The sequence below is a fragment of the Algoriphagus sp. 4150 genome, assembly GCF_031457395.1.
In the GTDB taxonomy this organism is placed as follows: Bacteria; Bacteroidota; Bacteroidia; order Cytophagales; family Cyclobacteriaceae; genus Algoriphagus.
Genome location: NZ_JAVDWS010000001.1, coordinates 461,372 through 576,714, shown reverse-complemented (window position 1 = coordinate 576,714; position 115,343 = coordinate 461,372). Strand labels below are relative to the sequence as shown.

General features: G+C 42.4%; 85 protein-coding genes, 1 tRNA gene and 1 pseudogene (1 of these 87 cut by a window edge). 40 read left to right on the top strand and 47 right to left on the bottom strand.

Going from position 1 to position 115,343, the window contains the following annotated elements; genetic code table 11:
* Nucleotides 1-6 precede the first annotated feature (6 nt).
* Nucleotides 7-2,295: a TonB-dependent receptor domain-containing protein gene (locus J2X69_RS02455; RefSeq protein WP_310097904.1), complete on the bottom strand. Its 2,289-nt coding sequence runs from the start codon at nt 2,293-2,295 to the stop codon at nt 7-9.
* A 111-nt stretch (nt 2,296-2,406) separates the two neighbouring features.
* Here J2X69_RS02455 and J2X69_RS02450 point away from each other — a divergent pair, with 111 nt between their 5' ends.
* A complete protein-coding gene (locus J2X69_RS02450) occupies nt 2,407-3,066 on the top strand; it encodes a metal-dependent transcriptional regulator (RefSeq protein WP_310097900.1) in 660 nt (219 codons plus the stop codon).
* 188 nt (nt 3,067-3,254) lie between these two features.
* Here J2X69_RS02450 and J2X69_RS02445 read toward each other — a convergent pair whose 3' ends face one another.
* A complete protein-coding gene (locus tag J2X69_RS02445; RefSeq protein ID WP_310097897.1) occupies nt 3,255-5,333 on the bottom strand; it encodes a DPP IV N-terminal domain-containing protein in 2,079 nt (692 codons plus the stop codon).
* A gap of 203 nt (nt 5,334-5,536) precedes the next feature.
* On the opposite strand from J2X69_RS02445, the gene J2X69_RS02440 reads away from it, so the two are divergent.
* The 6 genes from J2X69_RS02440 to J2X69_RS02415 all read left to right on the top strand — a co-directional run bounded on the left by J2X69_RS02440 (nt 5,537) and on the right by J2X69_RS02415 (nt 11,155).
* Nucleotides 5,537-6,616: a serine hydrolase domain-containing protein gene (locus J2X69_RS02440; RefSeq protein ID WP_310097893.1), complete on the top strand. Its 1,080-nt coding sequence runs from the start codon at nt 5,537-5,539 to the stop codon at nt 6,614-6,616.
* 98 nt (nt 6,617-6,714) lie between these two features.
* Entirely contained in the window at nt 6,715-7,647 is a 933-nt protein-coding gene (locus J2X69_RS02435) for an aldo/keto reductase (protein WP_310097890.1), read from the top strand.
* Nucleotides 7,648-8,139: 492 nt separating this feature from the next.
* Nucleotides 8,140-9,159 (top strand): zinc-binding alcohol dehydrogenase family protein, encoded by a 1,020-nt coding sequence (locus J2X69_RS02430; RefSeq protein WP_310097887.1) that lies wholly within the window; start codon nt 8,140-8,142, stop codon nt 9,157-9,159.
* 4 nt (nt 9,160-9,163) lie between these two features.
* A complete protein-coding gene (locus J2X69_RS02425; protein ID WP_310097883.1) occupies nt 9,164-9,979 on the top strand; it encodes a sugar phosphate isomerase/epimerase family protein in 816 nt (271 codons plus the stop codon).
* A 194-nt stretch (nt 9,980-10,173) separates the two neighbouring features.
* Complete coding sequence (locus tag J2X69_RS02420) at nt 10,174-10,515, top strand: L-rhamnose mutarotase (protein WP_310097880.1); 342 nt, start codon at nt 10,174-10,176, stop codon at nt 10,513-10,515.
* Between the two features lie 70 nt (nt 10,516-10,585).
* Entirely contained in the window at nt 10,586-11,155 is a 570-nt protein-coding gene (locus J2X69_RS02415) for a DUF664 domain-containing protein (protein WP_310097877.1), read from the top strand.
* An 8-nt stretch (nt 11,156-11,163) separates the two neighbouring features.
* Here the strand turns inward: J2X69_RS02415 and J2X69_RS02410 are convergent, their stop codons facing one another.
* The 4 genes from J2X69_RS02410 to J2X69_RS02395 all read right to left on the bottom strand — a co-directional run bounded on the left by J2X69_RS02410 (nt 11,164) and on the right by J2X69_RS02395 (nt 17,409).
* On the bottom strand, nt 11,164-13,932 hold the full coding sequence (locus tag J2X69_RS02410; RefSeq protein ID WP_310097874.1) for a carboxypeptidase-like regulatory domain-containing protein: 2,769 nt from the start codon (nt 13,930-13,932) through the stop codon (nt 11,164-11,166).
* A 265-nt stretch (nt 13,933-14,197) separates the two neighbouring features.
* Nucleotides 14,198-15,586 (bottom strand): arginine decarboxylase, encoded by a 1,389-nt coding sequence (locus tag J2X69_RS02405; RefSeq protein WP_310097872.1) that lies wholly within the window; start codon nt 15,584-15,586, stop codon nt 14,198-14,200.
* 125 nt (nt 15,587-15,711) lie between these two features.
* The gene (locus tag J2X69_RS02400) at nt 15,712-16,137 is read right to left on the bottom strand and encodes a hypothetical protein (protein WP_310097868.1); all 426 of its coding nucleotides are present in this window, start codon (nt 16,135-16,137) and stop codon (nt 15,712-15,714) included.
* Between the two features lie 123 nt (nt 16,138-16,260).
* Nucleotides 16,261-17,409 (bottom strand): methionine aminotransferase, encoded by a 1,149-nt coding sequence (locus tag J2X69_RS02395; RefSeq protein WP_310097865.1) that lies wholly within the window; start codon nt 17,407-17,409, stop codon nt 16,261-16,263.
* A 333-nt stretch (nt 17,410-17,742) separates the two neighbouring features.
* Here J2X69_RS02395 and J2X69_RS02390 point away from each other — a divergent pair, with 333 nt between their 5' ends.
* The 8 genes from J2X69_RS02390 (at nt 17,743) to J2X69_RS02355 (ending at nt 25,066) form a co-directional block, all read left to right on the top strand.
* Nucleotides 17,743-18,693, top strand: a complete 951-nt coding sequence (locus tag J2X69_RS02390; protein WP_310097861.1) for an arginase — start codon at nt 17,743-17,745, stop codon at nt 18,691-18,693.
* A 33-nt stretch (nt 18,694-18,726) separates the two neighbouring features.
* Nucleotides 18,727-19,137 (top strand): GxxExxY protein, encoded by a 411-nt coding sequence (locus tag J2X69_RS02385; protein ID WP_310097858.1) that lies wholly within the window; start codon nt 18,727-18,729, stop codon nt 19,135-19,137.
* 42 nt (nt 19,138-19,179) lie between these two features.
* Nucleotides 19,180-20,970 carry an arginine--tRNA ligase gene (gene argS / locus J2X69_RS02380; protein WP_310097854.1) on the top strand — a complete coding sequence of 597 codons (1,791 nt, stop codon included), beginning with the start codon at nt 19,180-19,182 and terminating at the stop codon, nt 20,968-20,970.
* Nucleotides 20,971-21,205: 235 nt separating this feature from the next.
* Complete coding sequence (locus tag J2X69_RS02375) at nt 21,206-21,793, top strand: glutathione peroxidase (protein ID WP_310097851.1); 588 nt, start codon at nt 21,206-21,208, stop codon at nt 21,791-21,793.
* 19 nt (nt 21,794-21,812) lie between these two features.
* On the top strand, nt 21,813-22,733 hold the full coding sequence (locus J2X69_RS02370; RefSeq protein ID WP_310097848.1) for a 1,4-dihydroxy-2-naphthoate polyprenyltransferase: 921 nt from the start codon (nt 21,813-21,815) through the stop codon (nt 22,731-22,733).
* A gap of 62 nt (nt 22,734-22,795) precedes the next feature.
* Nucleotides 22,796-23,647: a universal stress protein gene (locus tag J2X69_RS02365; protein WP_310097845.1), complete on the top strand. Its 852-nt coding sequence runs from the start codon at nt 22,796-22,798 to the stop codon at nt 23,645-23,647.
* A 118-nt stretch (nt 23,648-23,765) separates the two neighbouring features.
* Nucleotides 23,766-24,119, top strand: a complete 354-nt coding sequence (locus J2X69_RS02360) for a translation initiation factor (RefSeq protein ID WP_310097841.1) — start codon at nt 23,766-23,768, stop codon at nt 24,117-24,119.
* A gap of 65 nt (nt 24,120-24,184) precedes the next feature.
* Nucleotides 24,185-25,066 carry an EamA family transporter gene (locus J2X69_RS02355; protein WP_310097838.1) on the top strand — a complete coding sequence of 294 codons (882 nt, stop codon included), beginning with the start codon at nt 24,185-24,187 and terminating at the stop codon, nt 25,064-25,066.
* A gap of 14 nt (nt 25,067-25,080) precedes the next feature.
* On the opposite strand, the gene J2X69_RS02350 is transcribed toward J2X69_RS02355, so the two are convergent.
* The gene (locus J2X69_RS02350) at nt 25,081-26,256 is read right to left on the bottom strand and encodes a Pycsar system effector family protein (RefSeq protein WP_310097836.1); all 1,176 of its coding nucleotides are present in this window, start codon (nt 26,254-26,256) and stop codon (nt 25,081-25,083) included.
* 71 nt (nt 26,257-26,327) lie between these two features.
* Between J2X69_RS02350 and J2X69_RS02345 the strand changes: the two genes are divergently transcribed.
* Nucleotides 26,328-27,179, top strand: coding sequence for a hypothetical protein (locus J2X69_RS02345; RefSeq protein ID WP_310097833.1), 852 nt, complete (start codon nt 26,328-26,330; stop codon nt 27,177-27,179).
* The gene (locus J2X69_RS02340) at nt 27,176-30,823 is read left to right on the top strand and encodes a BamA/TamA family outer membrane protein (RefSeq protein ID WP_310097830.1); all 3,648 of its coding nucleotides are present in this window, start codon (nt 27,176-27,178) and stop codon (nt 30,821-30,823) included. Before J2X69_RS02345 ends, J2X69_RS02340 begins: the two co-directional genes overlap by 4 nt.
* Here the strand turns inward: J2X69_RS02340 and J2X69_RS02335 are convergent.
* The 7 genes from J2X69_RS02335 to J2X69_RS02305 all read right to left on the bottom strand — a co-directional run bounded on the left by J2X69_RS02335 (nt 30,791) and on the right by J2X69_RS02305 (nt 43,478).
* On the bottom strand, nt 30,791-33,169 hold the full coding sequence (locus J2X69_RS02335) for a GAF domain-containing protein (RefSeq protein ID WP_310097827.1): 2,379 nt from the start codon (nt 33,167-33,169) through the stop codon (nt 30,791-30,793). The two genes, J2X69_RS02340 and J2X69_RS02335, sit on opposite strands and share 33 nt — an antisense overlap.
* A gap of 411 nt (nt 33,170-33,580) precedes the next feature.
* Nucleotides 33,581-34,498, bottom strand: coding sequence for a cation diffusion facilitator family transporter (locus J2X69_RS02330; RefSeq protein WP_310097824.1), 918 nt, complete (start codon nt 34,496-34,498; stop codon nt 33,581-33,583).
* A gap of 191 nt (nt 34,499-34,689) precedes the next feature.
* Nucleotides 34,690-35,400, bottom strand: coding sequence for an FAD-binding oxidoreductase (locus J2X69_RS02325; protein ID WP_310097821.1), 711 nt, complete (start codon nt 35,398-35,400; stop codon nt 34,690-34,692).
* Between the two features lie 78 nt (nt 35,401-35,478).
* Nucleotides 35,479-36,333 (bottom strand): helix-turn-helix transcriptional regulator, encoded by an 855-nt coding sequence (locus tag J2X69_RS02320; RefSeq protein WP_310097818.1) that lies wholly within the window; start codon nt 36,331-36,333, stop codon nt 35,479-35,481.
* Between the two features lie 222 nt (nt 36,334-36,555).
* On the bottom strand, nt 36,556-37,437 hold the full coding sequence (locus J2X69_RS02315) for a transglutaminase family protein (RefSeq protein WP_310097814.1): 882 nt from the start codon (nt 37,435-37,437) through the stop codon (nt 36,556-36,558).
* Between the two features lie 115 nt (nt 37,438-37,552).
* Nucleotides 37,553-40,093: a circularly permuted type 2 ATP-grasp protein gene (locus tag J2X69_RS02310; protein WP_310097811.1), complete on the bottom strand. Its 2,541-nt coding sequence runs from the start codon at nt 40,091-40,093 to the stop codon at nt 37,553-37,555.
* A 40-nt stretch (nt 40,094-40,133) separates the two neighbouring features.
* The gene (locus tag J2X69_RS02305) at nt 40,134-43,478 is read right to left on the bottom strand and encodes a transglutaminase family protein (RefSeq protein ID WP_310097809.1); all 3,345 of its coding nucleotides are present in this window, start codon (nt 43,476-43,478) and stop codon (nt 40,134-40,136) included.
* A gap of 248 nt (nt 43,479-43,726) precedes the next feature.
* Between J2X69_RS02305 and J2X69_RS02300 the strand changes: the two genes are divergently transcribed.
* The 5 genes from J2X69_RS02300 (at nt 43,727) to J2X69_RS02280 (ending at nt 50,342) form a co-directional block, all read left to right on the top strand.
* The gene (locus J2X69_RS02300; RefSeq protein WP_310097806.1) at nt 43,727-44,401 is read left to right on the top strand and encodes an ROK family protein; all 675 of its coding nucleotides are present in this window, start codon (nt 43,727-43,729) and stop codon (nt 44,399-44,401) included.
* 693 nt (nt 44,402-45,094) lie between these two features.
* The gene (locus J2X69_RS02295) at nt 45,095-46,375 is read left to right on the top strand and encodes a serine hydrolase domain-containing protein (protein ID WP_310097803.1); all 1,281 of its coding nucleotides are present in this window, start codon (nt 45,095-45,097) and stop codon (nt 46,373-46,375) included.
* A gap of 282 nt (nt 46,376-46,657) precedes the next feature.
* Nucleotides 46,658-47,872 (top strand): tRNA 2-thiouridine(34) synthase MnmA, encoded by a 1,215-nt coding sequence (gene mnmA, locus J2X69_RS02290; protein ID WP_310097799.1) that lies wholly within the window; start codon nt 46,658-46,660, stop codon nt 47,870-47,872.
* A gap of 194 nt (nt 47,873-48,066) precedes the next feature.
* Entirely contained in the window at nt 48,067-48,801 is a 735-nt protein-coding gene (locus tag J2X69_RS02285) for an RluA family pseudouridine synthase (protein ID WP_310097796.1), read from the top strand.
* A gap of 62 nt (nt 48,802-48,863) precedes the next feature.
* Nucleotides 48,864-50,342 (top strand): M28 family peptidase, encoded by a 1,479-nt coding sequence (locus J2X69_RS02280; RefSeq protein WP_310097792.1) that lies wholly within the window; start codon nt 48,864-48,866, stop codon nt 50,340-50,342.
* A gap of 477 nt (nt 50,343-50,819) precedes the next feature.
* On the opposite strand, the gene J2X69_RS02275 is transcribed toward J2X69_RS02280, so the two are convergent.
* The 6 genes from J2X69_RS02275 to J2X69_RS02250 form a co-directional block, all read right to left on the bottom strand.
* Nucleotides 50,820-52,106, bottom strand: coding sequence for a nucleoside transporter C-terminal domain-containing protein (locus tag J2X69_RS02275; RefSeq protein ID WP_310097789.1), 1,287 nt, complete (start codon nt 52,104-52,106; stop codon nt 50,820-50,822).
* A gap of 1,130 nt (nt 52,107-53,236) precedes the next feature.
* Nucleotides 53,237-53,824 carry a hypothetical protein gene (locus J2X69_RS02270; protein WP_310097786.1) on the bottom strand — a complete coding sequence of 196 codons (588 nt, stop codon included), beginning with the start codon at nt 53,822-53,824 and terminating at the stop codon, nt 53,237-53,239.
* Between the two features lie 373 nt (nt 53,825-54,197).
* A complete protein-coding gene (locus J2X69_RS02265; protein ID WP_310097783.1) occupies nt 54,198-54,713 on the bottom strand; it encodes an acyl-CoA thioesterase in 516 nt (171 codons plus the stop codon).
* Nucleotides 54,714-54,715: 2 nt separating this feature from the next.
* Nucleotides 54,716-55,351 carry a bifunctional nicotinamidase/pyrazinamidase gene (gene pncA, locus J2X69_RS02260; protein WP_310097780.1) on the bottom strand — a complete coding sequence of 212 codons (636 nt, stop codon included), beginning with the start codon at nt 55,349-55,351 and terminating at the stop codon, nt 54,716-54,718.
* The gene (locus J2X69_RS02255) at nt 55,329-56,825 is read right to left on the bottom strand and encodes a nicotinate phosphoribosyltransferase (RefSeq protein WP_310097777.1); all 1,497 of its coding nucleotides are present in this window, start codon (nt 56,823-56,825) and stop codon (nt 55,329-55,331) included. The genes pncA and J2X69_RS02255 overlap by 23 nt, the downstream gene beginning before the upstream one ends.
* 55 nt (nt 56,826-56,880) lie before the next feature.
* Nucleotides 56,881-57,693, bottom strand: a complete 813-nt coding sequence (locus J2X69_RS02250) for a DMT family transporter (RefSeq protein ID WP_310098437.1) — start codon at nt 57,691-57,693, stop codon at nt 56,881-56,883.
* 144 nt (nt 57,694-57,837) lie between these two features.
* Between J2X69_RS02250 and J2X69_RS02245 the strand changes: the two genes are divergently transcribed.
* Nucleotides 57,838-58,287: a peroxiredoxin gene (locus tag J2X69_RS02245; RefSeq protein WP_310097774.1), complete on the top strand. Its 450-nt coding sequence runs from the start codon at nt 57,838-57,840 to the stop codon at nt 58,285-58,287.
* Between the two features lie 100 nt (nt 58,288-58,387).
* On the opposite strand, the gene J2X69_RS02240 is transcribed toward J2X69_RS02245, so the two are convergent.
* Nucleotides 58,388-59,038 (bottom strand): ABC transporter ATP-binding protein, encoded by a 651-nt coding sequence (locus tag J2X69_RS02240; RefSeq protein WP_310097771.1) that lies wholly within the window; start codon nt 59,036-59,038, stop codon nt 58,388-58,390.
* 141 nt (nt 59,039-59,179) lie between these two features.
* On the opposite strand from J2X69_RS02240, the gene sucC reads away from it, so the two are divergent.
* Together sucC and J2X69_RS02230 are read left to right on the top strand one after the other, a co-directional pair.
* On the top strand, nt 59,180-60,394 hold the full coding sequence (sucC, locus tag J2X69_RS02235) for an ADP-forming succinate--CoA ligase subunit beta (RefSeq protein WP_310097768.1): 1,215 nt from the start codon (nt 59,180-59,182) through the stop codon (nt 60,392-60,394).
* A gap of 42 nt (nt 60,395-60,436) precedes the next feature.
* Nucleotides 60,437-60,510, top strand: a tRNA-Arg gene (locus tag J2X69_RS02230).
* Between the two features lie 1,587 nt (nt 60,511-62,097).
* On the opposite strand, the gene J2X69_RS02225 is transcribed toward J2X69_RS02230, so the two are convergent.
* Both J2X69_RS02225 and J2X69_RS02220 read right to left on the bottom strand, forming a co-directional pair.
* A complete protein-coding gene (locus J2X69_RS02225) occupies nt 62,098-63,030 on the bottom strand; it encodes a PorP/SprF family type IX secretion system membrane protein (RefSeq protein ID WP_310097765.1) in 933 nt (310 codons plus the stop codon).
* A 1-nt stretch (nt 63,031) separates the two neighbouring features.
* Nucleotides 63,032-67,321 (bottom strand): gliding motility-associated C-terminal domain-containing protein, encoded by a 4,290-nt coding sequence (locus J2X69_RS02220; RefSeq protein WP_310097762.1) that lies wholly within the window; start codon nt 67,319-67,321, stop codon nt 63,032-63,034.
* A gap of 335 nt (nt 67,322-67,656) precedes the next feature.
* On the opposite strand from J2X69_RS02220, the gene J2X69_RS02215 reads away from it, so the two are divergent.
* The 3 genes from J2X69_RS02215 to J2X69_RS02205 all read left to right on the top strand — a co-directional run bounded on the left by J2X69_RS02215 (nt 67,657) and on the right by J2X69_RS02205 (nt 71,871).
* A complete protein-coding gene (locus J2X69_RS02215; protein ID WP_310097759.1) occupies nt 67,657-69,558 on the top strand; it encodes a LuxR C-terminal-related transcriptional regulator in 1,902 nt (633 codons plus the stop codon).
* Between the two features lie 573 nt (nt 69,559-70,131).
* Nucleotides 70,132-70,890, top strand: coding sequence for an SDR family NAD(P)-dependent oxidoreductase (locus J2X69_RS02210; protein ID WP_310097755.1), 759 nt, complete (start codon nt 70,132-70,134; stop codon nt 70,888-70,890).
* 63 nt (nt 70,891-70,953) lie between these two features.
* Nucleotides 70,954-71,871, top strand: a complete 918-nt coding sequence (locus J2X69_RS02205) for an AraC family transcriptional regulator (protein ID WP_310097751.1) — start codon at nt 70,954-70,956, stop codon at nt 71,869-71,871.
* A 79-nt stretch (nt 71,872-71,950) separates the two neighbouring features.
* Here the strand turns inward: J2X69_RS02205 and J2X69_RS02200 are convergent.
* The 9 genes and pseudogenes from J2X69_RS02200 to J2X69_RS02160 form a co-directional block, all read right to left on the bottom strand.
* A pseudogene (locus J2X69_RS02200) lies at nt 71,951-72,429 on the bottom strand (penicillin-binding transpeptidase domain-containing protein); the annotation flags it as partial.
* 133 nt (nt 72,430-72,562) lie between these two features.
* A complete protein-coding gene (locus J2X69_RS02195) occupies nt 72,563-73,222 on the bottom strand; it encodes a DNA alkylation repair protein (RefSeq protein WP_310097744.1) in 660 nt (219 codons plus the stop codon).
* A gap of 78 nt (nt 73,223-73,300) precedes the next feature.
* Nucleotides 73,301-73,726: a VOC family protein gene (locus tag J2X69_RS02190; protein ID WP_310097742.1), complete on the bottom strand. Its 426-nt coding sequence runs from the start codon at nt 73,724-73,726 to the stop codon at nt 73,301-73,303.
* Nucleotides 73,727-73,821: 95 nt separating this feature from the next.
* On the bottom strand, nt 73,822-74,637 hold the full coding sequence (locus J2X69_RS02185) for an AraC family transcriptional regulator (RefSeq protein WP_310097739.1): 816 nt from the start codon (nt 74,635-74,637) through the stop codon (nt 73,822-73,824).
* Between the two features lie 524 nt (nt 74,638-75,161).
* Nucleotides 75,162-75,935 (bottom strand): MerR family transcriptional regulator, encoded by a 774-nt coding sequence (locus tag J2X69_RS02180; RefSeq protein ID WP_310097736.1) that lies wholly within the window; start codon nt 75,933-75,935, stop codon nt 75,162-75,164.
* 61 nt (nt 75,936-75,996) lie between these two features.
* Nucleotides 75,997-76,446 carry a VOC family protein gene (locus J2X69_RS02175; RefSeq protein WP_310097733.1) on the bottom strand — a complete coding sequence of 150 codons (450 nt, stop codon included), beginning with the start codon at nt 76,444-76,446 and terminating at the stop codon, nt 75,997-75,999.
* Nucleotides 76,447-76,516: 70 nt separating this feature from the next.
* On the bottom strand, nt 76,517-77,329 hold the full coding sequence (locus J2X69_RS02170; RefSeq protein ID WP_310097730.1) for a helix-turn-helix domain-containing protein: 813 nt from the start codon (nt 77,327-77,329) through the stop codon (nt 76,517-76,519).
* Between the two features lie 147 nt (nt 77,330-77,476).
* Nucleotides 77,477-78,559 carry an NAD(P)-binding domain-containing protein gene (locus tag J2X69_RS02165; RefSeq protein WP_310097726.1) on the bottom strand — a complete coding sequence of 361 codons (1,083 nt, stop codon included), beginning with the start codon at nt 78,557-78,559 and terminating at the stop codon, nt 77,477-77,479.
* 12 nt (nt 78,560-78,571) lie between these two features.
* On the bottom strand, nt 78,572-79,594 hold the full coding sequence (locus J2X69_RS02160) for an LLM class flavin-dependent oxidoreductase (protein ID WP_310097723.1): 1,023 nt from the start codon (nt 79,592-79,594) through the stop codon (nt 78,572-78,574).
* 466 nt (nt 79,595-80,060) lie between these two features.
* Between J2X69_RS02160 and J2X69_RS02155 the strand changes: the two genes are divergently transcribed.
* Nucleotides 80,061-80,366 carry an AraC family transcriptional regulator gene (locus tag J2X69_RS02155; protein ID WP_310097720.1) on the top strand — a complete coding sequence of 102 codons (306 nt, stop codon included), beginning with the start codon at nt 80,061-80,063 and terminating at the stop codon, nt 80,364-80,366.
* Nucleotides 80,367-80,650: 284 nt separating this feature from the next.
* Here the strand turns inward: J2X69_RS02155 and J2X69_RS02150 are convergent, their stop codons facing one another.
* The 4 genes from J2X69_RS02150 to J2X69_RS02135 form a co-directional block, all read right to left on the bottom strand.
* Complete coding sequence (locus tag J2X69_RS02150; protein WP_310097717.1) at nt 80,651-81,478, bottom strand: endonuclease/exonuclease/phosphatase family protein; 828 nt, start codon at nt 81,476-81,478, stop codon at nt 80,651-80,653.
* 57 nt (nt 81,479-81,535) lie between these two features.
* Nucleotides 81,536-82,288: a RagB/SusD family nutrient uptake outer membrane protein gene (locus J2X69_RS02145; protein WP_310097714.1), complete on the bottom strand. Its 753-nt coding sequence runs from the start codon at nt 82,286-82,288 to the stop codon at nt 81,536-81,538.
* A gap of 497 nt (nt 82,289-82,785) precedes the next feature.
* On the bottom strand, nt 82,786-84,135 hold the full coding sequence (locus J2X69_RS02140) for a glycosyltransferase (protein WP_310097711.1): 1,350 nt from the start codon (nt 84,133-84,135) through the stop codon (nt 82,786-82,788).
* A 436-nt stretch (nt 84,136-84,571) separates the two neighbouring features.
* On the bottom strand, nt 84,572-85,000 hold the full coding sequence (locus J2X69_RS02135; RefSeq protein WP_310097708.1) for a hypothetical protein: 429 nt from the start codon (nt 84,998-85,000) through the stop codon (nt 84,572-84,574).
* Between the two features lie 627 nt (nt 85,001-85,627).
* Here J2X69_RS02135 and J2X69_RS02130 point away from each other — a divergent pair.
* The gene (locus J2X69_RS02130) at nt 85,628-86,275 is read left to right on the top strand and encodes a response regulator transcription factor (RefSeq protein WP_310097706.1); all 648 of its coding nucleotides are present in this window, start codon (nt 85,628-85,630) and stop codon (nt 86,273-86,275) included.
* 332 nt (nt 86,276-86,607) lie between these two features.
* Complete coding sequence (locus J2X69_RS02125; protein ID WP_310097703.1) at nt 86,608-87,471, top strand: helix-turn-helix domain-containing protein; 864 nt, start codon at nt 86,608-86,610, stop codon at nt 87,469-87,471.
* A gap of 248 nt (nt 87,472-87,719) precedes the next feature.
* Here J2X69_RS02125 and J2X69_RS02120 read toward each other — a convergent pair whose 3' ends face one another.
* The gene (locus J2X69_RS02120; protein ID WP_310097701.1) at nt 87,720-88,064 is read right to left on the bottom strand and encodes a helix-turn-helix domain-containing protein; all 345 of its coding nucleotides are present in this window, start codon (nt 88,062-88,064) and stop codon (nt 87,720-87,722) included.
* 98 nt (nt 88,065-88,162) lie between these two features.
* Here J2X69_RS02120 and J2X69_RS02115 point away from each other — a divergent pair, with 98 nt between their 5' ends.
* Nucleotides 88,163-88,768, top strand: a complete 606-nt coding sequence (locus tag J2X69_RS02115; protein WP_310097698.1) for an NAD(P)H-dependent oxidoreductase — start codon at nt 88,163-88,165, stop codon at nt 88,766-88,768.
* 293 nt (nt 88,769-89,061) lie between these two features.
* Here J2X69_RS02115 and J2X69_RS02110 read toward each other — a convergent pair whose 3' ends face one another.
* Nucleotides 89,062-91,689, bottom strand: a complete 2,628-nt coding sequence (locus J2X69_RS02110) for a histidine kinase dimerization/phosphoacceptor domain -containing protein (protein ID WP_310097695.1) — start codon at nt 91,687-91,689, stop codon at nt 89,062-89,064.
* Between the two features lie 111 nt (nt 91,690-91,800).
* Nucleotides 91,801-93,171 (bottom strand): sigma-54 dependent transcriptional regulator, encoded by a 1,371-nt coding sequence (locus J2X69_RS02105; RefSeq protein ID WP_310097692.1) that lies wholly within the window; start codon nt 93,169-93,171, stop codon nt 91,801-91,803.
* Between the two features lie 421 nt (nt 93,172-93,592).
* Between J2X69_RS02105 and J2X69_RS02100 the strand changes: the two genes are divergently transcribed.
* The 5 genes from J2X69_RS02100 to J2X69_RS02080 all read left to right on the top strand — a co-directional run bounded on the left by J2X69_RS02100 (nt 93,593) and on the right by J2X69_RS02080 (nt 97,797).
* Nucleotides 93,593-94,414 carry an alpha/beta hydrolase gene (locus J2X69_RS02100; RefSeq protein WP_310097689.1) on the top strand — a complete coding sequence of 274 codons (822 nt, stop codon included), beginning with the start codon at nt 93,593-93,595 and terminating at the stop codon, nt 94,412-94,414.
* Between the two features lie 275 nt (nt 94,415-94,689).
* Nucleotides 94,690-95,595, top strand: coding sequence for an alpha/beta hydrolase (locus tag J2X69_RS02095; protein ID WP_310097685.1), 906 nt, complete (start codon nt 94,690-94,692; stop codon nt 95,593-95,595).
* Between the two features lie 145 nt (nt 95,596-95,740).
* The gene (locus J2X69_RS02090) at nt 95,741-96,508 is read left to right on the top strand and encodes an MBL fold metallo-hydrolase (RefSeq protein ID WP_310097682.1); all 768 of its coding nucleotides are present in this window, start codon (nt 95,741-95,743) and stop codon (nt 96,506-96,508) included.
* Between the two features lie 205 nt (nt 96,509-96,713).
* Complete coding sequence (locus tag J2X69_RS02085) at nt 96,714-97,181, top strand: DNA starvation/stationary phase protection protein (RefSeq protein ID WP_310097679.1); 468 nt, start codon at nt 96,714-96,716, stop codon at nt 97,179-97,181.
* 91 nt (nt 97,182-97,272) lie between these two features.
* Nucleotides 97,273-97,797: a RidA family protein gene (locus tag J2X69_RS02080; RefSeq protein WP_310097675.1), complete on the top strand. Its 525-nt coding sequence runs from the start codon at nt 97,273-97,275 to the stop codon at nt 97,795-97,797.
* A 2,363-nt stretch (nt 97,798-100,160) separates the two neighbouring features.
* Here the strand turns inward: J2X69_RS02080 and J2X69_RS02075 are convergent.
* Together J2X69_RS02075 and J2X69_RS02070 are read right to left on the bottom strand one after the other, a co-directional pair.
* Nucleotides 100,161-100,886, bottom strand: a complete 726-nt coding sequence (locus J2X69_RS02075; RefSeq protein WP_310097672.1) for a LytTR family DNA-binding domain-containing protein — start codon at nt 100,884-100,886, stop codon at nt 100,161-100,163.
* A 127-nt stretch (nt 100,887-101,013) separates the two neighbouring features.
* Nucleotides 101,014-102,183 (bottom strand): histidine kinase, encoded by a 1,170-nt coding sequence (locus J2X69_RS02070; RefSeq protein WP_310097669.1) that lies wholly within the window; start codon nt 102,181-102,183, stop codon nt 101,014-101,016.
* A 199-nt stretch (nt 102,184-102,382) separates the two neighbouring features.
* Here J2X69_RS02070 and J2X69_RS02065 point away from each other — a divergent pair, with 199 nt between their 5' ends.
* Nucleotides 102,383-102,937, top strand: coding sequence for a hypothetical protein (locus J2X69_RS02065; protein ID WP_310097666.1), 555 nt, complete (start codon nt 102,383-102,385; stop codon nt 102,935-102,937).
* Nucleotides 102,938-103,020: 83 nt separating this feature from the next.
* Here J2X69_RS02065 and J2X69_RS02060 read toward each other — a convergent pair whose 3' ends face one another.
* The 3 genes from J2X69_RS02060 to J2X69_RS02050 form a co-directional block, all read right to left on the bottom strand.
* On the bottom strand, nt 103,021-103,398 hold the full coding sequence (locus tag J2X69_RS02060) for a DoxX family protein (RefSeq protein WP_310097663.1): 378 nt from the start codon (nt 103,396-103,398) through the stop codon (nt 103,021-103,023).
* Between the two features lie 2,291 nt (nt 103,399-105,689).
* Complete coding sequence (locus J2X69_RS02055; protein WP_310097660.1) at nt 105,690-106,583, bottom strand: terpene synthase family protein; 894 nt, start codon at nt 106,581-106,583, stop codon at nt 105,690-105,692.
* Entirely contained in the window at nt 106,576-107,169 is a 594-nt protein-coding gene (locus tag J2X69_RS02050; RefSeq protein ID WP_310097658.1) for a hypothetical protein, read from the bottom strand. The genes J2X69_RS02055 and J2X69_RS02050 overlap by 8 nt, the downstream gene beginning before the upstream one ends.
* 406 nt (nt 107,170-107,575) lie before the next feature.
* On the opposite strand from J2X69_RS02050, the gene J2X69_RS02045 reads away from it, so the two are divergent.
* Together J2X69_RS02045 and J2X69_RS02040 are read left to right on the top strand one after the other, a co-directional pair.
* Nucleotides 107,576-108,037 (top strand): MauE/DoxX family redox-associated membrane protein, encoded by a 462-nt coding sequence (locus J2X69_RS02045; RefSeq protein WP_310097655.1) that lies wholly within the window; start codon nt 107,576-107,578, stop codon nt 108,035-108,037.
* Between the two features lie 727 nt (nt 108,038-108,764).
* Nucleotides 108,765-109,022 (top strand): hypothetical protein, encoded by a 258-nt coding sequence (locus J2X69_RS02040; protein ID WP_310097651.1) that lies wholly within the window; start codon nt 108,765-108,767, stop codon nt 109,020-109,022.
* Nucleotides 109,023-109,070: 48 nt separating this feature from the next.
* On the opposite strand, the gene J2X69_RS02035 is transcribed toward J2X69_RS02040, so the two are convergent.
* The 3 genes in view from J2X69_RS02035 to J2X69_RS02025 are tightly spaced (at most 11 nt apart) and all read right to left on the bottom strand, a layout consistent with a single transcriptional unit that may run on beyond the window.
* Nucleotides 109,071-110,381: a RagB/SusD family nutrient uptake outer membrane protein gene (locus tag J2X69_RS02035; protein ID WP_310097648.1), complete on the bottom strand. Its 1,311-nt coding sequence runs from the start codon at nt 110,379-110,381 to the stop codon at nt 109,071-109,073.
* An 11-nt stretch (nt 110,382-110,392) separates the two neighbouring features.
* Nucleotides 110,393-113,602 (bottom strand): SusC/RagA family TonB-linked outer membrane protein, encoded by a 3,210-nt coding sequence (locus J2X69_RS02030; RefSeq protein ID WP_310097645.1) that lies wholly within the window; start codon nt 113,600-113,602, stop codon nt 110,393-110,395.
* Nucleotides 113,599-115,343, bottom strand: partial view of a hypothetical protein gene (locus J2X69_RS02025; RefSeq protein WP_310097642.1) — the 3' portion only. The gene runs 37 nt beyond the window's last position; only the last 1,745 of its 1,782 coding nucleotides appear in the window; its start codon lies beyond the right edge, outside the window; the stop codon is at nt 113,599-113,601. Before J2X69_RS02025 ends, J2X69_RS02030 begins: the two co-directional genes overlap by 4 nt.

Sequence of the window (115,343 nt, the reverse complement as noted above, 5' to 3'; positions counted from 1 at the left end):
GGTCGATTACCGTGAATCAGAAACTGTAAACCTCAAACCCAGAAAACCTCTAATTCCTTGATTTGGAGCAAAAACATAAGTTGGGTCAAAGGTCAATGCATTAGGATTATCAGGCGTAGGGACTACAGATCCATCAGGAGCGAATACCACATTTTTATCAAAAGGATCAAAAGCTCTCGCAATACTATTCGCCGGAGGAGTAAAGTTCAGTAAGTTTTTGACTCCCCCATAAATCTCCCATTTTTCACCCAGAGACTTGGTCAACTGAATATTCTGAATGCTAAACCAAGTGGAATAGGCCGGGCGATCGTCCAGCGGCCCCAATAGTGGCAAACGCATAGGACTGTACACATTTCCTGTGTAATCCACCGTCAGACCCAGACGGAAAAACTCATAGCCTACAGACCAAACCCCTGAAAAACGCTCAGTAAGTAATTGCCGTGTCTTTATACCCTCCTCTTCTATGCTTACATCCATCAGAGTGGCCCCACCTGTCATAGTTAAGCCATTTGCCCAAGCCGTATTGAGATTCAAGGAAACGCCCTTCGAAACCGCTGAGCCGTCCAGATTGGCATAAATTATCTGATTTGGATTTGACTCGTAGTCAGGTATAATACGGTTTGTAAAATAGGTGTAGAATGCAGAGCCATCCAGTCCAATAAAAGTCCCATTATCCGTATAGATTTTCTTCACCAGATTGGCATTTACATTCCAGCTTTGCTCAGGTCTCAATTCTTCTGTGAATATCACTTCCCTTGCGCCCGTCAATGCAGCATGATCCTCAGTAAACACATTGGCTACCCGAAAACCATTTCCGGCAGAAAGTCTGAACACCATGCTTTTGTCAGTAGAGGAAAGTTTGTAATTCACACGTGGAGAAAAAATCGATCCGTGAATAGAATTGTAATCGTAGCGGACTCCCAAAAGTAAACTTTGATTGGCCGTAAGCTTAATTTCATCCTGCAGAAAAGCTCCCGGCAGATGAATGACCGAAGGTGCGTTTTCGTCTGAATTCTGTGCAGTGGTAGCGACAGTATTATCGTCATAATAAGTATATCGATACGCCAATCCAAGTAATAATCCATGCTTTTCAGCCGTTTTTGCCCATGTCAATTGTCCGAAACCTATGTATTGATCAGCTTTGTAAATAGTAGTTCCGTACACTGAGTTTTGGTTGTGTCCATTCGCCGAAAACTGAAAGTTCATAGTCTCTGTCGTCGGCAACTGCCATGTACCAAAAGCTTCCCATCTACTGGTATATATACTTTCTCCATACACTTCTTCACCTCCCCGATCCGCACTCGTCCAGTTCATCTCTCCGCCCCAGCGATCCTCATATACATACCTTCCTGCCATGGTAAATAATCTGTTTTCCGGTCTCCGAACATTGATTTTCTGGAAAAAAGACACTCTTTTCGAAAGTGTCACATCGGTAAAACCATCCCCATTATTGTCAATAGGATTATCGTAATAAAAAGCATTTATACCGGTAAGCGATTGGATATTTGAGCCCCAATTAGAGCGCAAGCCGAGATCAAGATTCATTTCCCCCCAGCCTGTTGCAAAGAAGTCCGTAGACATCAAAGGTGCAGATTCAGGCTTTTTTGTAATTACATTGATCAAACCACCAACTGCCTCTGATCCATAAAGTGTAGATGCCGGACCTTTTACCACTTCCACTCTATCGATCAATGACTGGGGAATTCCCGTCAATCCGTAAACTGTTGCCAACCCGCTTACTATTGGCATTCCGTCGATCAAAACCATGGTGTATGGACCTTCCAGGCCATTGATGTGAATATCACCTGTGTTGCATACATTACAGTTGATCTGTGGGCGCACTCCGTTTACATTTTGTAGAGATTCAAAAACGGAGGGTGTAGGATTTGCCCGAAAGAAATTTGCACTGTACACTTCTACCGGTACAGGACTATCCAGTTTTGACACTTCCTGCATGGTTCCACTGACTACTACTTCATCCAATCCTCCATCCATTTCCTTAAGGGTAAATACCAAATCGGACATATTCTGACTTGGCACTTTTACGACTTTCTGTGCAGTCTGAAAACCCACCATGGATGCCTGAACGGTATAAGTACCAGTTTCCGATATAGCTATGGAAAAGCCACCATCCCTATCCGTAACTGCTCCTTTGGCCAATCCCTTAACATAGACATTTGCAAATTCGACAGGCTCTCCCTGAAAAAGAACTTTGCCTTTCAATATCCTATCCTGACTGAAAACATTTATGGAAATAAGGAAATAGAGGGGTAAAAAAGTAAAGATCTGTCTCATGCTTTTAGGGTTGTTTATAAATTAGATACTGCAAATCTATGGTGTTAGATTAATCTAACAAAATTGTTTTTGAAAATATTTTCCCATATTTGAGCACTAAAGCAATAGGACATGGCATCGCAGACTGAAGAAAATTACCTGAAATCACTTTTTAACCTGGCAAATGACAAGAATGAGATCAATATCTCGGAACTTGCAAATCAGATGCAAGTCAGCATGCCAACTGTCAATAGCATGGTAAAAACCCTACAGAAAAATGGTTGGGTGATCTATGAAAAGTACAAACCTGTTTCACTTACACCAAAAGGCAAAAAAGAAGCTGCTTTGATCATCCGAAAGCACAGATTAACGGAAATGTTCCTAGTAAACAAAATGGGATTTGGCTGGGAAGAAGTACACGAAATCGCAGAGCAGGTGGAGCATATCCATGCACCGAAATTCTTTGAGCGTATGGATGAAATGATGGGCTTTCCTACTATTGATCCACACGGATCCCCTATCCCCGACAAGCAAGGCCGTATTCAAGAAATCAACTACCTCAGCCTATCGGAGTGCAAAGCCGGACAGGTCGTCAAACTTGCCGGACTTACCAATTCCTCCACAGAATTTCTGGAATTTCTCAATGGCCGAAACCTTAGTTTAGGAGCCGAACTCACCATCCGCTCGAAGGAAGTTTACGATCACAGTATCGTTGTCAGCTATCTTAATCATCCCGGCGAAACCCTCTCCGAAAAAGTCTGTGAGAAGTTACTGGTGAAGGTGGTGGAGTAAAAGCCGTGGACTTGACCGTATAAAAAACTCAAAACCTTCGAGGTCTCCCAGACCTCAAAGGTTATGGAGGCCTACAGCCAGACCTAATAATAGTTCCCTCTGCGTAAACCTAAGTGACCTCAGGGGTTAAAGCAAAAACCACCTGCCAATCGCTCAGCAGGTGGTTTTCAATACGTATAAATTCCTGATTAACGGACTACTTTCTTGTAATCTGTCACCAAATGCTTGATGAAAAATTCCATCATTCTATCTTTATTCAAAGCTGTGTGACCTCCATCAGGATCCACCTGAACTTCTATGCTTTTTCCTGCATCCTGAAATGCTTTGATCAACTGCAATGAATTGGATGGATGCACATTGTTATCAGCAGTGCCGAAGAAAATCAACAGTTCTCCCTGAAGCTGATCAGCCTTATTCATCAAACTGAATCTATTGTAGCCTTCCTCGTTATTGTCCAGCGTGCTCATAAAGCGCTCTGTGTAGATATTGTCATACAATCTCCAATCAGTCACAGATGAATTGGCAACTGCCGCATGTACCAACTCAGGGAATCTAAGCAGCATGGAAGCCGCGGTAGTTCCACCGTAAGAAGTTCCGTAAACACCCACTCTATCCCTGTCGAAATAAGGACGGTCGTGAAGAGACTTAATGCCCTCAGCAAAATCATCCATTTCTACCAAGCCTAAGTTTCCGTACAACTGGTCAAGCAATTTCTTGCCCCGACCTCTTACATTTCTACCATCTATATTCAATACCAAGAAGCCATATTCTGTCAAAGGATCCGGCAAAGTGAATGTCTCTCGGAAAGCGTTGGTAGCGGGTCCGCCGTAGTTACTCAGGATTACCGGATATTTCTTAGCTGGGTCAAAATCAGAGGGAAAATGGATCATCCCATGCAATTCAGTCACTCCATCCTTTGATGTAAACGTGAATACTTCCACTTTTTTCAAGCCCAGTTCTTCAAACTTACTCATATCACTTTTCGCCAATTCTGCGACTACCTTGCCTTTGGCATCCACCAAATTGGTAAATGGAGCCACATCATGAGTCTGTGAAATATCTACAAAGTATTTTCCATCAGGGGAAATAGTCACCGCGTGATTGAATTTCGGATCGGTCAACCGGGTATCTTTCTTACCATCCAGCTGCACACGATGAAGTTGCATCAGCATGTGATTTTCGCCACTGCGAGCCATGTAATAAAGCATCTTATTCTCCTCATCCACCTTCACGATATTGAATACTTCAAAAGGATGGGCGGTAATAGTATTCACCAGTGTTCCGTCAAAATTATACAGGTAGTAGTTATTGAACCCTGATCTTTCGGAAGCCCAGATAAAGTGCTTACCATCGGCCAATACTTCCATTTCGGGAGAATTCACCACGAAGCTTGGAAGCCATTCTTCACGGATTACTGTTCTGCTTTTGCCTGTTTCAGGATTGGCAGCACGGAGCTCCAGTATATTCTGCCGTCTATTGGTACTGTGGAAAAGCAATTCTTTGCCATCGGGAGTCCAGGAAATGTCATAAATATAGGTTCCCAGATCGCCATCGCTGTAAGGCTTGCCATCTCTGATGTCCAGTTCGATCATCTCTTTGGTAGCGATATCATAAACCATCAGATCCACAGGAAGATTTGGCTCTCCTACCTTAGGATAGGCTTCGATCTCCAGAGAATCATACAAACTCAATTGATCCAAAAGCACATAATATTTCTTTACATCCTTCTCTACAAATCTGTAGAAAGCGATCTTGCTCCCATCAGGTGACCACCACATGGCAGTATTTTGATCCAACTCTTCTCCATACACCCAGGTGGCAATCCCGTACTTCACCTGATTCTCTTCATTACCATCAGAAGTGATTGGGATTACATTACTGCCATCAGCATTGCTGAGGTACATGTTCCTATCCTTGGTGAATGCTTTGTATTTCCCATCAAGAGACTCGGCAGAATCAAACTGTCGCCCTCGGACCGGACGGTTCCAAGCTCTTGCTTCAGGTGCTGTGGCATCTCCCAGCTCTGTTACTTTTTTGGTTTTTACGGAAAAAGACTGAAGCTTTCCATCTTTGGAATATTCAAAAGATTTGCCATCCTCAGCCCATGTTACACTTAAGCTTCCCGGCTTCACGGCAGACCTAAGTTGGGGGGCTATTTTTTGGTATTGCTCATAGCCTGGCATGCTTTTGAGCTTGTCCTGAGCTTGAGAAACAGAAATGGTGGTGGCTAATGCAGTCACCATCGTAAGGAAGAACTTATTCTTCATATCATATTCGGGTTAAGTTTATTCGTGTTGCGATGATACTATTTTTAGCTGTAAAAAGCAGATATAAATACACGATAGGTCTGCTAATCAAGATTTCTTGCTGTCCTTTATTTGCAAATCTCGCTAAAAACAAGTTGCACACCTACAGACTTGTAACCAACTAGCCTGTTGATGTATCCAAGGGATAATCAATAACATCCCATATGAAGAACTTAAACCCGCTAAGCAAACTCCTGCTAGCAACTCTTCTCCTCTTTTCCCAAATCACTCCACTACTCTATTCTCAAGGATTAGAAGCCAGGATCGATTCTTTGCTCGAAACCACCTTTTCTCCGGAAGGTCCGGGAGCGGTTTTCTTGGTTGCCAAAGCCGGAAAGCCTATTTATAGAAAAGCCTTTGGTGAGGCCAACTTAGAGCTCAATGTCCCCATGACTCCCAGTAATGTCTTCGAAATTGGCTCCATGACCAAGCAATTTACTGCTATAGCTATTTTGATGCTGATGGAGCAGGGAAAACTTCAGCTTGAAGATCAAATCACAAAGTTTATTCCCGACTACCCTACCCGTGGAAAAAACATCACTATCCATCATCTGCTCACACATACTTCCGGCATCAAAAGTTTTACCGGCATGAAGTCTCTTCGTGCCATCGAAAGGCAGGATCTTGCACCTCCCGAACTCATAGATTTCTTCAAAAATGAGCCCATGGATTTTGATCCCGGAGAAGCCTTTAAGTACAACAATTCAGGCTATGTGATTTTGGGATACATCATAGAAATACTGTCAGGGAAGTCTTATGCTGAATTTGTTCAAGAAAATATTTTCGACAAACTCGAAATGACTTCTTCTCAATATGCCAATCACTCCGAAGTCATTGAAAACCGTGCATATGGCTACCATCAAAAGGATAAATATGTAAACAAGAACTACGTCAGTTTGAGTTTGCCCTATGCATCAGGATCGCTGATGTCCACGGTGGATGATATGCTCAAATGGAATAAAGCAATCAAAAACAATAAGTTGATTATAGATGAAACCAAAAAAATAGTGTTTGAAAATCACACGTTAAGCAACGGTAAAAAAATCAATTATGGCTATGGCTGGCATATTACCACTTTGAATAATGCTGTAAGTTTTGAGCATGGGGGCAGCATTTTTGGGTTTAAATCCATGGGAGTGTATTTACCCGAGGAAGATATATATGTGATCGGATTGAGTAATTGCGATTGTAACTCGCCCACTGAATTGGCAAGAGATATTGCGCAGTTGACTATGGGAAACTGAAAGCTCTAGTCCATCTGCGGTAATTGAATTTCCCCACTGGAAAAAAACTCCATATATTGGTTTTTCAAAAAAGCTAAACCTTCACAATAACCCAATTTATGCAATACCGAAAGTTAGGAAACACAGGAATGGAGTTGTCTATTCTTGGATTTGGAGCATCACCCATGGGAGATGTTTTTAATGTTTCTGACGAAAAAGATGGATATCGTGCCGTTCATTATGCGATTGACCATGGTGTGAATTTCTTCGATGTTTCTCCTTTTTATGGAATTACCCTTGCGGAAAAGCGATTGGGGAATGCGCTCGAAGGCAAGCGTGACCAAGTGATTTTAGCCACCAAATGTGGACGCTATGACTTGCAGGAATTTGACTTTTCTGAAAAGCGGATTCTGCAAAGTGTAGACGAATCCCTTGCCAGACTGAAAACCGATTATGTAGACTTACTTCAGCTCCATGACATTGAATTTGTAGACAAAGAACAAATTCTTAATGAAGCATGGCCAACACTGCTGAAAATCAAGGAATCAGGAAAGGCAAGATTTATAGGTATTACGGGACTTCCGGTAAACTACCTAGCTGAAATCTCGAGAACCATCGATGTGGACTCCGTCCTATCCTGGGCACATTACAATTTGCTGGAAGACGAAATAAATCGGGAACTAGTGCCACTTTCTAAGCAAAAGGGTTTTGGCTTGATGAATGCAGCTCCTTTGATGCAGCGTATTCTTTCAGATGCTCCATTGCCGGACTGGCATCGATCTCCTCCCGCAATGAAAGCAATGCAATCAGAGTTGCTTAAGCTTTGTGCGAGCTATGGAGTAAAACTGAGTGATGTCGCACTCCGCTATGCATTGGATCACCCCGATATTACTACCACAATCGTTGGGATGTGTGATCTTGCCACTATCACGCAAAATGTGGACGCTCTGGATTTCAGAATTCCTGAGGGGCTTATAGAAGAAATCGAAACACGGGTAGCCTCTGTCAAAAACCAAATGTGGTATGAAGGCAAGCCAGAGAATAATATTTAGGGAGCAGATAGCAGTGCTCAGTTGGCAGTCAGTCAATTCGTCCTTAAAATGGTTGACGCTTTTGTAAGATAGGATGAAGTCTTTCCTCAACGTCACTGCGAGGAGGCACGACGAAGCAGTCTAGTTGTGTTAATGAGATTGCTTCCTTCCTCGCAATGACGTAAGCATCTTCCTATCTGAATGGTCATCTCGAACGACATAATTACAGCTATTCGAATTAAAACCAGTACATAAATAAACCCTGAATTATGTTATTTAAGACAAAAACTCAAACCTCATGAAATCGAGCATGGCTCAAAAGTCACACACTGGGATGATTATCCTGCATGCGAGATTCTCCCGATCCGCCGCGGCGGACGGGACAGGCTATCTGACCATTAAAAATCAAAATATAAACAGATGAAATCGAGCATGACGAAAATCGTCACACACCGGGATGATTATAATACATGCGAGATTCCATATGGCCACTGAAAAACAAATTATAAACAGATGAAAGCATTAGTTCTTACAGATATCGGTAAAACGGAACTCCGGGAAGTAGAAAAACCAGTTCCAAAATCCGGGGAAGTTCTCCTTAAAGTTGGAATGGTCGGGTTTTGCGGAGGGGATCTGAATAGTTATCGAGGTCTTTTTCCATTACAAGAATACCCAAATATTCTAGGCCATGAAGTTGGCGGTACAATTGAGTACTTAGGTGATAATGTTCCGGCTGATATCAAAGTTGGCATGAAAGTGACGGTGTACCCTTATTTGAATTGTGGAAAATGCATTGCCTGTCGCAAAGGTGCCCGCAATGCCTGCAAGGAAAATAAGACGATGGGTGTGCGACGTCCCGGCGCTATGTGTAGATACATTGCCTTGCCCTGGCAGGATGTTTTTCCATCAGAGAAATTATCCCTTCGGGAATTAGCTTTGGCTGAGCCCCTCACCGTTGGTTTTCACTCAGTAAACCGGGCTAAAGTCACTTCTAAAGATCGTGTCGCTGTGATCGGCTGTGGAATCGTCGGTTTGGGAGCTGTGGCTGCGGCGGTTGAGCGGGGTGCGGAAGTGATCGCCATTGATCTTGATGATGCCAAACTTGAGATCGCAAAGAAAATCGGAGTTAGATATACCCTTAATCCAAAGAAAGTAGACTTGCATCAGGCTCTACAGGAAATGACTACCAACGATGGTCCGGACGTGATTATTGAAGCGGTGGGAAGTCCGGTTACTTATCGCCAAGCTGTGGAAGAAGTGGCATTTACAGGAAGAGTAGTTTGTATAGGCTATGCAAAAGCGCCCGTGGAATTCAATACATCCCTCTTTGTACAAAAAGAAATAGAAATCTTGGGATCCAGAAACTGCACGACCGAATTTCCGGAAGTGATCAGTTACTTGGAGCAGGGAAAATTTCCTGTCAATGATGTGATCAGCAAGGTAGTGACCCTAGATGAGTCCGAACAGGCACTTTCAGATTGGGCTGTTGATCAGCAGGGTATAATTAAAATAATGATAGATTTTGACAAGTAAACTAATGATAAAATCCTGCGTAACAATCGCCCTCGTACCTCAAATCAAAACCGGTCCTTGGATTTTTTGGGAAGACTTGGAAGCCGGAATGGCAAAAGCTGCCAAGCTTGGTTTTGATGCGATAGAGCTTTTCACCGCTTCTCCAGATGCAATTTCAATCCCAAGACTTAAGGAGCTTCTGGGAAAATATAAGCTAAAACTAGCTGCCGTGGGAACGGGTGCCGGTAAGGTAATTCACGGACTGACGCTTACTGACCCTGATTCAGAAATTAGAAAAAAGGCCATTTCCTTTATCTCAGACATGATTGACTTTGGTGCTGCATTTGGCGCTCCTGCAATAATCGGCTCAATGCAGGGAAATGTACTTCCCGGAAATGACAGGGACGAAACCATGTCTTGGCTGACTGACGGATTAAATAAACTGGGAAAACACGCTGAATCAAACCAAGTGATTCTCATCTATGAACCGCTTAATCGCTACGAAACCAACTTACTCAACACGCTTGAAGCCGGGTCAAACTTCTTGGATTCCCTAGAAACCAAGTCAGTGAAACTGTTGGCAGATTTATTCCATATGAATATTGAAGAAGGAAATCCGGAAGAAAGTATTTTGAACTGGGGAAAAAATATCGGCCACGTACATTTTGCGGACAGCAACAGAAGACCCATGGGTTTTGGACATACTTCCATGAAACCGATCGCTGAAGCGCTTAATACCATTGGGTATAGTGATTATGCCTCTGCGGAAGCCTTCCCCTACCCAGATCCTGATGCTGCAGCTGAGCAGACGATTGCGGAGTTTAGGAAATGGTTTCGTTAAAGGGAAGTTGGATTTACGAAATACGATTTACGAGATTCTTAGGTACTCCAACCCATGAATTCACTAGTGAACCGTATCTTCTGCTTCTATCAATCGGTACTCTTCATTCTCTCATTTCTTGATTCTAGACTCTAATTTCTAAAATTTTAAGTCTAATATCTTGATACTTACATCTAGCTACTTGATACTTAAAAATGAAACGTTTCGCACTTACACTTGACCTCATCGACAATGAGGCATCCATCAAAGAATACGAGCAGCATCACGCCGCAGGAGCCGCATGGCCTGAAGTGACCCAGCATGATATAGATGCAGGAATTCTCAATTTAGAGATTTTCCGTACCGGTAACCGAATGTTTATGCTGCTGGAAACTGTAGATGAATTTGATTTCAATGAGAAGGCTAAATTCGATGCATCAAATCCAAAAATTGCAGAATGGGAAGCATTTATGTGGAAATATCAGCAGCCTATCCCGTGGGCAAAACCCGGTGAAAAGTGGGTATTGATGAAGAGAATATTCAAGTCAGGTGAATAATTAACAACCATTGACAAAGTATTTTCTGATTTTTATTAGCAATTTCCTAGTCCATAAACTTTTCTCACAAATGAAAAACAACCTAAAATTCCCACTGCTATTTACCTTAGCCCTTACCTGTTCAGTTTTTTCCTTCGGGCAAAACACTATGAATCCTCCCGCAGGCTACGATCATGATATAGGAACTATGGTATCTATGCTGGAAAACCTAAGGGCAAGGATAATTTACAGTACCCAAGGACTAAATCAGGATCAAACCGATTTTCTGCTGGACGATAAAGCCAATCGAATCGGTGCCATGATCATGCATTTGGCTGCAACTGAAGTCTATTATCAAGCTTACACATTTGAAGGTAGAAGTTATAATGAAGAGGAAAAAGAGATATGGGAAACTGCTTTGAATCTGGGAGATGAAGCCAGAGCTGAGTTTGTCGGCAAGCCTATTAAATACTATCTGGACATCTGGGCTGAAGTCCGCCAAAAGACATTGGATACACTCAAAACCAAGGATGACGAATGGTTTGCCGCATTGGCAGAAGGCGGACAGACTGACAATCACTGGGCTTGGTTTCATGTGATGGAGCATCAGGCCAATCACATGGGACAAATCAATATGCTGAGAAGTAGACTGCCCAAGTAATCAACGCTTTATTTCACTACTACTTCAAAAGTCTTCACAAAGGCTAAACCGTCCTTAGTCAATCCCTCAACTCTCAGATTTAGACTTCTTTGAAATTGGGGGATTTTTACTTTAAAAGAGTAAACACCTTTTGCGCTTTCGGCAGTTGCATCCCAATACAGCGTAGGTTTGATTTCTATTGGCCGATCACTTTCATAGCTATTGGGGAAAGGAATATCGCGGGAAAAACCACGAATCTTAAACTGCTGAAATTCTGAAGAATTAAATGCTGTTTCTTTAGTTTGGTCAGTTCTCTTTCCTTTTTTGGTGGTGATCATAATCACGCCCCCAAATCCCGCCATACCAAAAGATGGCGAATTAAAAGTGTAAACCTTAATTGACTCCAGTTCGGCAGGAACAAAGGATTCCATCAATGTTTCGAAAGTTATATCATCCAAAAAAGGATATTGAGCACCATCAATTATCAGCAGTGGATTGGATGCATTTAAGCCAAAATTATAATTCCCTATACTTTTCCCACCTCGTTTAAAACCAAAATAACCTGCCAAAGCTTCGGGTGAAATAGTCGCCAACCTATCCCCACTCAGCCCTCGGTCTGGCATGCCATAGCCATAGTTTCGATCTTCCAGAGTTTCGATTTTCCCGTCTTCCTTCACAAATTCTTCCAACAGGATATAATCACCATAATCATCAAATCCTAATGCTTCATTTTCTCTTGTGTAAGTCTGATACTGGAGCTTGGGATAAGAACCTTTAAAAACAGGTTTGGTTTTATCATTTAGCAATACTGATCCATAATGCCTTTGTTTTTGATCCAAAGCTGCAATTGAGATCGTAGCCGTATCTGTGAAATATAAGCCTGTGGCACGGAAATAACCGGATGAATCTGTCTCAACAATTCCATAATCCGCCAAATCATCCCTAACAATGGTTATAGAATTGACCAACGGATCCCGCTTTTTATCTCGGGTGAATTGTCCATCTACTGTAATTCCATATTCAATTTGATGATCACCAAGAGTAAGGTTTTTGGGCGTCTCTTTTTCATCCAGCCATTCCATTGCATGAATGATTGTCTCCTGATCCGAAACTGAAGAAACCAAATCAGCATCTGTCAAGGAAACTGTAAACTGCGCGTCTGTCAATTCCTCCGTTTCATCCAAAAAAGACAAGTGGAACTCTATTTCTTTGAAAGAATCCCGCAAAAATGCCGAGTCAGTCAAATTAATAGTCAGGTCCCCAAAAAGATCAGGATTAGTAATTGCGACAGCTTGGATATTTTCTTCTTTTTTCAAAATAGGAAGTGTTCTAAGGGATATTTCCTGATCTGGAAAATTACGCATCCACTCGGTATATGCCCGAAGAAAGTAATCACCGGATTCAAGCTCTTTAGGCAAGACAAGTGCACCTGAAATCTTCCCTGCTTTCACAGGGTAAGCTTCAGATTGGATCAGTTCAGCATCTTTATCCATCAAGTCTATATACAAAACTCTACTCAGCGTATCAGACATGATATTATTTTGATAGAGCATTTGTCCTCCAAACCAAACCGTTTCTCCGGGATAGTAATAAGGTTTGTTTGTACTGATGTAAGGCTTTTCCCTCAGGTTATTCCAGCGGGAAAATTTGTATTGCGAGTCATCTATCTCAGACAAGAAGCTGTCAAACCGCTCTGAGGGTTCATAGTCATGCGGTAAATATCTCCCCATTCGCTGCCTTCCCATGTAGCCGGACAACACCACCTGGGCGGGCACTACGGGGATTCCATTTCGGTCAATATCAAAGTAGCCCAATGGTGCTGAAATCCAGCTGATGGGGTAATAAGCATCGGTATAATAGTCATTGAACCATTTTTTCCCGCGATAATGAACCTCTGTGTCAAAGGGCCAGATTACCCGATAGTTCCCATTTTCCAATGGTATTCTCTGTATAGAATCTGCATATACACGCCTAATAGATTTGTCAAGTTCCTCTGTATATACATTTGTACGGACCCTAAAATGATCAACAGGAAGCAATTTGAAAATCTCGAAATCTTCTTCATACACCTTCGCCAACAATACTGATTTCAACAGATGTCTAATTGATCCCATATAGCTAGTCACCTTGCTGGATTCTACTTTGGCTACTTCTGTAGAGTCAGTCAACTCATGAGCGTCAAAAAATACAAACCCCACATAGCTGGAGCGATTGTTATAAAAACGATAATCCTTCAAATAATATGTCACATCGTACCCTAAAGCACTGTTTACAATCTGTAACGGCTCCTGAGCAGTAGCATGAACATAGTTTGGTCCTCTTTCTTTTATGGTCTCAAAATCCAAAACCCAAGGATTCTTAATATCCAGTTGCGAAGCAAATGGATCATCAGGAAGAGCCAAAAAAACCTCTTTGAAACGGCGAAGGTCACGTTCCCACTTCTTGTCACGACGGGATTTAAGCTCCACCTCCGTCAGTACAGATTCCAAAGGTTCCAGTCGGAAGTCTACAGCCAATGATCCTGAGAGATTTAATGTGTGGGTAGCTGTCACAAAGCCCACAAATGAGGCTACCAATTCAATATTCCTGGGAAGATCTCCACTTATTCGATAATGGCCCTCTTCATCCGTAGTACTTCCCAAAGTCGTGTTGTTGATAAAAACATTGGCAAAAGGCATGGGCTCACCTGTTTTCGCATTTTTTACAGTTCCGGAGATGATTTGAGCATTTGCTGAAAAATTTACCGCCAAACAAATCACCAATAACAGATACCTGATACGTTGAAAAAGTAAATTCATTTGGCTAAAATCGGGTTTAGCCTATTAAGATAGCAGTTTTCCTGAAAAAATACCCCTAACTAGTCCAGCTTCTGGAGAAGCAGGACAACATCAATCTGTGCTCTCTAAGTTAACCTCCGCGTACGCTGCGGGTTAAAAAAACTGTCTCATAACTCAAAATTGTCACATTGAGCGAAGTCGAAATGAGCTTAATTAGCGCATAAAAGGCTTCGACTTCGCTCAGCCTGACAAGAAAACCTGATTATGAGACAACCTCTTTCAATTCTTAGTATCCAAGAGTTTTCAACATACTCTCTTCTGTCTGGTCTTCTGCGAAAAGCTTATGGGTAATATTCCCATCTTTATCCCTATCAATAAGCACATGCTTGGGTGCAGGGATAAGGCAATGTTGGATCCCACCATAACCTCCAAGTGATTCCTGATACGCGCCCGTATGGAAAAAGCCCAGATACTGCACTTTCTTTTCCTGGGTTTTCGGAAGGTAAATATTGAACTGATGCGCTTCCGAGTTATAATAATCCATGCTGTCGCAGGTCAGACCACCGAGGTTGATGTTATGATATTCTTCATCCCAGTTGTTCACGGCAAGCATGATATACTTCTGGTTAAGTCCCCAGCTATCAGGCAGCTGTGTAATAAATGATCCATCGATCATATACCAAAGCTCCTTGTCGTTCTGAAGCTTTTCTTCCAGCACAGAATAAAGCACCGCTCCGCTCTCTCCTACGGTGTAGCTTCCGAATTCCGTGAAGATGTTCGGCTCATCCGCATTGTTTTTGCCGCACATCCATTTGATGTTTTTCACGATTTGCTCCGCCATGTATTGGTAGTCGTAGTCGAAGAAGACATTGGTCTTGATCGGCCAGCCTCCCCCAATATCCATGGTATCCAGCGTAGGGGCAACTTTTTTCAAGTCCACATATTTCTGGATAAATCTGGTCAATTCGGACCAGTAGTAGGCCGTATCTTTGATGCCGGAATTGATAAAGAAATGCAGCATTTTCAGGCTTACATTCGGATTATCCCTGATTTTCTCCTCATACAACTTGATAATGTCATTGTATCTCACACCTAACCTTGAGGTATAAAAACCAAACTTAGGTTCTTCATCCGCTGCGATTCTGATCCCAACTTGGAATGGTACTTTCACGTGCTCCAGATAGTAGTCTATCTCGGTCAGATTATCCAAAATCGGTATACAATTTACAAAACCGTCATTGAGTAGCGCGGCAATGTACTGCTTGTACAATTCCCGCTTGAAGCCATTGCATACGATAAAGGTCTCCTTGGTGATCTTTCCCTGAGCATAAAGGCTTCTGACCAAAGGAATATCAAACGTCGATGAAGTCTCGATGTGAATATCGTTTTTCAGTGCCTCATTCAGCACAAAACTAAAGTGCGAGGACTTAGTGCAATAGCAGTAGGTGTACTTGCCTTTGTAGTCATGCTGTTCCATCGCATTCTTAAAATACGACTTGGCATTCTGAATACTCTCGGAGATTTTAGGTAAATAGGAAAGCTTAAGCGGAGTTCCATAGGTCTCTATGATCTCCATCATATTCACTCCATTGAAGTGCAGCTCATTGTTTTCTACTTTAAATTCCTTGGTAGGAAAATCAAATGTCTGCTCAATCAGGTCTTTGTAGGTATTCATTAGCAAGAATAGTTGGTGTTAAAGCCATGCAAAAATTGCTTTTTATCAGGGGATTTCAAACGAAAAAGGGACAAATCCCAAAGGACTGTCCCAATATTAGATAAACGTAACGATTTCTTAATTTTCTACAGACCCATCATTGCATTTTTAAGCAAAAATTGCTCAGTATTAAAGTGATTTCTGTTACTAATAACCTTCTTCAATACTTTCTTGAATTTCACTTCCTTTTGCAAAAGCGATAGCAATCGGGAAAAGAAAAGAGACACCTCCGGGTGATTGGATTCAGGATAATGAAAGTAAGCGACCTTCTCGGATGACGAGAACCTCAGGTTCAATTTGTTTGGCTTTCCGGCTTCGCTCAATCCTCTGAACAGTGGATATAGCTCCTCAAAATGCTCCTCAAACTTGCACATTCCCTGCATGACCATACCTGATTTTTGATTGAAAATCTTCACGATTTCCTGCTGATTTGCGGTAATTTTAGAATTGCCATTGGCTAAACTAAGCACTTGGTCAAAAGACGAAGCTTTGGTCTGTGGTAATGCGCTCATTTTTCTGAGTTTTTGATTTAATCTACAGTTCAAAGATAGTAGTCCATTTTTAATTAACCTATATTCCCTATAATTTTTATAGGGTTATAATAAAACATTCGCATAACATCTTAGCATACAGAACTATAATTTCATTTTCAATAGTCTATTTAAGGCCACATTCAGCTCCGAATCATCCTTTGCAAAGCAAAATCGAAGAATTTTAGGATCTTTTCTATCATAGAAAAACACTGATATGGGAATGCTTGCAACACCAATTTCTTTGGTAAGCCTCACAGATAGATCATAATCGGATTCGTCCGAAAGGTGAGCATATGACACCATTTGGAAAAAACTTCCCTGTGCCGGAGTGAATTCAAATGGAGTTTTTTTAAGCCCTTCACAAAAAAGATCTCTTTTCTTTTGATAAAAATCCGGAAGAGCCAAGTAACGGGAAGGCTCGGACAAGTAATCCGCTAAAGCGTACTGCAAAGGAGTAGCTGAGCTGAAGGTCAAAAACTGATGGATTTTACGAAATTCCTCTGTTAGCTTCGACGGAGCCAAACAATAGCCAATCTTCCAACCTGTCACATGAAAAGTCTTCCCAAAAGAGCCGCAAACAAAGGTTCTTTCTCTCAGTTCAGGGTGGGTCAAAAGAGAAAGATGTTGTCGACCATCAAAAGTGATATGCTCATACACTTCATCACTCACCACCAAAATACCGGTGTCTTGAATCAATTCAGCCAATGTATTTAGATCTTCCTGAGTCCATACATAGCCACTCGGATTATGCGGCGTATTGACTATGATCAATTGTGTCTTGTCAGAAATAGCAGCTTTCACCCTTTCCCAATCCACCGAAAACCCAGGCAAGCTTAGGGACACAAATACAGGAACTCCCCCATTCAACTCCACGGCAGGTGCATAGGAATCATAAGCTGGATCAAAAAGAATAACTTCATCACCTGGATTTACTACTGCTGTGATAGCAGCATAAAGTGCCTCCGTAGCACCTGAGACCACCGTCACTTCAGATTCTGAATCCAGTTCAATCCCATAAACCAGCTTGGCTTTTTCCACAATGCGCTCACGTAGTAAGGGAACTCCGCTCATCGGGGCATATTGATTGTATCCCGCTTTCATGTATTTATTGACTAAATCAAGCAGCGCTGGATCACTATCGAAACCCGGAAATCCCTGGGAAAGATTAATTGCTTTGCAATCACTTGCAAGTTTCGACATTACAGTGAAAATCGTCGTTCCTACATGGGGTAATTTGGATCTAATAGGCATACTTCAAAACTATTGATTTTGGGATAGTATTTTTCAATGTGAAGGAATTGAGTACATAATTGTCTTCATTTCCCGCGGACCAGCGCAGAAAAACACGCTAATCAACGCTGATTTTCATAAGTAGAATTTTCAATAAACCTGATTATCTAATCTGTGAAAATCTGCGATAGTTATCCGCGACCATCTGCGGGAAATTTAAAATCCTTTCACTTGTTTTCATTTTTGAGAATTGAGAATTACTCATTGATTACCGAAATTTGGTCGTTTAAAGGCATTTTTGACTACTTTTGTCTGACCTTACCCAACCCAATATAGCTTAAAACTCCACCGAAAATGCGTGATATTAAACTAGTAGAAGTACGTTCAGAAATAGCTGCCGGCACCCGCGGTGCAAGTATGGGAGTAGATGCGCTGAAGATTGCCAGTTTAGATAAGAAATCAGATTTCTTCACGCAGTTTGACCCAATCAATGTTCCCGATGCTAATAATTACCTATGGAAAGGGAATAACTTCCCCCATGCCAAGTACATAGATGGTGTATATCAGGTATTGAAAAATGTGTATTCGACTATAGAATCACTGAGGATGGAGAAGAAATTCCCTATAGTCCTGGCAGGAGATCATAGCACTGCAGCAGGTACTATCATGGGGATTAAAGCTGCCGATCCGGATAAGCGTCTGGGAGTGATCTGGATAGATGCACATGCTGATCTGCATACCCCTTTCACTACTCCTTCGGGCAATATGCATGGAATGCCATTGGCAATGGTGACCCAATTGGACAACTTGGATTGCCAGATTAATGAACCCTCTGAAGAGACATTGGCCATCTGGAAAAAGATAAAAACCATCGGTGGTGAATTCCCGAAGATTATCCCAAGTGACATCGTTTTCATCACAGTTAGAGATACGGAAGCTCCGGAGGATCATTTGATCAAAAATTATGGAATCAGAAATTTCAGCACCCAAGAAGTCCGCTCAAGGGGAATAGAACGGATCGCTGCTGAAGCCTTAGAAACACTGAAGGACTGCGATCAACTCTATATTTCATTTGATGTGGACAGTCTGGACAGCTCCATTTCCGTGGGTACAGGCACCCCTGTTCCCGATGGATTGACAGTGCAGGAAGCGATAGAGTTAAATGTCAAACTGATACAGGACAAACGTGTCTGCTGTTGGGAAATCGTGGAAGTAAACCCTACGCTGGATTCCGAGAATGTAATGGCCGAAAACGCTTTCGAAGTCCTCGAAGCAACAACTAAAAGCCTGGTGGATAATTTCTAACTTAAGCCACAAAGAACACAAAGTGACACAAAGATGGACCTGAAAAAAGAATTGAATGAAGATGAATTATCCAATATCGTTCTGGGTGTTGCAATTGATGTTCATACGCAACTCGGTCCTGGATTGCTTGAGAATGTCTACAAAAAAGTTTTAGCAATAAAACTTCAAAACTTAGGTTTGCAAGTTGAAGGTGAAAAGACAATGCCAATTACGATTGATGGGATTTCAATTGACCTCGGTTATAAAATCGATCTACTTGTTCAAAAAAAGTTGGTCATCGAACTGAAGTCTGTTAAAGAAATATCTGACGTCCATTTGGCCCAAGCAATAAATTATTTAAAGCTTGGGGGTTATAAGTTAGGTTTAATTATAAACTTTAATGTTTCAAAATTAAGATACGGTATCAAGAGAGTTATAAACACTAAAGGCCCAAGACCTTTTTAAACCTTTGCGAACCTTTGCGCTCTTTGTGGCAAAATTATCAACATGAATATACAAGAATCAATACACAACGGCATACAGCTTGCCTTTCAGAATATCTTCAATCACGACCTGCCGCTGGATCAGATAAGCCTCGCTCCTACGCGGAAGGAATTTGAAGGAACCTATACCTTTGTTGTATTTCCCTACCTGAAAGTTTCTAAAGCAACTCCGGAAGCTACAGCCACTTTGATCGGTGAATACCTCAAAGAAAATGTAGCGGAAGTAGCGGGCTTCAATGTAGTAAAAGGCTTCCTAAACCTGGAACTTAACAACATGATCTGGGTGGACGTGTTCCGGAAGCTTTTTGCCAACGAAAACATAGGCCAGCTGCCGTCCAACGGTCAGAAAGTGATGGTGGAATACTCTTCCCCAAATACTAATAAACCATTGCACCTTGGTCATTTGAGAAACAATTTTTTGGGTTTCTCAGTCGCCAACATCCTAGAAGCAAATGGCTATGAAGTAATCAAAGCAAATCTGGTAAACGACAGGGGAATCCACATCTGTAAGTCCATGGTGGCTTATCAGCACTATGCAAATGGTGAAACTCCGGAATCTTCCGGCTTGAAAGGAGATCATCTGGCAGGAAAATATTATGTGATTTTTGATCAGGAATACAAAAAACAGATTGCTGAACTGAGAGAAAAAGGGCAGACGGAAGATGAAGCAAAAAAGAATGCCCCACTCCTGCTTGAAGCTCAGGATATGCTCCGCAAATGGGAAGCCAATGACGAGGAAGTTGTCTCACTATGGAAGCAAATGAATGCCTGGGTATATGCCGGATTTGAAAAAACCTACCTGCGCATGGGAGTTAGTTTTGACAAGTATTACTACGAGTCAGACACCTATCTATTGGGCAAGGACATTGTCACTGAGGGTCTGGAAAAAGGAGTCTTTTTCAAAAAGGAAAACGGCTCAATTTGGGTGGATCTTACTGAGGAGGGATTGGACGAAAAGCTTGTTCTTCGTGGGGACGGCACCTCTGTCTACATTACCCAGGACATGGGAACTGCTGATTTAAAGTACGATGATTTTGGAATTAGTAAATCCGTATATGTAGTTGGAAATGAACAGGATTATCACTTCGATGTCTTGTTTAAGATCATGCGAAAACTGGGCAGACCTTACGGTGAAGGACTTTACCATTTGTCTTACGGCATGGTAGATTTGCCGACGGGCAAAATGAAGTCCCGCGAGGGCACTGTGGTAGATGCAGATGATCTAATGCAGGAGATGATAGATACTGCTGCCCAGCACACCAAAGAGCTTGGTAAAATCGATGGCTTCAATGAAGAGCAGGCAGCTGAACTTTACGAAACACTTGGAATGGGAGCCTTGAAGTACTTTCTCCTGAAAGTAGATCCTAAGAAACGTATGCTTTTCAATCCTCAGGAGTCTATAGAGTTTCAGGGAAACACGGGACCTTTTATCCAATACTCCCATGCCCGAATCGCTTCTATTTTGAGAAAAGCAGAGCAAATTGGAGTTGATTACAAGCAGGCAGATTTCTCTACTATTTCTACAATTGAAGAATCGGAGTCGAGTCTAATTTACCTGCTAAATGATTTTGAGAAGAAAATCTCTCAGGCTGGATTGGATTATTCTCCAGCTGTTTTAGCACAATACCTGTTCGATTTGGCAAAGGAATACAACAGATTCTATGCAGATCTTCCTATATTTCTGGAAAATGACCCAACTATTCTTTCTTTCCGCGTAGCGCTTTCGGCACATACTGCCAAAACTCTGAAAAGAGGGATGCAGCTACTTGGAATCACTGTACCCGATAGAATGTAATGCGACCTGCCTGCCGCAGGCAGGTATTCCATAGTCTACCCAACTAATCGGGGGGACTTTGAAAAAACAATTATAAACACGTGAAATAGACACGACGAAAGACATCACAGAACTTATCCGGAACCTGCCTCCTCATGCAGGCTTGATTCGGGAGAGGGATGATTATAAACCGTGCGAGATTCCATAGCCTGCCCCGACTAATCGGGGTGGCCATTAAAAATCAAATTATAAACACATGAAAAATTTACTCTTTCTTGGCTGTCTCCTTTTACTTGTGAGTGCTTATTCTATTAGCAAAACACATATCTCTAAAGCTAAAATCGAAACATTATCTAAAAAAGCTGTGTCAAAATCTTTCTACGATTTCAAAATGAAAGACCTAAATGGAGCTGAAGTAGACTTTAGCACATTCAAAGGCAAAAGGATTATGGTAGTGAATGTCGCTTCCAAATGCGGCTACACCAAACAATATGAAGCACTCCAAAAATTATACTCTGAACATGGCGACAAACTCGTTATTCTAGGCTTTCCTGCCAATAATTTCGGAGGACAGGAACCCGGCTCAAACGATGAAATCAAATCTTTCTGCTCGGAAAATTATGGAGTAACCTTTCCGATGTTTGAAAAAGTATCTGTAAAAGGATTTGACAAGCACCCTATCTACAGGTGGCTTTCGGATGCCGAACTGAACGGATGGAACAACGAAGAACCGAGTTGGAACTTCTGTAAATACATTCTTAATGAAGAAGGTGAACTGATCAAATTCTTCCCTTCGAAAGTGGAACCGTTGGATCAGGAAATCCTGGATATAATCAACGCTTAACCAGACTATTCTCCTCTGAGTGAAACAAGCTATACATACTAAAAAAGAAGCCTGGCTGCATGCAGTCAGGCTTCGTACTTTACCCCTTGCTCTAGCAAGTATTTTCGCAGGATCATTTTTGGCTGCTTACAAGGAAGTTTTCCGTTGGGAAATTTTACTATTCGCTTCATTGACCACCATCTTTCTACAGATCCTATCCAATCTTTCCAATGACTATGGGGACACTGTGCACGGAGCCGACCATCAAGATCGTCAGGGCCCTGTGAGAGCTGTACAGTCAGGATTGATTTCTTTGGCAGAGATGAAAAGAGCAATGTACCTGTTTGGTGTATTGGCTTTTATTTCCGGCTTACTTCTTTTATTTCTGGCGGTGCAGGATTGGGTTCTTTTCGGGATTTTCTTGGGCTTGGGATTAGCTGCTATCTGGGCTTCGATTTCTTATACTTCGGGCAGCAATCCTTATGGATATGCGGGTTTGGGTGACATTTCGGTATTTGTCTTCTTTGGATTATTGGGTGTCTATGGCACCTATTTCCTCCACAGTTTGGATTGGAATGACGCCGTAGTTTGGATTGGGATTTCCTTGGGCCTTTTCAGCGCAGCGGTACTGAATATCAATAATATCAGGGACATAGAATCCGACACTACTGCAGGCAAAAAATCCATTCCGGTAAGAATAGGAAAGAGGGCCGCAATCATATACAATTGGTTCTTGATTTTGGGAGGAAATTATTGCTTGATGATTTTCGCTTTTAGCACTAAAGAATGGACATCCCTACTAGCCTTGGCTGTTTTCCCATGGATGATCAAAATTGGAATTAACGTACAAAAAGGAAAGGATTCTCAAGCAATTGACCCCAATCTAAAAAAATTGGCACTCAGCACTTTGCTATGGGTTATTCTTTTCGGGATAGGTTTGGTTTTTTTAGGCAAAAGCTGACAAAAGTCCTTTTCTTATCTTCAAATTTGAGGTAATTTGGCATAAACCAACTCAGCGCTGATATGAACAAAGTTCTTGTCCCTTTCGATTTTTCAGAGCAAGCTCAGAATGCTCTGGATTTATCCATTAATCTGTCAAACAAACTTACCAAAGTAGAAATTACCGCTTTGCACGTCATAGAGGTGCCTTCTATAGCCGGAATGGGCACCATGGGCGGTGGGGAAATGGTTCCTGATTATGAAAACCAAATGTTCTTCATTGAACTGATGGATCGCCGAAAGGCGCAGTTTAAAGAAATGGAATCCAAGTATTCCGGAAACAACTACACGTTCAAAACAAAAATAGTATTGGGGAATGCCTTCAAAAGTATTTCTTCGGCGATTTTGGAGGAAGATCCGGATTTGATCGTGATGGGTTCCAAAGGCTCCAGTGGAATGGAAGAAGTGTTGATCGGGAGTAATACCGAAAAAATAGTCCGTACGGCCCATTGCCCTGTTGTGACAGTCAAAGCCCCAACTGATCCGGCTGCAATCAAAAAAATCGTATTTGCAAGTGATTTCCGAGAAGATCAAGATGAGTTGGCCAATCAATTGATCGCTCTCCAAAAATTATTTGATGCTGATCTATATTTGGTGATAATCAATACACCGGGAAGTTTTGAAACTACTCGGGAGTCTGCCGTTAGAATCAAAAGGTTTGTAAATAAATACTCAATTGTCCATGCAATAGCTGAAATTTATAATTCATATTCTGAAGAAGCCGGAATTGTGGAATTTGCAGGAGACATTAATGCAGATATGATTGCAATGGCTACTCACGGAAGAACCGGTTTGGCACACCTGTTTACAGGAAGCATTGCCGAAGATGTGGTCAACCACGCAAAACGTCCCGTCTGGACATTTAAGACTAAATAAATCTCCCGATTGATAAAATATATGGCTGTCTCATAAATCAAATTTCCCCGTCATTACGATCCGCCTGTGGTGGATCGCAATGACGAGTACTTATGAGACAGCCATATTTTCATTTGATATGGCAAAGAAGAGTAACGACTGGAAAAGGCGTGATGGCATGGTGTACTCCACCAGTGCTGATTTTGAATTTCAACATGAGAATGATGAAATAGAAGAAACACTTGCCCCTAATCAGCAAAACCTAAAAGTACTGCTGGACAAAAAAGCCCGTGCAGGAAAGAAAGTGACTTTGATCGAAGGCTTCACCGGAAGTGATGATGATCTTAAGGAACTGGGGAAAATGCTCAAAAATAAATGTGGAGTCGGCGGATCGGCAAAGGATGGAGAAATCCTTATTCAAGGGGATCATCGCGATAAAGTAGTTCAGGTTTTGCTGGCAGCCGGTTACAAAGCAAAAAAGTCAGGAGGATGATAAACAGTAAAGACTTGAAGCTTTTTGTCCTTAAGAGTTAACTGGTAATTTTTTACGGAAATCTATTGCACGACACATTACTGCTTTCTTTTGTCATCGGCCTGAGAATCATTTCCAATCCTCTCGGAAATGTCTTCCAAAAACACTTAACGATTCAGGGATTGCATCCCCTATGGGTGAATTTCCTTACCTACTTCCTTTTGGCAAGCATTTGTTTAGTAGGACTGTTTTTCCTGGATTCTATTGATCTTCGGGAAGGATTCTGGATCTACTCTCTGCTTGGAGGGATCTTTGGTGCTATGGGAAATGGACTTTTGGTTAAAGCGCTCCATAAAGGAAATCTTTCCATTCTCGGCCCGATAAATTCTTACAAATCCATAGTAGGGCTGATTTTTGGAATTTTTCTTTTGGGAGAAATCCCAAATCTTTGGGGAATCTTGGGCATTGGGGTGATTATTTACGGAAGCTACCTGGTACTTGACACTACTGAAGAGCGCTTTACTCCGACTCTTTTGAGAAATAAGGACATTCAGTTCCGAATCGGAGCTATGCTTCTGACGGCAATAGAAGCAGTGTTTGTGAAGAAAGTCATACTTGCCTCCTCGCCTACTCTGGCCTTTATCTCCTGGTGTTTTTTCGGTGCTTTTTTCTCCTTTTTACTTGTGTTGATTTTTAGGGTAAATCCCATGCGGGAGTTCTCCAAAGTTAAGTTTGACAGTTTTAGTAAGTTCATTCTTTTGATTGGTTGCATAGGTATCATGCAGCTTTCGACAAATTACATCTTCGAAAATATGAATGTGGGCTATGCACTTTCACTCTTCCAACTGTCCATTATCTTCAGTGTACTTTTAGGCTATAGAATATTTCAGGAGAAAGATATTCGGAAGAAAATCATCGGATCGGCCATTATGATTGCAGGTTCGGTAATGATTATTCTTTCCAACTAACACATTATTATAGCTCAATACTGAATCGGGTCAAAAAAGAGGGTTGCTATCAAAAAAGAAATCACGGATATGACAAATCCAAACATAAAAATATTGTAACTCTTCCGGAGCATCCGGTACTTCACTGAAAGCACCTTCCCCAGATAATAAATATCAGTAATCATACTGTCGTATAGGTAGCTCCCATCATCCATCAACGTATGCATCCCTTCTTTATATTCAGAAAGTGACATTTCGTGGAAATTCCCGAAGTAAAGGAGGTTCCCTTGTTTCTTGCCGATATCCTCTTTAGTCACCACCCCGGTGGACACCTTAGGCCTGGTAGCCAAAATAGCAAAAACCATCGCCGTAAGACATGTAGCTACCATCAAAAATGTCGGAATTATGTAGTTGGGATATTCCTCCAGCTTACGGATCAAGACCGTCACTACTATGGATAAAATGATCGAATTCACGGATATCATGATATTGGCTTTATTATCCGCCAAAGCCGAAAGCCGCAAATGGTTGGAGGAAGTGACACGAAACATCGTCTCCACTCCCCGATCGGACTTCTTTTTCCCCTTGTTTTTTTTCTTTCCGCCCGAACTGACTTCCTTCTCTTCCAAAGCTTCTTTTATCTTCATTTCAATAAGTTTCAGATTTTTTTCCTTTCCCGGCTGTAGAAATTTCCTTGCATACTCCGTGTGATATTGGTGCGATAACATAAATACCTGACTACCGGTCAGCCACTCACTGAGCGGGATTTTACCATATCCTGAGTTTTCCTTTTCCTTTTTCAATAAGAGCGTTTGATCATAAAACTGCTCTGAACTCAAGTGATACAAATCCGCATCACATATGATTTCCTCCAATAGATTTTGAGGATTTTGGGGGATCCTTGTAGCCAGAATAATGGATTTTATGCGATCAATCCGTTCCTTGCTAATCCCCAGCTGCAGCAAGTACTCCTGCGCCATCTCTGCTCCCCTGGCTTCATGCCCTTCGCCTTTTCCTTCCCAATAGCCTACATCATGCATCCAGCCTGCAAAAAACAGATCTTCCTGCTCTTCCTTCTCCAGTTTGTAGTACTCTCCTATCTCTCTGACTTTCTCTACTATTTGTAACGTATGATCAATGTTATGGTAGCAAATCTCGGATTTTTGCCGATTTTCAAACATTTTCCTGATCCAGGATTCAAATTTTCCCAATTGTTTATCCACGGCTATTCACGTATTTTTAGCGTACCCTATTCAAGGTAATTAGTTCCAATTGAATAACGATGCAATACTCAAATATATTAGTCTTCCTTTTATTTCTCACAAGTCAATGTAGCCCTAGCATCTCGGAGACACAACATTTGCCATTCCCGGATGGATATAATCTAACTACCGTCCAGAAAATCATACTTCAGAATGATATGGAAGAGATCTCAGGACTGGAATGGGTCGGCAAGGATCAGCTTTGGGCTATTGAAGATGAATCTTCTATTATTTATAGGCTTGACACTGAGACTGGGAAGATCTTGAAAAAAAGGAAGTTTGCCAAAAACAAGGACATAGAAGACTTGCTGGTCCTGGATAAGGTCGCTTGGGTTCTTCAAAGCAACGGCACCCTCTACGAGGTCTCCTCACCGCTCAGCGCAAATTCTACAACGGAAGAACATCATTTCCCGATCAAAGAAAAAAGAGATCTTGAGGCAATAGTTGCTTCCAAAACAGAACCATTTTTATTTGTTTTTTGTAAGGTTTGTAAATGGGATATCGGACCGGAACAAGCTTCGATTTTTCGGTTTGACCTGACTACCAAAAGCTATGATTCTATCCCATTCACTGCCTTGAAAAGAGAAGATATACAGCCCTTGCTCCTGACCAAAACGGCAGAACCTCTGAAAATCCAGCCTTCAGCGGCGGCTTTGCACCCGATAGAGAATCTAATCTATATTCTTTCTTCCACCGGCAAATGGCTCTGTATCACTGACACAGATTTCACTCCTATGAAAGTATATAGACTTGATCCCAGGTTATTCAAGCAACCCGAGGGGATTACATTTGATCCGCAAGGCAATATGTATATCTCGAATGAAGCTCAAGACGGTGACGCCAACATTCTTAAATTCACTTATACCCCATGAAGAAACTCATTTTGCTTCTGATTTTTAGTATGCTCTCCTCTATACTATGGGCGCAACAGGAAGCTTCATTGAAATTCCGGATTTACCTAATCGGGGATGCGGGAGAAATGGAAAATGGCCACCATCCGGTCGTCGAAGATGTGCGGAGTAAACTTCAAGCAGACGGAAACATTCAGACCCACATCATATACCTAGGCGATGATATTTATCCGGCAGGTATGCCTGACTATAAAGACAGCAACAGGCAAGAGGCTGAATTAATACTGAAAACACAGCTCGACCTATATCAGTACGTATCAGGGAAAATATGGATGGTGCCCGGCAACCACGATTGGGAGCGGGGAAAATCCAAAGGCTGGGCTGCAGTGCTGCGTGCGGAAGAATATGTCTTGGACAATTATCCCGCAGACAAGGTCGAGTGGATACCAAGTGGAGGCTGCCCCGGTCCCAATGTGATCGAATTGGACTCAGAGACCATCCTTATCACCTTGGATAGCCAATGGTGGCTCCAGCTTAAAGACAAGCCAGGAGCGGATTCAGATTGTGAATACAAGTCAGAAGATGAGGTTTTGGCAGCTCTAGGGTATGTTTTTGAAGAAAATCAGGAGAAAACCATTCTGGTGGCAATGCACCACCCTCTCCGTTCCTACGGTCCACATAATGGTGCCTACAGCTGGAAAGACCATCTTTTCCCTCTCACCGCAACATCTCCAAACTTATACATTCCCCTGCCAATAATTGGCTCCATTTACCCATTGTACAGAAGTTGGTTTGGGGACATACAAGATCTTACGCATCCCAAATATGAAGCTATGACGAGGGCTTTGGATAGGATTTTCAAAGATCATCCCAATGTGATACATGTTGCAGGACATGAGCATGGCTTGGCATACACGCAAGAAGACAATATCCATTATGTAATCAGCGGAGCCGGAGCCAAAAACACCTACATCAAAAAACGCAATTCAGCAGATTTCACTTATCCCATGCAGGGCTATGCAGCATTGGACTTTTATGACAATCATGAAGTAAAGATCACCTTTTTTGATCCGCTTAAGGAAGAACCTCTTTATGAAGCACAGTTGGTCAAGCCATTTGCAGGCAAAATTTCGGAATTGGATTTATTTGACCGGAACATACCCGAAGAGGTTACACGTCCCATTAGCACCCAATACTTACATGGAAAAGGTTATTATAATTTCTTGGGAAAAAACTACCGGGAGACTTGGGCTATTCCCGTCACCTTTGAATCCGTGGATATCACCACGGCTAAAACGGGACTAACTATCATCAAAAAAGGAGGAGGTTTGCAAACCCATTCCTTAAGACTGGCCAACAAAGATGGAAAGGAATATGTAATGCGTTCCATCAACAAATATCCTGAGAATGCTCTTTCGCCTCAGCTTCGGCAGACTATAGCCAAACAGGTGATACAGGATCAAATCTCTTCCTCGCATCCCTATGCCGCACTCGCTGTGGCTAGACTGGCTGAGGAAGTTGGGATAGTGCATACCAATCCCAAGATCGTCTATTTACCCGATGATCCTTTGCTGGGGATTTACAGAAATGACTTTGGGGATGATTTGTATCTTTTTGAAGAGCGGGAAATAGCAGGAAAAGATGCTCCTGAAGATGTTCAGTTTTTCAGCACCGACAAAATGCTCAAGAAAATCCATGGTGACAACGATCATCAGGTAATGCAAAAGGAAGTTTTGAAAGCCAGAATATTTGACTTTTGGATAGCTGATTGGGATCGCCATGATGATCAGTGGAGATGGATAGGAGAAAAAGGAAAAAAAGGATGGGAGTTCACTCCTATGCCCAGAGATAGAGATCAGGCATTTTTTGTGAACCAAGGGATATTTCCTAAAATCGCCAGTCGTAAATGGGCAGATCCACGATTTCAGGGATTCGATTATACTCCGCCCCGATTTGTCTCAGGGTTTATGTTCAACCCAAGGTATTTTGACCGAAGCTTCTTAAATGAACTAGATCGTGAAAATTGGGAGAAAGCATTGGACAAGATTCTCCCCAAAATGAGCGAGAAAGCAATCTCTGAGGCATTTAGAGACTGGCCCGACACCATAGTGACAAAAGACGCTCCTGAGATCCAGGCGAAGCTTCGACAGCGAACAACATGGTTAAAAGAAGAAATGCTCAAGCATTACGCATTCTTATCCAAGAATGTAGATGTCGTGGGTTCCAATAAGAATGAGGAATTTGAAATAACCTACCGCGAAGACGGTCGGGTAAAAGTGGAACTGAGGAAAATCGATAAGTCGGGAAACTTGGAGCAGAAACTTTACCAGCGGACTTTCCTTCCGGAGGAAACTCGGGAAGTCAGACTTTATGGACTAAAGGGTGAGGACACTTTTCGTTTCAAGGGAGAAGGACCGGGAAAAATAAAAGTAAGGGTGATCCCGGGAAGCGGAGAGAAAACAATTGAAGATGAAGGCAACACCACGAAAAAGAATACGCTCGTTTATCAGAATCCGAAAGAAAAACTGCCGATAGCAGTAGGCGAAAGTTCCAAAATCAAGCATGCACCCTCCCTTTCCTATTTAAACTACAACAGGAAGGAGTTCAAATATGACAAGCTCATGCCACTGGCTTCCGTCGCGCTCAATCGGGATGATGGTCTCTTCTTGGGTGCAGGGGTATTGTGGGAGAAACATGGCTTCAAAAAAGAGCCTTTCGCTATCCGCCAATCCATTGTAGGCAATTATGCGATTAGTTCATCTGCTTTCAATATTGAATACAAGGGTCATGCTGTAGATGTACTGGGGAATCTTGATTTGGTATGGAAAGCCGACGTAAAAGCGCCTGACTTTGCTTTTAACTTCTTCGGAATTGGAAATGAGACGGAATACAATACCCGCATTCATAACATTGACTACTACAGAGCAAGATTTAACTGGTACGAATTGTACGGAGGACTACAAACAAAACTGGGGGAAAGCGGAAGCTTGACAGTCGGGCCCCATGTACAGATATTCAGATTTGATTCGGAGGAAAATACGGGGAAATTCATCACCTCTCCCGAAAGCGGACTGGATCAGCTAGTTCTGGACGAGAGCAAATTATACTCAGGTCTTTCTGCCAAAGTTGTTTTTGACAGAAGAGACCACAAGGAACTACCTACCAGAGGCTTATATTTTGAAAGTCAGGCAAAAAGAATGCTGGGATTGAATGATTATTCCGGGGACTTCACTAGAATTGATGGAGAGCTTGCCCTCTATTGGTCATTTCGGTATCCTTCTAGGTTAGTCTGGGCCACTAGATTTGGAGGTGGCAAAAACTGGGGGAATTTTGAGTTTTTCCAGGGGCAAACTCTTGGTGGCTTGGATAATCTCCGGGGCTATAGAAGATATCGCTTCAATGGTGACGCAATGGTTTACAACAATACAGAAGTTAGAATCAGACTATTCAATCTGAATACCTATATACTTCCTGCTACTATAGGCGTCTTGGCATACAATGATGTCGGTCGGGTATGGATACAAAACGAGAAATCAACTAAATGGCACAATTCTGCAGGTGCAGGAGTCTGGTTGGCTCCGCTTAATCAGGTGGTAGCTACCTTCTCGGTTGGTTTCAATGAGGAAGAGTTTTTACCCTTCTTTACCTTCGGATACCAATTTTGACAAATTATCAGTTGCAGGTGGAGTTCTTGGAGTTACCGCTACCCTAATAGCTTTTAGTCCATGAACTCCCTGCATTTCCTCCAGTTCAAGCTCCTCTACCTGATCCTGTAACTGTCCTTTATTCTGTAAATAGTTAATAAAATCCCTGTATTCTTTGGCCTCACGCTGCTGAGAATAGACTATGGCTATTTTGCCGGGCTGAACCAATCGCTCATGAGTCCCTACCACAAGCGCCTTGTCAATGCGTTTTTTCATGATCTCATACCTTATATTGTAGGCACCTTCCACGTCAAACTTTCGCTCATCCAAGCGAAAACTGATTGAAATAGGTGTACTGTGGGCGAGAATAAGCTGAGTCACTTCAAGTGGATTTTCCAAATCCGGTTTTTTCTCCTCAACTAAATGAAATACTTCGATCAAACTCTGAAGTTGCCAAAGTCTTAGGTTTTTCAGGTAAATAAGATCAAACTTCTGATGCTTCACCAAGGACTGACCGATGTAAATATTGTATTCTATGCCATCGGTTTTGAATTTCTCAAAGTAGTGTGGAAAAATCTGTTGGATTTTCTGTTCCTGAGCGTCCATAAATGAACCTATGGTCTGATTGATTAATTGCAGGCTTTTTTCAAAAGCTTTTCTATGCCGGTTTACTACCTGAAGCTGTCGATCCAATCCATCAAAATAAGTCTGGATCTCCCCTCTCAAGTCCTCGTAGGTTTCACTGAGATGTATAAAAGTGGGTTCTAGCTCGCGCTGAAAAAACTCAGTGATCCTCACTTCTTCCTCACTGAGCAAAATCAAATTAATCCGACGCTTGTATTCATCCATTTGGTCAATAAGACTATCGAGCAGAGGCAGGTAATGCAAAGAACCCGCAAGTTCCAAAATAGCTTTTCCCTTATCCAACTGGATAACGAAGTCATCGTGAATCGCTTTATTTCTCTCAATAGATGAGTTTTTGATATCTATTGCCGCATAAAGGGGATACACATCCTGAAACAGGATAGGTTTTATCTCCGGAACTATACCTGCCTCTTCATCCAGCACATAGTCCAAGGCAATTTCATCGAATTTCCATTCCACCACCGGATGTATTGCTGTGAAATTTTTTCTGATAATAGCCTTAATCCTGTGATCCAAATTTTCTGCCTGCCTGTTCAATGCCAATGAGAGGGATGGAGCCAAGTGATCTAAGGTATGAATCATCATTGGGTCAAAAGTTCCTTTATGAAAAGAACATACTTCCAGCACACCTACCAGATTACCATTATGCCGCAAAGGATACAGAATTACTTCCCACAGTCCCATTTCGACCATACGGTTTACCAGTGCCGGATCATCTATAGTGTCTTGTATATCTTTTAGAAAAACAGGGGATTTCACTTGAGAAAGAAAATCCATGATTGCATGGTAAGGCTCCTCACTTTCTTGCGTCAGCAGTTGGCGAAACAAATAACTATAGGCCAGCCGACTCTCAGACATAATTATTCTCCCGGAAATATTCTGCAACACCGCCAACCCTACTTTTAAGCTACCTATACCCAAAAGGCTTTTGACTGAATCTTCCACAATCTCCATGAACTCTTCTGAACTTACCTGGTCTTGCTTTAGCACGGCTTCATTCAGTGTTGCCACGCTTTGAGCCACAGTCAAATCAATCGCTTCCATGATAATAAAGCCGTGGAATTCGAAAAGATCCAAGGGGAGTAATTTCTGTAAGCGATTCAGCTCAAATTGGTAAGGCTCACTTTTGTTGCATAATTCGGATTGATTGGGAATCTCGGGTAGAGCTCCTTTTGCCACTACTCGGACAAATTGCGTATTGATCTGGATTTGGTAGTGTTTATTGACACCGTCTACTCCCCTGAACTTAAAAATCATCGGAGGAAATTGGTTGATTTTTACTCCATAAAATTGATGTACGATCATGCTATATACATGCACCAGCTTATCAAACGACACTCGCTCAAGATTCAGATCCTCAGGCATATTTATCCACCCGTTTTCATCCAAAAACTGTGCTCTGAAAGCAGGTGTAGCATATATAGGATTATAATCAAACGGTTTTGACAAGGCCATAATCTTCTTATCCTCTTGACCGGAAAGTGGAAATAAGGAACTGAGGATCATGCCAAACCCTAATCTATTCTGATCATTATCTAAGATTTGAGGGTCAATCTTAGAGTCCAGCAGCTGAGGAAATTTGCTTGTCCGTTGCAGATAATCATGATATAGACAAGTACTCGGATGAGTCTTGTCTGCAAGGGCTTCCCATCTTTCAAATAAAAGTTTAAAGTCAAGAAAAGAACTTTTTAAATCCAGCTTTATTTTATCCGATGAATCCATTTTCGAATTGTCTTATTATGCAAAATAACCCAATTCGGGAAGATAAGTTCAAAAACAGCCTCCAAGTACAAAATTCATGAATTAGTACTTCCTGCCTAAAGGCTAGAGGCTGGGCGAAGCCGGAGGTGATAGACAGAGCATGTAAAGCAATTCAGTCTCAGTTTGCAGTCTTCGGCCATTAATTGAACCCCTCATCATGCTCTTGGACAGTGACCGTTCCGCGCCTGTCCATTCATCTGTTTATAATTTGTTTTAAGAGGTCATAACCTGTCCCCTGACGAAGGAAACGGAATAGCCTTTCCCGAACTCGATTCGGGAGAATCTCGCATGGCTGATAATCATTCCAGTGTGTGTCCCCATAGGTACGGGGTCATACCTGTCTGGACTCAGGCAAGCTCGATTTCTTATCCTTTAGCAGCTTACGAGACTACAATCACTCCTACTTGTTTCTATTTGCACCGTTGGGTGTTGGATTTTATATTTATCCATTACCTGCAAAATAGACGGAAGAATATCCACTTCTCTATTTTTGTCAATAGCATTGACAACTGCATGCAGTGAGCCGATGTGGTAGTTTCCTTCCAAGGTCCATATATGGATGTCGTGGATGTTTTCAATGCAGGGGATTTGAAGCAATTCATCAGAAAGCTTCTTTATATCCACGTTTTCGGGAACGGCTTGCATTAAAATTTTCATTGTGGAAATTAAATTTATCGTTGCGTTATAGCCTATGAAAATCGCGATTGCAATAGCCAACACTCCGTCTACCCAATACCATCCTGTAAAATAGATCACGACAGCTCCAATTAAGACAGCAACCCAGCCTAAAACATCTTCCAACAAGTGTAACATTATTGCTTTCCTGTTAAAATCAGCATCGTGCGAATGGCTGTGTCCCGAATGATGGGAATGCCCATTTGCTCTTTTAATTCTCAAAAAAGCAAAGCCATTTACGGCAATACCTAAAATCGCCAAATACAGCATTCCTTTTCCATCTACTATTTTCGGATCGATGAATGAGGAATATGCGCTGACACACATAAATACGGCACCTATCAGTAGAAATAGCGACATACCGATGGCCGATAACAAGGAAAATCTCTTGTATCCGTAGGAGAACCCGGGTGTACGCTTCTTCCCTGAAAGTTTTTCTAACAGCACTGCCAAGCCAATGGCAATAGCATCTGCAAAATCGTGAAATGCATCCGCAAGGATAGCGGTGGAGTTGGTAAGTATTCCGCCGACTACTTCGATTATTGAGAACAAAACATTAAGCCAAAAGGCCAATGACAGACCTTTACTGTCCGTGTGATTATGTGAATGTGCCATTGTATTTAATTTTATATGATTATCCGCAATGATGCCAGTAGCCTCATTTTCTTTGGTATAACGGCAGGCGGGGATGACAGGTGATCCGCTACAGCGGACTGGCCGAAGTGGCCTCGACGCTAGTGTTTTCCAAATCCTATAATGCTTTAGTCTCTTTACCGGCAGAAAAGCGGAATACCTAAACTTATATTTTATAATCCTTTTTTACCTTCAAGCCAATAGCCTTGAGCACGTATTTTGCCCGTGGTCTTATCTTTTAAAACCTTTCTGAAAGTTTGAACTGATTTTACATTCCCAGTCAAAACAAAACTTGCATCCTTCCAATCCCCTGTTTTGAAAATTGATAAATCACTTACCCATTTATCATTTCTGAAAGTATCTTTTTTTGAGAATACCGTGACGTTTTCCAATCCCAGCAGAAGGGGAACATTTCTGTTTTCATCTTCCAGCTCAAATAAGAATCGGTATTGATGTTTATTTCTTTTTAGAGTGGGAAGAGCCGAACAGGCAAGCCCGATGGAGGTTTCGTCGCCAAAGAATACCTGTTGCTTAATGTCGGGACTGAACAACTTTTTCCCTCTGGGCGGACTGATGTACAATTCATCATTTACGTCTAAAGAGTCTATGTATAGACTTCCAACACCCTTTCTGTGAATATGAAAAATAATGTCCAAAACACCATTTTTGCTATCGTAATAGGCTACTGTGTAGTTCCTGAACTCCGTTTCACTTACGCGGATCACATTTGCGTATCCTATCCGGAAACTCATATTTGATATATCCCCCTGAAAACGTATTAGTTTCATCTGTGGACTTAAATAAGAAGATGCTATAATCTTCACGTTGGGGCGAAGTGTATCTTCAAATAAATTCCCCACCCACTTTGGTATGCTTGAAATCATTGTCTGCCCTAGTTGTTTCAATGCAAAGGAACTGGGTATTCCAACTACAGGAAATACTTATACAGGGTAGATATTGGACTAATCGAGGTTTTTGTTGCGAAAGGTGAGTGCAGTCATTCCTGCAATTTTTGAAAAAACCCGGGAAAAATAAGGGTAATCATCGTAGCCTAATTCAGCCGCGATTTCTTTTACCGATTTATTGGAGTGATAAAGCAAGCGTTTGGCTTCCAAGATAACACGCTGCTGTATAAGATGTGAAACAGAATTCCCAGTTGCATTTTTGACACACTCATTCAAATAAGATGGGGATATATTTAAGAGTTTAGCGTATTCAGCCGGTTTTTTTAGATTGATAAAATTCTTCTCCAAAGAAATTTTAAACGCTTTTGAAACTGTTTCAAAGCGTGAAAATTTTTCTACAGGTTTTACCTTTTCCAGATAATGGGAAAGGATCAATGCTACCAGTGCATTACACATGTCTTTCAGAAAAGTGTGATATAAGATATCCGGTTTTCGCTGAGCGGCTTTTATACATAAGGCAGCTGTATCGGTCATTGCCGACAAAAGTTCCCCTTTAAGAGCTAATGGATCCGCAGGGACAATTTCCTCCAGTAGATTCAGGTATTCTGCGTTTAGATTTTCATTATTGATTAGAAGGCCAATGAAGACGGCTTCCTTGGTTTTTAAAAATCGGTGTACCTGATTTGGGTGAATGTAGACTACAGTTGCTCCTTTGATGCTGTGCTTTTTGAAATCAATTTCAAAAGTTGTCGTGCCTTTTTCCTGTATAATAAAAAAATGATAATCGTGCCGGTGAGCATCGCTTGCTTCTTCCAACGGAAAGTTATCCATAGACCTTCTGTCCACGACAATTCCTCCTCTATATTTTTCAGGGAGGGAATGCACAGGTATTGTTTTCTTGTTTCGGGGCATTTTCTATACCATTAAGAGCGTTAAAGGTAATTATAGATGCTTATAGCTCATTGAGATAAACCATACCGTTTTACGTTGGATCCGGATTAGAATAAAACCAACTTTTTCATGCTCCTACTGAAGGTTGAGAGAAAAGATTATTGTCCGCTGACCCTTATTATAGCCTAGAAATGAGCGTTGACAGGAGGATGCTTACCTTCAACAGGGAGGCTCACGGAAAGATTACACCTTCTCAAGATTCCTTACGTCCACACTCACTTTCATCTCCTGCTCACTTCCGCTGTAAACTATCCCTTTTAGTGGAGTCACATCAGCAAAATCCCTTCCTACTGCTACTCTAATGTGCTTATTGTTCACCAATAAATTATTCGTAGCATCAAACTCCACCCAATCATGGCCTGGAATATATACAGCAATCCACGCATGGGAAGCATCCGCACCAATCAACTTAGGTTTGCCCGGAGGAGGTAAAGTCTCTAAATAGCCACTTACATATCGAGCTGCCAGACCTATTATCCGTAAACATGCAAGTGAAAAATGCGCAAAATCCTGACATACTCCTTTCCTGTGTTTGAATACTTTCTCCAGCGGTGTACTGATATCTGAGAAGCCGGGAGTAAAAGCAAAATCAGTAAATATCCGGGTATTAAGATCCAGCATGGCTTCCATTATTGCACGTCCCGGAGTGAAGGATTTCAAGGTATATTGGCGAATCCCTTCTACGAATTGAACGTGGTTCGATTCCAAGTAGTACTGCCTGACATCCGCAGAAATAGCGGTAGTGTGAAGCAAATCTACCACCTCCTCCCAAGGCATGGTCTCAGCCGGTTCTATGTCCATCCAAGACGGAGAAGAGAGAGATACCACACTTTTGGAGGTGACATTGAGATTCTTATGTGATCTTTCCACAGAGAAATACAGATACTTGTTTCCAAAAAAATCTACCCGTTCCATTTCTGAGCTTGGCTTTGGGCTTATATCACAGCTGTATTCTTCCACATCCTGAAATGGTAGATTGGGAGGAATCTGAAACATTAAGTTGTGGCACAGCGTAGCCGGAAATTCGTAAATGTAATCTGTGATATGTGTGACTTTATATTTCATATGATTATAATTGTTTTTCAATGGCCATATGGAATCTCGCACGGTTAATAAACATCCCCCTGTGTGTTTCCATAGGTACGGGATCATCTCTGTATGACCGTAGGCAGACTCGATTTCATATTTCCGGAATTACAGAGGATTGAATCATACTGTACCTTGAATCTGTATGACTGAAATATTTCTCATAGATCGAATCAGAAGTCTCGTGTAAAAGCCCAATTATCTGATCCAAAAGAGACCTCAACTCATCAAATTCATGAGTTAGCTCATTAGGTATAGAAATAAGATCAATATCACAGAGCCTTATCTTAGTGATAGCTTCCAGCAATTTCTTCCGCTCCATGCTGAAGAGTTCTTTTTCATCTTGGTTTGGAAGTGTCTTCAAGTGATGATCAATCTCCAATAATTGAAAGATCAAAGATCTGGGGTTATCCTCATGCAAAATCAATAAACTCAATACACCGTGCATTTCCAGATTGGACCTGTAGCGATAGCGGTAGGTGACCAAACTTTCATTGCACCGCAAGGTATCTTCCATCAACTCCTTATTGGATTCTATATCAAAAGAAATGCTCAGCATACCTTTTAGAATCAGGCAGTTATTCGCAGCTGACTCAATAAATCTTCCGATATTCAACAAGTGCCAAGTAGGCTCACGGGTCATATTATCAATATTCAGCCCATAAAAAGCCATCAATTTCACTACCATATTATCCAAGCTTTGATAAGCTTGTGTTAGCGTAGAATCCGATTTACGCATACGGGCCAGCTCTTCCGAAATGCTATCCAAAATCCTCCAGGTATCCAAACTCAATCTATCCCGAACGGAATAAGCATTTGTAAGGAAACTTTGGATGGAATAGGCCAAACTACCCATCTTATCCACATCATGAACCAAAGCAAGCAATTCCGGTTCTGGATTTTTTAGGTTCTTTTTCAGCGTAAAGCCCGGCAGCGTGCCTGTCATCACAGTGAGTGTTTGCAGCAGTGTGCTCAATACAGGATTCTCATAAATATGTATATCCTCATCGGCTTCGTTATACGACAATAAAGTCATCCGCATCAAACGCACGGCATAGGCCGATCTCTCCAAATACCTGCCTAACCAAAACAGACGCTCACCTGTACGACTGGGCAGCACATTGCGAACCAACGGTTGAGCTTTTATCGTCTTCACCGTAGGAACAGTGACATCTTTTCCTTTTCCCAGCACCCAAGTGTCCTTGCTGATTCCGCCTGTTTGATTTGACACCAGAAATGCTCCCTTAGTAGGTGAACTTCTGGACAATCCTCCGGGCATTACTTTGTAGCTTTTGTTTTCCGAATCAGCGACCACATAGCTTCTGAATACAGCATTTCTGGCTTCCAGTTTATTGTTGATCCAAGAAGGCGTGGTAGAGAACTCCACCATTTCCTGTCCCACGTACATATACGGACTTCGGCGGATTTCCCTTTTTAGGACTTCCAACTCGGCTTTCGACAGGTCACCTCCAAAAACAGATTTCTTTTGAGTACCCCGATATATATTTCGGATCACCAGAGAATCTATTTTTTCAAACACGTATTTCATTTCCTTCGGCTGTCCACACCACCAAGTAGCTACCGAGGGCAAAATAAGATCTTCGCCCAGCAGATGCTTGCTGATTTTAGGCAGAAAAGCCATTAAACCGGGATTCTCCAGCAACCTGCATCCCAGTGGGTTAATTACCAGTACTTTTCGCTGTCTTACCGCTTCCATCAGCCCCACGACTCCCAGATGCGAATCATTTTTAAATTCCAACGGATCACAAAACACATCATCCACCCTACGGATAATCACATCCACTTTTTCCAAGCCCTTGATAGTCTTCAGCCATACATAGCCATCACTTACAGTAAGATCTTCGCCGAAGGCAAGTGTAAACCCCATAAAAGAGGAGATGTAAGCATGCTCAAAAAAGGTCTCATTTGTAGGCCCTGGAGACAATAAAACTACCCTGGGATTTTCTTTATTGTTTGTGGTTAGATTGCTAAGCGTGTTTTTGAAAGTCTGGTAATAGGAAGTGATTTTACGGGCATGATTCTCACGGATCAACTCGGGAAATACCCGTGTCATCGCAGCCCGGTTTTCGAAGGTATATCCAGCACCTGAGGGAGCATCGGTACGATCGTGAAGTACCCACATCTTCCCATTGGGACCACGGGCTAGATCAGAAGAATACTGGATGAGCTGCTGGTCACCATCCAATTTGATATTGTGAGCCTGTCTCAAAAATCCACCGTGATTATAGATCAATTCAAAAGGAACATGTCCCTCTTTAATCAAGGTTTGTTCTCCATATAAATCACTGAGAACTAGATTCAACAATTCTGTACGCTGAAGCAATCCTTTCTCAATCCCCTCCCATTCTTCACTGCTGAATACCATGGGAACGGGATCCAAAATCCACGGTCTGTTCATCCCACCGGGATCTCCATAGACATTGTAAGTAACCCCGTTCTCACGAAGTTGGCGACCCACTTCTTCATGAAACAGTCCCATTTTGTCAGGTCCGATTTGTTCATAATATTTTGCCAATCGCCCCCAGTGAGGATGTATTTTTCCTTGGTCGGTCGCCATTTCATCAAGAAACGGAGCATTATTGAACATTTTGTCAATAAGATAAGACTCAATCATGCCTCAAAATTGAACTAAATAACTCTGAAATAATAAACAATTATCGCTTTTTATATCGTCTGAGATCCATTGTATAAGGAAATTCAGGATTAACTATCTCGGGTGAGTCATCATAAGTTGTTTCCAAATTCACCTTGGTAATATACCTTCCTGATTTCTGGTCATCCTTTACAGTTTTCGGTTCAGCGGCTGCTGGGGTTATGGTGTGACCAAAGTCAAAAAACCGTGAAATCCGACGGGATTCTGCTTCATTGCTGTTTATAGGGAAATTATCGTAGCTCCTCCCTCCCGGGTGAACTACATGGTATTGGCAGGCCGCTACCGACTTCTTTGTCCAGGTATCATACAAATCAATCACCAATGGTGTGTCAATACCGATGGTAGGATGCAATGCAGAATATGGCTGCCATGCACGGTATCGTATACCGGCAACATATTCTCCTTGGACTCCTGTATTTTTCAAAGGAATCCTATGTCCGTTACAAAGCAAATGATACCTGGAGTCTGTCAACCCCGAGATTTTCACCTGTAATCTCTCCAAAGAAGAATCTACGTAGCGGGCTGTCCCTGTGCTGGACATTTCTTCTCCCAGCACATGCCACGGCTCAATTGCCATTTTCAGATCAACATGAATATCATCCACTTGAAGCTCTCCAATGAAAGGAAAACGGAAAGAAAAGAAAGGATCGAACCAAGCAATGTCAAAATTGTATCCGGCACCTTTCAGATCAGCCACAATCTCTTTCATGTCTTTCTCACAATAATGCGGAAGCAGAAACTTATCATGCAAAGATGTACCCCAGCGCACAAGCTTGTGAGTATAGGGTTCTTTCCAAAACCAACTCATCAATGCTCTGATAAGCAGCAGCTGCACCATGCTCATCCTATAATGGGGAGGCATGTCAAATCCCCTGAATTCCAAGATCCCCAGTCTTCCTGTGCTGGAATCGGGAGAGTAAAGTTTATCAATGCAAAACTCAGCCCGGTGCGTATTACCGGTGATGTCCACCAGCAAGTTTCTAAAGATCCTATCCACCATCCAGAATGGAATCTCATTTTCCTTTCCGTCAGGGACTTGCTGAAATGCCAACTCTAACTCATACAGCATGTCATCTCTGCCTTCGTCCACGCGAGGTGCCTGGCTGGTCGGCCCGATAAATTGTGTGGAAAACAAGTAGGACAAGGAAGGGTGATGCTGCCAATAGGTAATGAAACTCCTCAGTACATCAGGTCTCCTTAGCAATGGGCTATTCTCCGGTGACGAGCCACCAAGGGTAATGTGATTACCACCGCCGGTTCCGGTGTGCTTTCCATCTACATTGAATTTCTCGCTGATCAGACGTGATTCCCTAGCTTTTTCGTAAAGTATCCCATAATTGGCAGTGATTTCCTTCCAGCTTTTCGCAGGCTGAATGTTTACTTCGATTACTCCCGGATCCGGGGTAATCATCATTTTTTCGATCCGCTTGTCTGAAGGCGGATCATATCCTTCTATCAAAATTGGGAGCTGTAACTTTTCGGCCGTACGTTCCACCGCACTGACCAAATCCAAGTAATTTTCAATAAGATTGAGCGGAGGGAAAAACACAAACAACTTTCCTTCTCTTACTTCCACAACCAGGGAAGTCTTGAAAATCCGCTTAGAATTCTTGGGACCTACTTTAAATTCTGTTGATTTAATTTCAGAATCAGGCAATGCAGGAACCTCTGCAAACAAGTCTGTTTCTGGTTTAATCGGTTCTTCTTCAGGAGGCGTAAACTCAATCGAGTCCAAAGGCAATCGTAATCCGGCAGGAGAATTTCCCGGCATCAAGAACAAATCCTTACGTCTAAATCTCCAGCGACAGCTTTGCCAGGCACCTTCCTCCAAATCCCATTCGAGAGGAATAGAAAATGCGACAGGTTTATCCAGACCTTCATTGAGCAATTCCGCTAGTTTCTGACGCTCAAGAGGAGATTTCAAATCATATTTATACGGGTCTATATTTACAGGAACTTTCCCTTCCTGCCAAATAAAGTAAAATGGGTCCTCATACAACGGCGTCAAATTGCTTTTGTCAAGATTCAGTTGTGAAACCAGCTCAGCCATAAACTTCTCCGCATCCTTGTCTCCCATGCCATAGTCCTTTGACAGATCGGCCATCAAGGCATCGTTGTGCCACATTGGTTTTCCGTCCTTTCTCCAGAAGCAGGCGAGTTTCCAGCGGGGCAAAGGTTCACCGGGGTACCATTTCCCCTGACCATATTGCATCAAGGCTCCGGTACCGAATTCTCCCTTAAGTTTGTGAAAAAGCGTGTTCGAAAGACTTCGTTTATGGGCTCCATCAGCTGTGGAATTCCACTCGGGAGCATCCTGATTGTCAACTGAAACGAAAGTCGGTTCCCCTCCCATCGTAAGCCTTACATCATTGGCGACCAAATCTTCGTCTACAGTATCCCCTACAGCGAGGATTTGCTCCCATTGCTCCTCCGAGTAGGGTTTGGTCACCCGGGGTGTTTCTTCAATTCTGGTCACTTCATTCTTGAAGAAAAACTCCGTCTCAGCTGGCTCAGCCAAGCCGGAGATCGGTGCTGCATCCTGAGGATTTGGAGTACAGGCAAGGGGAATATGCCCTTCTCCGGCAAACAATCCGGAAGTAGAATCTAATCCTATCCACCCTGCACCGGGTACATACACTTCAGTCCAAGCATGCAAATCCGTAAAATCAGCTTCCGGTCCCGATGGTCCATCCAAGGATTTTTCATCAGCAGTCAGCTGCACCAAGTAACCCGAAGCAAACCGTGAAGCAAGACCCACATGACGGAGAACCTGAACTAAGAGCCATGCAAAATCCCGGCAAGAACCTGAACCTATGGTCAGTGTTTCACTGCAGGATTGCACTCCCGGTTCCATACGTACATTGTATTTGAGTTCCTGATTGATCATCGCATTGATCGCTACCAGGTAATCTACCGTAATAATATCTTCGGTAATCAATGCTTTGGCTTTTTCCACCAACTTCATCAGCAAAGGATCCTTTTCCTTGATCTCCAGATATGGCCCTAGCTGTACTTTCAGGCTTTCTTCATAGTCAAAAGGGAATTTCGAGGCATAGTCATCCACAAAAAAATCGAAGGGATTGATCACCACCATATCGGCGATCACTTCCACATCAATCTCAAAAAACTTCACTTTTTCAGGGAAAACTACCCGTGCGAGATAATTGCCAAAAGGATCTTGCTGCCAATTGATAAAGTGATTCTCCGGCTTGATATTCAAAGAGTAACCCTTAATATATGTCCGTGAATGCGGTGCAGGACGCAATCGAATCACTTGAGGACTTAGGCTGATATGATGATCGTACTCGTACTTGGTATAATGCCGAATGGCAACTTTGATAGACATAGGCTTGGTGTAAAACTCTGGTTCAAAACGGATCAAATCATTCGTTGGATAAAATGATTTGGGTTATCTGGGGTGCCGGTATTAGCTGTAATTTAAAGCAAGAAATGCGACATCACAGCATATGCCGGAAGAAAAATCATTTTAAGCCAAAATTATATTTGCGTTATACTAAAGCAGTTTGTGGGCAAATTTCTGAATTGAATCAAAATCTGTTTCGGTAATTAAACATTTCTATTTAGTTTCAATGGATGGAAAAAAACAGAAAGAAAATCCTTGTGATTGATATCGGTGGTTCAAATGTGAAAATTCTGGCAACGGGGGCAGCTGAACGTATTAAAATCCCGTCCGGAGCTGATTTTAAACCGGAAGAAATGGTGGAGCTGGTGAAGGAAAATGCTTCCCAATGGGAGTTCGATATGATTACAATTGGTTTTCCGGGTGTAGTAAAGGACAACAGAATAGTCTCTGAACCTGTAAATCTCGGTGAAGGTTGGAATACATTTGATTATCAAGCTGCCTTCAATTGTCCCATTAAAATAATCAACGATGCCGCCATGCAGGCTCTTGGAAGTTATGAAGGCAAAAAGCTCCTATTCCTTGGCTTGGGTACCGGATTAGGAACGGCAATAGTTCACCATAACACCATCATTCCCATTGAAGGAGGACATCTCCCATTCAAGAAAAAAACATTTGAAGAGTACGTAGGCAAAGAATACCTGACCAAAAGTGGTTCAAAAAGATGGGAGAAAAATGTACTGAAAACAGTGGAAATATTCCGCGCAGCATTTCAGCCTGAAGACATTTTACTCGGAGGTGGAAATTCAAAATTACTTACCACTATTCCCGAAGGATGCAGGTTGGGAACTAACGATAATGCATTCAAAGGCGGTTTTAAATTCTGGGAGGAGGATTTTAAACTGTAAGCTTTTAGAATTAGAGGAGTTATGTTTTTTTCTGAAAGTCTAATTTTAGCCACGAAGCACACAAAGAAAGCGCAAAGGTCAGAGATATTATAATTACTAGGTGGACCAAAACTATGTCTGCCTGAGTTACAACTATTTGTGAAACATACAAAAAGGAGGTGACGGTGTCAGGATGAGTAAGAAAAATTTAAGATTTACAAATGAATAATGACGGAAAGTGATGTAGAAATAAAGTTGGGTCACCCTGAGCTGAGTCGAAGGGTCCTCGACTCCGCTCGGACTGACATAACATTTGCACGCTTTTTTGAATTCCGTCATTGGTAGCAGCTTGCCTCGCCTTGGCGGGAAGTCGAAGCCTTTCATTTGTAAATTATTATCCTCGACTTTCCCTTCGGACTGACAAGAGTTCTCTTAAAAACATAATCCTCCATTGGTAGCAAAGTCTACGGCCTACTAAGCAAGTTTAGGTTTCAGTCTGTTTTTTCGTATTTTCCAAACTGATTGAATACCAATACTCAATCAGCCAACCAATCTAAAACCCAAACCTATGAAATCGAGCATGTCGAAGACGACACACAACTTGTCCCGAACCTGCTTCGGGAGAGGGATGATTATAAACCCAGCGAGATTCTCCCGATCCGCCGCGGCGGACGGGACAGGCTATCTGTCCTTTAAAAATCAAATTATAATCAGATGAAACAGCTATTTCTTTATTCTTGTGCAATCCTGATTTTTTTCGGCAGTTGTCAACAAAAGCCAGAGCAAGAATCCGTCGATAATCTGATAGTAGACGATCAGGTTCGAGCCAGGATTGACTCTACCCTATCAAGCTTTGTCGAAAGCGGAAATATTGCCGGAGTTTCAGCATTGATTTTTGAAAAGGATCAGGAAGCCTATTTTAATGCTTTTGGCTATGCTGACAGAGAAAATCAAGTTAAAATGGATAGAAGTACCATTGTGCAGATATATTCTATGACCAAGCCGATTACAGGTGTTGCATTGATGACCCTGTATGAAGAAGGGGAATTTCAATTGGATGATTCTTTGGCACACTATGCTCCCGAATTTGCCAATATGAAAGTATACGATGGTGTGGATGAAAACGGAAACATCAAGCTTGTAGCAGCTGACCGTCCGGTTACCATTCGGGATATTACCCGACATACCGCCGGATTTCCAAATAGAGCCGATATCCCCGGATTGAGTCAGATTCTCGAAGAAAAAGATCCTAGAAGTTTTGAGATTACTTTAACCGAAATGGCTAAGCGGATTGGAGAGGTTCCACTTTGGTTTCAACCCGGCACACAATGGGAATATGGTCAGTCAGTGGATGTGCAGGCTTTTTTGGTAGAAAGAATCGCAGGAGTGCCTTATAAGGAATATGTGCAAGAACATGTTCTCAATCCATTGAAAATGAATGAAACCAGGTACTTCGTCCCCGAAGCCGACCGAAGTCGTTTGGCATCCTCCTATAGAAGAACGGGGGAAGGCCAGTTGGAGAAAATCCCAAATGAAGAAGCTCATAATTTTAATATAAATGAATATCCTTTGACTCCCGGTGGTTTCGGACTGACCTCAACTTTGGATGATTACATGACTTTTGCCAGAATGCTGGTTCATAAGGGGGAATTTGGAGAAGCAAGAATTCTCAAGCCTGAAACGGTAGAACTGATGGCTACCAATCATCTTCCTGACTCAGTAACTGAAAGATCTTGGCTGCCCACGAAAGGTAAGGTTGGCTTTGGAATCGACTTTGCAGTACGGGTCGCACCTCCCGGCAGTGCTGAGGAGATTACAGGAACTGTAGGAGAATTCTTTTGGGATGGAGCTGCCAGCACGCTTTTCTGGGTGGATCCTGTTAATGAAATTACTGCCGTGCTCTTTGTCCAGCTTTTTCCTTACGATGGAATCGGGCTCCATAAAAAATTCAAGGATGCTGTTTATGGAAAATACAAGTCCGCAGAATCGAACTAACGTACTGTTAATCAAAACCTGTAAGTTTTCAAAGAAGTCCCCGTTCGAGTCTCCCAAACGATATATTAGGTAAGATAGGCTCCCAAATCTTCCGCCATCGTTCGTGCTCACGAACGACATCTTTTGACTAAGTTGGATTGCGGAAAATTCAACCACAATTAATACATAACTTAACACTGGTTTTCGATTAACTTTGTCCTATTCAGAACCAATTTTAGAAGAAATGATGTTCTGAGCACATTGTAACCTAATGGACCTTGAATCCATTACTTATTACAGCACATGAAGACAAGACCAAGAGTAGTAGTCGGCCTCTCCGGAGGGGTCGATAGTTCCGTCGCCGCTCAACTCCTCATCGAGCAAGGCTACGAAGTCATCGGAATGTTTATGAAAAACTGGCACGATGAATCCGTCACCATTTCCAATGAGTGTCCCTGGATGGAAGATTCCACCGATGCGATGCTGGTGGCAGAGAAATTGGGAATTCCCTTCCAAGCAATAGATCTCAGCGAAGAATACAAGGACAGAATCGTGGATTATATGTTTGCCGAATACAAAGCAGGCAGAACTCCCAATCCGGATATCCTTTGCAACAGAGAGATCAAATTTGATATTTTCCTGAAAGCTGCCGAGAAGCTAAAAGCAGACTTTGTGGCTACGGGGCATTATTGCCGGAAAGATGAAACCATTGGTGCAGACGGAAAAACAGTATATCAACTACTTGCAGGTGCGGATCCAAACAAAGATCAGAGCTATTTCCTATGTCAATTGAACCAAAGTCAATTAAGTAAGGCATTGTTTCCCATCGGTCATATGCAGAAGCCCGATGTAAGGAAAAAAGCAAAAGAAATGGATCTGATTACTGCAGATAAAAAGGACAGTCAGGGGCTATGCTTCATCGGAAAAGTACGTCTGCCTGATTTTCTACAGCAGCAGCTAAAGCCGAAAAAGGGTAAAATCATCCAAATACCGGAAGAGCTGGCTGTTTATCAGCAACTCCAAGTTCCCGCCGGAATAGCTCCTAATGAATACAATCAAGAAACGCTGGATGCCATTTCCCTACCCATTCATTACTCTCAGGATCAGGGAAAAATGCTTGGTGAGCATAATGGAGCTCACTACTTTACCGTAGGGCAACGCAAAGGGCTTCATGTAGGAGGTACGGGAAAACCTTTATTTGTGATCTCCACAGACACAGTCGAAAATGTGATTTACACAGGTTTGGGAGAAACTCATCCTGGATTACTCCGTGAGGGGCTTTTCGTCAAAACTGAAGACATACACTGGATACGTGAAGATCTAAAACTCAAAGTAGGTGAAACCGCCAGATATGAAGCCCGGATCCGCTATCGCCAGCCCCTAAGTGGAGCTACGCTGATCCGGAAAGAAAATGGCCTTTACGTCATCTTCGATCAGCCACAAAAAGGCGTGGCTTCCGGTCAATTTGTGGCTTGGTACGATGGAGAGGAATGTATAGGTTCGGGGACAATATTCTAGGACTTTAGAATTTTGATTTACGGTTTACATTGCCCCACTAGCGCGAGTCCTCCATAAGCGCAAGTCTTACGACTTGTGCTTATCCTACTGCAGTCTTCAGACTGCCTGAATTATCCGAACTCATTATAGCTAACAATCATGAGACAGCATAACGAAGGTCCAAGCCTGCCTACCGGTCAGGTAGGTCAGAAGAATTGAACCAATTTGATCCACCAATTCCAAATTCACCTGTGCTAGAAATCCTATTCGAAGACGAATACCTGATTGCCATCAATAAGCCTTCCGGCCTGCTTGTCCACCGAACATCCATAGCTGCGAAAGAAACCGTCTTTGCTTTGCAATTGCTCCGTGATCAGATTGGTCAGCATGTATCTCCGGTTCATAGACTGGACAGACCTACGAGCGGCGTATTGCTTTTCTCCAAGAAAGAAGAAATCCTACCTCTGCTCAAAGAGCAGTTTGCTGATCGCTCTGTACAAAAAACCTATCTGGCGATCGTACGGGGAATACCGACGATCAAATCAGGCCTAATCGATCATCCGTTGAAAAGCGAGCGCTCCGGAAGAATGCAGGAAGCCCAAACACATTACCAAGTTTTGGCAGAGGCTGAGATACCTTTTGATACCACAGGAAGATACCCTACCAGCCGCTACAGTTTACTGGAACTGAAACCAGAAACCGGGCGAACCCATCAGATCCGAAGACATTTGGCGCATTTGAGGCATTATATCCTTGGCGATAAGAAGCATGGAGACAACAAGCAAAACCAGTTTTTCGAGAAGCAATTCGGCTTGGAAAATCTACTTTTACATGCGGAAAAATTGGAATTCAAACATCCAATCTCCTTCGAAATCCTCTCAATAATGGCCCCGCTTCCTGTTCATTTTGAGAAAACAAGGAAAGATCTGGGCTGGTCAAAAACCCTTTGAAGAACTAAGAGAAAGCATTTCGAAAAATTGAATTACTTTAGAAAGCACAATATATAAACCCTATGGAAAAATCACTTTTAGGCCTTAGCCTATTATTAGCCGTGACTTTTGTAGCTGAAGCACAAAAGAAAAAAATTGATAAAGAGTTCGATGAAAAAGCTGCAATTGAAGAGCTAACCTATCTGGCATCCGATGAGCTGAAAGGCAGAGAACCCGCCAGTCCTGAAATGGCTTTGGCATATAATTTTATAGCGAAGCAATTAGAAGATGCCGGTGCAAAACCTGTTCCAGGAGCGGATGGCTATTTTCAAAATATTCCTTTCCGACTCTCCTCTCCCCCTTCCAAAGGTAAAGTGACCATGGGTGACTCCAGCTACAGCCAAGGTATTGATCTACTTGTGTTGGACGGAGAATCGCTGAGTGGCACCTATGAATTGGTGGATGTGGGGTTTGGTATGCCCGAAGATTTTGAAGGTAAGGATCTGACAGGAAAAATAGCTGTCAGTAGCGTAGGTGCTCCGGATAAAATGAGCCCGGCTGATTTGTTTGCTTTGGGCGGTGAGAAAACTGCAAATGCAAAGAAGCAAGGTGCAGTGGCTCTGATCGAGCGATTCAACATTCCTTCCATTCCATGGCAGTTGATTTCTAATTACCTGAACCGTGCCCAAATGGGTATTGATAACGGTGATTCAGGCAAACTCCCATACATCTGGGTAAAAGACCTTTCGAATGCACTTCCAAAGGAAATCGCTACCGGAAAAGCCAAATCAGCAGTTCTGGAAATCGAAGGTAAAATCAACACACCTGTAGATGGCAAAAATGTAGTGGCCTGGATAGAAGGAACGGACAAAGATCTGAAAAATGAGTATGTGATGCTTTCTGCACACTATGACCATATAGGAATAGGCCGACCTGATGAGACCGGTGATTCTATCTATAATGGTGCACGTGACAATGCCATTGGAACTGTTGCAGTAATGAATGCAGCTAAGTTTTTTGCCGAAAATCCTCCAAAACGATCTGTCCTATTGGCGCTGTGGACTGCGGAAGAGAAAGGTTTGCTGGGCAGTAGGTATTTTGCCGAAAATCCATTGATACCTCTCAATCAGATTATATACAATCTAAACATCGACGGCGCAGGTTATAATGACACTACAATTATTACTGTCATTGGTTTGGGAAGAACCACCGGAGATCATTTGGTCATTGAAGCTGTAGAGGATTTCGGTTTGAAAGCGCTGGCAGACCCAGCTCCGGAGCAGGGACTTTACGATAGATCAGACAATGTAAACTTCGCAAAAGAAGGAATTCCCGCTCCTACTTTCAGTCTTGGCTTCACTGCTTTCGATGATGAGATCAATAAATACTACCACAAAGCTGCAGATGAAGTAGATTCCGTTGACTTGGATTATGTGACGCTTTATTGGAAATCTTATATTCTTGCAGCTCAAAACATCGCCAATGCAGCCAATCAACCTATGTGGGTGACGGGAGATAAGTACGAAGAGGCTGGTAAAAAGCTTTATGGAGAAAAGGAGTAATTGCTGTAAATCGAAGGATTTGTAAGTAGCGTTTATCCGGTAAAAAGTGAGAGGTAGTAAGTAAAGATCCGAGGGATTCAATTTGCTACCTCTTTTTCAGAAATGTTTTAACCGCCGAGATCACGGAGGGTTACACTGAGAGCACAACTTAGTGTTTTACTTAATCACACACTTGGATTTAAATGGGCACATTTATATCACCTTATGAGGCAAGAGTTCTGAATGAAATTTCTCAATTAAATCAGTTGACTCCGGCCACTTGTTTCTTGATACTAACTACTTGCTAACCAATACTCTATACCCCCCCCTAGCCCCCTTTACCCAAATTTATTTTTCCAAACCAAGTCATCAATCCAAGGGGGAGTTCGCTGGTCTGGTCACTAGACTTTTCTCTCTTGACTCATGGGTCTTGTCTCTTGCTTCTTGATACTAGCTTCTTGATACTAGCTACTAGCTCTACTACTTGCTACTCTAAAATCATCCAAACAACATTCCCGCAATCGTAGCCGTCATCAGACAGGCAAGTGAAGCTGCAAGTAATGATTTGAGGCCCAATCGGCTAATATTTGCCTGTTGATTTGGAGCTATAATGGCGATACCTCCCAGCTGAATTGCAATAGAACTAAAGTTGGAAAATCCACAAAGGGCATAAGTTGCGATCACAATGGACTTGGGGCTCAGACTTCCCATCGCCTTCATTTCGGAAAGACTCAGATAAGCTACAAATTCGTTGATAACGGTTTTCTGGCCCAGCAAACTTCCTACCTGAAGCGTGTCCGCCCATTCCACTCCGATCACCCAAGCAAATACCCTGAAAATCTGTCCGAAAAGATATTCCAATGAGAAGCCCTTGAACTGCCCTCCCGTGCTATTTACCACAAATTCGTTCAGACCGGTGACATCACCCAATATTCCCATCAAAAGGTAATTTACCGCTGCGATCACCGCTATAAATGCAAGAAGCATTGCTCCCACGTTTAAGGCCAGTTTTAATCCTTCAGAAGCCCCTATCGACATGGCATCAATCAGGTTTACTCCCATAGCTTCTTCGTTTACCTGCAGCTTCTCCTGCACCCGTTCTTTCTCTACTTCGGGGATAAATATCTTGGACATCACGATAGCCGCAGGTGCATTCATGATACTGGCTCCCAGAAGATATGCTGCAAATTTACTTTGCTCTTCCAAGCTGTCTCCTCCCAAAAAAGCCACGTAACCGGCCAATACTCCACCCGCAATTGTAGCCATTCCACCGGTCATCAAACACATCAATTCAGATTTACTCATCTGGGGAATAAAAGGACGAACCAAAAGCGGGGCTTCTGTCTGTCCCAGAAATATATTTCCGGCTGCAGACAAACTCTCCGGTCCTGAAAGGCGCATAGTTCTCGCCATCACCCAAGCTATTCCGAAAACTACTTTTTGTAGAATTCCCAAATAATATAATCCTGCGGAAACTGTAGAGAAAAATATAATGGTGGGGAGCACTTGAAAAGCGAAGATGAAGCCATAGCTATCTCCTGCCAAATCCCCAAAAATAAACGCTGCACCATCACGGCTAAAGCTCAGAAACTTCACAAACCCCCTACTAACCATCGCAAAGGCACTTTCTACGATGGGCACTTGGGTGATTAGAAAACCAAAAACCAATTGTAATAAGATCCCGATTCCAACTAATCTCCAGTCAATTCTTTTCTTATTGCTAGAAAAAACAAAAGCCACCAAAACGATGACGGCCAGACCAAAAACTCCCCTTAAGTAATCCATTCAATAAAATTAGTGCATAATAAGCTCTAAAAATAAGGAACGCAGGATCATAAAACAATCTTGGATTAGGAGGATGACAGTGAAAATGAGAGTTAGGGGGTAAATTATAAGGTAAAAAGTGTCCAGCCACAGAAAGCAGTCTGTTTAAAATTGATTAAAGGTTAAAAGATTAAGGGTTAAGGGTTATAAGGGTTAAGGCTAAAATGTCTCATGAATTAGACTTATTGAAAGACAAACTCCTATCTATGTAGTTAAAAAAATGATCAATTTTCAATTTTCAAATTCAATGAGCAAGGAAAAGCCTGCTCTAACCTTTGTGTTCCTTGGTGGACTCCTATGCGGTAAAGCTATTCAAACCACATAGAATCATAGCACTCATAGTTTTTTTGAGAAATATAGACTCGCTCTCAAGGTAGACCAGGCGCTTTATGGACTTTCCGGTTATCATTACTCACCACAAAAGAAACAAAGTGCATAAAGTGCTAAGACCAAAGACCCACTGTCTTTCTGACGCCATCATCGTCATGGCCGCCGTTCGCACCTGCCCTCCGGTAGGCGGGTCATCATCAATGACCTTCAATAGCCGTCTTTCTATGAGTGAGTTCACAGAGACTGAGAAATTAATCTCACATCTAGTCAGATCATTTCTATGCTTTTCTATGTGGCTATGTGGTAAAAAAAAATGAGCAATGATCAATTTTCAAATTCAATGATCAAGGAAAAGCCTGCTCTAACCTTTGCGTTCCTTGGTGGACTCCTATGCGGTAAAGCTATTCAAACCACATAGAATCATAGCACTCATAGTTTTTTTGAGAAATATAGACTCGCTCTCAAGGTAGACCAGGCGCTTTATGGACTTTCCGGTTATCATTTTTCACCACAAAAGGAACAAAGTGCATAAAGTGCTAAGACCAAAGACCCACTGTCTTTCTGACGCCATCATCGTTATAACCGCTGTTCGTATCATCGCTATCAGCCTTCAATAACCATCTTTCCGTGAGTGAGCTCACAGCGAACGAGAAATTAATCTCTCTTCCAGTCAGATCAGCTCTATGCTTTCTATGTGGTAAAAGCAAAAACCCCAAATCAAATGATTCAGGGTCTCAGTAGAAAGAAGCCGGTTTAGAAATTCAAAAATAAATCGTTTTTGTTCTCCCTTTGATGTCTGTTACTTCCAAATACACATCCTCAGCTTGAACGCCATTTAACCTGTAGTCTTTGCGGAAGCCTTCGGGCTGATCTACTATTTCTTTATACACGACTTTATTGTCAATCACTTTTTTGATTTTAACATCTACACCGGCTTCTTCCAAGCCCACAACCAAGAGGTTAATTGTATTTTTATCTACTTTTTTACCATAAGCCATCAGCGGATATACCAAAGGAGCCGGCTCCTCCTTTTCCACTGTTTCTACAGTATAGGTGACTTCTTCGTCCTCAGTCGAAATCATTACCCGATACTCTCCACAGGGAAGACTGTTCATATTGTACGGGACAATCAAATCCTCCTTAGCTTTTACGGAACGTGAATGAAGTCTTTTTCCATTCATATCGAAAATGACAATTTTTGCTTTACCGACACCTTCTTTGAGGTGCACGTTTATTTTTTTGTAAGTAGCGTTAACTGTTGAATTTGCTTTTAAATCTTCAAGGTCGTTAGCTGCAAATGTACCGGTCGCTAAAAGTCCGGCCAGTGCGAATGTGAATAAGGTTTTCATAACATTGTTGGTTTAGAGTTATGCTTTCCCTTGTGCGAACCATGTACCAACTGATCTCCAAGGGCCATTTCACACTGTTTTGACAAGTTATCTTATTTGCAAAAATTAACATTTTCACAAAATATAATTTGGTAATTAGGTTATTTTACTAATTAAAATAGTCTAATAGTGATCGATTTCCTCAAAAAATGTATTATCACCGAACAGTTCATAGTGTTTGATCGGTAATTAAGGGTTACATTTTATTGTAGCTATTCAAAAAAATAAATTTCTCAATTAATTATAAGTGATTAATATTAACTAGTTTAAAAAAACAAGACCTGTACGCTCCTGTACAGGTCTTGTTCGCTGAGATACAGAAATTTGATCTATATCAAAACTTTCTAAGCTCTTGAGCAACTGCTTTTACCCGGTCTTTAATCTGAATTCCGCTTATATCTAAGTTCATTGAGGTTGCAGTGAGAAATTCATTCACCGCTCCGGTATGATCCGTAGATTTACCTTCTGCCAGAGTCACATAGCGCATCGTGGTCCACAAGAGTGTCTTCAATTGCTTCTCACTATCATCTGTCATGTAATACTCCAAAATCACCGTATTGTGATTATGGCAGATGATACGGCTCTTGATCCGTACCCACTCTCCCACCATCGCAGGCTTCACATAGGATATATTGTGGTTGTATATCACCCAGGCCGCTTGGTATTTTTTGATGAAATCCATCATCTCTACTCCATAGAGCTTTGGTACCTGATCTTCCCGGGCGTTAAAGAAGTAATCGAAATACTTGGCATTGTTCAGGTGACGGAGCGGATCACAATCCTGAAACCTAATCAGAACTCTGCTTTCCGTTTCCTTTGGGTAATGTTTCTCCGGATTAAATTCAAACATAATCAATCTAGTATAGCTGTACTTTCAATAAATTTCACTCCTGCGCTTTGCATCTCTGCCAAAGCTGCCTCCCCGTCCTTGGGATTAAGATTCACCGCTCTGGTAGCATCCGTGATCAGGTAGGTGTGGAATCCTAAACTGACTGAATCCAATGCGGTGAATTTCACGCAATAATCCTGTGCAAGTCCCGTCACGAAGACGTTCATTATTCCTTCATTCTGTAGAAAATCTGCCAGTCCGGTATCTCCTTTTCTGGCATTGTCAAAGAATCCTGAATAAGAGTCAATAGCAGGGTTCCTCCCTTTTTGGAAAATAGCCTTCCATTTGATGGGATTCAAATCTTCATGGAATTCAGCCCCTTCCGATCCCTGTACACAGTGCACCGGCCAAAGAATCTGCGTTAGCCCATCCAATTCAATCAGCTCTCCGGGATTTTTACCGCTGTGATTTGCAGCAAAGCTGCCATGATCTGCCGGGTGAAAATCCTGGGTAGCGACTATAAAATCGAATTTCTCCTGTAATGTATTAATGACAGGAACAACTTCATCTCCACGATTGACCGCCAGAGCCCCTCCCGGCAAGAAGTCATTCTGAACATCGACAATCAACAAGACACTATTTTTCAGATTCACTGCCATTATCAATTTGTTTTGCTTTCAATACCAATTCCATCCTGAGGTGATGAAGGTTTTCCTCCAAACCGATAGGATACAAATGCGGATTTACCAATCTCTTATGTGTCTTGTCCAGAGAATCAAGCTGGTTTTGAACTCTATCCCTGATTTGTCCTATAGTCGGAAGTTCATAGACCAATTTACCTTGATTGAAAATCGGCTTGAGTAATATCTCCTCCTGATAGAAAGCAGGCATCATCCGCTTTCTCCTGGTAGGATCATTCGGATCAATAATCAATGCTGCCTGAGGATTCAGTTCTTGAGCTTCAAGGTAGATCATATCGGCAACTGCTTTTCCCTTGGAAAAAAAACGCTTTACTGTATGCAATCCCGGAATATTGATTTTTAAGGATTGCTGGGAAAGTTTGATTTTTGGAACCCAAGTTCCATTTTCATCCCGTATTGCGGAGAGTTTATATACACCACCAAGTGCCGGCTGATCAAATGCCGTTACCAATTTCGTTCCCACTCCCCACACATTGATCGATGCTTCCTGTCCTTTCAGGGATGTGATGATATGCTCATCCAGATCATTTGAAGCTACGATTTTAGCATCCGGAAAACCTGCTTCATCCAGCATCTCCCGGGCCACATTGCTGAAATAAGCCAAGTCTCCGGAGTCTATTCGGATACCTACCATTTCCCTTCCCTTGCTTCTCAAGGTATTTCCTATTTTAATGGCATTCTTAATTCCATTGACTGTATCATATGTATCCACCAAAAAAACGGATTGGTCAGGAAAAGCATCAGCATAGGCTTTGAAAGCTTCCATTTCCGTTTCGAAAGACATGATCCAGCTATGCGCATGCGTACCGGACACCGGGATTCCAAATAGCTTTCCGGCCATCACATTACTTGTAGAAGCGCAGCCACCGATATAGGCAGCCCGGGAGGCAGCCAATCCGCCGTCTATTCCTTGGGCACGACGCAAGCCGAATTCCAAGATGGGTTCGCCTTTTGCTGCCAAATTAATCCGTGCAGCCTTGGTAGCAATCAAACTTTGGAAGTTAACAATATTCAAAAGTGGGGTTTCCAGTAATTGGCACTGGATCAAAGGACCCTTTACACGAACCAACGGGGTATTGGGAAACACAACTGTCCCTTCCTCCACTGCATCTATATCGCAGCTGAATTTCATATTTCTCAGGTAGTCCAAAAAACCGCTTTCAAACAACACCTCATCATTCTTGCCTTTCATGGTGGCCAGATAACTCAGATCTTCTTCGCTGAACTGGAAGTTTTTGCAATAATCTACGATGTAATCCAGTCCAGCCGCAATCGTAAATCCACCCTGAAAAGGATGTTTTCTAAAGAAAAGATTGAACACCGCTTCCTGCTCTGCCTTTCCTGACTTCCAGTAAGCATAAGCCATGGTCAGCTGATAAAAATCTGTCAGAAGTGCCAGCGAGCCTTGATATAGATCTTTCGTGATTTTCATTGTTTGTTTTTAGCTTAGTTCAAAAATAACCTGCTTTAGATTCCTGTCCAATTCATTATGAAACTTGCTTCACCCGCATATTGAGTAGAATTCCCAACAAAACAAGCCCCATTCCCACATAAACCAAGGCATTGTATGTTTCCTCAAAGAAGAAAAAACCAAATATCAATGCGTAAACTATACCTATGTAGGTAAGGCTGGCAACCTTGGACACATTCGCATTTTGGTAGGCTATCGTCAGGAAATATTGTGCTGTCTGGGTACAAATACCGATGAAGAGCAATACCGCCCAATCCCAGCCCACAGGATTCACCCAGCCAAAAGCAGATACAATCGCTGCAAAAGGGAGTGTCACAAGTGGGAAATAGAAAATAATGACCAGAGGATGTTCCGTATTTTTAAGCTTGCGGATGACATTGTACGCCAAACCGGAAAATATAGCTGAAAAGATTCCTACTATAGCCCAGAACGTATCTACTCTCGCGTCCACTCCCTGAATGACCACTACACCTGCAAAGGAAATTGCAAAAAACAAAAGCTGAATGGGTTTCACTTTTTCCTTCAGCAGAAATACTCCAAAAATCGTAGTGAAGACCGGGGACAAATATTGAATGGTCACCGCACTGGCCAAGGGTATATTTTGTAGCGTGTAGAAGAACGAAATCAGCCCTATTGATCCCACTACCCCACGGATAATCAGCCATTTCTTATTATTCCCGAAGACATTTACTCTTTGCTTTTTAAGAACCAAATAGCTAAAAACCAAGGAGAACACTGATCTGAAAACTATGATTTCTATGGCGGGAATATGCGGAATGTACTTTACAGACACATTCATCAGAGCGAAAAATATCCCAGCCAATAGCATGGACTGGACACTGTTAATCTTCAAAATTACAACTTTTCAGAGTGATCCCCTTTTAAGGAAATTGAAATGGCAATAGTTCAAAAATATTTCAAAAAATCCAATCTGCTCTACGAACCTTTAGGGACGGATTGGGTTTGAGTGTTTATGGCATTAAAAATTGGCAATACCGCACCGGAATTTAATCTCCAATCCACAGGAGCCAAATCAATCAATTCCTCCACTGATTTGAAAGGCAAAGCATTCATTCTTTATTTTTATCCTAAGGATTTCACCAAAGGATGCACGGCTGAAGCATGTGAATTCAGAGATCAATTTGAAGCATTCCGTAATCTGGAGATTCCTGTACTCGGAATCAGCAAGGATGATATAGAAACGCATGAAAGATTTAAAAAAGAGCACAGACTTCCTTTTGATTTACTTTCTGATCCCACAGGCGAGGTCTGCAAGTCTTACGATGCGCTTATTCCCCTAATCAAAATGCCCAAGCGAATTACCTATCTCATCGACAAAGACCACAAGATTTCGGCGGTTTTTTCGGAGATGTTTGAGTCAAAGGGACATATTGAGGCAATGCTGGGGAAACTTCAGAAGTAGAGAAAGTCTCCCGCCAAGGTGCTAAGGCGCAGTTTTACATCGACGGCACAAGTCTGAAGACTTGCGCCAAAATCTAATATCTAATACTAATATCCAGCGTCTAAAGAATCAGCCCATCCTGCATCACTACTTTTCGGTCGGCCATTTCGGCCAGTTCCTCATTGTGTGTCACGATCACAAAAGCCTGCCCCAGTTCTTTGCGAAGCGTAAAGAACAATTCATGTAGCCCCCGTGCATTTTGAGTATCCAGATTGCCGCTTGGCTCATCCGCAAATACCACTGCCGGGCTATTGATCAGAGCTCTCGCCACGGCTACTCTTTGCTGTTCTCCTCCGGAAAGCGTGGATGGCTTGTGATCTAGCCTATGTGAAATCCCCAACAATTCGGCAAGTTCTCCTGATTTTTTGTTCAGTTTGTCTGTGGAAATCTGACCGATAAATCCGGGGATCATAATATTTTCCTGTGCAGTAAATTCAGGTAGGAGATTGTGAAATTGGAATATAAAGCCAATCCGTTCATTTCTGAACTTTGCCAACTCCTCCCCCTTCAGGTTGAGAAGTTTCTTTCCATCCATTTCCAAAACGCCCTGATCAGGATGATCCAAAGTCCCCAAAATATGAAGCAAGGTGCTTTTACCCGCACCCGAGGAACCGACGATGGAAACAATCTCAGAAGTTAAAATTTCAAGGTCTACACCTTTTAATACTTGAAGGCTTCCATAAGATTTATGGATACCGTTGGCTTTCAGCATACTAACTTTTTTAATTCATTCAAAAATAGAACAAATGCCTATCTCAATGGGAAATTAACGGCTTTTTTTCCTGAAAAAGAGAAAAGTCGGGTTTGATTTATCGAGTCTTAGGACTTAACTTCGGGCAAAAATTTCCAAAGGATGAATATTCACGAATATCAGGCTAAAGAAGTATTAAAAGGTTACGGAGTCCGCATTCAGGAAGGTATAGTCGCCGACACACCTGAAGCGGCTCATGAAGCAGCTGTTAAGTTAAACGAGCAAACCGGTACTAGCTGGTATGTGATCAAAGCCCAGATCCACGCAGGTGGACGCGGAAAAGGCAAAGTCAACGAAACCGGTTCTAACGGAGTAGTTCTTGCCAAAAAATTGGAAGACGTCTCAGAAAAGGCTAAAAATATACTTGGCGGTACATTGGTTACGCACCAGACAGGTCCGGAAGGAAAAGTAGTAAATAAGGTTTTGATCGCTGAGGATGTATACTATCCGGGAGCTTCTGAACCGAAAGAGTATTACCTGTCTATCCTATTGGACAGAGCTACAGGAAGCAACGTGATCATGGCCTCTACCGAAGGTGGAATGGACATAGAGGAAGTTGCAGAGCATACTCCTGAGAAAATCATGAAAGAGTGGATCGATCCTAAAGTCGGTCTTCAGCCTTTCCAAGCTAGAAAAGTGGCATTTGGACTTGGTCTTTCAGGTAATGCATTCAAAGAAATGGTGAAGTTCATTACTGCTCTTTACAATGCATACGAAGGAACTGATTCTTCTCAGTTTGAAATCAACCCGGTATTGAAAACTTCCGATGATAAGATCTTGGCAGTAGATGCCAAAGTGAATATCGATGACAATGCACTTTACAGACAAAAGGGACTGGCGGAATTGAGAGACGTGGCTGAAGAAGATCCATTGGAAGTAGAGGCGGGAGAATCAGGACTGAACTATGTGAAACTGGACGGAAACGTCGGTTGCATGGTGAATGGTGCCGGTCTGGCGATGGCTACTATGGACATGATCAAACTGGTAGGCGGCGAGCCTGCTAACTTCCTAGATGTGGGAGGAGGGGCAAATGCTACTACCGTAGAGGCAGGTTTCAGAATCATCCTTCAGGATCCTAACGTAAAAGCTATCTTGATCAATGTATTCGGTGGTATCGTAAGATGTGACAGAATTGCCAGCGGTGTGGTAGAAGCTTACAAATCTATCGGAGACATCAGAGTTCCTATTATCGTAAGGCTACAGGGAACGAATGCTGAAGAAGGCGCAAAAATCATCGATGAATCAGGATTGAAAGTTTCTTCTGCAATTACGCTTAAAGAAGCTGCTGAAAAAGTACAGGCAGTACTGGAAGCTTAAAAATAAAAACACGGTAATGAGGAGCAATTCTCATTACTTTCTGCACTCGTAGTTCAACTGGATAGAATATCAGATTTCGGCTCTGAGGGTTGAGGGTTCGAATCCTTCCGAGTGCACTTAAGGCTTAGGCGATCGTCTAAGCCTTTTATTTTTTAAGCCCGGGCTATGCATTTGGTTTTGTTATAGCCTTCCCCTGTTTTTATAGAGAAGGACTGTAATTGCATAGGGAAAATTGTCCTTGTGAATGAGGAAGGTCAAGTAGGTAGGGACGTGACGCAGCCCGTATCGTCACAAATCCTTGCCGGCGTCCGTGTCATCACGGATGGCTACAACAGGAAATCCAAGAGTGACAATATGCTCTTTTGTCCGGAGACGTGCGCAACTCCCCCTTCTGCACATACATTACTATGGGAAAATCGTCCTTGTCAAAGAGGGGGCTCTCTCTGATACTTTTGAGGCCAAAAGTATCCAAAAGCCTTTGCCAGAGTCTATGCTTCAAATCGGTTGAGAAATCAAAAAATGCAGAGGATTCATGACCGATTTAATTTTTGGAACTTCTCGCTGCCTAAAAATCGGCGGATCACGGCTTGCCCCCCTACAGCCTGGCCCAAACCCTGCGGCCTGCCCTGGATTATTATCAGGAAATCTGAGTCAGTGCAGGAAGTGGAAAAGGCGCTCGGTATGTATGTATTGTATCGATCTTCAATCTTTCTATTTACGCAAATAATATGGTGAAGTAATTCTATTCGTCCTTTTGGCTTGGCCCAAAAGGACCAAAAGCCCAAGACGCCAGCAATCTTCCGCCCACATACCAGCCGCACCCTTCCGCCTGAGGCGGACAAGCTGTGCTGCGTCCTTCCAGCGCGCCCTCACACTAAGCCAAGGTTCTAAATTATGAACTCTCTAGTTTTAGGTAGTAAGGTAGAACGTGAGGTAAGCACCATACACCGTAAAAACGAGGCAATGCCGTAGAGTCAGTCCCGATTCTTTCGGGACATGGCAGATTTGTAACTTGTCCGCCGTGGCGGAGCCCAGCATTTCAATGCTGGGTTGAATAAGTTCAACGACCATTGCCTTCCTCCTGCGGCGGACAGGCCTGCCACGGAATATCGTCTGGAAATGGGGAATGGTGCAGGAGGTGGAAAAGTGTGTTGGTTATTTTTTATCTATCCTCAATATCCCTATTGAACCGAATCGATAATGTTAAGGTTAATTTCTCTCTTACTTTTTGAAGGCAAAAAGTAACAAAAACCTTCGTCGCAGCAAAGCTTCTCCCCGCATACCAGCCGCCTGGCCCGCTGCTGCGACCTCCTCCGCGCCCTTGCACTAAACCAAGATCTAAATATGAGCTCTCTAGTTTAGGTAGTAAGACGGAACATCAAGTAAGTACTGTACAGCCCTTCGTATCTCACGGACGGCGACGGAACGGCTGTAACCGGATGCCTGAATGGAAAATCACCCTGAAGGGGTAAAACTTTCAATAACCCCTGGTGAGTAAGTGACACGAAGTAAGCGAGCGTAACCCATGGTTAAAAACATACAAGGCCATTGCCTTCCTCCTGCGGACAGGCCTGCCCAGGATCACTGTCTGGAAATGGAGATTTCCTCCCTCGGTAACGCGGAGGTGGTTTTCCATGATACTTTTTGAATCCCAGCTTTGCCTGAAAGGCAGGGAAATTTGATTGGTCTTTTTTACACAGAACCTATTCAAAGCCGTCAAACTTGAAAGTAACAATTATGCCGTGGCTGTTTCCCAATATTGAATTATTGAATCGTGCATTGTGCTGGTAGGTTATCAGTACATGGTTGAAAGCATACAGACCGACAAGGAAATTAAGTGAGGAAGTACTTCTGTATCCGGTACCAATTTCAATGATGTTTCGATAGCTTAATGAAATATTTGCGTCTAGCTGAACCGGAGCACCTGCTTCATACTTGATCAAGGCGCTTGGTTTAATCATAGTATTTTCAGAGTAATTAGGGAAAAACCGGCAGCCCACATAGCCATATAAAGGATTCGAGGTAACAACATTTTCTTCTAAATCAATTTGGCTTCCCAATAGGTTTGGTGCAGAGAGACCTACGTAGAAATCCGCAGTATTATAGAGAAATCCCACTCCGATGGTTGGTAAAGTTGCGCTGATGTTCCGGGCAAATTCAGGATCATTATCTATCCCCAGTTCAAGCAGGTCCTCATTTAGCTGTCTGACCCCTGCCGTCATTCCAAATGAAAACACTTTGTTGTTATAAATTTGCCAGTTGGGAGTCCTGATGTAAGATTTATTGTTTTTTGCACCAAAGAAAATTTTATATGAGTAAGCCACATAAGCTGTGGTATTGGTTGTGACACCTACTTTATCTCTGGAAATAGTTGCACCAAGCCCCATTTTGTCATCAGCAATCGGCGTATTGAACGTGAAAGAGGAATTTTTGGGACTACCTTCTATTGCATTGAAATAGCCGTAATTGCTAAAGGTGACTTCTGATCCATACGTCATTCCCGCATAGGCAGGATTCACTAATAGGGGATTATAGTTGTATTCTGAGAAAAGAGGTGTTTGCTGGCTTTTTGCCAAAAACGAAATATGGGTAGCTACCACGAGGAGAAAAAGGAGCTTAAAATCTATTGTGTTCATCTTATCTCTTGATAATTAAGAATCCTTTTACGCTTATCTGACCGTTACCATCCTGAAGCAGGATTTCAAAGAAGTAAGTGCCGGACGGTAATTGTGAACCCCCCAACTGAGTTAATCTATTTGCAGTTCCGTCAAATACATTTGATTGATTGTCATAATTTACAGTTTCAAAGACTTTGTCTCCCCACCGGCTATAGACCGCTACGTTGTTTTGAGGATAATTATCAATGTCTTCGATAGCCCAAAAATCATTTATGCCGTCACCATTTGGGGATATACCATACTTTGTCTTGAAGTTTCCCTTACTGCTACGGGTCAGAAAACTTATTTCTGAGCATCCAACCGCCTCCCCCGCTGCACTGAAAGGGATTACAGAAAGGACATACTGCTGATTTTCATCCAAACTTGTTTCGAGCGTATAAGTGTTACCGATCACTAATTGATTTTCAAGGATATTGCTTACTCCTGGAGATGTTCCTAGGGACACATAGTACCAAAGTGCTTCTTCCTCTTCTTCCCATATAATGGTGGGGCTTAAAGAAACGTTTTCTTCCCCTTGTGCAGGGTAGCTGATGGTAGTGCAACTTGGAAGTGTAGGTTCCTCCGTGGAAGCGGTGGTAAAGCTGATCTCATCACACCCTTGTGCTTCCCCAACTTCATTGAATGGGATGACCGTAATGTAGTAGACGGTGTTTTCTTCCAAGGTTTCTGTCAACGCATAGCTAGTCCCCGCAACTTCTTCCCGATCCAGAATCTGTGTTCTGCCGGGACTTGTGCCCAACGAGAGATAATAGCCCTCCGCGCCGACAGCAGCCTGCCAGGAAATTGTAGGATTTAGATTTATGTCTGTTGATTCGTGGGATGGAGCAGTGATGACAGTGCAACTTGGAATTGTAGGTTCCTCCGTGGAAGCAGTGGTAAAGCTGATTTCTTCACATCCTTCTGCTTCCCCGACTTCATTGAATGGGATGACCGTGACAAAGTAGACGGTGTTTTCCTCCAAGGTTTCTGTCAACGCATAGCTAGTCCCTGTAACTTCTTCACGATCCAGAATCTGTGTTCTGCCAGAACTTGTTCCCAACGACAGATAGTAGCCTTCCGCACCGCTTGCAGTCTGCCAAGTGAGGGTTGGAGTCAGATTGACATTTTCAGAATTGTCAGAGGGAGATGATATGGTCGTACAATCCGGAAGCACAGGCTCAGTTGCGGAAGCAGTGGTAAAGCTGATCTCATCACATCCCTCCGCTTCCCCAACTTCATTGAAAGGTATTACTGTGACAAAGTAGACGGTGTTTTCCTCCAAGGATTCTGTCAACACATAATCTGTCCCCGCAACTTCTTCACGATCCAGAATCTGCGTTCCGCCGGGACTTGTTCCCACTGACAGGTAGTAGCCTTCCGCACCGACAGCAGCCTGCCAGGAAATTGTAGGATTTAGATTTATGCCTGTTGATTCGTGGGATGGAGCCGTGATGACAGTGCAACTTGGAAGTGTAGGTTCCTCCGTGGAAGCGGTGGTAAAGCTGATTTCAGTACACCCGGCTGCCTCGCCGACTTCGTTGAAAGGGATTACCGTGATGTAGTAGACAGTGTTTTCTTCCAAGGTTTCTGTCAACGCATAGCTAGTCCCTGTAACTTCTTCACGATCCAGAATCTGCGTTCCGCCGGGACTTGTTCCCACCGACAGGTAATAGCCTTCCGCACCGACAGCAGCCTGCCAAGTGAGGGTTGGAGTCAGATTGACATTTTCAGAATTGTCAGAGGGAGATGATATGGTCGCACAATCCGGAAGCGTGGGCCCAGTTGTGGAAGCAGTGGTAAAGCTGATTTCATTGCATCCCTCTGCTTCACCTGCTTCATTGAAAGGTATTACTGTGACAAAATATACGGTGTTTTCCTCCAAGGCTTCTGTCAACGCATAACTAGTCCCTGTAACTTCTTCACGATCCAGAATCTGCGTTCCGCCGGGACTTGTCCCCAACGACAGGTAGTAGCCCTCCGCACCGGCAGCAGTCTGCCAGGTAATTGTAGGATTTAAATCAACATTTTCTGCATTATTGGATGGAGCCGTGATAGTGGTGCAATCCGGGGGAGAAAGAAGGGTTTCAGTAGTAAAGCTGACCTCATCACATCCTGCTGCCTCACCGGCCTCATTGAATGGAATTACAGTGATAAAGTAAGTAGTATTTTCTTCCAAAGATTCTGTCAACGCATAGCTAGTCCCTATAACTTCTTCCCGATCCAGAATCTGTGTTCCACCAGGGCTTGTTCCCACTGACAGGTAATAGCCCTCCGCGCCGACAGCAGCCTGCCAGGAAATTGTAGGATTTAGATTTATGCCTGTTGATTCGTGGGATGGAGCCGTGATGACAGTGCAACTTGGAAGTGTAGGTTCCTCCGTGGAAGCGGTGGTAAAGCTGATTTCATTGCATCCCTCTGCTTCCCCGGCCTCATTGAAAGGTATTACCGTGACAAAGTAGGCGGTGTTTTCCTCCAAGGCTTCTGTCAACCCATAGTCTGTCCCCGCAACTTCCTCACGATCCAGAATCTGTGTTCCGCCGGGACTTGTACCCACCGACAGGTAATAGCCTTCCACACCGGTTGCAGCTTGCCAAGTGATTGTAGGAGTCAGATCAACGTCCGTTGCATTATTGGACGGAAAGATGATACTTATGCAATCCGGGGGAGAAAGAAGGGTTTCAGTAGTAAAGCTGACCTCATTACATCCTGCTGCCTCACCGGCCTCATTGAATGGAATTACAGTGATAAAGTAAGTAGTATTTTCTTCCAAAGATTCTGTCAACGCATAACTAGTCCCCGCAACTTCTTCACGATCCAGAATCTGCGTTCCCCCTGAACTTGTGCCCACCGACAGGTAATAGCCCTCCGCACCGGTTGCAGCCTGCCAGGTAATTGTAGGATTCAAATCAACATTTTCCGCATTATCGGATGGAGCCGTGATGGTAGTACAGGTTGGAGGGATAGGAGCTTCTACAGGAGCGGTATTCTCATAAGCACCAAGGTCAATTGTATTGTTGAAAATACGTGCTTCTCCATCCAAGTCAGTGGATGCTGCTGCCGGAGAAGAAGAAACCTGATTAAAAAGCCCATTTGCACCGGCATCTACAGCAGGACTGGCATTGCGAAGACGGTAGTCACCTGCCAAGGGGTCCACAAATAAAGGATCAACGCCAAGCAGATTGTTCTGTCCATCAGTATAATCCTGTAAACTATTATTTCTGACACTCAAACCTGATAAATCCGTAGTCCTAGAGGCCGCGGCTATGTCAGCATTTAATGCCCCCGCCCCCTCGTTATTTAGAAATATACTATTATAGACAGTGCTTGATGATGCTCCAAAATTAAATACAATTGCAGTATTTCGATTGTTTACAAATGTGACATTTGATAGCATCAGCTCACTATTGTTATTATATATCGCGCCTCCGAGCCCTGCGGCGCTGTTATTGTCAAAGAGCGAGCTGGTGATAGTTAGAGTGGAACCCGAATGGTTACGAACAGCTCCACCGGTTTCATCACTTCTGTTGTTTTCAAATACACAGTTTTCTATGCTCATTGGACTCCATGAATACAGAGCCCCTCCAGATCTCGCCGATGAATTGCCCCTGAAAACAGTGTTTCTTATAACTAGCCCATCTGTCCAATTAAATATTGCTCCTCCACCATTTGAACTTCCAGGAGGGTTTTGAAAACGGTTATTTTCGAATAAACAATTCTCTACGAGTATGTTGTCTCCAAATCTATTATAAACCGCCCCCGCTCCCCGGTCTCCTTCACTGATATTACTGAGGAATATACAGTTTAGGATTGTGGTGTTATGTCCTCCGAAAATATAAATGGCTCCACCACCTTTGTTTATATCATCCGGGCTTTCTAATCCTATAAACCCATTCCTCAATGTAACTCCGTCAATTGTGAAGTTGGTTTCTCTGACAAATAGTATCCTCGTGCTATTTTGACCGTCGAGAATACTTTTGTTTTCCTCGAAATCTCTTTGATTTCGACTATTCTCTGCGCCGGAGAACCCCCCATAGAATGCCAGTTCTGATCTCCCAAAATTGTTAAGCTCTAATTCTTGGTCAAGAAAATATACTCCGGCTCTAAGCCAAATCTCTGTATTAGAGGATGAATTAGCGACCGCACTCTCTATATTGCTTGCTTCTGCCCAGCTCGATCCGTTTCCCGTTCCGTTCGGGGCAACGCGAATTATAGTCTGAGCTTGAGAATTGAAGCACATCATTGCCCCTATGCTAATAAGCAGGAAAGACATTAATAGTTTGTCCCTGAAAACAATACGCATGAAATTGACGGGTGGGGTAAAGTCATTGGAGTTTTGGCCATGCAGTTACTATACCTGGCTGCATTTACCAAGGTGAAAGCAACGGGTATTTAATCCCTTTTTCCTTTGGATAAAATTATACCTGTTCTAAGTCCATATCAAATCACAACTGACTATTAAACATCTACAGTTTTAGACGATACGTCTACAAATCGTCTACAGATAAGCCGGATTTTACTAATTTTAGCAATAGTGCCTTAAAAAAAAGCTATCCCGACCTTTGCTTCGGGACCGGGTTGGACCTTTGGAAGAAAAAAATAAAGCGCATGAATAAGAATTTGTTTTGGAGATTTTTGGCCATTCTTGGCATCACCTTTTTATCATTTCAGTTAGCTGCCCAATCGCTTGTAATTGACTCCCTCAGCAGGATTGTAGACGGAAAGGAATCTTTCACCAAAAGCAAGCGAATAGAAGCTAAGGGACATCTTGCCCGACTTATGGTTCTTTCAGACAAATTTGTAGAAGCACATGAATTGATGGATGAGGCAATAAGGGATAGCTGGGAAGAAAAGGATAAAAAACATGGAGCGTTTATCTACGCTACCTTGGCTTATGTATACATGCAACAGGACAGTTTGTTAAATGCGGTAGAAGCGATTGACAGTGCTGCTTGGTATGCAGATAGGACGGAAGATAAAAAAATGAAGGGCTATGTCATGCTCAGACAAGGCTGGCTAGCCTATGTTTTGGGAGATAATGAGCTCGCCTATGGTAAATTGCTGGAAGCATTGCGCCTGTTGGAAGGAGAAGGTGCCTATGAATATGAAAGCAGCATATACCATCACCTTGCAGGTATCTCAGCCAGATTGAACGATCCTGCCAAGCAGCAACTTTATACCAGACTTTGTATGGATGCTGCTTTGAAAAGCATGGCTCCCGATGCAATAATCAATTCTTATCTAAGCATGGGCAGTAGCTACCTATCGCGCTATCGTAAGGATAGTTCTGATAAATCACTCTTGGATTCGTCCCTGTATTATAATAAGCTTCTGCTTTCTTATGCCGATGCCCATGATGAGCGAATAGCCCTGAAAAGTACCAAAGGGATAGGAGCGCTGAATGTTGCCAATCTCTACTTTGAGTTTTACCCACAATCCTATCGTGATAGTGCCGCGATATACTTGGATCAGGCATTGGAGATCGGACGTCAGGTTGACTATCCGGAGATTATAGCAAACAGTTATGGTATACTCAGCGGCTTTGCGATGAGAGATGGTGATTATCGAAAAGCAGAGGATTTGTTGAAATCCGCCATGCTCGAAATTTCCGAAAGGCCGAAAACAGGTTTATTGGTAAAATCCCGTATAAGTAATGCCCTCGCTGAAGTAAATGAAAAAAAGGGGGATCCAGTCCAGGCTCTTGCTTATTATAAAGACTACATCAGTATTTATAAAGAGATTTTCAACAAAGAAAAAGCAGGTGTAATCCAACAGTTGGATGCACGCTATCAGTCAGAGAAAAAGGAGATCGAATTAGAAGTAACCAAAAAGGAAGCACAGTTGGCCAAGAAACTCAATTATTTCTATATCCTTTTGATTTTAGCTTTTGCCTTTGCCCTTTTCTTTTTGTACAGATCCTATCATTTTAGATTAAAAGCTTCTTCTCAGCAGCAGCTTTTATTGGAAAGAGCTAAAAGTAGAGCAGAACTTGAAGCACAGCTCGAAGCAGAAAAAAACACCCGCCTACAAACGGAGCGAGAGCTGATGAAAGAAAGACTTGAGCGACTGGAGCGCGAACTTTTGGCAGGCACGTTACATGCAGAGGAAAAAAACCGGCTCGTTGATGGCCTTAGGGCAAGACTCCTTACCCTGGATCGTGAAGACCCGCTTCACCGACAGCTAGAGAAGATAGTTTCGAGAAACATAGAAATAGATAAAGGATATAGGGAGGCCAAATCGGATATTGCCGACATCAGACCTGAATTTATTGCAAGGCTGCAGGAAAAATCCAAGCAAACTCTGACCCGCCTTGATTTGAAATACTGCTCCTATATCCTGATGGGGCAATCCAATAAGGAAATTGCGGCACGACTGAATGTAGACCCGAAGAGTATCCGGATGGCAAGGTACCGCATCAAGCAAAAACTTAACCTGGAAAAGGAACAAACTCTCGATCAGTATATCACTGAATTGGGTTCAGCAGTAAACAGGTCTGTTGACCTTCAATAAACCTAGGTGCTAAAAAATAGGTTAAGGATTAATAGGTTAAAGGTTCACATATAGTGTGTGGAGAAAATTTAGATTGATCTATACCCAATTTCTGTAGGAGCAACGCCTGCCGTAGGTAGGCATTATAGGTGTTGGAGTACGGAAACAAGGCCACTGCCTTCCTCCTGCGGACAAGCTTTCTTGTCCTGAATTTCTCTTACAATCTCAGATATTTCAATTCCTGTATGGTTCGATTGAGAGATTGTCAAATCTTCCAGGCATCAAATCATGGATCGGATTTACAGATAATTATGCCGGTGAAGAACAGAAGAAATGCTTATCCATTGTTTAACCCCAAATATGCATTGGCAATTCTACGCCGCTGCGGACTCAGTCTCCAAACCATATGATTTTATTGCAATTACAGTCCTTCCCGATAAGAATCGGTACAGGCTATAGCGAAACCTCACGCATAACCCCGGTTTAAACAGTCAATTATATTTACCCCCAATTTGGCTACATAAGTTCTCGATTCTACTACAAAGCCGTATGTTGTGTGACAGAAATTTGCATAATCAATTAAAAGAAAATAATATGCAATCAGTACAAAACAAAATTGCCCTGGTCACGGGAGCAAATACGGGAGTTGGTTTTCAAATAGCCAAAGCTTTGGCAGAAAATAACTACACCGTCTATGTAGGGGCACGAAATCCGGAAAAAGGGAATGAGGCTGTACGGGAACTTGGCGAAAATGCAGTGGCAATTGAGCTGGACGTCACCAAAAACAGTACAATCCAATCGGCGGCAGAGAAAATCGGGAAAGAACATGGTTACCTGGATCTATTGGTAAACAATGCAGGAATATCCAATGCAGGAACCCGCAAAGGTACTATGGAGGAAATGCTTGCTGCACAGATGCCAAGTGTGGCATCCATCTCAGAAATGAAAAAGGTATGGGATACCAATGTCTTTGGAGCCTTAGCAGTAACACAGGCCTTTCTTCCTCTTCTGCACAAAGCTTCTGCTCCAAGAATTGTAAATGTATCTAGCAGTTTGGGTTCACTTACGTTGAACCAGAACCCTTCCAATCCGTATAGAAAAAATTTTGATGTGGTGTACGGTGCTTCCAAGGCGGCCATGAATGCAATTACGGTTTCTTTGGCAAATGAGCTTGAAGGCACAAACATCAAGGTAAATGCCGTAAGCCCGGGGTTTACAGCGACTGCGCTCAATAATTTCCAGGGAACCGATTCGGTGGAAGAAGGTTCAAAAGAACCTATCCGTGTCGCACTGGATGAAAGCGGTGTCTCCGGACAATTTACAGGACCCCATCAGGAAGTTTACCCTTGGTAAAAACAAACCTTTTGCCTGCAAAGCCTGACCGGATTTGCAGGCAATTATTCACTATCTTCAAAAATGAAAAAGGAAAAAAAACTCATCCGCTTTCGCAGCATTTCAGAAATACACGACGCTTGCGGACTTGCGAAGCCGAAACATCCTCTGATCAGCATGACACATTGTGGCGGCAACACCAACTTCGACCTCAGCAACGGCCCGGTCTATGATGTGCTGGATTTTTATAAAATCTTGTTAATTACCGACCGGCAGGGAAAAATGAAATATGGCCAAAGCCATTACGATTTCAACGAAGGCAGTCTGATGTTTTTGGCCCCAAATCAAGTAATGGGATCTACCCAAGATGACCAGTTGGCAAGTGCGCGTGTTTTATTGTTTCATCCTGATTTTTTACTGGGTTTTCCCTTGTCAAACAAAATAAAACAGTACCAATATTTTTCCTATTCGGTGAATGAGGCATTGCATTTGTCCGATCAGGAAAGAGAGGTATTGCTGTCACTTTTCAAAATTATTGAAGAGGAATTAAACAGCCGTATTGACGAATTTAGTCAGGAAGTCGTCATAGCGCAGCTGGAACTGTTGCTCCATTATGCCAACCGTTATTACAAGCGTCAATTCATCACCAGAAAAGTTGTCAATAAAGATATTCTTCAAAAGACAGAAGCTATTTTAGATGACTATTTCAACGATCAGAAAACCCTACTCAGTGGCATTCCCACCGTTCATTATGTAGCCGAAAAACTCAATATTTCAGCAGGATATTTAAGTGACACCCTGCGTTCGCTGATCGGACAAAATGCCAAACAATACATCCATTACAAACTCATCGAAAAAGCCAAAGAGAAACTCTCCACATCCGAATTATCCGTAAGTGAAATTGCTTACGAACTAGGCTTCGAACATTCACAGTCATTCAATAAACTTTTCAAACAAAAAACGAAACAAAGTCCTCTGGAATTTCGGGCGAGTTTTAATTAGGTCATATGATTGAAGTACCCCCTAACCAATTTCCGATTCATCATCGATGAAAGGTCGGATTTGCATCGAAAGAGAGTAAATTACATTTTGTAAGGTATTCTTCGTATTTATCTTTTCCGAATTTTTTGCAAGTTCTACAAATACCCAGCCTGCTGATGTTTCAAAGGCTTCTTTTACTGACATATCGTGATAAATTTCAGGGCGGTATCCATAGTTAACTGTATCAGTTCTGCCTACCCATTTGATTATTTCGTTCTCATCACTAATCGTTTTGGTTTCAAGAGCTATTAATAAATTAATGATCTTAAAGGTAGATGCCGGAAGGGTTTCAACTTTTATCCCTATGGTGTCCGAAGTAATCCATTTTTGTTCTTTTATGTCATAAATAGCTATGGAACCTTTAACATCACAATTGTCAAAGTATTTTTTACTGTTGTCCAGCAAAACGACATCACTATTATTCAAATCATATGATTTGTTATCTGCGTGTTTGTTTGGTGAGCAACATATACTAAATAAAAGTATGATTGTAGGCAAACTTAGATTTTTTAATTTCATTTTTAGTCTATCGTTTTTCTTTTATATCAGTAGTGATTTTGCTATTCTTTATATTTCTTTCTAGAAACCTCCTTGCCATTTTCGTATAAAATCTCTTCGGTTAAATTGCCATTTTCGTCATAAGACTTCGTTGTTAGCGGCTGGCATTCTTGCTGTCTGCATGTAGATATTTTTGTTTTGATGTACTGTCCAATTTTTCTATTGCATAACGCAAACATTTGCGGTTCATTGTAGAAGCGTATTTGTCAAGAAACTTTGTTAAGTGTGTTATATCTTTTTTACCTGCTTCTCTAATCCAACTCCCAACAGCCATTTGCACATATTTGTCTTGGTCGTGTACAAGAATTTCTGAAATTTTAAATGTGTCTTGAATATCATTTTTTCTGATAAAGTAATAAGTGCTTACGATTGCTGTTCTCCGTTCCATTGGTAATTTTGACATTGCCAATTTGTAAAGTGGTTTCCTGTCTTTATCGTATAAATAGCCACCAACTACATAAGGTGCAGCTCTGTCAACAAGTCCCCAATCGTCAATCCATTTATGATTTTCCACATAGGCGGTGTAAATTTCTGCTTTTTCTTTGTCTGATATTTTTGTATTCCTTGCTTTCCAATCTAAAATTGAAACTGCTCCCAATCTTTGGTCATAATCACTATTTCTCAAAAGTTTAATAACTTCCTTTGTCGGCATATTTTTGTGCTTTTTTGCTAAATCAAAAATTTGCTTCTTAGCAATAAGAGAATTATTGCTTCTTAATACTATTAGTTCGTCTATGAATTCTATATTGGTCATAGTTACATTTATCTTTTTGCTTTCCAAAGCAGTTAAAAAAGTGTTGGCGAAAAATTCATCACCAACACTTTTTAGATTTTAAGCATTTTCAAGTGCTTTAATGTCAAACTTTTTCATTCCCATATAAACTTCCATTACTTTTTGTGCTCTTGTTGGGTCGCTTAAAAGTTTTGGAAGAACTGTTGGAACAATTTGCCACGAAATACCAAACTTGTCTTTCAACCAACCGCAGTTGCTTTCTTGCCCACCGTCAGCCGTTAAGCTATTCCAATAGTGGTCAATTTCTTCTTGTGTTTCGCAATCAACCACAAATGAAACCGCTTCGTTGAATTTAAAGTTTGGTCCGCCATTCAGCCCCATAAACTTTTTACCGTCCAACTCAAAGGTTACTACCATCTGATTGTCTGCTGTAATTTTTGAGTTCTTAAAGATTGTACAGTAGAACTTTGCTGCTGCTTGGGCTTGTCCGTCAAACCACAAGCAAGGATAAATTTTATTTGTCATTACTTTGTTTTTTTATGTTAATCCTGAATTGAATTAACTATACAAAACTACTGTAGCTGTTAGCCTTAAAATAGAACGAAACCGACAAAATAGTTTCATTCGTTCTTGCCCAATTTCAGGTATCCTTTTGGTGTCATATTGGTAAACTCTTTAAATGCTCTGATAAAATGGCTTTGGTCAGCATAGTCATTATTAAAAGCTATGTCTGAAAAAAGCTTGAATTGTTGTTGGTTTAGTTGTTGAAATGCAGAATTGAATTGGGCAATGCGCCTGTATTGATTAGGAGAAATGCCAACTTTATCTTCAAACATTCTTTGAAAAGTTCGTTCTGTTACATAAAGTTCGTCTTGAGCTTTTTTAAGTATTTCTTTTGATGGATGTTCGGCAATTAGTTGGGTTGCGTATTTAATCAACTTATTGTCGGTCTGAATTTTTGTTGTCAAACTAAATATGAAGTCATCTAAAATAGCAACCATTTCGTCAACTGTGTTGGCGTTAAGAAGTTGTTCTTGTAAAAGGTTGGCGTTTTTGGACTGAATAAGGTTTAAGTTTATGGGGTTATCGGTAAGGTCTTTTGCTGAAAAACCGAAAAGCGTTGTCAACGCAAATGGTTTAAAGAAAAATGCGATGAGAATGAAGTTTTCAGTAAAAGATATTTGGTCTGGAAAAATTGTCTGTCCGAAAAGAGTGAGATAGTTGGAATTGTTCTTAATTGTCCCTTTGGTCGTTTGAAAAAGTAAGGTGGGTTTGCCATTCGCAAAAAGGGGGAGTGAAAATGTCTTTTTTACGTCATTGTTCTCCACAACAAGAATGCTGTCCACAAAGTCAGCAATTTTTTCTGTCGGTATGTAATGGTTTCCTGTCATTACGGGTTGTGTTATGCTTGCCACCAACTTATTTATTGTCGCCATTTTATGGCGGTTATTCAGTTACCAATAGGCAGATAATCGTCCTAATTTCCCATTTTCTATGGCTGTTATTTTTACAGGTCATCGAAGTCTATTCCAAGTAGTCAGACCTCTGCTAAGTTCCTTCATGATCGGTGCTATAAAAGTTCACGTTGTCTACCTCCTCCCGCCCATCTTCCCTATTCTCTCCGTTCTCGGAACGGGGTCCAACAAAAATTTCCTGACCTGTTTTGTCAAAATGGGTGCAAGCCATTTTGACCATCAGATGGCCCACTTTCAAGCTCCGTTCTATCTATTATTTAATCCATTCTACTACTCCATTTTTCATCACCATCTTCATTTCATAAAGAGATTTTTTGAAGTTGCTATTATCCTAAAAATAGATTAAAAACAAATCACTTTTGCTATGTAATTAAAAATAGAATGAGAACATTATTTTTTCTGAGTAGCTCTTATATTAAAATCACATAAGAATTTTAAGAAGCAGCCGGCAACACATTATGCCGGCCGCTCTGCTTACGGTTTACCTACATCTCCGTCTCTACATAATGATGCATGGCATCCCGCATAAAAATCGCAAAATCTTTATCGGAGGCCCCATTCACGGTGGTGTAGGCAGGCACATCTACGTAAAGCTGGCCGAGGCCTTTATAAGCTTCACTGATGTCATCAGTACGCCCCCAAAACTGTTGGATGTAACGACAATGCTTCGCAATTTCCGACTGCACGTCAGCACTTTCCGGCGATTGGCGCCGGAGAGCAACCAACGCATCCATATTTGCTTTGAAGTCGTCTTGCAATTGCTGAAATTCGTTGCGGTCCATTTTCAGCAACATTTGTTCGCCATATGCAACCTGTTCAGGCCACTTTTCCTTTGCAAATTTTTGCCATTCTGCTGCCTTTTCTTTTGGCAGACCGGCATATAATTCTTCGTGTGTCATTTCAGTTTTACCTTTTAGCTTAAGAATCGTTTTGTCGATGGTAGCAAGTATCTCGGCTACACGTTTCTTCCGGGCTTTCATCGCTGCCTTATGACCTTCAAGCGCTTTTATCAGGTCAAAGCCGGGGTCGTTCAGCATGTCGGTAATGTCCCTGAGCGGAATATCGAGTTCTCTGTAAAAAAGAATTTGCTGCAGTCTGAGTAATTCTTCTTCGCCATACAGCCGGTACCTTTTCTCGGTACGGACGGATGGTTTCAGCAACCCGATCTTGTCGTACAGGTGCAACGTGCGCACCGTTACGCCTGCAAGTCCGGACAGTTGTTTTACTGTGTAATTCGCCTGACTCTTTTTACCATTCATTTTGTAAAACTATGCTATGACCTAAGGTAAGAGTCAAATTTTTTTTGAACTTTTTTTAAAATTATTTTTCCGGGTCTGTGAACGTAACGATATCAATCCCGATACCATTGGGGTCAACGATCGCAAAATGCCTGTCGCCCCAGGGCTCGTCGCGTATCTCAATCGCTATGGAGACTCCTTTATTTTTGATTTGGTCATATAGCTCATCCACATTTTCTACTTCTATTGTCAGATAACCCCCTTTACCATTAAAAGGTGATTGAAAAATTGGTTTTTGACTGGGATGGTTGGGTTGGAGAAAGCTGATTTCCGCTGATTTATCAGGCGTATGCATTAAAAGATAAAATTCATTTTCAAAGGATACGCCAAAACCTAATACATCGGTGTAAAATTCTTTGGTCTCTTCCAGTTTTTCGGTGATGATTCCTGCGTTTAGTTTCATTTTGTTCGGTGTTTGTGCATTTGCCAATCCAACAATTAGCAAAAATGCAGTGATGAATAATGTTCTCATTTCTTTTGATTTGTGTTGATACAAACTTAGTGTGAGAAAGCAGGCTGGAATTGTAAAAATCGGACAAAGTCTACTGAAAGGCTTCTGAAGGCGTTACACCATAAAATGTTTTGAAATTCTTGATGAAATGAGCTTGATCAAAGAAACCAAGATCAAAGTATAATTTGTTTTCTTTCAGACTTTGCTTAGATGGTTTTGCACTCAAAATATGCTGAAATCTTATGACATTACTAAATGCCTTAGGCGTGGTGCCAATGTGGTAGTTGAAAACTCTTTGCAGTTGTCTCGGGCTTAATCCCGTTGTTAAATCAGTTTCGGTGTCTAAAAATCCCCTGTTCTGAAAAATCAGTTTTAAGGCATTTAGAAACCGATGGTCAACATCAAAATGCCGGTTTTGGATGTGGATACTCAACTTGTCATTTAGCAAATTTACAATTTTCTCAAAAGACAGTTTTGAATGGATATTGTTCTCAATCCATTGTGAAAAATTGGGCAGCACTTGCTTTAGCTCCTGAGATTGATTGCTTAAATGTTGGGCATTTATCCCAAATAAAAGCGGAAATGCGGAAGGCAAAAATCGAATCCCCATATAGTCAAAATCATTGCCGATGGCGAACTCGGTATATTTCCTGCAAAATCCCATTACAAAATTTTCCGTTGGTTGATTGTGATCAAAAAATATATCGATACAACCATCTGAAACGACTCTGTAAACTAAGGGCTCTTTTAATGGTTTTATGGTCTTTAACTGCCAAAAGCAATAAACAAAGCTCTCAATTTTTTTGACCGGGCGGGTTTCCTGATAAACAATTTCTTCGGCACCAATCTTTACTGCCGGTTGAATGGGTCGATAAAAGTCTCTTATGAATTCAATTTCTTTCACGTTTTGGTTGGGCAATTGTCGATAATTTTAGCCGGGGTCTTTTATTTCTTAATGCCTTATTCTATCCCCACTATTACCAATTTAAAATTGGCTTTTTTACCTCCTCCCATCCTATTCCGTTTGGTTTCCGGACAGGATTATTCAATCCTAACTCTCCAATAGCTTCACCAATTCCCTTGCGGCTGCACCTCCTGCCCTGTTGGCCCCGATAGTCGATGCAGAAGGACCATATCCCACTAAATGAATCCTGGGTTCTTTGGCTACTTCTGTAGCCAATCTCCCTGACATCTTAATCCCACCGCTTTCTTCCCGTGGTACTACCGAATCCAAATGTGACAGGGGCCATCTGAACCCCGTATTCCAAAGGATAACATCTGCATTTGTTTCTCTTCCGTCTTCCCATTTTACACCGTTCTTGGTGATTTCGCTAAACATGGGAAAACGTGTAAGAACACCTCTCTTCTCCATGGCTTCAATCTCGGGAGTAAACGGTAATCCCGTAACAGAAACAACAGACTGGGGCAATAGGCCTTTTCTTACACGCTCCTCCACCAGGGCCACTGCCATGCTTCCCGCCCTTTCATCAAAGGGGACTTTACGGAATTCCGGCGGTCTGCGTGTGACCCAGGTAGTCGAGGTTACTTTTGAAATTTGATCCAGCAATTGAATCGCTGAAATCCCCCCTCCCACAACGATAACATGCTTTCCCCGGAAATAGTCTGCATCTTTGAAATCCCGCGTGTGTAACTGTTCTCCTTCGAAAAGTGCTGCACCCGGATATTCGGGGATGTAAGGACTTTCCCATGTTCCGGTCGCATTGATGATGCCCAATGCCGAAAAAGCAGTGGATGAAGTATCAATGAAAAAGCGGTTTTCCTGCAAGTAAACCTTTTCCACTTTTACCGGTCGGTACACTTGGAGCCCAAATTTCTTTTCGTACAAATCGAAATAATGGGGAACGGCACTATTCGCCTGAACATCGCTTTCACCAATTGCAAAGGTTTCTTCAAAAGACATACCCGGTAAATCATGAATCCGGTTCACTGTGCTCAAGGTCAGCGAATCCCAACGGGATTGCCAGGCACCGCCGGCCTGCCGGGCTCCATCTAACATGATGAAATCAGAGCCAATTTCCAATCCCATTTTTTTGAGGTGATACCCCGCAGAAAGTCCGGCCTGACCGGCTCCTATGATTGCGATTTTTGTTTTATAACGGATTTTTACAGCCATTTACATTTCCTCCTAACGCCAACCCAATTCCGGTGCTACATAGTTTAAAATGGATTCGAGCACGTGCACATTGTAAGCTACACCCAATGTATTGGGAATGGTCAATAATAGAGTATCTGCTTCCTTAATCGCTTCATCTTGGGCCAGTTCTTTGATCAACCGTTCCGGTTCGGCGGCATAACTTCTACCAAAAATTGCCCGTTTATCGGCTTCTATCATTCCTACTTTATCTTTTCTATCTGCTTCGCGTCCGAAATAATACCTGTCCTGATCGTTTACCAGTGCAAATATGGACCGGCTCACCGAAACTCTTGGTTCACGCTGATGTCCCGCTTTTTTCCAGGCTTCTTTGTAGACCCTGATTTGTTCGGCTTGCTGAATGTGAAACGGTTTTCCGCTCTCGTCGTATTTCAAGGTGGAACTTTGGAGGTTCATGCCAATTTCTGCCGCCCAGACAGCAGTAGCATCCGAAGCCGAACCCCACCAAATACGGTCACGCAATCCTTCCGAATGCGGCTCTACTCTCAATAATCCGGGCGGATTGGGAAACATAGGGTTGGGGTTAGGCTGTGCAAAGCCAACTCCATTTAGTTTGTCAAAAAATTCCAATGCTTTCCTTCTTCCCATGTCGGCATCGGTTTCACCTTCTTCCAAATCGTAGCCAAAATACTTCCAACCGTCAATCACTTGCTCCGGTGATCCTCTGCTGACCCCTAACTGCAACCTACCTTCGGAAATCAAGTCGGCAGCGCCTGCATCTTCCACCATATACAATGGATTTTCATAGCGCATATCGATGACACCGGTTCCGATTTCGATTTTTTGGGTTTTGGCCCCAATAGCAGCCAACAAAGGAAATGGTGAAGCCAATTGCTGCGCAAAATGATGCACCCGAAAATACGCCCCATCAATTCCTATTTCTTCGGCTGCAACTGCCAGATCTATAGACTGCAGCAAGGTATCGCTTGCAGTATTTGCATCATAGGCAGGATGATTTGCCCAATGACCAAAGGATAAAAAACCTATTTTTTTCATGTGTTTATTTTCTTAAATGTCTGCACGCTATGGAAAAATGTCTCCATAATTAAGCTGTCAAACATGTTTTCATCAAAATCTGTTCAGTTTGTAAGTAAACACATCTAGATTAATCTGAATATACCTTCCCGATACTATAAGGTTTCTTCATTAATCTGTGTTTAATGGCAGAACAGTTAAAATCCATGCCCAAATAAAAAGGACGCTCAGAGTCGTCCTTTTAGCTTTGCCGATGGCCTTCAGGTCAAGCCAAACCATGGCCTGTAGGATTCTGCCCTGTTTTTCGAAGACCTGAATATTGAAGAAAAGCCATTAGTGCTACCCAGATAGCCACCCCCGAAATAAGTAAATATCCCAGAAAGGATATGACGAGTAGTTGAAGCGACACTATGAGAAGACTGGACATTACCCATAGGGAGTCAATCAGCACTAGGGACTTAAAACAGAAAAAGATTTTCAAAGTAAAGTGAAAATTGCCGCCCTCCATCTGGCACAACCCGCGTTGCCTGGGCTGCAAGAAATAGCTGAAGTATTTCACTTGACTCCCCGTACGATGCAAAGGATGCTCGCCAAAGAGCAGCTCACCTTCAGAAAACTGTCGGATGAACTCAAAAAGCAACTGGGGGTAATACTATTACGCCATGATGGATACACCATAACTGATATTGCCTATTTGCTTGGGTATGCGGAACCTGCATCCTTTGTCCATGCCTTCAAAAAGTGGCACGGCTGCTCCCCTACCGGTATCAGGGCAGAAGTCCTTAATCAATGAAGTCCGGGAATAAAACCTACTGGGTTTTAGAATTTCATTTGCAATCTCAGTGGCCTTATTGCGTATATGAACAGGCTGATTTTTGTAGGATGGCGGGTAATCTCCGTTATACCAAGGCATAGTTTTTTGATTTAATCCTGTTAACAAAAACGTCCTGAATATGCGAAGGTTTATTACCTGTTCCTTACAATGAGTTTAAGGTAAGAATTTGGAAGGATTATACTTACCGGTTGTAATACCAAACTTAAATCCGTTTGGAAAACGAGATTATTTCCGGATTGAATCTATTTCAACAGAATCAGTTCTGCCAGCACAGGCAGGTGGTCAGAAGCATAACTTTCTTTAATAACACGATGATTTCTAACAGTGAAATCCCCGCTTCTCCTATACATTATAAAATCAATTGTTTTTTTGGGGTTGATCACCGGTATAGTCGGTGCACAATCGTTCCTGCAGGTTCGGGTAAAACTTCCGTCAAGCGTACTGATAGGAGCACTGTCAGGTGTGGAGTTAAAATCCCCCACCAAAATCACCGGCATGGTTTCCTCAGCAAAATACTGAACAATCATTTCGGCTTGAGAAAGCGCATTTCTCTCACTACTAAAATCCAAATGGGTATTGGCAAACTGATAGCGCAAACCTTTCTCCAAATTCACTGTTGCCACTGAAATGGTTCGCTGTTCTGTCCCTTCCTCTGCCGGCAATAATATAGTTTTAGTATCTGTCAAAGGATATTTTGAGAGGATGGCTGTTCCATATTCTCCTCCTTCGTAATCAATTCCCTTAGAAAAATAGAAATAGGGCATTTCCGTCATTTCAGCAAGAGATTTGGCCATATGTAAATCTGACCCGGAGCGGGAAGTGAAGACATCCACTTCCTGCAGGCCTACTATCTCAGCCTTGCTTTCCTTAATCACTTTTGCAATGGCTTCCAGATCTATAAAATCCGGACGGGACGGCGGATTGCTATGATGAATATTATAAGAAAGCACCTTGATAGCCCTTCCTTTAGGTTTTTCGGGGTCAGGTTGAAGTGTATGTGTGGGTTGTTCAGAATTTGCGCAGGCAGCAAATCCCACCATCAGAAATAACAAAAGAAAATACTTGTTCATAATAATTCTACTAAGGATGAAGCCCGGCTCTCATGGAGAACCGGGCTATAGTCTAATTTACCAATTTGGGTTTTGTGTTAAGTTGGGATTTAGATCCCGCTGAGCCAGAGGAATTGGCCATAAGTAATGTTTTGATTGGTCAAAGGTATTACCGGTCAAAAAGACAATATATCCTTCTTCGTCTGTAGGAACGTTTTGAACATCATTTTGACGAATAATAAATTCCTTTTTGATTCCCTTAACGTCTCCGGACAAGAGATCGCCCCTTTTCCATCTCAGGATATCAAAATAACGCTGTCCTTCCAACATCAACTCTACTCTTCTTTCCCTTCTGACTTCCTCCCGGAGATCCATCCCCCAAGAGGCCAATTCCGAAATAACCAGAGGATGCATTCCCACTCTTTCACGAAGCAGATTAATTGTCTGATCCAAATCATCTTGAGTGAGAGTTCCCTGTTCCAATTTAGCCTCGGCATAATTCAACAAGATCTCCGCATATCGCATGATAATGATATCATTCTCATCCCGATTAAAAGTAGGGACTGCATCCAGATCGCAATATTTAGTAAAATAGTATCCTGTTGGCGTGACCGAACCTTGCCGATCTTGATTGAATTTAGGCGCAGTAAAAATGGAATTGTCGGTATTGTCCGGATTACCGTCTTCACGTCCTCCCCATTTACTGCCCGGAGAAAGGATAGTCATTTTCATCCTAAGATCCCGGTGTTCAAAAAGACTGTCATAAGTAGATTCATTATAAAGCGGGGAATCCACAATCGTTTTACCATCGATACACAGATAAACATCCACCAGAGATGTCGAAAATAAATCTTAATCCTGTCGTATTGTTGGCAGAAATCTGTAATAAAGCTTCCTTGTCATCATTATTTATCATAATAGAACAAATATACTTTTGGGGGCAGTACAGATTGGGATTAAAAGATTAACAAATGGTTAAGCATCAAAGTATAAATTATTTCTAATTAAATCGTGCTTTTAGAAAAAAATCCAAATTCCTCCAGACTTCCCATCGTGCAATTGCTGATAAATAAGATTGAGCCGAAAGATATTTTCGATTTCTTCACGGCTCTCTTAGTTTTAGAAACAGGCTATCTAGGATAAGCCGGTCATGAGTTGGTATTATTCAAACTAGCGCTTCCACTGGCTTGAGCATTCTTCGCATGTATGCCCGAATAGATTGTATAGACAAAAAAACCGGCTCAGTGAAATCCTGAGCCGGTTATAGAACTTACATTGGACTAGTTTCTCAAAAGAACCTATGTAATGAGCATATTTGATTATTCCTGTCAACTAGCAGGGTTTGGAGATAATAACAATTCGGTTTTACCCTCCAAAATTCCCGCAATGTAGCCTTCACAAAGCTCAAGAGCATTATACTCCTGCATCTCCGAATTAAGCTTGGCTATATTATTTTTGTACAAATCGTTAGTCATTACTTCTTCCACGGCATTACGAATGGCTTCGCTATCCGGGGTTTCTGTGCCCAAGTTAACTCCGTACTTGAAATAGCCTATGCGGCTGCAGATTTCGATCTTTCCTTCATGTACACCTCCGGCAACCATCGGTATCCGGTTATGAATGCTTAACAAGGTCCCGCCGTACCCGCCGTTGGTAACGAATACGTCTACATAAGGCATCACATCATTAAAAGGGATAAAATCTTCAATGATAATGTTCTCCGCTGCGTATTTTTCTTGGAGTTCTTTTGTTCCATTGCCTGCGGTGGTAACGATGACCAATACATCCGTATCCCGGAATGCAAAAAGTGTCGGTTCGGTTAATTTTGTAAAATCCTTTTCAAACGTACCCTGCGTTACAAGGATAATTTTCTTGTAACGGTTGATCCGTTCATCAAACCATGGTTTGCGATCTTGCTTTTCCGATAGGTACGGAAGCAATGCCCCGATAAACCGTATGTTGTCACCTTGATCAATGCGTTTATATTCAAAGCCGGGTGTGCCAATCTGTAGACATAAGGTCGCCTCTCTGCACAACAAGTTTGGCAACATAGACCTTTCAATGTCAATATCATAGGACTTGAGAATTTCGTCATAGGTGTCTACTGCCTGTTTGAACATTACGTTTCTAGCCTCGTCACGAATTTTGGCATATTCTGCACGTTCCGCGTCATTTTTTGCAGGCGGAAGCCCCATACCAAAAGGTGCCAAATCAACAGAATCCTCTACCAATGGTACGATGCCGATAGTGATTACCGGTTTATTCAGTTTGATTTTCACAAACGGTATAGCGCTAAAAAAGCTGTCTGCAATTAATAAGTCAAAGGGAAAAGTTTCGTTGATACGCACAATATCTTCATAATATTCAGGTCCTCGTTTGGCGAACATATGTATAAAGTCAAAATTTAACTTTTCCAGAGGGTCTGTTATTTCAGATCGTCCTCCGTATGTTTCGATATTATCCAGTGTTACGGCCACAGCCTTTTCATAGCTGTATTGGGGAAAATTCAAATTCCTTATTTTTTCCTCAAATATATCAGGCATGTACCAACGCACGTTGCACCCCAGCCCCTGCAGGTGCTTGGCAAGTCCGGTCATTGGATTAAAATGCCCGTCTACCGGCACTGACGCAAACAGTATTTTCTTTCCCGCCAGCTTTGTTTTCAAGTTGTTCTCCATATTTTATTTTATTAGACAATTTTTACTGGCGCAAAATTGGCGGTCTTAGCTATGTTATACCATACCCAATATCGGGGTGGTCTCCCCCATTTTCGGTGATCTTTAGCCAGTTTTAACAGGGTAATGGAGAATCAATCTGTTATTGAAGCCGCGGATTCAATAACCGGAATGGTTAGCCAATCAAAAAAGCATGACAGAGTAACTAAAAAAATCCCATCCGGAACCTAGTTTGGATCGAGATGGGAAAGAATTAAAAATAAAGGAATTTTAATGTAAGTCTAAAGAAAGTAAGGGGGTAATATGCGACCGGTGAAAGGAAGGATATCATCAATTCTGCAAGTAATTAAGCCATGTTTAAATCACACTTCCTGCCTAAGAACCGCAAATCAATTGTGATTATGACTAGTTCAACATTTTTTTTCAGCTACTTATAATTTTAAATGGCATGCTCGGCATGGAGTTCAGGCATACCTTCCAGGTTGTTAAGAATAGATTCAGGGAGATAGGGTCTTCCCCCGCCGGCAGGAATACAGGTGCCTGAAAAAACTGCTTTAGTCATAGTTTTATTATTAAGCAGGATGGACTGACGAAAATGCAATTTTGGCAAGCCTCCTTTATCCTTATACACCGCACAGGTGACGGTAAACACGTCGTCTTTTTTCAGGGACCGTAGAAAATGTAAACTGTAGTTAGACAAAACCATATAAGTGCCGTTTTTTGCCTCGAGCTCAAAGTCAAAACCCAGGACCTCTTTGATAAAATCATGTCTGCACCACTCCATGTAAAACGGGTAATATAAACCATCCATAATTCCCTGCACGTCGATGTGCTCCTCTTTAACCTGATAAGTCTTCAAATATTCCATAACATTAGATTGATAGTTCAGCAAAAGTAATTTAAACCCTCCTATCAAAAAATAACCTAAAGTGGGGATAAGAGATAATGAACTCTGCATTCTTCACTTCAAAACAAGGGCTTAGAAAGGAAAGCTGAACGGCAAGTCTACCCGCAAGCAATGGAGATTTTGATCCTACAGCCATCCAATAAAACACTAAACAGTGGTTAAAGCCAATTCATCATTCGATTCCCGAAGGAATTTCAGTCGATGTAGCCGGGATGCCGATCTATCCAATTCCTTATCTGAAAACATCCTGTAATTCAGAAAACTATGCAACCACACGGCGCCAGGGAAAAATATGCAAGACATACAGCTTTTTGTCCATTCCCGTGTAATCCATATCTGCACACCTTTGCAATGTCAATTAGTCAAAAAAACAACAAAAAAAGCAAAGCAATGAAATGTTTAGCCACAAGAATCCGTCTCTCATTGATATTGGTTTTTGGCAGGTCAATTCTAGCACAGTAAGCATGGAGGCAGACAACAAAAGGAAGATCCAAATGCGTCGGAGAGGGAAAACTATCCATCTTTCCGATGGTATTTTCCAAAACTAACGAGCGTTATCAAAAATAATAAATTTTAAGATCCAAAAACATGAGTATCCGAATAGCATTGTTCGATGACAATAAGAACATCCGGAACAGCATCAGAACCATTCTAACTACCGACCCGTCTTTTGAAGTGGTAGGTATTTTTAGTGATGCTCAACAATGTGTTGAAAGAGTGGTAAGTGTAAGGCCTGATGTTGTAATAATGGATATTAATATAGCGGGAATGAACGGCATTGATGCAGTTAGCTTGCTGACTAGAGAATTTCCGCAGATTCAAATCCTGATTCAGACTGTGTCAGAAGATGATGAGCGGATATTCGACTCCATATGCGCAGGTGCTTCGGGTTATATCTTAAAAAATCAGCTTAACAGTACGTTGACATGTGCCATCAATCAAATGCAAAATGGTGGGTCTCCTATGAGTCCTTCCATCGCACGAAGGGTATTGAATTTACTCAAGCATGGTTATGCTGCGAAGAAATCAGCCGTCAACGAGGAGTATAATCTAACTTCCCGAGAGAAGGAGGTTCTTACTGCTTTGGTAAGCGGCTCAAGCTATAAAATGATTGCATTCGAGTTAGAAATCAGCTATGAAACCGTGCGCAGTCACATGAAAAAAATATACGAAAAATTGCACGTGGCTTCATTAACTGAAGTGGTTGCAAAGGCCATAAATCAAAATATCGTCTGATTTCTATAATTATTTCTTTCTTTGATGCGCTCCTGAATGTAAATGACAACCTCATCGATATCCCAATAGACTGTCAAAAAACATTATTTTTGACATATGGGAAAAAAGTACAATAAATCTATCCTTTTATCCATGTTTTGACATCGTGAAACACGAGACCTTTGTCATATGGTCTATTCACATAAGTGGTTAGACAATAAATCTGAAAAACAAAAAAATCCATTCAGATTCATTTTCACCTTTCTTAAACATGAAATCGGATCTCATCTGTAGGAAATTTCCCAACCTTAAATCATAGGAGTAAAATAACTCCACTACTTGAATAAACATCGATGGAGCAGCAGCAACTATTTCAGAAGAGCTTAAAAAAACTGGGATTGAAATCAGTAATTCCGGAAAATATGCAACTCATCAATAGTGAGGAGTTTAAAGAATTTATCAAAATTCTTTATCTGCCGAGTGGTTATACAGTGACGATTGATTTCACGATACATAAGACAATAGCTCCCTCTTTGATATTTGTTTCGCCAAACCAGTTTATGAAAATTGAGGAGGTAGGCATAGCCCCGGGTTACCTGATCTTCTACAACAGGGATTTTTATTGTATACAAATCCACGATGCGGAAGTAGCATGCGATGGGCTCCTGTTCAACAACATCCATAACATGCCTTTGGTATCTTTGCCAGATGAAGAGGCTGAATTTACCAACTATCTTTTTGCTCAAATTTCCGGTGAAATAGAGCTGAATGATTCATCCCTTGAAGAGATGATACGCACGTACCTTAAACAGTTGCTGATAAAATCCACCAGAATATGGAAGCGACAACATTTGGAAAAAGCAGTGTCGGAGCAGCCGGGTGACTTGGAGTTCTTCCGGAATTTCACACTGTTGGTAGATGTTCATTTCAGAAAAAAACACAGTGTAGCAGACTATGCGGACCTTCTGTCGATTGCTCCCAAAACAATCACCCATAAATTCAAAAGGCTGAATCTCCCCCAACCCAATGATGTCATCAAAAACAGAGTCATTCTGGAAGCGAAACGATTATTGGTTCATACGGGTAAGACTGCAAAGGAAATAGCCTATGAATTGGGCTATGATGATCCTGCCTATTTCAGCAGACTCTTTCAACTGAAAACAGGAGAATCACCTTCAGGTTTTCGGTTAAAATACCACGGTGAAGCGGAAAATTAAAAAACTCCATACGCTAAGGACCTTTTCCGCAAATTAAGCCTTATACATTCTTAATTGGATTGCTGACAGCACTGTTTTTTCGATCACTTTCGATCTCCACGGATCAAGTCGCCGAATGTAGAAGACCGGATATGGAATGTAACCCTTCGGTTTTATTGGATGCTCAAGTCTGATTTATGGTTTCAAAGAATAATAGGAGTTCCAAACTATACTCATCAATCCAATCTCACTAAACTTTCTCCGGAAAATCATTCCGCTGAAAAAATTTTATTCCTGTGTTCCTGTCCCCATTTTTCCATAGCAGAGAGCACTTCAGTCAGGGATTCGCTATAGGCTGTCAGCTCATATTGGACAGTGACAGGCTTGGTGTTGAAGACTGTTCGGGTCACCAGATTGTTCGTCTCCATATCGTGCAATTCCTTAGACAGAATACGTGGAGAAATTCCAGCCTCTCTTGAAAGCTCATTGAAGCCTTTCTTTCCACTTCTCAACACCGCGATCAGAACCAACTTCCATTTTCCACCTACAATATCCAAGGTATCCCGTATAGCAAGTCTTGATTTTGCGCAACTCTCAGGTGTGTGAATATCCATATACTATCCTTTTTGTAAGTACTATCCTTTAGGTAACAGATGACAAATGTATAGTATTAAGACCGAATTTTGTACCTGTTATCATAAACTGTTACACAATGAAAATCTTACATCTGATTACCAGTACAAGAGGCAATGATTCAGTCAGTAACCGATTGGGAAATGCCATAATTGAAAGGCTACAGAAGCAATTTCCGATTTCCGAAGTAAAGAAAAAAAATCTCGCAAAGTCTCCTTTACCCCATCTTGGAGAGGTTCATCTCACTTCTTTTTTTACCCCGGCAAAAGACCGCACACCACAATTGGCTCAGGCAGTTATTCATTCGGATGATGCTATTGCCGAATTGAATATGACAGACATCCTCGTGATAGATGTTCCGATGTACAATTTCTCTATTCCCTCCACGCTTAAATCCTGGATTGATCACATTGCACGGGCAGGTATCACATTCAGGTATACCGAAAGTGGTGTGGAAGGTCTTGTAAAAAACAAAAAGGTTTACCTCGCCATCGCATCCGGAGGGATCTATTCTGAAGGGATAATGAAAGAAGTGGATTTTACAGAAAGCTACTTACGGAACATCCTTGGATTCATAGGGATCAATGACATCACCGTGTTTCGTGCTGAAGGATTGGCGATACCTAAAATTAAAGAAATTGCTTTTCCCAAGGCTTTGAGATCAGTTGAAGATTTTGCTTTTTAATGGTACGGCAATTCAAACGAAGAGATCCATAATTAGTAGTTGATCTGCAGATAAACCCGGGAAGAATTAAAAATTTTGACCGGTTATAGATGCTTCTCGGGTTATTCACATGATCATGAAAGTTTCTTCAAAATCTCTCTGATAATTTCTATACGTCTTTAATAAGAAGTATTACACATCAGCGTGTTTACTTTAAATGAAATCTATCTTCTAAAATTGGCAATAGTTCAGCTTTTGATGCAGAATTATGGCCAGTTAAATTTTACTATTTCCATGGTCAACTTCTTCCTATGCTAGGAAATAAGGATTTTTTTGACACTTTCGAGCTTATTTTGGAAAGTGATCCTGATGCAAGTACCTTCCATATTTTCGATACTAAGGATACCTCCGATGTCATCATTCAATCCTTTTAGCAGTTCCATTCCCATAGAATCACCCAGTTTTTTACGGAAATTTCTGGGAAGTCCCGAACCATTGTCCCGGATCGTCAACAAAATATGTGAATCGGTCACATACTTCAGAGAAATAGCTATTCTTCCATGGTCAGTCTTACTAAAAGCATATTTGAGCGAATTGGTAATAGCCTCATTTAGGATTAAGCCAAGCGTAATAGCAATGGCTTGATCCAATGCAATATTTTCTATTTTCAGTGAGAATCCGATTTCCTTTCTAACAGCATAACTATCCTTAAGATATTCGACCAATTCATAGATGTACTCCGGCATATGAATAATGGACAATGAGTCGGATTGGTAAAGCTTCTGATGAATGATGGACATGGAATGTATCCTGCGCTGACTGTCTTGTATGGCCGAGAGTGCAGCTTTGTTTTTAAGATAGCTTGACTGGATCTCCAACAGGCTTGCCACGATATGAAAGTTATTTTTCACCCGGTGATGTATTTCCCTGAGCAACCACCCCTTTTCGGTTAAAAGTTGATCTTTTTCCTTCAGAAGATTGTCTTTCTGCTCCAGAACAGCATCTTTCTCGGAGACCAACTCTGCCAGGTGTCTATTTTTTTGCCTAATCTGTTTTTGCTGAAGTTGGAGTATTTGTTGCTGAGCCAGCAGTTGCTTGTTAGAACGCTGTTTCAGGAGGTATCGGTTGAGGCTGATTCCAAGTAGGGCCACTAGCAGTCCTGTACCAAGGACCAACGCATTCCTGTGATTTTGCTGCATTTTGTTTTGCTCTTTAAGCAGCTTAATATCCATTTCTTTGATCTGTATATCCTGCTCTTTTTTAGCGGTCTCGTATTCAATACTCAGCTGCGCGATTTGCCTGTTTTTTGTTTCATTGAAAATCGAATCCTGAAGAACTTTGTATAATTGGTAGTGCCGGATAGCTTCCGTATAATTTTGGCGGGCGGAATCCACTTTGAACCTCATCAGGTGAACTTCAATGAGATAATTTGGCAGTAACTGCTGGGGAGATGCACTTGACAAAAATGTCAGGTAAGGTTCCGCCTTGGAGTATTTGGCATTCGACACATAAAAATGCGCAATTCCCCGATAAGCTAAATACCGGAAGAACATGGGGGATTGTTTGGCCCAAGTGATGCTTTCCAGATAATATTTCTCAGCTATGCTATAGTTTTTCAGTGCATTGTAGCAGGCTCCAAGGCTCTGGGCGATGGACATTTTATCTTCAAGAGTACACAATAGCTTTTTATCTACTGCCTCCTGTATCAGCAGTAGGGCTTCGTTGGCTTTTTCCTGCTTAATTAATGCTGTTACCATACGCCGGATGAGGCCTACGGAGATAAACTCACCCATTTGACGGCTGATTGCCGCAGATCGTCGGTGGTACTCCATGCTTCTATCGTACTGGCCCAGCTCCCAATAGGCATTGCCCAGACGAAAAAATGTGTAGTCAAGCTCTTCATACAATCCGTTTTTTTCAACATCATCTACGACTTTGAGAATGTAATAAAGTTTCTGGTTCAAATCCCCCTTATTCTGTCCAATGTCGGAAAGCAAATAGTAAGCACTGGACAGGTAAGCATAGTCCCTGGGCGAGTTATAAACACTTTGCATCGCAAACTCCCCGGAGGTCCTACAAATCTCCGAAAATCCAATTTTCTCTTGAATTCCCAGGGCTGATAATGCTTCTTTTTCAGCCTTCCCCATATTTCCGACGCTCAGATATTTATATCCGAGTTGAATCCTGATCACTGCTTCCCATGCCTGATCCCCGGCTTCTATTGAAAGTTCAAGAGCACGCTCCAGCGCCTCAATATTTTCCTCACAACTATCACAAATGACTGTGGTTGCCAATTGTAGCAATGCTTTAATTTCTCCGGTTTTGTCACCTGCCTCCCGACGTGCTTCAATCACCTGCATGAAATTGAACTTTCCTTGTTCCCAATCGCCATTTATAAGATATACTGTCCCAATCAAGGCCAGACTTTCCTCTTTCAAATCCCAGTCCCGGATTTTCTCGCTTAGTCTCTCGGCCTCCCGGAAAGACACTAAGGCTCCATTCAGGTCACCTTGTTCAGTATATGGAGTTCTAAGCATTTTTTTTCCAAGTTCCAGCAGAAGTCTTACCTGATCACCACCAGTTCCATTCAAGGAGCTTTGTTGGGCTTTCCTAGTGACCTGGCGTTGGATATGCGTTTTATCTTTCGGAAATGGGGGGTAATTATCCCCGCTATCAAACTTCATACGGTAAGTCAGGTTCAGGGCTTCAAGGGCTAGTTTCTGAATACTGTCCTGACTGGGAATTGTGGTTTGCGATTGATTAAGATAAAACGTACCGGTTCCCTGTTGAAGTCTTTCCCTGGATGTATCCGATACAGGGTACTGCAGTTTCCTTAAATTAGGATTGGTCTTTTTTAGTATCTCATCCGACTTCTCTGAATCGTGCAAAAGAAGAATTCCAAAAAAGACTGTTAACAACTGAATTGTGGAGAGATTTGACATAGAATATCCTGAATTTAATTCTCAAGTTTTGAAATCAGGATATTCAGCCGGATCTGACACCTCCTATTTCCAATGGATGCAGCACTAATATGGCTCTCTAATCTTGCTCTTTTATTTCCTTTCAATACCTAGCTTTTTCATTCTGGAGTTTAGCGTATTTACATTAATATCCAGCATTTCGGCAGCACCTCCTTTACCGGAGACTTTCCAGTGGGAGCTTTCCAATACTGACAGTATGTGGTCCCGTTCCATTTCAATGAGTGTTTTGATTTTTTTTGTACTGTTTGTTGATCCCACCATTTTCTTTGATGTCACGATGTTCATCGAATCAATCACAGGTCCTCTGGCAAGGATGACATTCCTTTGTATCGTATTCTCCAGTTCCCGGATATTTCCCGGCCAGGAATAATCCATCAGTTTTTGCAATTCCTCTTTGGGAAGTACAGGGCTTGTTTTGCCCTCACGCGAGCTATATTTTTTCAAAAAATGAGCTGCCAGCAAAGGGATGTCTGAAATACGTTCCCTCAAAGGGGGCATCAGCAATGGAAAAACATTCAACCTGTAGTACAAATCAATCCGAAATCTTCCTTCAGCTACTTCGTCCTCAAGCTCTTTATTGGTTGCGGCCAATACCCTAACGTCGATCTTTTTTGGTCTTCCTCCCACCGGTTCAATCTCCTTCTCCTGCAAAACCCGAAGAAATTTCACCTGCAACTCCATGGGCAATTCTCCAATTTCATCAAGGAAAATTGTACCTCCATCGGCAAGCTCAAATTTCCCTATCCTTTTTGCTATTGCGCTGGTAAATGAGCCTTTTTCATGTCCAAACAATTCCGATTCGATCAAGTTGACGGGGAGTGCTCCACAATTAACGGTAATGAAAGGTCTATCACTTCTGGAGGAGCTCTTATGAATGGATTGTGCGATCATTTCTTTACCTGTACCGCTTTCCCCTAAAATCAATACCGATACATCCGATCGGCTAATCATATTGGCCTGGTCCAGGATTTCGAGAAAATTAGGGCTTTCCCCAATCAGATTTTTGAAATCAGCGGGGATCCCGGCTGCCGAACGGAGTTGCTGAGAGTATGGTCCGTTTCTCTCCTCAAGCCTGTGCTGGTGAAGGTAAAAAGCAACGTCAAGCATGATCAGGACATCTTTGGAACGGAATGGTTTGACCATAAATCCGTAAGGTCTGGTAGCTTTTGCCTCGTTTAATATTTTTCTATCGGAGTTGGCCGACAAATAGACAAATGGCAGATTTCTCTCATTTAGGGATTTACCCAAATCAATACCTGTCCCCTCGCCTTGCAGAAATATATCCACCAGAACAAGATCCGGCTTCTCTTCATCAATTATAGACAGGGCTGAATCAACAGACCTCGCAATAGAACAAACCGAGTATCCGGCGTTGGTAAGTATCACATTGAGACTCTTAGCTTCAATGAATTGATCTTCGACGATGAGTATCTTAATATTCACGGTGTCAGTAGTATGTTTATTCTGAATAAAAGTAAAATATTATAAAGAAACTTACTTCACCGGAAGACATTTTTTTTTGCATTGGTTATCACTTATGAAAATACTCAATAATTATTGATATATCAATAATTATTTGTTCTGTAAATAAATATAATAATTTAACTATCAGGTACTTATGTTTTTGGCACTTGTTTAGTAAACCTTCTGAAAAAAGTAAAAAAAATATTACATAAACACAGGTAAAAAAATATTTAAAATCTCTATCGGGAGATTTTACTCTGATTGGATGACAAGACTATTTTGAAAATTCTGCTGAAGGGAAAATTGTACATGACAAAGCGAAAAGTATCCATTGGAGACACAGCATATTCATCCCAAATTTGTAACATAATTTATTAACAACAATTCAACTAAGAGAAAAATGAACAAGTTAACAGTAACAGACGGAACAGAAATTTATTTCAAAGATTTAGGTACAGGTCAACCTATTTTCTTTCACCATGGCTGGCCATTATCCTCAGATGATTGGGATGCCCAACTGATGTTTTTCCTGGAAAAAGGCTACAGAGTGATCGCTCACGACAGACGCGGACACGGACGCTCTACCCAGACCTTCAAGGGAAATGACATGGATACCTATGCTGCTGATGTAGCAGAGCTCGTGAAATTCTTGGATCTTAAAAACGCCATTCATGTAGGCCATTCTACAGGAGGTGGGGAGGCTATAAGATATGCTGCCAAGCACGGTAAAGACCGGGTTGCAAAAGTGGTTTTAATAAGTGCCATTACTCCATATATGATTCAGGATGAAAGAAATCCCAATGGTGTCCCTTTGGAGGTTTTTGACAATATGAGGCACAATACACAGCATAATAGACAACAGTTTTATCAAGACCTTACCATCCCTTTTTATGGGTATAACAGAGAAGGTGCTGATGTGAAAAAAGGTATCCAAGACAACTGGTGGAGACAGGGAATGATGGGTGGTATAAAAGCCCAGTATGACTGTATCAAAGTATTTTCCGAGACAGATTTCACCGAAGATCTTACCGGTGTAGAGCAACCTGTACTGGTCCTTCATGGTGATGATGACCAGATAGTGCCTTACGCTACCACTGCCGAAAAAGCTGCCGGATTGTTGAAAAACGGTAAGTTGATTATTTATCCGGGACTATCCCATGGTATGCCAACCATAGATGCGGAAATCATCAATAATGACATATTGAAGTTCATCAGGGAATAGCATTGAGATATGGGGATAATGTATCCCCCACAGAAAAGAATCTATTAATTACCCATATCCATTGAGAAAACTTACACTGTCCCATTCACATTGGACACCTTTCAATCTTCTCTAGAATAATACTTAAACAATAAATAAGTTAAGAATTTCATTTGTATAACACCAAATGGAGGAAGTGAATTTGTCCTCAATTTAAGTACACAATTAAGAGATTGAAAAAATCTTCAGAATTCTCAAAGGATACCCATAACTATTTCAAACTTAAATCTACAAAAATGAAAAACATATCATTCGCAATCGTTGCATTAGTTATACTGCTTGCAAACAACACGTTTGCACAGACCAAACGTGAACCCGCCTCATTTGGCAGGGCTGAATATATAGAAGTAGAAGAAAACGTTAAACTGCATGTTACAGATATCGGAGAAGGAAGACCAATAGTTCTCATTCATGGTTGGCCGCTAAGCGATGCCATGTATGAGTACCAGTATCAATACTTGGGACGCAAGGGTTTTAGAGTGATCGGTATTACGCTTAGAGGATTTGGAAAATCCGACAAACCCTACGGACGATATGATTTTGATGTCTTCTCAGATGATATAAAAACGGTATTGGAGAAATTAGAGATCAAGGATGCTGTATTGGGGGGATTCTCCATGGGCGGGGCGGTGGTCATCCACTATGTGACCAAGTACAACTCGGCCCATGTAAGTAAGTTGGCCTTATTTGGTGCTGCTGCTCCTTCTTGGACAGAAAGAGACGGTTTTCCTCATGGCGTGCCTATGGTTGCTGCTAACGGTCTTATACAGAGCACCATGACAAACCGGCCTGATCTAATAGAAAGTTTTGGTGCAGGTTTTCCGGCCAAGGAGGGGAATATTTCAAAAAACATGGAGAAATGGCTGGAGAACATCAATTTAGAAGCCTCACCCTATGCCATCACTGAATCTATAACGGCACTTCGTGATCTGGATCTTCGCCCGGAACTTTCAAAAATCTCTATTCCAGTGGCTATATTCCATGGCATATACGATAAAAACTGCTCCTTTGCCTTGGCTGAGGAATTGCAAAAAGGCATAAAAGACTCTTATATCATTAGGTTTGAAAAAAGCGGACATACGCTGTTTATCGAAGAGATGGAAAAGTTCAATACCGAACTTGAAAAATTCTCCTCCAATTAACAAGCCCTCCAAAGCCAATGCTCCTTCCCGGTGCGTTGGCTTTACTTTATCCATGATTCGGGCTCTTGGCTAATGAGTATAAACGCATCCCTTGCCAAGCCTTCGAATGGGAATCAAATTGATTGTTATCCATAAAATTATATAGATGAAAATACATCACTTGCGCAATGCCACTATGATCATTGAAGTAGGCAACTATGTCATTTTAGTTGACCCTATGCTTGGCAATAAAGGGGAATCAGGCCCGACTTTTACATTCATTAGGTTTAAACCGCAGCGTAACCCCATAGTAAGTTTACCCGATAATGCTGCGGTGCTTTTGGGTAAGGTAACCCATTGCCTCATTACCCATTTACACCCCGACCATATCGACCAGGCAGGAGTGGAATTTTTGAGGGCTAACCAGACTCCTGTAATCTGTAGTGTAAGAGACGAAAAAAAGTTGAAGGGAAGAGGAGTAAATATATCCCAAACGGTAAACTATTGGGAAGAAACCGATTTTCCGGGTGGCAGGATACAAGGTATACCTGCGGTGCACGGATATGGGTTTGTCGCAAAGCTTATGGGGGATGTGATGGGCTTTTTCTTAAGCTTCCCAAATGAAAAATCAATATACTTGAGTTCTGACACCGTTTACACAGAGGCAGTACATAAAGTATTGACTGAGCTTAAACCGGACATTTCGGTGGTGGCGTGCGGCACTGCCCAGCTAGACCTTTTTCAGCCCTTGCTGATGAGACCGGAAGATATATTGAAATTCGCGCGCAATGCACCGGGGAAGGTAATCGCCAATCATATGGAGGCTGTAAACCACTGTCCTACTACCCGACTTCAGCTGTCAGAACTATTAAGCAGGTCCAACTTGCGAAGCAAAGTCTATATCCCGAATGATGGGGAAGGAAAAGTATACTGATCGACAATAAAGCTACACGTTACTCCTGTAATCCTATAAAAATGCTGAGTCAAGAATTTATTTGACCTTCCATCTGATGGATATAAAGGCATTTTCAATTACTGCATGAAAATTTCCAAAGAGTAAAATACTATGAAAAGTTCTTGAGACGCTTTGCCTTTTGAAAATACTTTTCCTTATCAAATCATAATTCATATATAAGAAAATGAAAATCGGAATATCAGAAAACAATGCCAAGAAAGTCGCAATGGAGTTATCAAAATTACTTGCCGATGAATTTGTACTATACACCAAAACAAAACAAGCTCATTGGAATGTGGAAGGACCGGATTTCTATGGAAAACACAAACTGTTTGATGAGTTGGCCATTCAGCTGGCTTCTATCATTGACTTGGTGGCAGAAAGAATCCGCATCCTGAACTTTGCTGCACCGGCTACATTAAAATCATTTCTTGAACTGACACATCTTACAGAGGATAATTCAGACACAAAAAACAGCAAATACTTTATTGAAGAATTACTCTCCGACCATGAAGTAATCATCCTTCAACTTAGAGGGAACATAGAGTCCTTTGGCAATGAATCGGAAGACTTGGGAACCAGTGATTTTATTACAAGTCTGATGCAAGAGCATGAAAAAATAGCTTGGTTGTTAAGAGCACACCTAAAATAGGTGTTGGGAAAAATGTAAAATGTAAAGTTCGTCCACTGATAGAATTTTCATTTTCGCAGAATTTTTCATTAACAAATTCACAAATGAAATCATGAACTATTTATCGAAATCAATACTAATATTTCCGGTGCTGCTGCTGGGTTGTAAAAATGGTCATGAAGAGAACCTCTCCAAATTTGTTGATTCTGACAGCAACAATCAAAAAAAAGCCGCCGGGGTTATTACCGAAAAACAATTCCCGGTTTTCACTCCATCTGAACTTCCGTATCCATTTTCGAGTGCAGTACAGGTAGGTGATATCTTATATCTTTCAGGTGAGCTTGGATTTGAAAGAGGAGGAAGAGGATTGGTCCCCGGCGGCATAGAGCCTGAAACTCACCGTGTTTTCGAGCGGATCAAAACCACACTTGCACACCATGGCCTTGGACTGGAGGATGTCTTCAAATGCACGGTGATGCTGGCTGATTTGTCTGAATGGCAAGCATTTAATGAGATTTATTCTGACTATTTCGACCCCGGACGATACCCTACACGCTCAGCTATGGAAGTAAGTGGTCTGGCCTTCGGTGCTCGGGTGGAGATGGAATGCTGGGCATATAGTCCTCAAACGGACTAAGCTAGACCAAGGGCATCTCCTCCACACTAAACCAAGGTGCTAAAAAAGAGGTTAAGGGTTAATAGGTTAAAAGTTCACATGTAGTGTGTGGAGAGAATTTAGATTGATGTGCCTCCAGACTCTGTAAATACGAAGCAATGCCGGAGGCATGACCGATTATATTGCCCAGCATTTCAATGCTGGGTTTAAAAAGATCAATAACCCTGGCCTCCTGCTCAGGGGCATTGTCTGGAAATGGAGAATCGTGCAGGAGGATGGAAACGAGCTCAGTATATATTGTATCCATCCTCAATTTCTTTATTGATCCATATCGATAAAGTCAAGTCTATTCTCTCCGTTCTTTTGCCTTGACGCAAAAGAACCCCGCCACGTCGGGCAGGCAAAAGGTCAAGACGCCAGCAATCTTCCGCCCTTATACCAGCCGCACCCTCGTGCTGCGTCTTCCCTACGCGCCCTAAATACTAAATCAAGCTGCCAAATCGATTATCTAATGCAGGTAGTAGAGACAGAAGGTCAGGTAAGCACCATGCTGCCGTAAATACGAAGCAATGCCGGAGGCATGACCGATTATATTGCCCAGCATTTCAATGCTGGGTTTAAAAAGATCATAACCCTGGCCTCCTGCCTAGGAATATCGTCTGGAAATGGGGAATGGTGCAGGAGGATGGAAACGAGCTCAGTATATATTGTATCCATCCTCAATTTCCCTATTGACCCGTATCGATAGTGTGAGGTAATTCCCTTCTGTCCTTTTGGCTTGGCCCAAAAGGACCAAAAAGCCAAGTCGCAGCAAAGCTTCCACGCGCAAGCCAGCCGTCTGGCCCGCTGCTGCGACCACCTCCCCGCCTTCACACTAAGCCAAGGTGCTAAAAAGAGGTTAAGGGTTAATAGGTTAAAAGTTCACATGTAGTGTATGGAGAGAATTTAGATTGATGTATCTGCAAATCCCGTAGAAATTAAAGCCTGCCGTAGGTAGGCACTATGGGTAGCTCGGGGTTGAAACCCCGAGTAAATAAAGTTCAAAGGCCATTGTCTCCTGCGTAGGAGCATTGTCTGGAAATGAGAGCTAGTGCAGGAGGTGGAAAGGTGTGTTGGTTATTTCTTATCTATCCTCAATTGCTCTATTTACCCGTATCGATAGTGTGAGGTAATTCCCTTCTGTCCTTTTGGCTTGGCCCAAAAGGACCAAAAAGCCAAGTCGCAGCAAAGCTTCCACGCGCATGCCAGCCGTCTGCCCCGCTATTTTGACAGCCCAGCGCGCCCTAAACACTAAACCAAGATGCTAAAAAAGAGGTTAAGGGTTAATAGGTTAAAAGTTCACATGTAGTGTGTGGAGAGAATTTAGATTGATTTATCTGCAAATCCCGTAGAAATTAAAGCCTGCCGTAGGTAGGCACTATGGGTAGCTCGGGGTTTCAACCCCGAGTAAATAAAGTTCAAAGGCCATTGACTCCTGCCCCGGAGCATTGTCGGGAAATAAGAGCTAGTGCAGGAGGTGGAAAGGTATATTGGTTATTTTTTATCCATCCTCAATTGCTCTATTGACCCATATCGATAAAGTCAAGTCTTTTCTCTCCGTTCTTTTGCCTTGACGCAAAAGAACCAAAAGGTCAAGACGCCAGCAATCTTCCGCCCTTATACCAGCCGCACCCTCGTGCTGCGTCTTCCCTACGCGCCCTAAATACTAAATCAAGCTGCCAAATCGATTATCTAGTGCAGGTGGCAGAGACAGAAGGTCAGGTAAGCACTATGCCGCCGTCCGTGTCGTCACGGACGGCTACAACAGGAAATTCTACCGTTCGAGATGTATCTCCAGACTCTGTAAATACGAAGCAATGCCGTAGAGCCAGTCCCGATTCTTTCGGGACATGACCGATTATATTGCCCAGCATTTCAATGCTGGGTTTAAAAAATCAAAGGCCATTGCCTTCCTCCTGCGCAGGAGCATTGTCTGGAAATAGGAGCTAGTGCAGGAGGTGGAAAGGGGTCTTGGTTATTTCTTATCTATCCTCAATTTCCCTATTGACCCTTATCTATAAAGTTGAAGTGTTTCTCCCCGGTACTTTTGGTTTTGGCCAAAAGTACCCAAAAGCCAGCGTCAAAATAATGCTTCCACCGCACGCAACAGCCGCCTGCCCCGCTATTTTGACAGCCCAGCGCGCCCTAAATACTAAATCAAGGTACTAAATATGAGCTCTCTAGTTTGGGTAGTAAGACGGAACATTAGGTAAGCACTATGCCGCCGTTCGTGTCATCACGAACGGCAAATACTAATGCTGTCCAGCGGTCCAGAAACGAGCGCAACTCCCCCTTCAGCACATATCAGGACTGCCCCGGAACATTGTCTGGAAATGAAAAAAAGGCTATTTGATTACATTATTCTTATTGAGCGTCTTAAGGACAGATTGCTTATAATTCCTCCCTATGGGAATCTCTTTCTGCCCTACTTTCAGTCCATACATGGTATATGAAGACACCCATGAAAAAGCGATGATAAAAGAGCGGTGAACACGAATAAACCTATCATCCGGAAGTTTTTCTTCCAGATAGCCAATCCTTTGATAGCTGACAATCTGCCCATCAACCGTCTTGACTTTCACATAGTCTTTCATGCTCTCGATAAATATGATATCTTTCAAAAACACCTTTATCATCTCCCTATCCTCCTTAAGATATAAATAGGGTTCGTCTTTACCTGTATCGGCCAGCGGTAAACGATCTACCTGCCTCTTGACGACTGCATGCACTTCATATACTTTGCTTATGCTTTTGAGAAACCGTTCAAACAAAACCGGTTTCAGCAAATAGTCAATAACATCCAGTTCGTACGCCTCCAGTGCAAATTCCCTATATGCAGTGGTAAGGATCACTTTTGGCGGATTGCGCAGGGATCTTAAAAAATCCAATCCCGACACCTTGGGCATTTCTATATCCAGAAAAAGCAAATCAACCCGGCTTTGATGAACGACTTCAAATGCTTCTACGGCACTGGCGCAACTCTTCATCAACTGAAGGCCATCTACCTTAGCTATGTAAGACTCAATAAGCTGACGCGCCAAGGGTTCGTCATCTATTACAATGCAGTTCATCTGTCTATAATTTGCTTTTTTAATGGTCATAACCCGTCCTGTCCCGATAATTATCGGGATCGATTCGGGATCCTCCTATACGTAGGCTATGGAATCCCGTATGGGCAAGCCTTTGGCAGACTCGATTTCATACGGCAGTCTTTTTACCAACCAATGATCTCTCCCCCATCCTTTTTCTATCTGAATCAGATATGGTGATTTTAAGTATCGCCAAAAAGGTTTGCTCTTCGGAAAAAATCTTAAGTTCATGCCGCCCGGGGTAGATCAAATCCAATCTTTTCCTCACGTTTTCCAATCCAATGCCCGAGGGCAGGCGGGGTGTTTTAGTTTCCGCCATTTCCTTGCTGTTTTCCACTTTTACGATCACCGTATTTGCCTTCACCTGGATATCCACCGTCAGCCAGCCACTATCTCTTTCTTTGCTCAATCCATGTTTGAACCCGTTTTCCACAAATGGCAAGATCAATAGCGGTGCAACCTGAATATCAGACGTTTCTCCATACACTTTGAGATCAATATCCACATGGGGATTATACCTCAATTTTTCCAGTGCTATATAGTTTTGTATGTATTGGATTTCCTTTTCGAGATACACCTTTTGTTGATTGCTTTCATAAAGCATATAATTCATCAACTCGGACAACCTATAGACAGTTTCAGGTGCCTTGTCCGAATGCTTCAAGGTAAGTACATACAGATTATTAAGGGTGTTGAACAGAAAATGTGGGTTGATCTGGGATTTCAGCACTTTTAGCTCGGCTTCCAGTTTTTCGTTTTGAAGCTTTTGCGCTATTTCCTGCAATTCCCTCGTGGACCGCTCATGAAGAAACCACAATTTGATCATATGGAATGAAGCCAATATGGCCACCAATGAATATAGGTTAAATAAGGCAATGAATATCTTGGGAAAGTAAAAAAGCGGAACCTCGGTAGCTTCCGGAAAATAGATCGGGTAGATCAGGTAATAAGCCTGTATCCTCATCAAAATGGCGAATCCAATGACGGACAAAATAAGCGCATTGAAAAACCATAAGTACTTCCTTTTCATCAACAGCCGATCGATGAGAAAATAAATGGTGAAATAGGTCACCATCATTTTTATCGGCAATTCGATAAAAGCTGTTACGATCCTCCTGTTAAAATCTCCATCCACCATCCCCCAAATAAGCCCCTCATATACCAATAGTGCAGACCAAAACAATAGGTGGCGAAGTGACTTGTGTCTAAGCCAAGTGGGTAGTCTGACAGGGAAAAGCCATACATCCTGGGTGAAGTTGCCTTGAAGATGATCTCTCATACCCTTAAAGTTATCAAATAAGTATCTATAAGATTGCTTTTTTAGACGAACAACCTATCTACGCTACAAACAGCGCTGACGAACGGGAAATGGCATTTACTCCCTCAAATCCACTGTATGGAGGCTCAGTGTTTTGGTTGGGCTAAAAAGCCGGTTTACTGCCTCATCTCCATTTTTCTTTGAGGTAAAACACGCTGTCATGAAAATCAAACTGCTATTTGCCCTCAATAATGCCTATCTGATCCTTATCCTTTTGCTTGCGTCGATTATCTATTCAACACCGGTGCAAGCCAATGTCTTTTCACCCTATCAAAACGGTCTTCAGAACAGGGATCCCATCCAGGGGCTTCACATCAGAAACCACACCTTCTACGATGTGGAAGACCCTATCCGTTGGTTTTGCGAAAAGTATGACATCCGGGATGCCTATATCCGGGTGAGTTTTTTGGACGATTTGTCTGATTTCCACGGAATGATCACCCACCATCAACCCAACATCTACTTCATCAGATTAAAGAAAAGATGTCTTAATATAGGAATGGTATTGATGCATGAATTGGTACACATGCATCAATACCATTCAGGACAACTCACCCAGTCTGAAGAGAAGTCTGTGATGTATCACGGCAGAAGAATCAATCTTGACGAAATTTCCTATAAAGAAAGGGAATTTGAAAAAGATGCCAATAGAGACGGGCTCCTGCTATGGAGGGACTATAAAAGACTCCAACGCAAGGGCAAGCAAGAGGGATAAGGCTAATCCGGATTCTTCAACCCGAAATATGCATTAGGAATCCTACGCCGCGGTGTATAAGTTTTTCCGGCCATCTGTTGATGTTAGCTTTTGATAATAGGCAAATACCTTTCTTTGTTTTCGAAACCTGCCCAAATAAGAATCGCCGCCATCACAAATGGGACAGGATTGTAATCTCCTAAAGTGATATGGTGCGCAAGGATTCCCACCATCAGCGGGACAAGTATCAGAATGCCCAATGCCCGCCATTTGGGAATGATGAGCAGTACACCTCCTATAATCTCAAAGATGGCGATGAGTGGCATAAGCCAGGTAATCGTCATCATGGCCTCAAACATGGTCATTACTTCCTCCGGTAAATCCTCGGGCATGGGAATGTAGTTGAAAAACTTGTTGAGACCTGAGTTAATAAACATCAGTCCGGTCAGGAGACAGGCAACGAAAAGGATTTTATTCTTCATATGGTTATGGTTTGTTTTTAAGCGGTCAGATGGAATGCCCTAAATAATCATTCCTCTGTGTGAGAAACCTTTCTCATGAGCATTTCATGTTGAAAGGTTTTTTGGTTTAACTATTATAATTATGGAAACCGTTTTGACTATACCAATCCCTCATTGGGGGGAATACGGAGTATGAAGCAACCTTATTGGGATTAGCTTACTTTCACCCCCAGCGAGGTAAACATATATTTCTCAATATCTTACTTAAAAAACCAACTCCACGGGTATTAATACTATAAATATACTATTCTAATTGTAACAGCCATAAAAAATTCAGAGTGGAAGTTGATTTTATCGGGTAGGTATATGCTCCTATCTCCGGAGGATAAACAGAAAAGTTCTAGAGTGTGTAGTCCGTGGAGTAGCGCTAAATGCATATAGGTCAATGGATGGTCTAGCTTCAATTTCCGATTCACCTGTACCGATAAAGTTAAGTCTTTTCTCTCCGTTCTTTTGCCTTGACGCAAAAGAACCCCGCCGCGTCGGGCAGGCAAAAAGCCAAGTCGCAGCAAAGCTTCCACGTTAAGGGTTAATAGGTTAAAAGTTCACATGTAGTGTATGGAGAGAATTTAGATTGATGTATCTCCAGACTCTGTAAATACGAAGCAATGCCGGAGGCATGACCGATTATATTGCCCAGCATTTCAATGCTGGGTTTAAAAAGTTCAATAACCCCGGCCTCCTGCCTAGGAATATCGTCTGGAAATCGGAGCTAATTCAGGAGGATGGAAAGGTGTATTTGTGTTTATCAAATCCAATTTCCCTATTGACCAGTATCGATAGTGTTGATGTATTTTTTCTCTCTTACTTTTTGAAGGCAAAAAGTAACAAAAACCTTCGTCGCAGCAAAGCTTCCCCCCGCAGACCAGCCGCCTGGCCCGCTGCTGCGACCACCTCCCCGCCTTCACACTAAACCAAGGTGCTAAAAAAAGAGGTTAAGGGTTAAATGGTTAAAAGTTCACCTGTAGTGTGTGGAGAGTATTTAGATTGATGTGCCTCCAGACTCTGTAAATACGAAGCAATGCCGTAGAGCCAGTCCCGATTCTTTCGGGACATGACCGATTATATTGCCCAGCATTTCAATGCTGGGTTGAATAAAGTTCAAAGGGCATTGCCTTCCTCCTGCGGCGGACAGGCCTGCCCTGGATCATCGTCTGGAAATGGGGAATGGTGCAGGAGGTGGAAAGGATGCTCGGTATGTATTTTATCCATCCGCAATTGCTCTATTGACCCATATCGATAAAGTCAAGTCTATTCTCTCCGTTCTTTTGCCTTGACGCAAAAAGAGGGCTGAGCGTAAAATAAATGTCCAGTGGACATTTATAGCGAGGAGCCAGAATGGCGGGTGGGGTCAAGACGCTTCCTCCCCTGCACGCTGGCCCAAGCCTAAATTCTTTCACTGAAAGAATTTTTAACGGCTTGTCCTCCCCCGCAAGCCAGCCGTCTGGCCCGCTGCTGCGACCACCTCCGCGCCTTTACACTAAGCCAAGGTGCTAAAAAAGAGGTTAAGGGTTAATAGGTTAAAAGTTCACATGTAGTGTGTGGAGAGAATTTAGATTGATTTATCTGCAAATCCCGTAGAAATTAAAGCTTGCCGTAGGTAGGCACTATGGGTAGCTCGGGGTTTCAACCCCGAGTAAATAAAGTTCAAAGGCCATTGTCTCCTGCCCCAGAGCATTGTCCGGAAATAGGAGCTAGTGCAGGAGGTGGAAAAGGCGCTCGGTATGTATTTTATCCATCCGCAATTGTTCTATTTACCCCTATCGATAAAGTCAAGTCTATTCTCTCCGTTCTTTTGCCTTGACGTAAAAGGAGGGCTGAGCGTAAAATAAATGTCCAGTGGACATTTATAGCGAGGAGCCAGAATGGCGGGTGGGGTCAAGTCGCTTCCTCCCCTGCACGCTGGCCCAAGCCTAAATTCTTTCACTGAAAGAATTTTTAACGGCTTGTCCTCCCCCGCAAGCCAGCTGTCTGGCCCGCTGCTGCGACCACCTCCGCGCCCTAAATACTAAATCAAGCTGCCAAATCGATTATCTAGTGCAGGTGGCAGAGACAGAAGGTCAGGTAAGCACTATGCCGCCGTTCGTGTCATCACGAACGGCTAATACTAATGCTGTCCAACAGTCTGGAAACGGGGGCAACTCCCCCTTCAGCACCTATATTTCATAACCCGGCTCAAGGGCATTCTCTAAACCCAGATGCTAAATCTCAAATAACAGCACGTTTTCTGAACATGATATTCCTCCTTCCATTTAATGACTTCCCGAACTTCCGTTGATATATGCCTTATACCTGGAGGTATCCGCCGTCCAGGCTCCACTTCCTCCGGCCAACAATAAAAGACTATGGATCCAGTCCCTGCATCCACACGATTGGCTCCACACCTCCCCGGCAAGGAGCAGTATCCTTTTTCTGAGGCTGTTTATTTCCTGCTGTACCCAAGCGGGGGCTTCATCCCCCATATCTTCTCTAAGAATCAGTACTTCATTGTGGACATCGCCTATAGCCAGCTCCTTTTTATAGGATGCCAGGTCATTAGATAGGCAGATATACCTGACCGTAGTGTACTCCAACAGCTCAGCTTCGCATGCAAGGCCTGCTCTTTTCTTTCTGAGAAATTGCATCGCCAGGTATGCTCCGGAGGCAATAGGCCTGTATAATCTGTATTCTTTCAGCACAGGAGAGGTGCCGTACAGCTTAATTTGGATTTCCCATTGCAGGGCTTCCAGGTAATCAAACCAGGCTATATCCCATTCCCCTTTTGCTCCGGAAAAAGCATTTTCCTGCTGGATAGCCTGATGCAGCAGCAGAAGCGTACTGCCTAAACTTTGCAGCCTGGCATCGGCATGGAAGGATTGGCCTGCTTTCAGACTTTTCAGAAATTCTATCATCCCGGGCTCCATCCGGATATCCAGCAGATCATCCAGTAAAAAGAGGCAGAGGAAGAATTTCATAATCAGCTCCAGGCGCTCGGGCATCTCCTCCGGAAAAAGATAGCCTGCAAACCAGTTCACCTTCTGCAGTCTGCAGCGCTCAAGCTCAGCGGGACTTTCAAACAATCCTGTCGACCGTGCCCACACTAGGATTTTGTCGCTCAGTGTGGGGGTATGAAGATTCAATGCTGAACTGAACTGCATGCTACTCATGACTATTCATTTTTAAGTCATGCTTCCATCTCTCCACCGTGCGGGTGCTTACATCAAAAAAAGAAGCTAAGTCTGCATTTGTTATTTCAGATTCCAGTCTGGGAAATTCGTCCATAAGAATCTGATACCCCCTCCTAAGTCCCAGCTTGGAGATATGGTGAACAGTTGCATTTCTTTCGGCTATCCTATGGATAACCTTATGGGCCAAAAGAACCAGTTCAGCATGCCTGCCCAAGAGCATAGCTTCTGCTTCTTTGGGGAACTCCATAAACACCACATCAGAAATAGCTTTTAACATCGTAGGGCCGGGGATGCCGGCGCGAAAGGAACTTTCATCAAAAACGATATCAGATGCCTGGAATATTTTTACCAGCATCAACTTTTCACCGTTAGGTGTAAAAGAGCCTGCAAATCCTTCAAGTAAATACCGGCTTGCCTTATCTGCTGTTCCGGATTTCTTGATTATAGTTCCTCTTTTTAAACGAACCTCTTTCAAATAGGGCGATACCCATTCATAGGTTTCCCGGGGAAGTTTAAGTATCTGATCAAAGTCCTTGATCAGCTGATTCAAAAATTCTGATTCCATATCTCTTATATTTATCTAAAAACTATTCTCCCACCGGCAAAGCAGGATTTATGAAAAACGATACAAAGTGGGAAGGTTATCAACCTTATGGATTCCTTCCTGTAGCCGGATTTTCTTTGAAAGAAAAGTATACAATCCGGGCAGGGCCCCCTATTTTAAACTAAATACTCAGTATTAATTTAATGTTATGTGTTAAAATCTCAAAAGTTACCTTCTGATTTTTAGCTTTTTAGAATAAAAAACCGACAGATGTCGGTTTTTTTTGGTGTAGAGGAGCAGTTTCCGACAAATGTCATTGCTAAAAAACCACTAGTCACCTACTTTTCAATCAGTTAAGCACCCCGCTTACTAAACTTTAAGAAGCACTTGCCCAGAATCAAAGAGTACAGTATATAAAGCTGAAAAAATGAAACCCAATCCATCACCACTTACCACAGTCCTAGCCGAGGGAGCAGCCTTGCTTCTGGCAGCACTCTTCGCCTATACGGCGGTGAGTAAGGTGTATGATTGGAGTGGCACCCGGATGGCGATGTACAATCAGGTATTTCCTATCTGGATAGCGGATATCATCCTGTATGTACTGCCTCTGGTGGAACTGGGAGTCGCCGTACTACTGCTGGTTCCGGGCTGGCGGAAGATAGGATTGCTGCTGAGCGTGATACTGCTGAGTCTATTTACGGGATACATCACGCTGGTATGGCTGGGGCTTACAGAACGCGTCCCCTGCTCCTGCGGCGGGGTGCTCAGTAGTCTGGGCTGGGGAGAGCATCTGGTGTTTAATCTGGTGTTTTTGGGAATGGCGGTGTGGGGGTTGAGGCACAGAGATGCACAGAGAAAATGTGAGATACACAGAGAGGTTGGAGGTTAAGGGTTAAAAGATTAAGGGTTAATCTGCTATTGGTTATTGGAATTCAGAATGGTCAGGCGGAGCGAAGTCGAAGCCTAGTAGAGGAATATAGGTTAAGGGTTAAGGGTTAAAAGATTAAGGGTTAATCTGCTATTGGTTATTGGAATTCAGAATGGTCAGGCGGAGCGAAGTCGAAGCCTAGTAGAGGAATATAGGTTAAGGGTTAAGGGTTAAGGATTAAGGATTAAAGGTTAACCTGTACAGCGTGGTGAGAATTTAGATTGATGTATCTCCCTCCAGACCCTGTTGAAACGAAACAATGCCGTAGAGCCAGTCCCGATTCTTTCGGGACATGGCAGATTTTATAGCAGCGGGTTTCAACCCGGTGCAAAAAGGACAAAAAGGCTATTGCCTCCTGCCCAAGATCACCATTTGAACACGAGAGTTAATGCAGGAGGATGGAAACGAAAAATCAGTACAAAACCATAAAACCTTTGAGGTTTGACAAACCTCAAAGGTTATGACTATAACGCCAAGGCAAATGCAGCCCAACGAATGCAATGGGAGCAGCTTTTTATTGAAGAAGAAAAAACAACACGGTCCGTGAAGCCACCAGGTGGCTGCCGGACAATAGCAGGGGGCATAAACATCCGGCCGCCCCTCTCGGAAGGAAAATCTGTCTGGATCCGAGTCAGACAGATGCACCAAAGCGACCGGAGATTAATTATTAATTTAACCAATACAATTTATGAAACTTACAACAATTAACCTCCTACGCGGAGGTGTATTTTCGCTTGCTGTGGTAGCCGCATTCGCGTTTACCCAGCCACAAGGTAATGATCCCAGATACGCAACTTTAGATGAAGGCGATAGCTGGATCTGGGTCAATGATCCTGGAGATCCTGTAGCTTATGAGTGTATAGCAGGAAATGAAGTCTGCCTATATACTCAGGAAGACATGGCCTTTCCCGCGGGACCAGCAACGGAAAAATTCCAGCTTCAGTAAACTAAGTAACCAAGCAGTGCAGCCAGAATCCGGCTGCACTGCTTTCAATCAATAGAAATTCAACTCTCTTGCCGGAATGGGCAAGGCGTATTTTTCTGAATTAGGCTGGAGCAAATACTCTTCTTCTACCACAATTCTTTTTAAGGTGGTTCTAAATCTTTCGTCTGCATTAATTCTTCTTAGATCCCCCCACCGCCTACCTCTGAAGACCAGTTCTTTTCTTCGTTCATCTAGAATAAACTGCAAGCCGTTCTCTGTGGTATAGATACTGTCAGAAGCACTCTCATACCTCGTCGCAAGCAATTCATTCAGCACGGAAGAAGCATCTTCAACCATACCCTTTCTCTCCAGACATTCTGCGTAGATTAAGTATATTTCATTAAGAGCAAGACCGGAGAAAAGTGAAGCTCCTCCAGTATAACTGCCTCTGAAGTTCATAAAACCTATCGGGCGTTTTACAAAAAAAAGATCTCCCCTGAGGTCATTGTCCCGATACATCGAATAAAGAGTGGAGTCCACTTGAAATGCAGATTGGGAATTCAAATAGCTAGCCCCGCTTATTTGGCTGTGCCATATCACTTCTTGATTAAATATCGTAAAGGGAAAGACTCTGTTTGGATCCAGATCATTATAATCGATCAACTCCATACCAGCATCCATGACTTCTGCACAGGCTTGCCATGCCAAATCATAGTCTTCCCAATCCAGATAAATCCTTGCCTTTAGCGCTTTGGCCGCTATTTTAGAAGGACGGGTTAAATATTGGGTTTGCAGCGGCAATAATACATCCGCCTGTTCAACATCTTCTCTGATTAACTTTTTAATTTGGTCTTTCCCGGCCAATTCCGGTTTTAGAGAAAGTTTACCGGAGATCTTAAATGGTATTTTCAAATCCAGTCCTATATCTTTCAGATTTGGCCCGTCCAAAAAGAGAGTATATAGATTAAAGTAGGCATTTGCACGATAGAATAAAGCAGCTCCTTTAATCGAATTCCCTATGGGAGTATCCTCTCCGATTTCATTGAGTCTTTCCAAAACAATGTTGGCAACCTGGATTTGATGATAAAGATTTCTCCAATCAAAGATCATATCATCCAATTCAAACGGCTCGGATTTCCAGATGTATAAATTCTGGTGCCATGGATCAAATGATAGAAAGCCTCCGTAATCTGAAAAATATTCATCAGAAAGCATCATTGTCATTTCAGGGGAGTTATTCATGCTGCTATAGTCCAACATAGCCTGTAAAGATTCAAGCGTATTGGGGGTATCTATTGCTGTGGATGGTTTTTCGTCAAGAAATTCCTCACACGAGGCCAATATCCAAGCAAGCAATAGTAAGTATATTTTATGTTTCATGATTTTAATAATTAGAAGTTTGCCCGAAGTCCAAATGAAATGCTGGTTAACGGTTTGGTGGATCTGAAATCAGGATCCAACGGTATATCCGTTAATTTCCATAGCACTCCGAGGTTATTGAGGTAAGTAAATGCTTCTATATCCCTGAGAGGCAACTTAGGCTTGTCTGCCTTACTCCATTTATACCCCAAACGTATATCCTGCAGTCTAATATGATCCCCTCTTTCTATGAGTGATTCAGACAGTCTGAAGAAATTATGGCGTTGGGTATCCAGATTTTCAGGACGGGAAGGTATCTGGGTAAACATCTCGTCTCCAGGCTCCACCCACCTCTCTGAATAATCAGAATGAGTGATCTCACCCCTTGAAAGTGAAGTATAATCCACTGAAGCTCTTCTAAAATAATACCCCAACCTATAAGTCACATTGAAAGAGAAGTTCCAACCTTTCCAATCGAACGTACTCCGAAAAGATCCGAAAACAGTAGGCCTAGCTGATCCGTGATGATTGATGTTTCCCATAGTGGAAGTTCCAATAATCTCAGAGTACTCATCAGATATCTCTCCATCCAAATAGCCTTGAGGATTTCCATTCGATGGGTCAAGTCCTGCCCATGGAAGAGAATAAACAGAATGCAGAGGATTTCCCTCCACAGGTACAAGATTCGAAGAATTTGCACCCAGAATCTGTGTGATAGAACGGGATCCGGCAAATTCCGTCACTTTGTCCTTCCAACCACTTAGCAAAAACTGGCTGCTCCATCGGATTGCCTTATCGACATTAACCGTATTTAAAGTGAGATCAAATCCTCGGGTAGTTGTATTAGAGAAATTTCCCCTAAACTGATACATTCCATTTGAGCCGGGAACTTCTGTTTCCCCTATTAAATCCTGACCATCCTTGGTATAATATTCCAGAATCCCACTAATTCTCCCAGATTTTGTCTCGAAATCAACTGCTAAATTAAGTATCCGGATTTTTTCCCACCGCAGATCTGGATTTGGAGGATTGGAAATGTATGCATACCTGAGACCGGGGATAAGGCTATGGAAATTATCGTATCGGATAGTTGTATAAGCGGTTGTGTTTTTATCCACATTTCCGTTGTACCCATAACTCATCCTGAGTTTTAAAAAGGGCACCAAATCCAATCCATAAAAATTCTCCTCACTAATTATCCAACCTGCACCCAAACTCCACAACGGAACTCCCTTTTGGTTGCTATCTACCCCAAAAAGATTGGACATGTCTTTTCTTGCACTTGTAGTTAACAAGTATTTCCCCAGGAATGTATATCCTACATTTCCAAAATAAGATAAGTAGCGATCGATCTCCCCGCTATGCGCACCCTGATAAGGAATAACCAAGCTACTGCCGGGATTTTGGTATTGGGGGTAGCGTGTGATAAAATCAACAGGGGTGCTCAATCCAGTAGCTTCATCATATCCATAATACCCCATTCGATCTGAAATACTACTAATATCCCGTAACTCCCACCCTCCGAGTGCGGTCAACCTGTGCGGCCCTTGGTCCAGCGAATAGGAAAGATTTGTCCTCAAATTATGGCTATGGCTAGAAGCATTTGTATTGGTAAAACGGCTTCCCCTAGGAACTGTATAGGAAAAGTTGCCGTCTTCCGATACCTGTGCATAGCTGTTGATCTGGTGGCGTATCAAAAACAAATCTTCCGTCTCTATATTTCGGGTTTCGGTGTTGTTTGTCCAATATTGGTATAGTACTTTGGCCTCCAAACCTTTTACTATAGCATAACTCAGCCCCAGATTAATTCGGGTATCCAAGGAAACCGTCCGGTCATTCCTTTTCCCTATTTCATTGACAGGGAATGATCTCCAATCCAAAAGTCCTGTACTCAGGGCACTTTCTATAAATCTGGTATTTAATCCTGCCACTATTGGCAGAGCATTTCCATGCCCATCTACAAGTGCTTCATAAGGCCCGGGGTTTGGCATTCCGGTATCGGAAAAGTGCTCCGCCCTACTCAAATAAAGCCCAGTGGAAATCTCCATTTTCCCCTTAGCCAACTTCCAGTTCTGTTTTGCATTTAGGGTAATCCTATCATCTTTAGTTCCAATCTGACCGGATAAGTTGTGATCATATCCGCCGGAAAAATTGAAAAGATAGGCTTCCCCCCCGCCGTTTACCTGAAATGCATATTGCTGCTGAGCTGCCGGACGATAATACAAATCAGTCAGATCCCTCCTGTTATCCCGGGTACTGTATAGCGCCAATAATGCATCAGCCTCATGCAGACTCATTTCACCTTCCCTTGCTGCCAAGAGCGTTTCCACCACCGGAGACAGGGGTGTTCTTGCCGATGAGTTAATTCTTGAATTGTAATATCCAGACTCAAATAGCCTTCTCTCCTGCTCTATGAAATCGCTAACCTCCATTTGTGGGGCATAAAATAAGTCCGGCTTTTCCTGTATCGTCAAGTTCGACTGAAAGGAAACTCGCAATGACTGTTTGTATTGGCCGGATTTGGTGGTGATCACGATCACTCCATTGCCTGCCTGAGCTCCCCAGATAGAGGCCGCGGCGGCATCCTTTAAAACCGTAATGGATTCCACATCATTCGGATTAATATTATCAATACTGCCCTCATAAGGAAGATTGTCTACTACGATCAGAGGCTGGGTATTGCCGAACAGCGTACTCCTGCCCCTTATGTTTATAGGCTCGGTGGAAGATGAATTTCTGTTGAAAATCACCCCCGAGGAGACATCTTCTATCCTTTCCAGAATTTGGGCACCTACCCGACGGTCTATCAGCTCCCTGTCTAAATGTACAAATGAACCCGTAGCCCTTTCTTTGGGTATCTCCTGATAGCCTGTTGAGACCACCTCCACCTCCCCAAGAGCCATTTCATCTGCTTCCATCATTATGCTAAGAAGGCCGTGCTGTGGGACTTCTATCGTCCTACTGGCCGTATGGAAGCCAATGAAGCTAATGGTCATCCTGTGCGTCCCCTGTATCAGGTAAAATGAGAACCGCCCCTCTTCATCCGTCACTTGGGAGCTCCCTGTTTCTTTGATCGAAATCAAAGCACCTGCCAATGGCATCTCCGTTTCCGACTCCAGAACCTTCCCATGTACTGCCAGAAGGCTATCCTGCATGGCGGATACCGATTGGATCTGCAAGTAGGTTACTATAAGGAAAAGCATCCTTTCCTTGACTATTTTTATATATAGCTTCTTATTCATTTCAATAAAGTGTCAGTAGTGGAAACTGAAAGGGTTTTGTTGCTTTCTCCTACTGTTTTAAGGCTGGATTCTTTGGGCAGATAGCTTTGGATTAGCCTGATCCAACCTTCAAGGTTTTTAGGAAATTCTCCTGCCTGAAGTATTTTCCCCTCCCTGTCAAGTAACATCTGAGCAGGAAAGGCACGGATGAATGTTTGACGAAGGGAGGGGTGGGAAGAACCTCCGGAGTAGAGGTTGATACTCTGTGGAGTAGTATATTTACCACTGGCCAGACTCTTCTTCCAGCGCTCCTCGTTTCGATCTCCAGATATCGTCACAAACAATAAGTCCTCCTGAGTTTCAAACTCACGCATAAGTGGCAGGAATGTATTTTCTGCAAAATCCTGGCAAGCTCCACATCCACTCAGCCAATAGTCTATAAGCACTATTTTTCCTTTCCATTCCTCCGGAAAGACTCTGTTTCCGGATGTGCCTATGAATCCGTGAGGTGAAAAATCACTTCCTTTTAGGACTGATTTCCGAATTACTTCCAGCTGAGCACCAATCCACAAAACCCGGGATTCGGACAGCACACGGGAAAAAAGGGAATCTGCATTTGGGAGATCCTTATGCTCTCTGATCAGATAAAGAGAGTTGACTTGATCACGCAGAGGACCGGGAATGGATGCTGTCAAGTGTAGAAATGAAACCGGCGTCAATGATTCCAACAAGATGTTTTCCATTAAGAGACTTTCAGCAAATTCAAAGGGAAGTATACCCGATAAATCTTCAGGGAGAAGCCCGGAAACATCAAGTCCATGACCGAGAATAACTTCCGCCCAATCATGATTTTTGGGCCGGCAAGCTTTGACAAACTTCAACGCGGAATTTTGAAAGACCCCGGTCCAGTAGATTTTCAACCACTGATGCAATGGTGCTTTTAGTACATCACTATAGCGTTCTAATTCCACAAAGACCGGGTGGGAAATCCGTGAGGAGAACAGGTTTTCTGCCCGCTCTATTCGCATTGTTTCGGTTTCAAGCAATTCCAGCTTTCGGTTCCAAGCAGGAACATAACTCTCCAGAACGGCATTATATTCGGTTTTCTTTTCCTGTGTATTGAGCATCACAGCTGCATTCGGGATAATCATTACCGGATTGCGCCCTTCACTCTCTCCCAGGGCTATTTCCTTCAGCTGGCGCTGCACCCTAACATGGGCGGCTGCCGGCCCTGAGAAGTGGAGCTGCTGTTTTGATAGATTCCAGTGAACGATTAAGGAATCTCCCGGCTGTACCCAGATGTTCTGGAGTAATGGAACGTCTTTAGCGTAAAGATTGAACCGGGCAAAAGGCTCGTTTATAGGAAGTCTAAGCAGAAAAGTCTGCTTTCTTGAAGTACCTGCATAGAAGCTTCCTTTTTGTAGGGATATGCTATCTTTTTGGATATCCATCAGCCCGTAGTAGGGATCTAGCTCTCGCTGGACGAGTTCGTATACCAAATCCAATGTGTCTGATGGATGAGCACTAATCTCCCCCTTCAGTGTGAAGAACCCCACCCCAGAAGCAGAAGAGCCTGCGCTCTTCTGCCCTTGTCCGGAGTGATCAACCAAACCATTTTGCTCCGGCAAAGTATCGGGACGGATTGCTCCGCCCCGATGGGAGTCTCCCGGATCAGGGGAGACCTGGGGCACAGACCTATGAAGAAAATCCGCCCCGGGTGAATCAGCAACTTGTGCTGTCGTGGTGCTTGTGGGAAGACATA

Coding starts and splice junctions, on each gene's coding strand:
- J2X69_RS02455 (WP_310097904.1), bottom strand. CDS start 2,295: ATGAGACAGATCTTTACTTTTTTACCCCTCTATTTCCTTATTTCCATA.
- J2X69_RS02450 (WP_310097900.1), top strand. CDS start 2,407: ATGGCATCGCAGACTGAAGAAAATTACCTGAAATCACTTTTTAACCTG.
- J2X69_RS02445 (WP_310097897.1), bottom strand. CDS start 5,333: ATGAAGAATAAGTTCTTCCTTACGATGGTGACTGCATTAGCCACCACC.
- J2X69_RS02440 (WP_310097893.1), top strand. CDS start 5,537: ATGAAGAACTTAAACCCGCTAAGCAAACTCCTGCTAGCAACTCTTCTC.
- J2X69_RS02435 (WP_310097890.1), top strand. CDS start 6,715: ATGCAATACCGAAAGTTAGGAAACACAGGAATGGAGTTGTCTATTCTT.
- J2X69_RS02430 (WP_310097887.1), top strand. CDS start 8,140: ATGAAAGCATTAGTTCTTACAGATATCGGTAAAACGGAACTCCGGGAA.
- J2X69_RS02425 (WP_310097883.1), top strand. CDS start 9,164: ATGATAAAATCCTGCGTAACAATCGCCCTCGTACCTCAAATCAAAACC.
- J2X69_RS02420 (WP_310097880.1), top strand. CDS start 10,174: ATGAAACGTTTCGCACTTACACTTGACCTCATCGACAATGAGGCATCC.
- J2X69_RS02415 (WP_310097877.1), top strand. CDS start 10,586: ATGAAAAACAACCTAAAATTCCCACTGCTATTTACCTTAGCCCTTACC.
- J2X69_RS02410 (WP_310097874.1), bottom strand. CDS start 13,932: ATGAATTTACTTTTTCAACGTATCAGGTATCTGTTATTGGTGATTTGT.
- J2X69_RS02405 (WP_310097872.1), bottom strand. CDS start 15,586: ATGAATACCTACAAAGACCTGATTGAGCAGACATTTGATTTTCCTACC.
- J2X69_RS02400 (WP_310097868.1), bottom strand. CDS start 16,137: ATGAGCGCATTACCACAGACCAAAGCTTCGTCTTTTGACCAAGTGCTT.
- J2X69_RS02395 (WP_310097865.1), bottom strand. CDS start 17,409: ATGCCTATTAGATCCAAATTACCCCATGTAGGAACGACGATTTTCACT.
- J2X69_RS02390 (WP_310097861.1), top strand. CDS start 17,743: ATGCGTGATATTAAACTAGTAGAAGTACGTTCAGAAATAGCTGCCGGC.
- J2X69_RS02385 (WP_310097858.1), top strand. CDS start 18,727: ATGGACCTGAAAAAAGAATTGAATGAAGATGAATTATCCAATATCGTT.
- argS (WP_310097854.1), top strand. CDS start 19,180: ATGAATATACAAGAATCAATACACAACGGCATACAGCTTGCCTTTCAG.
- J2X69_RS02375 (WP_310097851.1), top strand. CDS start 21,206: ATGAAAAATTTACTCTTTCTTGGCTGTCTCCTTTTACTTGTGAGTGCT.
- J2X69_RS02365 (WP_310097845.1), top strand. CDS start 22,796: ATGAACAAAGTTCTTGTCCCTTTCGATTTTTCAGAGCAAGCTCAGAAT.
- J2X69_RS02360 (WP_310097841.1), top strand. CDS start 23,766: ATGGCAAAGAAGAGTAACGACTGGAAAAGGCGTGATGGCATGGTGTAC.
- J2X69_RS02345 (WP_310097833.1), top strand. CDS start 26,328: ATGCAATACTCAAATATATTAGTCTTCCTTTTATTTCTCACAAGTCAA.
- J2X69_RS02340 (WP_310097830.1), top strand. CDS start 27,176: ATGAAGAAACTCATTTTGCTTCTGATTTTTAGTATGCTCTCCTCTATA.
- J2X69_RS02335 (WP_310097827.1), bottom strand. CDS start 33,169: ATGGATTCATCGGATAAAATAAAGCTGGATTTAAAAAGTTCTTTTCTT.
- J2X69_RS02330 (WP_310097824.1), bottom strand. CDS start 34,498: ATGGCACATTCACATAATCACACGGACAGTAAAGGTCTGTCATTGGCC.
- J2X69_RS02325 (WP_310097821.1), bottom strand. CDS start 35,400: ATGATTTCAAGCATACCAAAGTGGGTGGGGAATTTATTTGAAGATACA.
- J2X69_RS02320 (WP_310097818.1), bottom strand. CDS start 36,333: ATGCCCCGAAACAAGAAAACAATACCTGTGCATTCCCTCCCTGAAAAA.
- J2X69_RS02315 (WP_310097814.1), bottom strand. CDS start 37,437: ATGAAATATAAAGTCACACATATCACAGATTACATTTACGAATTTCCG.
- J2X69_RS02310 (WP_310097811.1), bottom strand. CDS start 40,093: ATGATTGAGTCTTATCTTATTGACAAAATGTTCAATAATGCTCCGTTT.
- J2X69_RS02305 (WP_310097809.1), bottom strand. CDS start 43,478: ATGTCTATCAAAGTTGCCATTCGGCATTATACCAAGTACGAGTACGAT.
- J2X69_RS02300 (WP_310097806.1), top strand. CDS start 43,727: ATGGAAAAAAACAGAAAGAAAATCCTTGTGATTGATATCGGTGGTTCA.
- J2X69_RS02295 (WP_310097803.1), top strand. CDS start 45,095: ATGAAACAGCTATTTCTTTATTCTTGTGCAATCCTGATTTTTTTCGGC.
- mnmA (WP_310097799.1), top strand. CDS start 46,658: ATGAAGACAAGACCAAGAGTAGTAGTCGGCCTCTCCGGAGGGGTCGAT.
- J2X69_RS02280 (WP_310097792.1), top strand. CDS start 48,864: ATGGAAAAATCACTTTTAGGCCTTAGCCTATTATTAGCCGTGACTTTT.
- J2X69_RS02275 (WP_310097789.1), bottom strand. CDS start 52,106: ATGGATTACTTAAGGGGAGTTTTTGGTCTGGCCGTCATCGTTTTGGTG.
- J2X69_RS02270 (WP_310097786.1), bottom strand. CDS start 53,824: ATGAAAACCTTATTCACATTCGCACTGGCCGGACTTTTAGCGACCGGT.
- J2X69_RS02265 (WP_310097783.1), bottom strand. CDS start 54,713: ATGTTTGAATTTAATCCGGAGAAACATTACCCAAAGGAAACGGAAAGC.
- pncA (WP_310097780.1), bottom strand. CDS start 55,351: ATGGCAGTGAATCTGAAAAATAGTGTCTTGTTGATTGTCGATGTTCAG.
- J2X69_RS02255 (WP_310097777.1), bottom strand. CDS start 56,825: ATGAAAATCACGAAAGATCTATATCAAGGCTCGCTGGCACTTCTGACA.
- J2X69_RS02250 (WP_310098437.1), bottom strand. CDS start 57,693: ATGCTATTGGCTGGGATATTTTTCGCTCTGATGAATGTGTCTGTAAAG.
- J2X69_RS02245 (WP_310097774.1), top strand. CDS start 57,838: ATGGCATTAAAAATTGGCAATACCGCACCGGAATTTAATCTCCAATCC.
- J2X69_RS02240 (WP_310097771.1), bottom strand. CDS start 59,038: ATGCTGAAAGCCAACGGTATCCATAAATCTTATGGAAGCCTTCAAGTA.
- sucC (WP_310097768.1), top strand. CDS start 59,180: ATGAATATTCACGAATATCAGGCTAAAGAAGTATTAAAAGGTTACGGA.
- J2X69_RS02225 (WP_310097765.1), bottom strand. CDS start 63,030: ATGAACACAATAGATTTTAAGCTCCTTTTTCTCCTCGTGGTAGCTACC.
- J2X69_RS02220 (WP_310097762.1), bottom strand. CDS start 67,321: ATGTCTTTCCTGCTTATTAGCATAGGGGCAATGATGTGCTTCAATTCT.
- J2X69_RS02215 (WP_310097759.1), top strand. CDS start 67,657: ATGAATAAGAATTTGTTTTGGAGATTTTTGGCCATTCTTGGCATCACC.
- J2X69_RS02210 (WP_310097755.1), top strand. CDS start 70,132: ATGCAATCAGTACAAAACAAAATTGCCCTGGTCACGGGAGCAAATACG.
- J2X69_RS02205 (WP_310097751.1), top strand. CDS start 70,954: ATGAAAAAGGAAAAAAAACTCATCCGCTTTCGCAGCATTTCAGAAATA.
- J2X69_RS02195 (WP_310097744.1), bottom strand. CDS start 73,222: ATGACCAATATAGAATTCATAGACGAACTAATAGTATTAAGAAGCAAT.
- J2X69_RS02190 (WP_310097742.1), bottom strand. CDS start 73,726: ATGACAAATAAAATTTATCCTTGCTTGTGGTTTGACGGACAAGCCCAA.
- J2X69_RS02185 (WP_310097739.1), bottom strand. CDS start 74,637: ATGGCGACAATAAATAAGTTGGTGGCAAGCATAACACAACCCGTAATG.
- J2X69_RS02180 (WP_310097736.1), bottom strand. CDS start 75,935: ATGAATGGTAAAAAGAGTCAGGCGAATTACACAGTAAAACAACTGTCC.
- J2X69_RS02175 (WP_310097733.1), bottom strand. CDS start 76,446: ATGAGAACATTATTCATCACTGCATTTTTGCTAATTGTTGGATTGGCA.
- J2X69_RS02165 (WP_310097726.1), bottom strand. CDS start 78,559: ATGGCTGTAAAAATCCGTTATAAAACAAAAATCGCAATCATAGGAGCC.
- J2X69_RS02160 (WP_310097723.1), bottom strand. CDS start 79,594: ATGAAAAAAATAGGTTTTTTATCCTTTGGTCATTGGGCAAATCATCCT.
- J2X69_RS02150 (WP_310097717.1), bottom strand. CDS start 81,478: ATGAACAAGTATTTTCTTTTGTTATTTCTGATGGTGGGATTTGCTGCC.
- J2X69_RS02140 (WP_310097711.1), bottom strand. CDS start 84,135: ATGGAGAACAACTTGAAAACAAAGCTGGCGGGAAAGAAAATACTGTTT.
- J2X69_RS02135 (WP_310097708.1), bottom strand. CDS start 85,000: ATGGAATATTTGAAGACTTATCAGGTTAAAGAGGAGCACATCGACGTG.
- J2X69_RS02130 (WP_310097706.1), top strand. CDS start 85,628: ATGAGTATCCGAATAGCATTGTTCGATGACAATAAGAACATCCGGAAC.
- J2X69_RS02125 (WP_310097703.1), top strand. CDS start 86,608: ATGGAGCAGCAGCAACTATTTCAGAAGAGCTTAAAAAAACTGGGATTG.
- J2X69_RS02120 (WP_310097701.1), bottom strand. CDS start 88,064: ATGGATATTCACACACCTGAGAGTTGCGCAAAATCAAGACTTGCTATA.
- J2X69_RS02115 (WP_310097698.1), top strand. CDS start 88,163: ATGAAAATCTTACATCTGATTACCAGTACAAGAGGCAATGATTCAGTC.
- J2X69_RS02110 (WP_310097695.1), bottom strand. CDS start 91,689: ATGTCAAATCTCTCCACAATTCAGTTGTTAACAGTCTTTTTTGGAATT.
- J2X69_RS02100 (WP_310097689.1), top strand. CDS start 93,593: ATGAACAAGTTAACAGTAACAGACGGAACAGAAATTTATTTCAAAGAT.
- J2X69_RS02095 (WP_310097685.1), top strand. CDS start 94,690: ATGAAAAACATATCATTCGCAATCGTTGCATTAGTTATACTGCTTGCA.
- J2X69_RS02090 (WP_310097682.1), top strand. CDS start 95,741: ATGAAAATACATCACTTGCGCAATGCCACTATGATCATTGAAGTAGGC.
- J2X69_RS02085 (WP_310097679.1), top strand. CDS start 96,714: ATGAAAATCGGAATATCAGAAAACAATGCCAAGAAAGTCGCAATGGAG.
- J2X69_RS02080 (WP_310097675.1), top strand. CDS start 97,273: ATGAACTATTTATCGAAATCAATACTAATATTTCCGGTGCTGCTGCTG.
- J2X69_RS02075 (WP_310097672.1), bottom strand. CDS start 100,886: ATGAACTGCATTGTAATAGATGACGAACCCTTGGCGCGTCAGCTTATT.
- J2X69_RS02070 (WP_310097669.1), bottom strand. CDS start 102,183: ATGAGAGATCATCTTCAAGGCAACTTCACCCAGGATGTATGGCTTTTC.
- J2X69_RS02065 (WP_310097666.1), top strand. CDS start 102,383: ATGAAAATCAAACTGCTATTTGCCCTCAATAATGCCTATCTGATCCTT.
- J2X69_RS02060 (WP_310097663.1), bottom strand. CDS start 103,398: ATGAAGAATAAAATCCTTTTCGTTGCCTGTCTCCTGACCGGACTGATG.
- J2X69_RS02055 (WP_310097660.1), bottom strand. CDS start 106,583: ATGAGTAGCATGCAGTTCAGTTCAGCATTGAATCTTCATACCCCCACA.
- J2X69_RS02050 (WP_310097658.1), bottom strand. CDS start 107,169: ATGGAATCAGAATTTTTGAATCAGCTGATCAAGGACTTTGATCAGATA.
- J2X69_RS02045 (WP_310097655.1), top strand. CDS start 107,576: ATGAAACCCAATCCATCACCACTTACCACAGTCCTAGCCGAGGGAGCA.
- J2X69_RS02040 (WP_310097651.1), top strand. CDS start 108,765: ATGAAACTTACAACAATTAACCTCCTACGCGGAGGTGTATTTTCGCTT.
- J2X69_RS02035 (WP_310097648.1), bottom strand. CDS start 110,381: ATGAAACATAAAATATACTTACTATTGCTTGCTTGGATATTGGCCTCG.
- J2X69_RS02030 (WP_310097645.1), bottom strand. CDS start 113,602: ATGAATAAGAAGCTATATATAAAAATAGTCAAGGAAAGGATGCTTTTC.